General features: G+C 62.8%; 114 protein-coding genes (1 of these 114 cut by a window edge). 41 read left to right on the plus strand and 73 right to left on the minus strand.

The genetic code is table 11. The features are described 5' to 3' along the window. Nucleotides 1–21 precede the first annotated feature (21 nt). From N7E70_RS21260 to groES, 5 genes are all read right to left on the minus strand, one after another. Nucleotides 22–495, minus strand: a complete 474-nt coding sequence (locus tag N7E70_RS21260) for a helix-turn-helix domain-containing protein (protein WP_263007535.1) — start codon at nt 493–495, stop codon at nt 22–24. 57 nt (nt 496–552) lie between these two features. Further along, on the minus strand, nt 553–783 hold the full coding sequence (locus N7E70_RS21265; RefSeq protein ID WP_067963571.1) for a hypothetical protein: 231 nt from the start codon (nt 781–783) through the stop codon (nt 553–555). A gap of 127 nt (nt 784–910) precedes the next feature. After that, nucleotides 911–1,141, minus strand: a complete 231-nt coding sequence (locus N7E70_RS21270) for a hypothetical protein (protein WP_067963574.1) — start codon at nt 1,139–1,141, stop codon at nt 911–913. 71 nt (nt 1,142–1,212) lie between these two features. Then, entirely contained in the window at nt 1,213–2,841 is a 1,629-nt protein-coding gene (gene groL, locus N7E70_RS21275; protein WP_067963576.1) for a chaperonin GroEL, read from the minus strand. A gap of 34 nt (nt 2,842–2,875) precedes the next feature. Next, entirely contained in the window at nt 2,876–3,190 is a 315-nt protein-coding gene (groES, locus tag N7E70_RS21280) for a co-chaperone GroES (RefSeq protein ID WP_067966797.1), read from the minus strand. 332 nt (nt 3,191–3,522) lie between these two features. On the opposite strand from groES, the gene N7E70_RS21285 reads away from it, so the two are divergent. Next, complete coding sequence (locus N7E70_RS21285; RefSeq protein ID WP_154387322.1) at nt 3,523–3,870, plus strand: hypothetical protein; 348 nt, start codon at nt 3,523–3,525, stop codon at nt 3,868–3,870. Next, nucleotides 3,870–4,160 carry an usg protein gene (locus N7E70_RS21290; protein ID WP_154387323.1) on the plus strand — a complete coding sequence of 97 codons (291 nt, stop codon included), beginning with the start codon at nt 3,870–3,872 and terminating at the stop codon, nt 4,158–4,160. The genes N7E70_RS21285 and N7E70_RS21290 overlap by 1 nt, the downstream gene beginning before the upstream one ends. On the opposite strand, the gene N7E70_RS21295 is transcribed toward N7E70_RS21290, so the two are convergent. After that, complete coding sequence (locus N7E70_RS21295) at nt 4,154–4,405, minus strand: hypothetical protein (protein WP_067966802.1); 252 nt, start codon at nt 4,403–4,405, stop codon at nt 4,154–4,156. The genes N7E70_RS21290 and N7E70_RS21295 overlap by 7 nt on opposite strands. Nucleotides 4,406–4,650: 245 nt before the next feature. Here N7E70_RS21295 and N7E70_RS21300 point away from each other — a divergent pair, with 245 nt between their 5' ends. The 5 genes from N7E70_RS21300 to N7E70_RS21320 all read left to right on the plus strand — a co-directional run bounded on the left by N7E70_RS21300 (nt 4,651) and on the right by N7E70_RS21320 (nt 6,985). After that, nucleotides 4,651–5,118 carry an Hsp20 family protein gene (locus tag N7E70_RS21300; protein WP_263007536.1) on the plus strand — a complete coding sequence of 156 codons (468 nt, stop codon included), beginning with the start codon at nt 4,651–4,653 and terminating at the stop codon, nt 5,116–5,118. A gap of 98 nt (nt 5,119–5,216) precedes the next feature. Next, entirely contained in the window at nt 5,217–5,726 is a 510-nt protein-coding gene (locus N7E70_RS21305; protein WP_154387325.1) for an Hsp20/alpha crystallin family protein, read from the plus strand. Nucleotides 5,727–5,790: 64 nt separating this feature from the next. Then, a complete protein-coding gene (locus N7E70_RS21310) occupies nt 5,791–6,237 on the plus strand; it encodes an ETC complex I subunit (protein WP_263007537.1) in 447 nt (148 codons plus the stop codon). Nucleotides 6,238–6,239: 2 nt separating this feature from the next. Then, entirely contained in the window at nt 6,240–6,539 is a 300-nt protein-coding gene (locus N7E70_RS21315) for a DUF982 domain-containing protein (RefSeq protein WP_263007538.1), read from the plus strand. A gap of 146 nt (nt 6,540–6,685) precedes the next feature. Next, entirely contained in the window at nt 6,686–6,985 is a 300-nt protein-coding gene (locus N7E70_RS21320) for a hypothetical protein (protein WP_263007539.1), read from the plus strand. A 67-nt stretch (nt 6,986–7,052) separates the two neighbouring features. Here N7E70_RS21320 and N7E70_RS21325 read toward each other — a convergent pair whose 3' ends face one another. The 4 genes from N7E70_RS21325 to N7E70_RS21340 form a co-directional block, all read right to left on the minus strand. Next, nucleotides 7,053–7,589: a dihydrofolate reductase family protein gene (locus tag N7E70_RS21325; RefSeq protein WP_263007540.1), complete on the minus strand. Its 537-nt coding sequence runs from the start codon at nt 7,587–7,589 to the stop codon at nt 7,053–7,055. Between the two features lie 419 nt (nt 7,590–8,008). Continuing rightward, nucleotides 8,009–8,542: a GNAT family N-acetyltransferase gene (locus N7E70_RS21330; protein ID WP_263007541.1), complete on the minus strand. Its 534-nt coding sequence runs from the start codon at nt 8,540–8,542 to the stop codon at nt 8,009–8,011. Between the two features lie 58 nt (nt 8,543–8,600). Further along, nucleotides 8,601–11,714: a multidrug efflux RND transporter permease subunit gene (locus tag N7E70_RS21335; RefSeq protein ID WP_263007542.1), complete on the minus strand. Its 3,114-nt coding sequence runs from the start codon at nt 11,712–11,714 to the stop codon at nt 8,601–8,603. Nucleotides 11,715–11,724: 10 nt separating this feature from the next. Then, a complete protein-coding gene (locus N7E70_RS21340; RefSeq protein ID WP_263007543.1) occupies nt 11,725–12,957 on the minus strand; it encodes an efflux RND transporter periplasmic adaptor subunit in 1,233 nt (410 codons plus the stop codon). Nucleotides 12,958–13,070: 113 nt separating this feature from the next. Here N7E70_RS21340 and N7E70_RS21345 point away from each other — a divergent pair, with 113 nt between their 5' ends. Together N7E70_RS21345 and N7E70_RS21350 are read left to right on the plus strand one after the other, a co-directional pair. After that, entirely contained in the window at nt 13,071–13,754 is a 684-nt protein-coding gene (locus N7E70_RS21345) for a response regulator (RefSeq protein WP_263007544.1), read from the plus strand. 3 nt (nt 13,755–13,757) lie between these two features. Further along, nucleotides 13,758–14,831 carry an ATP-binding protein gene (locus N7E70_RS21350; RefSeq protein ID WP_263007545.1) on the plus strand — a complete coding sequence of 358 codons (1,074 nt, stop codon included), beginning with the start codon at nt 13,758–13,760 and terminating at the stop codon, nt 14,829–14,831. A gap of 410 nt (nt 14,832–15,241) precedes the next feature. On the opposite strand, the gene N7E70_RS21355 is transcribed toward N7E70_RS21350, so the two are convergent. Continuing rightward, the gene (locus N7E70_RS21355) at nt 15,242–15,712 is read right to left on the minus strand and encodes a metallophosphoesterase family protein (RefSeq protein WP_263007546.1); all 471 of its coding nucleotides are present in this window, start codon (nt 15,710–15,712) and stop codon (nt 15,242–15,244) included. Nucleotides 15,713–16,021: 309 nt separating this feature from the next. Here N7E70_RS21355 and N7E70_RS21360 point away from each other — a divergent pair, with 309 nt between their 5' ends. Further along, nucleotides 16,022–17,500: a protein adenylyltransferase SelO gene (locus tag N7E70_RS21360; RefSeq protein WP_442866472.1), complete on the plus strand. Its 1,479-nt coding sequence runs from the start codon at nt 16,022–16,024 to the stop codon at nt 17,498–17,500. A gap of 234 nt (nt 17,501–17,734) precedes the next feature. Here the strand turns inward: N7E70_RS21360 and N7E70_RS21365 are convergent, their stop codons facing one another. The 11 genes from N7E70_RS21365 to N7E70_RS21415 all read right to left on the minus strand — a co-directional run bounded on the left by N7E70_RS21365 (nt 17,735) and on the right by N7E70_RS21415 (nt 26,993). Further along, the gene (locus tag N7E70_RS21365; RefSeq protein ID WP_154387328.1) at nt 17,735–18,751 is read right to left on the minus strand and encodes a GlxA family transcriptional regulator; all 1,017 of its coding nucleotides are present in this window, start codon (nt 18,749–18,751) and stop codon (nt 17,735–17,737) included. Next, nucleotides 18,748–19,326: a cysteine hydrolase family protein gene (locus N7E70_RS21370; RefSeq protein WP_263007547.1), complete on the minus strand. Its 579-nt coding sequence runs from the start codon at nt 19,324–19,326 to the stop codon at nt 18,748–18,750. The genes N7E70_RS21365 and N7E70_RS21370 overlap by 4 nt, the downstream gene beginning before the upstream one ends. Nucleotides 19,327–20,583: 1,257 nt before the next feature. Beyond that, nucleotides 20,584–21,335 (minus strand): IS5 family transposase gene (locus tag N7E70_RS21375; RefSeq protein ID WP_263006839.1). Its coding sequence is split into 2 segments (ribosomal slippage): nt 20,584–20,999 and nt 20,999–21,335, totalling 753 coding nucleotides; the frame shifts between segments, so codons are not numbered across the junction. Nucleotides 21,336–21,882: 547 nt separating this feature from the next. Next, nucleotides 21,883–22,158, minus strand: a complete 276-nt coding sequence (locus tag N7E70_RS21380) for a DUF1488 domain-containing protein (protein ID WP_067963609.1) — start codon at nt 22,156–22,158, stop codon at nt 21,883–21,885. Continuing rightward, nucleotides 22,155–22,466, minus strand: coding sequence for a hypothetical protein (locus N7E70_RS21385; RefSeq protein ID WP_154387330.1), 312 nt, complete (start codon nt 22,464–22,466; stop codon nt 22,155–22,157). The genes N7E70_RS21380 and N7E70_RS21385 overlap by 4 nt, the downstream gene beginning before the upstream one ends. After that, complete coding sequence (locus N7E70_RS21390; protein WP_067963614.1) at nt 22,463–22,705, minus strand: hypothetical protein; 243 nt, start codon at nt 22,703–22,705, stop codon at nt 22,463–22,465. Before N7E70_RS21390 ends, N7E70_RS21385 begins: the two co-directional genes overlap by 4 nt. A gap of 126 nt (nt 22,706–22,831) precedes the next feature. Beyond that, entirely contained in the window at nt 22,832–23,116 is a 285-nt protein-coding gene (locus N7E70_RS21395) for a hypothetical protein (protein WP_067963617.1), read from the minus strand. Further along, nucleotides 23,113–23,373, minus strand: coding sequence for a hypothetical protein (locus N7E70_RS21400; RefSeq protein WP_263007550.1), 261 nt, complete (start codon nt 23,371–23,373; stop codon nt 23,113–23,115). Before N7E70_RS21400 ends, N7E70_RS21395 begins: the two co-directional genes overlap by 4 nt. Before the next feature lie 729 nt (nt 23,374–24,102). Further along, entirely contained in the window at nt 24,103–25,002 is a 900-nt protein-coding gene (locus N7E70_RS21405) for a universal stress protein (protein ID WP_067963624.1), read from the minus strand. Nucleotides 25,003–25,209: 207 nt separating this feature from the next. Then, nucleotides 25,210–26,208, minus strand: a complete 999-nt coding sequence (locus N7E70_RS21410; protein ID WP_154387360.1) for an ABC transporter permease — start codon at nt 26,206–26,208, stop codon at nt 25,210–25,212. 41 nt (nt 26,209–26,249) lie between these two features. Beyond that, nucleotides 26,250–26,993 carry an ATP-binding cassette domain-containing protein gene (locus N7E70_RS21415; RefSeq protein ID WP_154387332.1) on the minus strand — a complete coding sequence of 248 codons (744 nt, stop codon included), beginning with the start codon at nt 26,991–26,993 and terminating at the stop codon, nt 26,250–26,252. A gap of 257 nt (nt 26,994–27,250) precedes the next feature. On the opposite strand from N7E70_RS21415, the gene N7E70_RS21420 reads away from it, so the two are divergent. From N7E70_RS21420 to N7E70_RS21430, 3 genes are all read left to right on the plus strand, one after another. Further along, a complete protein-coding gene (locus N7E70_RS21420; protein ID WP_263007551.1) occupies nt 27,251–28,231 on the plus strand; it encodes an NAD-dependent epimerase/dehydratase family protein in 981 nt (326 codons plus the stop codon). Between the two features lie 47 nt (nt 28,232–28,278). Next, nucleotides 28,279–29,265, plus strand: a complete 987-nt coding sequence (locus tag N7E70_RS21425) for a substrate-binding domain-containing protein (RefSeq protein ID WP_263007552.1) — start codon at nt 28,279–28,281, stop codon at nt 29,263–29,265. Between the two features lie 157 nt (nt 29,266–29,422). Continuing rightward, nucleotides 29,423–30,190, plus strand: a complete 768-nt coding sequence (locus tag N7E70_RS21430; RefSeq protein ID WP_182573621.1) for a FadR/GntR family transcriptional regulator — start codon at nt 29,423–29,425, stop codon at nt 30,188–30,190. A 24-nt stretch (nt 30,191–30,214) separates the two neighbouring features. Here the strand turns inward: N7E70_RS21430 and N7E70_RS21435 are convergent, their stop codons facing one another. Beyond that, entirely contained in the window at nt 30,215–31,141 is a 927-nt protein-coding gene (locus N7E70_RS21435; protein ID WP_263007553.1) for an NAD(P)-dependent oxidoreductase, read from the minus strand. Nucleotides 31,142–31,238: 97 nt separating this feature from the next. Between N7E70_RS21435 and N7E70_RS21440 the strand changes: the two genes are divergently transcribed. Together N7E70_RS21440 and N7E70_RS21445 are read left to right on the plus strand one after the other, a co-directional pair. Beyond that, complete coding sequence (locus N7E70_RS21440) at nt 31,239–32,135, plus strand: NAD-dependent epimerase/dehydratase family protein (RefSeq protein ID WP_263007554.1); 897 nt, start codon at nt 31,239–31,241, stop codon at nt 32,133–32,135. 119 nt (nt 32,136–32,254) lie between these two features. After that, nucleotides 32,255–33,016: a FadR/GntR family transcriptional regulator gene (locus tag N7E70_RS21445; protein ID WP_263007555.1), complete on the plus strand. Its 762-nt coding sequence runs from the start codon at nt 32,255–32,257 to the stop codon at nt 33,014–33,016. A 151-nt stretch (nt 33,017–33,167) separates the two neighbouring features. Here the strand turns inward: N7E70_RS21445 and N7E70_RS21450 are convergent, their stop codons facing one another. The 4 genes from N7E70_RS21450 to N7E70_RS21465 are packed head-to-tail and all read right to left on the minus strand — an operon-like array spanning nt 33,168 to nt 36,709. Continuing rightward, nucleotides 33,168–33,650: a hypothetical protein gene (locus N7E70_RS21450; RefSeq protein ID WP_263007570.1), complete on the minus strand. Its 483-nt coding sequence runs from the start codon at nt 33,648–33,650 to the stop codon at nt 33,168–33,170. After that, nucleotides 33,592–34,317, minus strand: coding sequence for an ATP-binding cassette domain-containing protein (locus N7E70_RS21455; protein WP_067963645.1), 726 nt, complete (start codon nt 34,315–34,317; stop codon nt 33,592–33,594). The genes N7E70_RS21450 and N7E70_RS21455 overlap by 59 nt, the downstream gene beginning before the upstream one ends. Nucleotides 34,318–34,319: 2 nt before the next feature. After that, on the minus strand, nt 34,320–35,492 hold the full coding sequence (locus N7E70_RS21460) for an FtsX-like permease family protein (protein WP_154387341.1): 1,173 nt from the start codon (nt 35,490–35,492) through the stop codon (nt 34,320–34,322). Continuing rightward, nucleotides 35,489–36,709 carry an HlyD family efflux transporter periplasmic adaptor subunit gene (locus N7E70_RS21465; protein ID WP_263007556.1) on the minus strand — a complete coding sequence of 407 codons (1,221 nt, stop codon included), beginning with the start codon at nt 36,707–36,709 and terminating at the stop codon, nt 35,489–35,491. Before N7E70_RS21465 ends, N7E70_RS21460 begins: the two co-directional genes overlap by 4 nt. A 204-nt stretch (nt 36,710–36,913) precedes the next feature. Here N7E70_RS21465 and N7E70_RS21470 point away from each other — a divergent pair, with 204 nt between their 5' ends. The 4 genes from N7E70_RS21470 (at nt 36,914) to N7E70_RS21485 (ending at nt 39,145) form a co-directional block, all read left to right on the plus strand. Continuing rightward, entirely contained in the window at nt 36,914–37,405 is a 492-nt protein-coding gene (locus N7E70_RS21470; RefSeq protein ID WP_263007557.1) for a hypothetical protein, read from the plus strand. A 122-nt stretch (nt 37,406–37,527) separates the two neighbouring features. Then, nucleotides 37,528–37,986: a hypothetical protein gene (locus N7E70_RS21475; RefSeq protein ID WP_067963658.1), complete on the plus strand. Its 459-nt coding sequence runs from the start codon at nt 37,528–37,530 to the stop codon at nt 37,984–37,986. After that, nucleotides 37,983–38,258, plus strand: a complete 276-nt coding sequence (locus tag N7E70_RS21480) for a hypothetical protein (RefSeq protein WP_067963662.1) — start codon at nt 37,983–37,985, stop codon at nt 38,256–38,258. Before N7E70_RS21475 ends, N7E70_RS21480 begins: the two co-directional genes overlap by 4 nt. Nucleotides 38,259–38,614: 356 nt before the next feature. Continuing rightward, nucleotides 38,615–39,145 carry an ATP-binding protein gene (locus N7E70_RS21485; protein WP_263007558.1) on the plus strand — a complete coding sequence of 177 codons (531 nt, stop codon included), beginning with the start codon at nt 38,615–38,617 and terminating at the stop codon, nt 39,143–39,145. 174 nt (nt 39,146–39,319) lie between these two features. Here the strand turns inward: N7E70_RS21485 and N7E70_RS21490 are convergent, their stop codons facing one another. The 3 genes from N7E70_RS21490 to N7E70_RS21500 form a co-directional block, all read right to left on the minus strand. Then, nucleotides 39,320–39,589 carry a hypothetical protein gene (locus N7E70_RS21490; protein WP_263007559.1) on the minus strand — a complete coding sequence of 90 codons (270 nt, stop codon included), beginning with the start codon at nt 39,587–39,589 and terminating at the stop codon, nt 39,320–39,322. Between the two features lie 210 nt (nt 39,590–39,799). Continuing rightward, nucleotides 39,800–40,972 carry a helix-turn-helix transcriptional regulator gene (locus tag N7E70_RS21495; protein ID WP_263007560.1) on the minus strand — a complete coding sequence of 391 codons (1,173 nt, stop codon included), beginning with the start codon at nt 40,970–40,972 and terminating at the stop codon, nt 39,800–39,802. 275 nt (nt 40,973–41,247) lie between these two features. Beyond that, complete coding sequence (locus tag N7E70_RS21500; RefSeq protein ID WP_263007561.1) at nt 41,248–41,820, minus strand: TetR/AcrR family transcriptional regulator; 573 nt, start codon at nt 41,818–41,820, stop codon at nt 41,248–41,250. A 216-nt stretch (nt 41,821–42,036) separates the two neighbouring features. On the opposite strand from N7E70_RS21500, the gene N7E70_RS21505 reads away from it, so the two are divergent. Together N7E70_RS21505 and N7E70_RS21510 are read left to right on the plus strand one after the other, a co-directional pair. Then, nucleotides 42,037–45,177 (plus strand): efflux RND transporter permease subunit, encoded by a 3,141-nt coding sequence (locus N7E70_RS21505; RefSeq protein ID WP_263007562.1) that lies wholly within the window; start codon nt 42,037–42,039, stop codon nt 45,175–45,177. A 14-nt stretch (nt 45,178–45,191) separates the two neighbouring features. Continuing rightward, nucleotides 45,192–46,340 (plus strand): efflux RND transporter periplasmic adaptor subunit, encoded by a 1,149-nt coding sequence (locus N7E70_RS21510; RefSeq protein ID WP_263007563.1) that lies wholly within the window; start codon nt 45,192–45,194, stop codon nt 46,338–46,340. 210 nt (nt 46,341–46,550) lie between these two features. Here the strand turns inward: N7E70_RS21510 and N7E70_RS21515 are convergent, their stop codons facing one another. The 8 genes from N7E70_RS21515 to N7E70_RS21550 all read right to left on the minus strand — a co-directional run bounded on the left by N7E70_RS21515 (nt 46,551) and on the right by N7E70_RS21550 (nt 56,290). Further along, nucleotides 46,551–48,311, minus strand: a complete 1,761-nt coding sequence (locus tag N7E70_RS21515) for a DUF2326 domain-containing protein (protein ID WP_263007564.1) — start codon at nt 48,309–48,311, stop codon at nt 46,551–46,553. Further along, the gene (locus N7E70_RS21520; protein ID WP_263007565.1) at nt 48,308–48,553 is read right to left on the minus strand and encodes an ABC-three component system middle component 6; all 246 of its coding nucleotides are present in this window, start codon (nt 48,551–48,553) and stop codon (nt 48,308–48,310) included. Before N7E70_RS21520 ends, N7E70_RS21515 begins: the two co-directional genes overlap by 4 nt. Next, nucleotides 48,554–49,363, minus strand: a complete 810-nt coding sequence (locus N7E70_RS21525; RefSeq protein WP_263007566.1) for an HNH endonuclease — start codon at nt 49,361–49,363, stop codon at nt 48,554–48,556. 342 nt (nt 49,364–49,705) lie between these two features. Next, nucleotides 49,706–51,478, minus strand: coding sequence for an ATP-dependent helicase (locus N7E70_RS21530; protein WP_263007567.1), 1,773 nt, complete (start codon nt 51,476–51,478; stop codon nt 49,706–49,708). Next, the gene (locus N7E70_RS21535; protein ID WP_263007568.1) at nt 51,471–53,264 is read right to left on the minus strand and encodes an ATP-dependent nuclease; all 1,794 of its coding nucleotides are present in this window, start codon (nt 53,262–53,264) and stop codon (nt 51,471–51,473) included. Before N7E70_RS21535 ends, N7E70_RS21530 begins: the two co-directional genes overlap by 8 nt. 162 nt (nt 53,265–53,426) lie before the next feature. Next, nucleotides 53,427–53,885, minus strand: coding sequence for a hypothetical protein (locus N7E70_RS21540; RefSeq protein WP_263007569.1), 459 nt, complete (start codon nt 53,883–53,885; stop codon nt 53,427–53,429). A 244-nt stretch (nt 53,886–54,129) separates the two neighbouring features. Next, nucleotides 54,130–55,245 carry an SEL1-like repeat protein gene (locus N7E70_RS21545; RefSeq protein ID WP_269441413.1) on the minus strand — a complete coding sequence of 372 codons (1,116 nt, stop codon included), beginning with the start codon at nt 55,243–55,245 and terminating at the stop codon, nt 54,130–54,132. 127 nt (nt 55,246–55,372) lie between these two features. Continuing rightward, the gene (locus N7E70_RS21550; RefSeq protein ID WP_263007572.1) at nt 55,373–56,290 is read right to left on the minus strand and encodes a LysR substrate-binding domain-containing protein; all 918 of its coding nucleotides are present in this window, start codon (nt 56,288–56,290) and stop codon (nt 55,373–55,375) included. A 102-nt stretch (nt 56,291–56,392) separates the two neighbouring features. On the opposite strand from N7E70_RS21550, the gene N7E70_RS21555 reads away from it, so the two are divergent. The 3 genes from N7E70_RS21555 (at nt 56,393) to N7E70_RS21565 (ending at nt 59,930) form a co-directional block, all read left to right on the plus strand. Beyond that, nucleotides 56,393–57,181, plus strand: coding sequence for a HalD/BesD family halogenase (locus N7E70_RS21555; protein ID WP_263007573.1), 789 nt, complete (start codon nt 56,393–56,395; stop codon nt 57,179–57,181). A gap of 58 nt (nt 57,182–57,239) precedes the next feature. Continuing rightward, nucleotides 57,240–58,889, plus strand: a complete 1,650-nt coding sequence (locus tag N7E70_RS21560; protein ID WP_263007574.1) for an ABC transporter substrate-binding protein — start codon at nt 57,240–57,242, stop codon at nt 58,887–58,889. 150 nt (nt 58,890–59,039) lie between these two features. Continuing rightward, a complete protein-coding gene (locus N7E70_RS21565; protein ID WP_263007575.1) occupies nt 59,040–59,930 on the plus strand; it encodes a LysR substrate-binding domain-containing protein in 891 nt (296 codons plus the stop codon). A gap of 24 nt (nt 59,931–59,954) precedes the next feature. Here N7E70_RS21565 and N7E70_RS21570 read toward each other — a convergent pair whose 3' ends face one another. From N7E70_RS21570 to N7E70_RS21605, 8 genes are all read right to left on the minus strand, one after another. After that, entirely contained in the window at nt 59,955–60,452 is a 498-nt protein-coding gene (locus N7E70_RS21570; protein WP_263007576.1) for a gluconokinase, read from the minus strand. 28 nt (nt 60,453–60,480) lie between these two features. Then, entirely contained in the window at nt 60,481–61,761 is a 1,281-nt protein-coding gene (locus N7E70_RS21575) for a TRAP transporter large permease (RefSeq protein ID WP_263007577.1), read from the minus strand. Continuing rightward, nucleotides 61,758–62,351 (minus strand): TRAP transporter small permease, encoded by a 594-nt coding sequence (locus N7E70_RS21580; RefSeq protein ID WP_442866473.1) that lies wholly within the window; start codon nt 62,349–62,351, stop codon nt 61,758–61,760. The genes N7E70_RS21575 and N7E70_RS21580 overlap by 4 nt, the downstream gene beginning before the upstream one ends. Nucleotides 62,352–62,408: 57 nt before the next feature. Further along, a complete protein-coding gene (locus N7E70_RS21585; RefSeq protein WP_442866524.1) occupies nt 62,409–63,404 on the minus strand; it encodes a DctP family TRAP transporter solute-binding subunit in 996 nt (331 codons plus the stop codon). A 30-nt stretch (nt 63,405–63,434) separates the two neighbouring features. Continuing rightward, entirely contained in the window at nt 63,435–64,340 is a 906-nt protein-coding gene (locus N7E70_RS21590; RefSeq protein WP_263007579.1) for an NAD(P)-dependent oxidoreductase, read from the minus strand. A 21-nt stretch (nt 64,341–64,361) separates the two neighbouring features. Next, nucleotides 64,362–64,670 (minus strand): putative quinol monooxygenase, encoded by a 309-nt coding sequence (locus tag N7E70_RS21595; protein ID WP_263007580.1) that lies wholly within the window; start codon nt 64,668–64,670, stop codon nt 64,362–64,364. A 19-nt stretch (nt 64,671–64,689) separates the two neighbouring features. Beyond that, a complete protein-coding gene (locus tag N7E70_RS21600) occupies nt 64,690–66,048 on the minus strand; it encodes an NAD(P)H-dependent oxidoreductase (protein WP_154387313.1) in 1,359 nt (452 codons plus the stop codon). A 494-nt stretch (nt 66,049–66,542) separates the two neighbouring features. Next, nucleotides 66,543–66,914, minus strand: coding sequence for a nuclear transport factor 2 family protein (locus N7E70_RS21605; protein WP_263007581.1), 372 nt, complete (start codon nt 66,912–66,914; stop codon nt 66,543–66,545). A gap of 309 nt (nt 66,915–67,223) precedes the next feature. Here N7E70_RS21605 and N7E70_RS21610 point away from each other — a divergent pair, with 309 nt between their 5' ends. Continuing rightward, on the plus strand, nt 67,224–70,022 hold the full coding sequence (locus tag N7E70_RS21610) for an autotransporter family protein (RefSeq protein WP_263007685.1): 2,799 nt from the start codon (nt 67,224–67,226) through the stop codon (nt 70,020–70,022). A gap of 385 nt (nt 70,023–70,407) precedes the next feature. Here the strand turns inward: N7E70_RS21610 and N7E70_RS21615 are convergent, their stop codons facing one another. The 8 genes from N7E70_RS21615 to N7E70_RS21650 all read right to left on the minus strand — a co-directional run bounded on the left by N7E70_RS21615 (nt 70,408) and on the right by N7E70_RS21650 (nt 80,253). Next, entirely contained in the window at nt 70,408–71,271 is an 864-nt protein-coding gene (locus N7E70_RS21615; protein WP_269441414.1) for a DUF4238 domain-containing protein, read from the minus strand. A gap of 159 nt (nt 71,272–71,430) precedes the next feature. Next, nucleotides 71,431–72,300: a DUF4238 domain-containing protein gene (locus tag N7E70_RS21620; RefSeq protein WP_263007583.1), complete on the minus strand. Its 870-nt coding sequence runs from the start codon at nt 72,298–72,300 to the stop codon at nt 71,431–71,433. Nucleotides 72,301–72,688: 388 nt separating this feature from the next. After that, a complete protein-coding gene (locus tag N7E70_RS21625; protein WP_263007584.1) occupies nt 72,689–73,570 on the minus strand; it encodes a hypothetical protein in 882 nt (293 codons plus the stop codon). 13 nt (nt 73,571–73,583) lie between these two features. Beyond that, nucleotides 73,584–75,998 (minus strand): S8 family peptidase, encoded by a 2,415-nt coding sequence (locus tag N7E70_RS21630; RefSeq protein WP_263007585.1) that lies wholly within the window; start codon nt 75,996–75,998, stop codon nt 73,584–73,586. 28 nt (nt 75,999–76,026) lie between these two features. Beyond that, the gene (locus tag N7E70_RS21635; protein ID WP_263007586.1) at nt 76,027–77,145 is read right to left on the minus strand and encodes an AAA family ATPase; all 1,119 of its coding nucleotides are present in this window, start codon (nt 77,143–77,145) and stop codon (nt 76,027–76,029) included. Nucleotides 77,146–77,487: 342 nt separating this feature from the next. Further along, the gene (locus N7E70_RS21640) at nt 77,488–77,976 is read right to left on the minus strand and encodes a hypothetical protein (protein ID WP_263007587.1); all 489 of its coding nucleotides are present in this window, start codon (nt 77,974–77,976) and stop codon (nt 77,488–77,490) included. Nucleotides 77,977–78,390: 414 nt separating this feature from the next. Further along, complete coding sequence (locus N7E70_RS21645) at nt 78,391–79,023, minus strand: Vgb family protein (protein WP_263007588.1); 633 nt, start codon at nt 79,021–79,023, stop codon at nt 78,391–78,393. A gap of 9 nt (nt 79,024–79,032) precedes the next feature. After that, nucleotides 79,033–80,253, minus strand: coding sequence for a helix-turn-helix domain-containing protein (locus N7E70_RS21650; RefSeq protein ID WP_263007589.1), 1,221 nt, complete (start codon nt 80,251–80,253; stop codon nt 79,033–79,035). Between the two features lie 100 nt (nt 80,254–80,353). On the opposite strand from N7E70_RS21650, the gene N7E70_RS21655 reads away from it, so the two are divergent. Together N7E70_RS21655 and N7E70_RS21660 are read left to right on the plus strand one after the other, a co-directional pair. Then, on the plus strand, nt 80,354–80,647 hold the full coding sequence (locus N7E70_RS21655) for a hypothetical protein (RefSeq protein ID WP_263007590.1): 294 nt from the start codon (nt 80,354–80,356) through the stop codon (nt 80,645–80,647). Nucleotides 80,648–80,661: 14 nt separating this feature from the next. Then, on the plus strand, nt 80,662–81,354 hold the full coding sequence (locus tag N7E70_RS21660; RefSeq protein ID WP_263007686.1) for a DUF899 domain-containing protein: 693 nt from the start codon (nt 80,662–80,664) through the stop codon (nt 81,352–81,354). 70 nt (nt 81,355–81,424) lie between these two features. Here N7E70_RS21660 and N7E70_RS21665 read toward each other — a convergent pair whose 3' ends face one another. The 9 genes from N7E70_RS21665 to N7E70_RS21705 form a co-directional block, all read right to left on the minus strand. Next, nucleotides 81,425–82,411, minus strand: a complete 987-nt coding sequence (locus tag N7E70_RS21665) for a Gfo/Idh/MocA family protein (RefSeq protein WP_263007687.1) — start codon at nt 82,409–82,411, stop codon at nt 81,425–81,427. Nucleotides 82,412–82,564: 153 nt separating this feature from the next. Beyond that, nucleotides 82,565–83,530 (minus strand): Gfo/Idh/MocA family protein, encoded by a 966-nt coding sequence (locus tag N7E70_RS21670; RefSeq protein ID WP_263007591.1) that lies wholly within the window; start codon nt 83,528–83,530, stop codon nt 82,565–82,567. Nucleotides 83,531–83,755: 225 nt separating this feature from the next. Then, nucleotides 83,756–84,709 (minus strand): ABC transporter ATP-binding protein, encoded by a 954-nt coding sequence (locus N7E70_RS21675; RefSeq protein ID WP_263007592.1) that lies wholly within the window; start codon nt 84,707–84,709, stop codon nt 83,756–83,758. Further along, nucleotides 84,706–85,722, minus strand: coding sequence for an ABC transporter ATP-binding protein (locus N7E70_RS21680; RefSeq protein WP_263007593.1), 1,017 nt, complete (start codon nt 85,720–85,722; stop codon nt 84,706–84,708). The genes N7E70_RS21675 and N7E70_RS21680 overlap by 4 nt, the downstream gene beginning before the upstream one ends. A gap of 8 nt (nt 85,723–85,730) precedes the next feature. Beyond that, nucleotides 85,731–86,648 (minus strand): dihydrodipicolinate synthase family protein, encoded by a 918-nt coding sequence (locus N7E70_RS21685; RefSeq protein ID WP_263007594.1) that lies wholly within the window; start codon nt 86,646–86,648, stop codon nt 85,731–85,733. Nucleotides 86,649–86,671: 23 nt separating this feature from the next. Further along, nucleotides 86,672–87,580, minus strand: coding sequence for an ABC transporter permease (locus tag N7E70_RS21690; RefSeq protein ID WP_183194966.1), 909 nt, complete (start codon nt 87,578–87,580; stop codon nt 86,672–86,674). Then, nucleotides 87,546–88,505, minus strand: a complete 960-nt coding sequence (locus tag N7E70_RS21695) for an ABC transporter permease (RefSeq protein WP_067963766.1) — start codon at nt 88,503–88,505, stop codon at nt 87,546–87,548. Before N7E70_RS21695 ends, N7E70_RS21690 begins: the two co-directional genes overlap by 35 nt. 191 nt (nt 88,506–88,696) lie before the next feature. After that, nucleotides 88,697–90,283 (minus strand): ABC transporter substrate-binding protein, encoded by a 1,587-nt coding sequence (locus tag N7E70_RS21700; RefSeq protein ID WP_263007595.1) that lies wholly within the window; start codon nt 90,281–90,283, stop codon nt 88,697–88,699. After that, a complete protein-coding gene (locus N7E70_RS21705) occupies nt 90,280–91,011 on the minus strand; it encodes a FadR/GntR family transcriptional regulator (protein WP_182575366.1) in 732 nt (243 codons plus the stop codon). Before N7E70_RS21705 ends, N7E70_RS21700 begins: the two co-directional genes overlap by 4 nt. A 432-nt stretch (nt 91,012–91,443) precedes the next feature. Here N7E70_RS21705 and N7E70_RS21710 point away from each other — a divergent pair, with 432 nt between their 5' ends. Beyond that, entirely contained in the window at nt 91,444–92,604 is a 1,161-nt protein-coding gene (locus N7E70_RS21710; RefSeq protein WP_263007596.1) for an N-acetylneuraminate epimerase, read from the plus strand. 277 nt (nt 92,605–92,881) lie between these two features. On the opposite strand, the gene N7E70_RS21715 is transcribed toward N7E70_RS21710, so the two are convergent. Next, nucleotides 92,882–94,030 (minus strand): amidohydrolase, encoded by a 1,149-nt coding sequence (locus N7E70_RS21715; RefSeq protein WP_263007597.1) that lies wholly within the window; start codon nt 94,028–94,030, stop codon nt 92,882–92,884. 552 nt (nt 94,031–94,582) lie between these two features. Here N7E70_RS21715 and N7E70_RS21720 point away from each other — a divergent pair. Then, complete coding sequence (locus N7E70_RS21720) at nt 94,583–95,278, plus strand: DUF1194 domain-containing protein (protein WP_263007598.1); 696 nt, start codon at nt 94,583–94,585, stop codon at nt 95,276–95,278. 231 nt (nt 95,279–95,509) lie between these two features. Here the strand turns inward: N7E70_RS21720 and N7E70_RS21725 are convergent, their stop codons facing one another. Then, the gene (locus N7E70_RS21725; protein WP_263007599.1) at nt 95,510–96,484 is read right to left on the minus strand and encodes a glycine reductase; all 975 of its coding nucleotides are present in this window, start codon (nt 96,482–96,484) and stop codon (nt 95,510–95,512) included. A gap of 449 nt (nt 96,485–96,933) precedes the next feature. On the opposite strand from N7E70_RS21725, the gene N7E70_RS21730 reads away from it, so the two are divergent. After that, on the plus strand, nt 96,934–97,242 hold the full coding sequence (locus tag N7E70_RS21730; protein ID WP_263007600.1) for a twin-arginine translocation signal domain-containing protein: 309 nt from the start codon (nt 96,934–96,936) through the stop codon (nt 97,240–97,242). 313 nt (nt 97,243–97,555) lie between these two features. Further along, complete coding sequence (locus N7E70_RS21735) at nt 97,556–98,491, plus strand: ankyrin repeat domain-containing protein (RefSeq protein WP_263007601.1); 936 nt, start codon at nt 97,556–97,558, stop codon at nt 98,489–98,491. Nucleotides 98,492–98,630: 139 nt separating this feature from the next. On the opposite strand, the gene N7E70_RS21740 is transcribed toward N7E70_RS21735, so the two are convergent. Then, nucleotides 98,631–99,380: an NYN domain-containing protein gene (locus tag N7E70_RS21740; RefSeq protein WP_263007602.1), complete on the minus strand. Its 750-nt coding sequence runs from the start codon at nt 99,378–99,380 to the stop codon at nt 98,631–98,633. A gap of 303 nt (nt 99,381–99,683) precedes the next feature. On the opposite strand from N7E70_RS21740, the gene N7E70_RS21745 reads away from it, so the two are divergent. The 3 genes from N7E70_RS21745 to tcmP all read left to right on the plus strand — a co-directional run bounded on the left by N7E70_RS21745 (nt 99,684) and on the right by tcmP (nt 103,162). Continuing rightward, on the plus strand, nt 99,684–101,465 hold the full coding sequence (locus N7E70_RS21745) for a restriction endonuclease (RefSeq protein WP_263007603.1): 1,782 nt from the start codon (nt 99,684–99,686) through the stop codon (nt 101,463–101,465). A gap of 624 nt (nt 101,466–102,089) precedes the next feature. Beyond that, a complete protein-coding gene (locus tag N7E70_RS21750) occupies nt 102,090–102,314 on the plus strand; it encodes a hypothetical protein (protein WP_263007604.1) in 225 nt (74 codons plus the stop codon). 17 nt (nt 102,315–102,331) lie between these two features. Beyond that, nucleotides 102,332–103,162 (plus strand): three-Cys-motif partner protein TcmP, encoded by an 831-nt coding sequence (tcmP, locus tag N7E70_RS21755; protein ID WP_263007605.1) that lies wholly within the window; start codon nt 102,332–102,334, stop codon nt 103,160–103,162. Here tcmP and N7E70_RS21760 read toward each other — a convergent pair. From N7E70_RS21760 to N7E70_RS21790, 7 genes are all read right to left on the minus strand, one after another. Beyond that, nucleotides 103,159–103,908 carry a DUF5131 family protein gene (locus N7E70_RS21760; RefSeq protein ID WP_263007606.1) on the minus strand — a complete coding sequence of 250 codons (750 nt, stop codon included), beginning with the start codon at nt 103,906–103,908 and terminating at the stop codon, nt 103,159–103,161. The genes tcmP and N7E70_RS21760 overlap by 4 nt on opposite strands. A gap of 101 nt (nt 103,909–104,009) precedes the next feature. Beyond that, the gene (locus N7E70_RS21765; protein WP_263007607.1) at nt 104,010–104,642 is read right to left on the minus strand and encodes a hypothetical protein; all 633 of its coding nucleotides are present in this window, start codon (nt 104,640–104,642) and stop codon (nt 104,010–104,012) included. 44 nt (nt 104,643–104,686) lie between these two features. After that, entirely contained in the window at nt 104,687–104,977 is a 291-nt protein-coding gene (locus N7E70_RS21770; protein ID WP_263007608.1) for a hypothetical protein, read from the minus strand. Then, nucleotides 104,974–105,441 carry a hypothetical protein gene (locus N7E70_RS21775; protein ID WP_263007609.1) on the minus strand — a complete coding sequence of 156 codons (468 nt, stop codon included), beginning with the start codon at nt 105,439–105,441 and terminating at the stop codon, nt 104,974–104,976. Before N7E70_RS21775 ends, N7E70_RS21770 begins: the two co-directional genes overlap by 4 nt. Before the next feature lie 35 nt (nt 105,442–105,476). Continuing rightward, nucleotides 105,477–105,923, minus strand: coding sequence for a hypothetical protein (locus N7E70_RS21780; RefSeq protein WP_263007610.1), 447 nt, complete (start codon nt 105,921–105,923; stop codon nt 105,477–105,479). After that, on the minus strand, nt 105,865–106,662 hold the full coding sequence (locus tag N7E70_RS21785; RefSeq protein WP_263007611.1) for a YdaU family protein: 798 nt from the start codon (nt 106,660–106,662) through the stop codon (nt 105,865–105,867). Before N7E70_RS21785 ends, N7E70_RS21780 begins: the two co-directional genes overlap by 59 nt. After that, complete coding sequence (locus N7E70_RS21790; RefSeq protein WP_263007612.1) at nt 106,659–106,997, minus strand: hypothetical protein; 339 nt, start codon at nt 106,995–106,997, stop codon at nt 106,659–106,661. Before N7E70_RS21790 ends, N7E70_RS21785 begins: the two co-directional genes overlap by 4 nt. Nucleotides 106,998–107,268: 271 nt before the next feature. On the opposite strand from N7E70_RS21790, the gene N7E70_RS21795 reads away from it, so the two are divergent. From N7E70_RS21795 to N7E70_RS21825, 7 genes are all read left to right on the plus strand, one after another. Beyond that, nucleotides 107,269–107,685, plus strand: a complete 417-nt coding sequence (locus N7E70_RS21795; protein WP_263007613.1) for a hypothetical protein — start codon at nt 107,269–107,271, stop codon at nt 107,683–107,685. 243 nt (nt 107,686–107,928) lie between these two features. Further along, complete coding sequence (locus N7E70_RS21800; RefSeq protein WP_263007614.1) at nt 107,929–108,738, plus strand: hypothetical protein; 810 nt, start codon at nt 107,929–107,931, stop codon at nt 108,736–108,738. A gap of 147 nt (nt 108,739–108,885) precedes the next feature. Then, nucleotides 108,886–109,251: a hypothetical protein gene (locus N7E70_RS21805; RefSeq protein WP_263007615.1), complete on the plus strand. Its 366-nt coding sequence runs from the start codon at nt 108,886–108,888 to the stop codon at nt 109,249–109,251. A gap of 82 nt (nt 109,252–109,333) precedes the next feature. Next, entirely contained in the window at nt 109,334–109,534 is a 201-nt protein-coding gene (locus N7E70_RS21810) for a hypothetical protein (RefSeq protein ID WP_263007616.1), read from the plus strand. A gap of 43 nt (nt 109,535–109,577) precedes the next feature. Beyond that, nucleotides 109,578–109,835 carry a hypothetical protein gene (locus tag N7E70_RS21815; protein WP_263007617.1) on the plus strand — a complete coding sequence of 86 codons (258 nt, stop codon included), beginning with the start codon at nt 109,578–109,580 and terminating at the stop codon, nt 109,833–109,835. Nucleotides 109,836–110,352: 517 nt separating this feature from the next. After that, on the plus strand, nt 110,353–110,640 hold the full coding sequence (locus N7E70_RS21820) for a type II toxin-antitoxin system TacA family antitoxin (RefSeq protein WP_263007618.1): 288 nt from the start codon (nt 110,353–110,355) through the stop codon (nt 110,638–110,640). 89 nt (nt 110,641–110,729) lie between these two features. Then, nucleotides 110,730–110,937, plus strand: the 5' portion of a protein-coding gene (locus tag N7E70_RS21825; RefSeq protein ID WP_245432050.1) for a GNAT family N-acetyltransferase. It continues 206 nt past the right edge of the window; only the first 208 of its 414 coding nucleotides appear in the window; the start codon lies at nt 110,730–110,732; its stop codon lies off the right edge, out of view.

Raw genomic sequence — 110,937 nt, forward strand, 5'->3', positions numbered from 1 at the left:
CCTGCCCCACCCCGCCTCCCCCTACCCCCGCGCCGCCCCCATCCCGAGCAACTGCCGCCGCATGCTCGTAAACGCGTTGTCGTCGGCGTGGTTGGTGTTGTCGGCGTCGGGGTGGTGATGGGTGGCGCGCAGGTCGGTCGGGGACTGGCCGAAGGCCTGGCGGAAGGCGCGGCTGAAGACCGAGGCGCTGCCGAAGCCGCATCTTGTCGCGATGATGCCGACATAAAGATGCGCCTGGGCCGGGTCGGTCAGCGCGTGGTAGGCGCGCGTCAGGCGCCGTTGCTGGATATATGCGCCGACGCCGCCGATCGGCTCGAACAGCCGGTAGAGCTTGGCCCGCGACATGCCGAGCCGCTGGCACAAAAATTCCGGCCCGAGGTCGGGTTCGGGCACATTCGCCTCGATGAGCCGGCGCGCGGCCTGCAGCGAGGTGCCGGCGGATGCCTGCTCGATCATCCCGCGGCCCTGGGCCGAGGCGCCGGCGAAGGCCGCCACAAGGGCTGCCGTGCCGTGGGCGGCGGCACCGGCGTCCTTCGCAGCCAGCCCGGGGGCCTAGTCGTAAAGCGCGCGCAGATGGCAGGCCAGCATGGCGTTGAGCGCGGTCGAGCGCTGCAGGATGCGCCCATGCAAGGCGTCGAGATCGGCGACCAGCGGGGCCAGCAGGGCGCGCGGCAAAACCAGCGAGAGGCTGCGGTAGCGCGGCGCGCGCAGGCTGGACTGCCGGGTCATGTCGAGAACAACTGCCGAAAGCGCGGCAAGACAACTCGACGAACTCATGGTCATCCTTTTTCGCCCCGAAGCTCCAGGTTCCTCCTTTCGACGCCTCCGGCTGGCTATCGGGTCTGACCGGGTTGGAACGGACGATACTGTCCGTTCCTTTCATTTGCCGGCATGCGCCACTTCCATTTTCTCAACCCTTTCCAACATCCGTTTTCGGGGTCGATTTTCCGGCTGACAACTGCCGTGCAGCCAGAAACATCACCGTGTACGCTGCCTTCCGCCGGTCCCAGCCCGCAGATTCTGCCGTGTCGAGCACCTCGGTCAGCACCGGCTCCAGCACGACTTTAAGATCGGCCTCATAATCGAGTTCGGTAGCCGCACGTTGCGGCGGCGCAATCTTGTTGATGTTGGTCGTATCCATGCCAATCACCCGTCCGTCTGGAGCCGTGTCCGCGCCTCGATGGACGCGGACACGGCCTCTCTGTCTGTCTCTTAGAAGTCCATGCCACCGCCGGGCATCGCCGGCAGCGGCGCGTCCTTCTTCGGCTTCTCGGCCACCATCGCCTCGGTGGTGACCAGCAAGCCAGCGACGGATGCCGCGTCCTGAAGTGCGGTGCGCACCACCTTCACCGGATCGATGACGCCCTGTGTGTAGAGGTCGCCAAACTCATTGGTTTGTGCGTTCCAGCCATAGCCGAACTCGACCTTGTCGCGCAGCTTGCCGACGATGATCGAGCCTTCGGCGCCAGCGTTTTCCGCAATCTGTCGCACCGGCGCTTCGAGGGCGCGGCGCACGATCTCGATGCCGTGTTTCTGGTCGGAATTGTCGGCCTGGACATTGTCGAGCGCCTTCACTGCGCGCAGCAAGGCAACGCCGCCGCCCGGCAACACACCTTCTTCGACGGCGGCGCGGGTGGCATGCATGGCGTCATCGACGCGATCCTTGCGCTCCTTCACCTCGACCTCGGTCGAGCCGCCGACGCGAATGACGGCGACGCCCCCGGCGAGCTTGGCGAGGCGTTCCTGCAGCTTCTCACGATCGTAGTCCGAAGTGGTCTCTTCGATCTGGGCCTTGATCTGGGCAACACGCCCCTGGATCTCGGTCTTGGAGCCGGCGCCGTCAACGATGGTGGTGTTTTCCTTCTCGACGACCACCTTCTTCGCGCGGCCCAGCATGTTCAGCGTCACATTCTCGAGTTTGATGCCGAGATCTTCCGAGATCGCCGTGCCGCCGGTCAGAATAGCAATGTCTTCCAGCATCGCCTTGCGGCGATCGCCGAAGCCAGGCGCCTTGACGGCCACGACCTTGAGGCCGCCACGCAGCTTGTTGACGACGAGCGTGGCAAGGGCCTCGCCCTCGACGTCCTCCGCGATGATCAGCAGCGGCTTGCCGGATTGGACCACCGCTTCCAGAACCGGAAGCAGCGCCTGCAGGTTGGACAGCTTCTTTTCGTGGATCAGCACGTAAGGTTCGTCGAGCTCGACGCGCATCTTGTCCTGGTTGGTGATGAAATACGGGCTGAGATAACCGCGATCGAATTGCATGCCCTCGACGACTTCGAGCTCGGTCACCGCGGTCTTGGCCTCCTCGACGGTGATGACACCCTCGTTGCCGACCTTTTCCATGGCCTCGGCAAGGAATCGGCCGATTTCGGCGTCACCATTGGCCGAGATGGTCCCCACCTGGGCGATCTCGTCGTTCTTGGTCACCTTGCGCGCATTGACCTTGAGTTCTGCGACCACGGCGTCGACCGCCTTGTCGATGCCACGCTTCAGGTCCATCGGGTTCATTCCGGAAGCGACAGCTTTGGCGCCTTCCTTGACAATCGCCTGGGCAAGCACGGTCGCCGTTGTGGTTCCGTCGCCGGCGATGTCGCTGGTCTTGGACGCGACCTCGCGCACCATTTGCGCGCCCATGTTCTCGAATTTGTCCTCCAGCTCGATCTCCTTGGCGACGCTGACGCCGTCCTTGGTGATGCGAGGGGCGCCGAACGACTTGTCGATCACGACGTTGCGGCCCTTGGGACCGAGCGTGACCTTCACAGCGTTGGCGAGAATGTCGACACCGCGCAGCATCTTCTCGCGGGCTTCGGTGTGGAATTTGACTTCCTTAGCAGCCATTCTTCTTGCTCCTTCTCAAAACGGCAGGTTCCACTCAGGCGGCCTTCTTCGCCTGGACCGCGGCATCGATCACGCCCATGACGTCGGACTCCTTCATGATCAGGAGATCCTCTCCATTGAGCCTGATCTCGGTGCCGGACCATTTGCCGAACAGGATGCGGTCGCCAACCTTGACGTCGAGCGACAGCAACTGGCCGCTGTCGTCGCGGGCGCCCGGACCAACGGCGATGACCTCGCCTTCCTGCGGCTTTTCCTTGGCGGTGTCGGGGATGATGATGCCGCCGGCCGTTTTTTCCTCGGCCTCGATGCGGCGGACCAGAATACGGTCGTGCAATGGACGGAACGTCATGTCGTTCTCCTCATGGACAAACAGATTTTTGAGGTTCCTCCGCGCCGCATCCGAAGCGGTGCCGGCGCGGGGTGCGCGACCCTCTTCGGCATCGCGCGCAATCGATCTGGGTGAGGTGTTTTTGAGTTTCAAGAGGTGGCTGCAAAAATTCCAGCGCTCGGGTTTGCCGAGTGCTAGCGCGCTGAATTCATGAAGCTATCCGCCGCGAAGCCGCGAAAGCGGGGGCTTGCAATTTCGTTCGAATTCTCCAAATTTTTCTGTCCGACGGTGGTTCGCCTGGGACCATCGTCGGATCGTCAACGCAAGGAGATTTTTGTAACGGAGGACCATCGATGGAACGAACTGTCCCGACGATTATCCCCTCGACCGCCCCTGAAATCACGGATCTGTCACTGGACCGTCTGCTTTTCCCGGCCCGGTTCTTCAGCCATCCCGACGACGTGATAACGGACGATCAACTCGGCATTGAGGAAAAGCGCGCCATTCTTGCCTCCTGGGCATCGGATGCATGCGCGGTCGAATCCATACCGGCCCTGCGCAAGCCACCAGGCATTGCGGCCCCGGTGACTTTCGATGCCGTCATGGATGCGCTTCGCCGGCTCGATGAAATCCGCGCCGACGTCGCTTGCAAATTCGACCAGAGCGGCAACCGCGAACGCCCGGAAAGATTGGACGCTTGATGGTGACCGAGAAGAAGCTTGTGGTCAGCAGGGAATTCCGGCTCCAGATGGAGGGTTACGGCCTCACGACCGCGGAGATCCATTATCACCTTCCTGATTACCCGCGGTTGTTGCAACTTTATGTCTGGCAGGAATACGACCTCGCACCGGAATTCCCAACGCTGAGAGGTTTCCTGAGCTACTGGGAACAGGAACTTGAAGGTGCGCTGCATTCCGTGCGCGTTGCCCACCACCGCCTGATCAAACCTGCCGAGTGGCAGGCAGTGGATGGGGTATTTACGATTCAGTGAGCACCGGGGCCCGGTGCAGCCGGGCCCTCTGTCTCGTCATCGTCGGGTTCAATCAAGTCGATCAGTGCCGCAACCCGCGTTCCGGGCAGAGGGCGGCCTTGCCCCATCAACGCGTCGTCGCCGAAAGCCCACCCCCACGCCTCCCTGAGTTCCGCGAGCGAAGCGCCGGACAGGATCACTTGTGCAATCATCGTATCGTCCACCGGCCCGAGGACCGAGACAACGTCTTCCCGCGTCATGGTCATCGCTTAACTCCATCGTTTTGCCAGCAGACTAGATGGGCATTGGACGGAGCGCTTTCCAGCGGCCCCAGCCTGTGAACCCACCACCACGCCGTCAAAATGTCGGCTCGATGGCTCGCCCCTTGACGTCGCTCAAATCGCTTCCCAACTCATATTCCGTCGGCCGCTGCAAAGGGTCGACACGGTCAGGGAGCGCCAGGCTTCTTGGCGCGCCCTCGTACCTATGTTGCTCCAAGGAGGATGTAGCTATGAGAACAAATATGGACTTCTCTCCCTTCTACAGGTCGAGCATCGGCTTTGACCGGATTTTCGACCTGCTCGAAAAATCCAGTTCCCCACAGGCCGACAATTGGCCGCCCTATGACATCGTCAAGCTCGGTGAAGACACCTATCGCATCGCGCTTGCGGTAGCTGGGTTCGCAGAAGACGAGCTTTCGATCACCCATGAGCCAAACCTGCTCGTCATCAACGGCTCGAAGACGGAAAATGGCGACGTTTTTTATCTCCACCATGGACTGGCGATGAGGACCTTTGACCGTCGTTTCGAACTCGCCGACCATGTCAGCGTCACGGGCGCCAAGCTCGAGAACGGCCTGCTGATCATCGACCTCAAGAAGGAAATTCCCGAGGAGATGAAGCCGCGACGGATCGCGATCAACGCCGGCGCTGACACGAAGTCTGCCTCGAAGCGGATCGAAGGCAACGTAGCGGCATGATCTTAACTGAACCGTCCAGTGCGACACCCCATCTGGGGTGGGGTGTCGTCGCGACCAAACGAGAAAGGACAAACAAGAAAGACGAAAGGAAAAAGGCAATGAGTGTACGTGACCTGATCCCATGGAACCGTGGCAACAACCAGGCCCCGGCGATCAATCGCAGTGAGGACATGGATCCGTTCATGTCGCTGCATCGCAACGTCAATCGGCTGTTTGACGAGGTGTTCCGGGACTTTGACACACCGTCGGTTCTTGGCCGCATGACGCCTCGCAATGGCACCTGGCCAAGCGTCGAATTCTCGGAGAACGACAAGGAAATCCGGGTGGTCGCGGAAATGCCCGGGCTTGACGAGAACGATGTCGAGGTTCTGCTTGAAGACGGTGTTCTCACACTTCGCGGCGAGAAGAAATCGGAAACCGAAGACAAGGATCGTCAGTTCAGCGAACGCTATTACGGGCGTTTCGAGCGGCGCCTTGCTCTCGGCCGCGAGGTCGAGGAGGACAAGGTTGAGGCGGCATTCAAGAACGGCGTCCTCACCGTGACCCTGCCCAAGACGGAAAGGGCGCAGGCGAACGCCAAGCGCATCACAATCAATACCACCAAGTGACAGCTGACTGACCGGCCGGGTGCCCAAGCCCCCCGGCCGGCATCCTTCAGACGAGGAGGAGTCGATGGCGGAGCGGCTGACACCAAACAAGGAGACGAACCGCATCCGGTCGAATTGCGGGCGGATGGCGAAGGCAAAGAACCAGCTGACGTTTCCCGCCAAACGGCCACCACTGAGCGGGCAAATTTCGGCGCGGATTTTCCGGCCTGGCCGTTCCATCATGACCTCGGCCCGCGGCGGGGCTCAATCGTGGCGGCTGATGTTTGAACGGCGGACGCCGCCCTTCATTGACGCTTTGATGGGCTACACCGGAGGCGATGATACGCTGACCCAGGTCGAGCTCGAATTTCCGACCCTGGAAGCGGCCATAGCCTTCGCTGAAAGACAAAACCTAGCCTACGCCGTGCTGAATTCCCCACCAGAACGGCCTCGAGCAAATGTTCGATCGCTTCCCCGCGAGCCACGGAAAAGCAGATCGAGGCACCGGACACAACCACAAACAGGGAGGTAAGAATGGCAAAACTCACCTTCTTGGCTCCGGTGCAGGTTGAAACAAACGGCGGTGTCCACGAGATCGACTCGGTCCAGGATGCGATGATGTTCCTGAAGCACTGGCCGACAGGTCGTCGGGGGCCGGTGTTCACCTGCGCCGAGCGAAGCTGCAATGCGGCGATCGCCGGACAGATGTCCGTCGAACAGGCGCGACAGGCCTTTGTCAGCTTTGCAAGAATTGCCGGCGTCTTGATCAGCGCCGAGCCATTGTCGCCATTGCCGAAGGTCGGTCGAAAGCAGCCGCGCCAACGCGCAGTTTGAGTTCCGAGAAACGTCGGCGACGCCATCGTCGCCTATTTCGACAACACCGGCAGCATCCCGATGGTGTTTGGCGCCCTGACGCCGGCCGGATTACGCAGCTTTCCGCCGGGGCCGCCACCGGCGCGCAGCAGGCGACATCTTATGCCATGGACCAGTTCCTCGGCGTGCTCACCGACCCGTTCGTCGCCGGGCGCAGCGCACCGGCCGGTGACGCCGGCACCAATGGTGGTCTCGCCTCTGCAGAGGATGGCAAGGGTGCAGCCAATGCGGCTCTGACGGCCATCACATCGCCCGACAAGACGTTGGCACGCGACGCCGCACTGGTCGGCGCTGCGGTCGAGACGAGATGGCAAAACGGCTGGTCGGTGACGGCAGGCTTCGAAGGCGAATTCTCCGACGTGACGCGGTCCTGTTCAGGCAAGGGCGTGCTGCGTCACGCCTGGTGAAGCGAAACGTGCCGCTGCGCGCGCCTGCCCGCCGGACCGCGCCGCTCGAGCCATGCCGGGGGCACAATCAGGCCGGCACATAACTCAGCCGGATGACGTCGCCATCATAGCGCTCGGTTCCGGTCAGGCGCAGCGGCGGCCGGGGGCCGGCGAAAAAGGGCGTGCCGTGGCCGAGCACGACCGGGTGCAGGTAGATCCTGTATTCGTCGATCAGGCCCCATTCGGTCAGGCAACGCGCCAGTTCAGGGCCGCCGACCTCCACCTCGCCCTCCAGCTCGACTTTTAGCCGGCGGATTTCGGCCTCGGTCTCCGTGCCGAGCAGCCTTGCGTTGGGTCCGACCGTCTGCAACGTCCTGGAGACCACCCATTTCGGGTTCTTGCGCCACGCCGCCGCAAAGGCGCGCCTGTCCGCATCCCAGCCGGGCTGGTCCTCGTCCCAGTAGCGCATCGTCTCATAGAGGCGGCGGCCATAAAGGCTGCCGGAGAGCTTCTCCGTCTGCTCGACAAAGCGGCGATAGAGTCCTGGGCCCGGGGCGAAGGGGAAACGATCGTGATCGACAAAGCCATCCAGGGACTGGTTCATGCCAAAGAAGAAGAACGCCATGCAAAGGCTCCCTGAAACGGGCCATTCGACCTCGCTGCATCCTGCCGCGTGACCGCGGCCGGCGCAACGTTGACCCTCGCAACTTTGGTGGCCATCTCCGGCACGGCCGAGATGGACAGCACGGTCTACGCCAGCCTTGATCGCGTTCGGCTGCCGAACCTTGGCAAATGCATGGCGCTTGGTCATCTCCACAAGCTTGCGGGAGCGATCCGTGCGGCGACTTGGGAGGTTTCGCTTGTCAGCGCGAAGCGACAGCAGGTGGGCCGCTTGCCGAAGGGTCGTTGTCCTTTGAGTTGGCCCAAAACCAGGTCAGTCTGCAATCGGCCCCTTACTAGCTGCTCAAGTTTTGGCAGCGGGGAGTGTGGAGGTTCTCTCGGTGTGTATGGTAGGAGGGTGTGCCATCGGCTGGAGCCAATGGGTCAAAGGCGCTTCTCGAACTGGAACATGCCGTCGTCGCCAGGCAGGTCGGGCTCGTGTGGGCGGTGCGGATCGGGGTGGCCGGCGTGATGATATTCCACGATGTGGAAGCCGCAGACATTCACGTAGAAATGGATGTTGCGCTTTTCGAAGTAGGGCGTGTGGGTGATCCAGACTTTCGTATCCGGGTATGCCGCCTCGATGGCGGCCCAAGCCTTGCGGCCGATGCCGCGGCCAAGTTGGTCTGTGCGCACGTAGAAGAAGTCGAGCGAGTTGCGTTGCGTCTCGGTGTCGATCGACACCACTGCGCCGCCCACCCATCGGCCCTCCTCAAGGATCCGGTGGACGACGGCATTCGGTGCCGCAACGGAGGCAGCCACGTCGTCGTCGGACGGGATCGGCCCATCCTCGACCGACCCGAAGGCTTCCACGACGGCGACCGCGAAAGCGTCCTGAAGATCCTTTCGGAAGCGCGGCAGATCTGCCTCGGTTGCTATGTCCAGCGTCACGTGACCCGGTGCGGGCGCGGTTGTCATGGCAGTTCTCCATAATAAATGTCGAGAAATGGCTGAGAAAGTGGTCCTTTCGCGGCCTTCATGTTGTGCCGGTCTCGGCAACTCCGTTTTCTGTCTTTCGTTCAGCCAGCCGCATGACGAGCGTGAAGAACACCGGCACGAAAAGCACGGCAAGGACGGTTGCCGAAATCATGCCACCGAAGAGGCCGGTGCCCAGCGCGTTCTGCGTCTCCGAGCTCGGGCCCTTGGCGACGACCAGAGGCACGATGCCGAGCGTGAAGGCGAGCGAGGTCATTACGATCGGGCGCAGGCGCAGACGCGATGCCTCGACGGCGGCGTTGCGCAGGCTTCTACCTTCCGCGCGGAGCTTGCGTGCGAACTCGACAATCAGCACCGCGTTCTTGGCCGAAAGGCCGATCAGCGTGATAAGGCCGACTTTGAAGAACACGTCGTTCTCAAGGCCACGCAGATGGACCGCAAGGACCGCTCCGATGATACCCAATGGCACGACGAGCATGACGGACAGCGGGATGGCCCAGCTCTCGTAAAGCGCAGCCAGCACCAGGAACACCACCAGGAAGGAGAAGGCGACCAAGATCGGCGCCTGCGTGCCGGCCTGGCGCTCCTGGAACGACTGCCCCGTCCATTCCACGCCGTAGCCACCCCGCAGTTGCGAAGCCAGGCGCTCGATCTCGGTCATCGCGGCACCGCTCGACACGCCCGTTGCGGCATCGCCAGAGATGCTCAGCGAGGGATAGCCGTTGTAGCGGTTGAGCTGGAGAGGGCTGACCGACCATTCCGGCGTGACCACTTCAGCTAGCGGAACCATGCCGCCCTTGTCGTTACGCACGTGAAGACGGAGTACGTCCTCCACCTGCATCCGGTCCTTGGCCTCGGCCTGTATGATGACCTGCTGAAGCCGGCCCGCACGCGGGAAGTCGTTGACGTAGGTCGAGCCCATCGCGGCAGCGAGCGTGTCGCTGATCGTCGAGAAGCTGACGCCCAGCGCGCCTGCCTTGGCACGGTCGATATTGAGGTGAACGCCAGGGCCACTCGGAAGTCCGTCGACGCGGACGTTCAGCAGGAGCTTGCTGTCGGCCGCCAGCTTGACGAGCTCGTCGGCGGCTTTCTGCAGTGCACCGGCTCCGTTGCCGCCGCGATCGACAAGGCGCATCGCAAAGCCGGACGTGGTCCCGAGTTCCTCGATGGCGGGCGGTTTCATGACGAGGACTTCCCCTTCCGTCGCGTCCTGCATCGCAACGGTCGCAGCCTGAACTTCCGCGTCGGTGCTGCCCGTCCGTTCGCCCCAGTCGCGCAGTGTGGAAAACGCCAAGGCGGCGTTCGCGCCAGATCCGGAAAAGCTGAATCCCATGATGGACAAATTGTTCTCGATGTCAGGACGTGTCGCTACATGGCGGTCAAAACCTTGGACGATTGCCTTCGTGCGCTCAGCCGTCGCGTCGGCCGGAAGCGTGAAGGAGGTCATGAACGTTCCCTGGTCTTCGTCCGGCACGAAGGCGGTCGGCAGCGATGAGTAGCCGAAGGCCAGAGCGCCGACGATCGCGCCGTAGACCAGCATGACCCGAGCGCCACGCTTCACCAGCGCACCGACCCAAGCCGTGTAGCGAGCCGTCAGCCGGTCGAAGCCGCGGTTGAACCACGCGAAGAACCCTTTGCGCTCGTGGTGCGGCGCTATCGGCTTAAGGATTGTTGCGCACAACGCAGGTGTCAGGCTGAGCGCGAGGAAGGCGGAAAATAGGATCGAGACAGCGAGCGAGACCGTGAACTGGCGGTAGATCGCACCGACCGAGCCTGTCGCCAGGCCCATCGGCAGGAACACCGCTGTGAGAACAAGCGTGATGCCGATGACGGCGCCCGTGATCTCGCGCATGGCACGCCGCGTGGCTTCCCGGGGGGAGAGCCCCTCGGTCGCCATCAACCGCTCGACGTTCTCGACGACGACGATGGCATCGTCGACAATGATGCCGATGGCCAGCACCATGCCGAACATCGTCAGCGCATTTATCGAATAGCCGATCCCCCACATGACGGCGAAGGTGCCGAGCAGGGCGATCGGGGCGACGATTGCCGGGATCAGCGTGTAGCGGATGTTCTGGAGAAAGAGCAGCATTATGAGGAACACCAGCACCATCGCTTCGACCAACGTCTGAATGACCTTGGCGATCGAGACCTTCACGAAGGGCGCGGAGTCGTAGGAGACCGCGTGGGTGACGCCGGACGGCATCGACGATGCCAGCTCGGCCAGTCGCGCGCGCACACCTTCGGACGTGCTGACGGCATTGGCGCCGGGCGCGAGCTGGATAGCCGCCGCCGTCGCCCGCTTGCCGCCGTCGAGGATCGAGAAACCGGAGGACTGGGCTCCGATCTCGATGCGGGCGACGTCGCCGAGCGTCAGCTTCGATCCGTCGGGATTTGAGCGCAGCACCACCGCTGCGAACTGCTCCGGCGTCTCGAGCTGGCCGCTGACGCTGAGCGGCACACTGATCGTCTGGCCGGGGACAGCCGGCTCCTCTCCGAGTCTTCCCGGAGCCACCTGGATGTTCTGCGCCTGGATGGCCTGGATGATCTCGGCCATCGACAATGAGTAGGATGCGAGCAGAGCGGGATCCACCCAGACGCGCATCGCTGCCTCCGAGCCGAACGACTGCACGCGGCCGACGCCCGGCACGCGCTTCAGCTCCGGCGCAAGGCTGCGAGCGAGATAGTCGTCGAGAGCCAGAGGATCGACCGCGCCGTCGGCCGACCGCAGAGAGACGATCATGAGGAAGCCCGAAGATGCGGCTTCAACTGACAATCCGGCTCGCCGGACCTGCTCAGGCAGGCGGGGCTCGACCGACTTCAAACGGTTCTGCACGTCCACCTGAGCAAGCTCCGGGTCGCTCCCCGGCTTGAAGGTGACCGTAATGCTGGCGTTGCCAGAAGCGTCTGCCGAGGATTCGAAGTAGAGGACGTTCTTGACCGCCGACAGCTCGCGCTCGATCGGGGCAGTCACGCTGTCGGTGACGGTCTGCGCGCTCGCGCCGACATAGCTCGCAGTGATGCTGACGCTGGGCGGCGCGATCACGGGAAAGCGCGAGACAGGCATCTGCGGGATCGCGGCGATGCCGGCGATCGTGATGAAGATGGCGATGACCCAGGCGAAGACGGGGCGGTCGATGAAGAATTGGGGCATGGCGGAGTCTCTATTGTGCGTCCGCCCGGACGGCAGGCTGGTACGCCTGCGTCTGGAGCTTTGTTCCGCCCGTCGCGCGATCTTGGCCCTGAACCACGACCTCGTCGCCGGCGCTGATGCCTGACAGGATCAAATACTGCCGGTCGACCAGCGGACCCAGTTCGACATTGCGGCGCGATGCCGTCTTGTCAGCCCCGACGACCGTCAGCTGGGGCCGGCCGGAGCTGTCCCGCACGATGGCTTCCTGCGGCACCGTCAAGGCATGGGGATGGATTGAGCGGGGGATCCTTGCGCGAAGGTACATGCCGGGCAGCAGTTGGTCATAAGGGTTCGGCACCTCGACACGGATCGTGATGCTACCTGTTCCCGGATCGACTGCGCTGTCGGAGAAACGGATGGTGCCCATATACTCATAGGGCTTGCCGGAGATGGTCAGGATATCGACAGGCAGCTTGCCCGCCTCGTCCCCCTGTCCGTTCGCAAGAGCCTCTTCCAGTATCTCGCGCTGCATCGACGGCTGTCGGACATCCAGGAAGAGGCGATCCAACTGCTGGACGACGGCCATGGGGGTGGTAGCGCCCACCGTGGCGAGTCCGCCTTCGGTGATGAGCGCCTGCCCGACCCGGCCGGCGATCGGGCTGGTCACGGTGGCATGGGCCAGCTCGAGCTTGCGCCGCGTCAAGTTTGCCCGCGCCTCTGCCACACTCGCGCGCGATTGCGCCAGCGCTGCCTTCGCATCTCCCAGAGCGGCGGCGGTCGCGGTCCGGCTTTCGGCCAGGGCCTTGATACGATCATGCTTGAGGGAGGCATTGAGCTCGTCTGCCTCGGCGCGCGCCAGTACCGCCGACGCGGCCTCGACATCAGCGGCAAATGGCGCGGGATCGATCTCGAACAGAGACTGGTCGGCAGAGACCTCAGAGCCCTCCTTGAAGAGCACCTTGCGGACGATCCCGCTGACCTGCGGACGTATTTCGGCGGTGCGAAGCGCAGAGACGCGGCCGGGCAGCTCATCATAGACGACAACGCGGCGCGGCTGCACCGTCAGGGTCGCGACGCGCGCTGCGACCGCTTCAACCTGTTCCTGCGCGCCTGCTGCCTGGGGCGTTGCCTCCTGCGCATTGTCGGAACAGGCGACAAGAGCCAGCAAGGCAGTGCCGAGAGCTGCGCGGGTGAAGTGGCAGCGGGTACGCATCATCGGGACATCCTTCAAGACCATCGATCGCGCGGAGGCGACGACGTTCATATCGCTCCCCACCGTTGGCGCAGTGTGGAGGTTTCGTGGAGACTTGATGGACGAAAGGCCAAAGCTCTCGACGGCCGTTGCTGCGGATGGCATTCCTTGGGCAGGAGAACGCTATGGCCGCCCTTGTCCTGATTGCCGAAGACGACGACGAGATCGCCTCCATCCTGGATGCCTATCTCCAGCGGGAAGGGTTCAGGACCGTGCTCGCTCGCGACGGCCGCACCGCGCTCGATCTGCACCTCGCTTTGAAGCCCGACCTCGTCCTGCTGGACGTGACCATGCCGCGCCTCGACGGCTGGGAAGTCCTCGCGGAACTGCGCCGGCGCGGCACCACCCCAGCCATTATGATCACAGCGCTCGACAAGGACATCGACCGTCTTCAGGGTCTGCGGATAGGTGCCGACGACTACGTCGTCAAGCCGTTCAACCCCATCGAGGTGGTGGCGCGCGCCAAGGCTGTGCTCCGGCGCTCGGGGATGGCGACGGCAGGCGGCGTTCTGCGTGTGGGCGATCTCTCCATCGATCTGGATGGCTATCAGGCGAGCTTCGGGACCGGCAGCGAGGCGAAGCCGCTAGCCCTGACCCTCACCGAGTTTCGTATCCTGGCCCACATGGCGCGCAACCCCGGCAAGGTGTTTACACGCAATGAGCTTGTCGATGCTTGCCTCCCCGGATCGGACGCCCTGGATCGGACCGTAGATAGCCATCTCAGCAAGCTGCGGAAGAAGCTCGAACAGGCAGGAGCACATGGGCTGCTACCCGGCGTTCGCGGCATTGGCTACAGATTGTCGGCGTGAAAGATGGAAACGCGCGCGGGATTGAGCCGTCAGATCCTCATCGCCATGTCGACGATCACCGTTCTGGCTGGTGTGCTGGTGTTCTTCGGATCCTACCTCGTCTACTCGGCCATCGTCGCCGTCTACCCAATGCCGGAGACGGATGAATGGCTGACATCTCTCGACCTGGTGATCTTCGCCGCGTTGGTTCTCGTCACGCTTCCGATAGCCGCCTTCGTGGCGCTACGTCTTGCCCGCCGGATACTCGATCCGCTGGAATCACTGGCCCGGAGCGCTCGTCAAATCGCCGCCGGCGACCTGTCGGCCCGAGCTGAGGCAAGCGAAAAGGCGCTGGGCGAAACCGCGTCCCTTGTGGGCGACTTCAACACGATGGCGCAACGGCTGCAGGATATGGCCGCCGACATGGCGCTGTGGAACGCCACGATCGCACATGAACTGCGCACGCCGCTCACCATCCTCAAAGGTCGCCTGCAGGGGATCATTGACGGCGTGTTCGAACCGGACGAGCGCACGCTTCGCCGGCTCATACTGCAGGTCGACGGCTTGGCGCGGCTGGTCGAAGACCTGCGAACGGTGACACTTGCCGATAGTGGGCATCTGGATCTCCATATCGTGCCGACCCATATCGATCGGGAGCTCGAGGAGCTCGCCGAGCTCATGGCGCCCGAGCTCGCTGCCGACGGCTTCCATCTGACCCTCGAACTCGACGACATCGTCGCCGACGCGGATGCGACCCGTGTGCGCCAGGCGGTTCTCGCCCTGATCTCGAACGCGCGGCGCCATGCCAATCGGGGGTCGATAACCATCAGCCTGAAGACAGTTGATGGAATGGCGGTTCTCGCCATCTCCGACCAGGGACCAGGCATCGACCGCGACCTCGCTGGGCGGGCATTCGAGCCGTTCGTACGCGGCGATCCCGACCGTGCGAAGGAAACTGGAGGAAACGGGCTCGGTCTCTCCGTCGTGCGCGCGATCATGGAAGCCCATGGTGGAAGCCTTCGGTACAGGACCGCGCCAGGCGGCGGCGCACTTTTCGAAATGGGTTTCAGAACCTCAGCAGTGCCCCACGCGCAGTAGCGCCGGAGGTTCGTCAAACCTGGTAGCAACTCCCGGCGTCAACGCAGCCGAAAATTCTCGTCCAAGCGTGTGAGGCCGCCATATTCGTGCTGATTGTTGACAAGGTTGGAGAAAAGGACCGCAAAGACAGCGACGACCGTACATACTATGAAGAAATTTCGGGCAATCATTTCGTGCCTCCTTTCCGGAAGCTACCTACCGCCTTGAGATCGATGGAAGGTGGAGGGCCTGTGCAGAGTTAGTGGAGCGCTGGACGCGCAGGCATTGCAGCGGGGGACCAAGGCACATCGAAACGGTGACCTGCTTTTTTTGCTCGGCGTGAAAGGTTGAAGCGCGGATCGCCGGCTTCCCGGTTTCTGGGCCAGAACCGGACCGACAGCAGACGTCCCCAGGTCAGACATGCTGACGGATCAGCTGAGATCTGAGGCAATCTCGTAAATCCTGGGCACCAATCGCCCGTGGATGATCTGGACCCTTGCCAAGGTGATGGGCAGCCTGAACCTGCGCGGGCCTGCACTGCCCGGGTTGAGATAAATGGCGTCATCGCGGCTCTCGATACTGGCACGATGAGAATGACCGGAAATCACGAGATCGATGCCCATCATGGCTGGAGCAAACGTCATGGCCTTTCGGTCGTGGATGACGAATATCTTCTGCCCGAACAGCGTCACTTGAAGGGTATCCGCAAACAGAGACGCCCACGGCTCGACATCGACATTGCCGCGAATTGCCGAGACTGGCGCAACACGTTCCAATCTCTCGATGATGGTGGGGTTTCCAATGTCGCCCGCATGGACGATGTGGTCGACGCCTTGAAGAAGCGCAACGGCGTCCTCGCGCAGAAGGCCGTGCGTATCCGAGATCACACCGAGCGTGTTCATGGATCCCGGAACTATCAGTCCTCGCTAACACTGGCGAGATGCCGACTTCGGCGTCGCTGGTCTGCGCCACCCGGAACGAGGACGACGTCAAGAGCACCCATCAGACCCTCGGCCGCCCGCTTCCTTCCAGATATGGAATGGGGCTACGGCGACAACTGACAGCAGCTTCCTGGTGACAGCAGCTTCCTGGCTGGACGCCAACATCGGAAACTGCGATTGGGTTGCGACTTAACAGCCCCTCTCGAATTGCTGGCCCGCGCCTCGCGGCATCCCTATCTAGCCGGTAACCTGAACAAGCCCCGAATTGTCATGCGCAGCCCCCGGTTCCAACACACTTATGCCGCCGACCTCCCCGAGCGGCTTTACGCCAGTCCGGATCCATCCCAGGTTTCGACACCGCGTCTGCTCGAACTGAATGAAACACTGGCGACGGAGCTGGGCCTCGACATCGGCTGGTTGCGTGGTCCCCAAGGTATCGACATGCTGGCCGGAAACCGCTTCCCCGCTGACGCGCGTCCCATCGCCCAGGCCTATGCGGGTCACCAGTTCGGCAACTTCGTGCCGCAGCTTGGCGACGGTCGGGCGGTCCTCGTCGGAGAGTTGCCCGATACAACAGGCCAGTTGCGCGACGTTCAATTGAAGGGCTCCGGTCCGACCCGGTTTTCCCGCAATGGCGATGGGCGCGCAGCGCTCGGACCGATGATGCGCGAATACATCGTCAGCGAGGCGATGCACGCCCTCGGCATCCCGACCACGCGAACCCTGTCGCTGGTTGCCACTGGCGAGCACGTCTTTCGCGAGACCAGGCTTCCCGGAGCGCTGATAGCGCGCGTTGCCGCCAGCCACATCCGCGTCGGCACGTTCCAGTACCTTGCCGTACGGGAAGACAGCGACGGCCTGAGGGCGTTGGCAGACTACGCCATAACGCGGCACTATCGGCATCTCGCCGAAGCCCCCCGTCGCTACCTCGGGTTCCTCAATGCCGTGGTAGCAAGGCAGGCGAAGCTGGTGGCGCAGTGGATGCTGGTCGGCTTCATCCATGGCGTCCTCAATACCGACAACGTCGCAATTTCCGGCGAGACGATCGATTATGGTCCATGTGCGTTCATGGACGCCTATCATCCGGCGACCGTGTTCAGTTCCATCGACCATCAAGGCCGCTACGCCTTTGCCAACCAGCCCCGCATCACCGTCTGGAACCTGGCGCGACTGGCCGAAGCGCTGCTGCCCATTCTGGGAAGCGAAGCAGGCGGAGACGATGAAGGCTTCGAGCAGGCGAAAGCGGCGATCGGATCGTTCCAGGCACGCTACGAGGCTGCGTTTCATGAAGGCATGCGCCACAAGATCGGGCTGTTAACCGAACAGCCTGAGGACCTTGGTCTTGCTGCCGAACTGCTTGCGCTGATGGCGCGCAACGGGGCGGATTTCACCCTCACATTTCGCGATCTCGCCGATGAGGTCGACGGCTCCGGCCGCGTGCGCAACCACTTCATCGACCCTGCTGCCTTCGATAGCTGGGCTTTGCGCTGGCGTGAACGGCTGGCTCGCGAGCCGGAGACTGCAGCCGACCGCACGGCGCGCATGCGCGGGGTGAACCCGAAATACATAGCACGCAATCACCGCGTCGAAGCCGCCATCGCCGCCGCCACCAATGAAGGCGACTTTGGCCCTTTCCAGAGCTTGCTCACCGTGCTGGCGCGCCCGTTCGACGAGCAGCCCGGGATGGAGGACTATGCGCGGCCACCAAAAGACGAAGAACGCGTCCTGCAGACATTCTGCGGTACGTAACAGCTACAGGTGCCGAATGGTGGGTTGCTGTCTGACCCATGCATGGGTCGGCGAGAATGGGGTGGGGGAGGAATGGCAGCTGTCCCCCCCAATCTGTCGGGCAACAGCCGGTCGATCGGGCTGCGGCCGGAAATCTTGCAGAGCTTCTGAGCCCCGCGAAACAAAGGCACGGGTGCATGGCTGAGCGCTTCGACATCTGCCGATCCCAGCCTGGCGCCGATCTGCCCAGGCGTTTCAGCTCGTGGGCAGCTGCTGCGGCTGGCCTGCCCCGCCGCGGCGAAAGGCGCTTGGCGGGGTGGCGTTGAAGCGGCCCCAGGCGCGGCGCAACTGCCGGCTCGAGCTGTAGCCGACGCGCTCCGCCACCCGCTCGATGTCGAGCCGCGTCTCGCTCAGAAGCTGCTGGGCGAGAGCCACGCGCAGCCGGTTGAGATAATCCGGAATGCTCATGCCGGCCTGGTCGTTGAACAGGCGGCTGAGGTGGCGGGGGCTTGATATGGCGATGTCGGCCAGGGTCGAAAGCGACCAGTCCCGCGCCGGATCGGCAGACATGGCGTCCTGCACCCGGTGGATGGCGGTGTGGATGTGGTTTCGGCCTTCGAGCCAGGGCGACAGCTGCGGATCGCTGCCGAGGCGCCTGATATAGACGACCAGCGACTTGGCCACCGCCGCGGAGACGGCAGGATTGGTCAGCCGGCCGATGATGTGCAGCATCAGGTCGATGCCGGCGGTGATGCCGGCGCTGGTGTAACGTTCGCCATCCTCGACATAGAGCTTGTTCTCCTGCACCCGCGCCAAAGGTGCCAGGCGGGCAAGACGGTCGCAATCGCTGAAATGGGTGGTGCATCTGACCCCGTCGAGCAGCCCGGCCCTGCCGGCCAGAAGCGCGCCCGAGCAGATCGACACCAAAAGCATGCCGGGCCTTATGCTGCGCCTCAGCCAGCGGACCAGCTCGTCCGAATCCTGACCGGCCGCCTCGACCGGCTGGCCCGTATCCATCGGCTCGTCAGTGTCGCCCGACACCACGATCATGGCGTCCGGCTCGATGGTCTCGGGCAGCGGCGAGATGCCTGAAATGCGCAAGCCTATCGAGCTCGTCACCTCGGGCAAGGCGCCGACATAGGCGACGTCGAACCTGACGTCCTTTTGCAGCAGATTGGCATAACGCAGTGCCTCCATCGGCCCGGCGACATCGAGCAGAAGCGTCCGCGCCGGCATCACCACATAGGTCGGAATCCGGCGCGGCTCGATCATGCTGCGGCTGCCCTGCCCTCGTCGGCCAGGGATTCGTAGGCCAGCGCCTCGGATATGGTGCAGACGCGGGCGAAACGTCCATCGAGCACGGCCGCCGTGCGGGCCTTGATCTCTTGCGCCGTCCAGGTCTTTCCGCTCGCGTCGGTCAGCGGCATGGTGTGGGTCGCCTCGGTGACATAGTCGACCTGCCAGCCGAGATCCGAGCCATGGCGGGTGGTGGTCTCGCAGCACTGTTCGCTGCGGATGCCCGAGACGACGAGGCGGCGGATGCCGTTCTCGATCAGGAACACTTCAAGCGGCGAGCCGACGAAGGCGGAATGCCGGAACTTGTGGAATTCGAGGTCAGGCCTGTCGAGCCTGAGTTCGGCCAGCGGCCTGACGAAACCGGAAGCGAGCGAAAAAATGCCTTCAGGCTCGGCATGGAACACCCGCACGATCTTCCAGCCCTTCTTCACCGCGCCGTCGATCAGCGCCTGCTGGTTCCTGAGATAGGTCGGGCTGTCGACCTCGTGCCAGCTGGCGCGCTGCCGGAAACTTTCCTGGGCATCGATGACAAGCAGGGCGGTATCGGTCATTTCTGGACACTCCGTGGACCATGATGTGCTTGATCCTAGCCCTCGTGTCCAGCCGCGCCAGCCATGCAGCGGACAAGGATCGGACAAAAAAGGACAACCGCCTGCCGCCGGGTCCGGCCGCTGGGGCCGCTGCCCGGCAGCGGTGATGCGCCGGCGCCGCCGCGGCGGCGGGCGCAGAGGGCGGCAGCCGGTGGCGTCCAAGACCTGCCCGCAGGCAGGGCCGTGCCGCTCTCACCCCGCCCCGACGCCGGGATTGCGGCGCAAGATGCCGCACCGCCGCGCCATTCGCCGACGCCGCCGATCGGCTCGAACAGCCGGCAGAGCTTGGCACGGACCTCTGTTCAATCCACCTCTGAAAAGCGCCGAGCTACCCTTTTGCGAGCGCTGTCTCACATGCAATCGCAACCTCGGAGAGCGGTTTGTCGGACCCAAGTGGAGTGGCCCAGCCGGCGCGTTCAATGACCCCACGGCGGTTGAAGCCTCGGCTGGTCTCCAGCTCCGACAAGATTTGAGTGGAAAGCGGGTCGGATCTTGAGCGTTCCAGGCAATACGGCGTCAGCACAGACGCCACAGCCATTTGCGATGAGGCCTCGGCCATCAAGAGGGCCGTGCTTTGGGTAACCCATCCGCCAACGGTGAAGCCGATGGTTGCTGTAGCCAGAGCGCCGATGGCGGCGCCGTAAAGCACCGCTATCGAGAGCATAGGTGATCTCATGGTTTTTCCGATCAACGGAAATGCAGGCATGGCGCCCGCAATGGGTCAGTCATACTTTAACACAAAACAAGCCAGAAACCCATCACGATAGTATATTGCGTCTAGGTTTCGCCATATCTCCTGCTATGGCGAGCGCGCCTTCCAATGTCTCGGAGTAGCGCGCAGTGTTCTCGAGGCCGCCAAAACTGTTTAACCGGATTGTCGTCCCTCTCTTGCTCATGACTATACCAAGCGGTCGAAGGTACTCTTGAAGCTCACGATATTTCACGTCGATCTCCCTCATTGAGGATGTGCACATGCTGTTCGTTGGAATCTCGGTTCCGATATCGCGGACCATTGCCTGGGAGCGTCGACTGAAACTTGCCGGCCATGGAAATATTGAGCAAGTCGCTGGCGTCTCGAGAGCGGACGTAGCGAGCGGTCCGAGCCATGCCCGATCCGCGTCATCGTCCACTTCCTTCTGGCCAGATTCAACGGACAGAGCGCTCAACGTCGCTGGTCGTCGGGCACGATGGGCACAATAGCCTAAGGCTTGTTGAGATTCATCGAGAGTTGATGACGGCGGCAACGAGATAGATCATAGCGGCGAAGCTCTGGTCGGTTTTGTCTGCGCGCATGGCGATGCGCTTGAATTCCTTGAGCTTGCAGAAGAAGTTTTCGATGAGGTGGCGCCACTTGTAGAGTTCCTTGTCGAGCGGCAGCGGCTTTGTGCGCCTTGGGTGCTGGGAGACGACGATCTTGGCGCCGCGCTCATTGAGATCGGTGATTATGTGATTGCTGTCGAAGGCCTTGTCGGCGATCAGCCCGCCAAAGTTGATGCCCTCGATCAGCGGCGCCACGCCGACCGTATCGAAGCGATGGCCGGGCATGAGTTCGAAGCGGACCAGATTGCCAAGCGCGTCTGTAAGGGCGAGGATCTTGGTCGTCATGCCCCCCTTGGATCGACCTATGGCCTGCCGCGTAGTCCCCCTTTTGCACCCTGGCCGTGACGATGGACCTTCACAATGGTGGCATCGACCATCGCATATTCCATATCCGGTTCGTCCGAGCAGACCTCGAAGAGCCTGATGAAAACATCAGCTTTCAACCAATCCCGATAGCGTTTGAAGGCCGTGTTCCAGTTTCCGAAAAAGGCCGGAAGATCGCGCCAGGGGCTACCCGTTCGCGCGATCCACAGCACCGCTTCGATGAAGCGGCGGTTGTCGCTCCCACTGCGCCCAGGGTCCGTCGGCTTGCCCAAACAATGAGGTTCCATCTTTGCCCATTGGGCGTCCGTCAAAACAAAGCGATCCATCCAAAGTGTGAATCACAATCCGCTCAATATGGGAATCCTGAATCTCAACAAGCCTTAGACCAGCTGATGTCGCGTGTGCGTTTCTCTTGCCCTGCGCCTGATGCCGCTCGTGTCGTTTTCGCTCCGTCGCTGGGTTTCGGTTCTTGGTCCTCTCACGGCGGCGCCCTCATCGTCCGATTTTTCGATATCCATCACCTTTGCGGCATCATCAGAATTGACGCTGGGCCCAGCCTTCGATGCTTCACTTGCGGTGGCGTATGCGAGCCTCATGCCTGATGTATCGAGAGGGAACATTCGCCTGGCCGCTCCAAAGACCTCGAGCATAGCGAACGGACGAGCTGCCTTCTTGCATGTGTTCAGCAGAGTGCGGCTCGCGGCTCGCGCGTCTTGTGGGAAGCTGTTGATGACGAAACTCCAGACCAGATTTTGAGTTGCTCATATTGGCTGCATCGACTTTTCGGGTTGCGACCCAATCGGCAGCCAACGGCGTGAACGCCTGGGACAGGATCGTGCGCAGGCACGATCGGTCCCCGGGGCATTGGCTGTCTCACCGGAAATCGACGGCAGTCAGCGTGTAGTAGGTGCGGCGACCATGGGAATAGGCTTCGCGCGCGACATCGTAGATTGACTTGCGCGCTACGTCGAACGCGGTCAGGCATTCTGACTCGGACAGCTGTGTCCCGCTTGCACAGGCCCCTGCTCTCGCCAATGCGCCGGCTTCGACGAAGAAGCGCACTTCGAACATGCCGTCGTGACCGATGAAGCGGACGGCATTTTTTGCTTGGTCGAAGCTGCGGCTCGGATTGAGAAATGCAAGCGTCACGTGTTGCCTCCTGTTGCGCTCAGCCCAAACGCTTCCGGCCCGCTCCGTCCCCTGTGGCGGCCTGTATTGCGAAGATTGAGAAAAATCATCCCGCTCGTCGCACGAGACCGGGTCAGCCCCGTCATCGCCTGGCCGTCGATATTGACCGGGATGCCCGTGAAGACATGATAGACGGTCCAGGAGCGATCCGCTTCGATGCGGCGGCCAACTTGATGTTCGATGGAGTAAGGCGCCCCGCCTTCATTGTCCCAGATGTCGATCGCGGCGGCATCGCGTCTGGGTTGGCTTTCGGTGCTGCGGTCCGTCATGGTCGTGACCTTCCTTCAGAGAGTGCGTCGGCATCTACGTCCCCGGAATAGAGAACCCTGCCATCCGCGTCGGTAATCGTGATGCCGTCCGGCCGCTGCGGCAGGTCGAGGGTTTGCGACAGGCGCAGTGCAAGCTCTATCGCCCCCTCGACGTCGGCGACTTCATCTGTCTCGCGGCCCACGACCGCATGGGCGTCGTCCTTGCCGCGGGTGCGATAGAATTCGATCACGATCTTCATCTGCCGCCCGCGGTCACCTTTCTGGCGAGCTTTATCTGGCTGCCGAACGTGACTTCACGCATCGGAGGTGTTTTCACCTGGGCCTGCTTGGGCTTTCGAATCTCGCGACTGCTGCGCTTTTGTCCCTTAGCCATGGCCGAATGCCCTTTCGATGAGACTTGCGTCGTCCTGCCCCAGTGGCGCGCCGAGCAGTTCGATATTGTCTTCGGACGTCACGCGCTCATGAAGTTCTCGTTCGTTGCGGATGCGGTACTGAGGCGAGTCTTCTCTCGCGGGCAACGTGCCCGTAATGCGGTATGCCTGCGTGCCGAAGCTTCGCTTCAACCGTACGGTCTGCCCTATCGAAAAACGATGGATCGTCGGGTCGCGCCGGGCAGGATGCTTGCCTCGCATGAGGAAGGTCGCAGTCATGATTGCCGGTCCCTTTCCAGTGCGGCTTCGAGGTCTGCCGGATTGATCGGCATCATCTGTTGTTTAGGCCCCGGCGTGTCGATCGCCGGCAGATGGAAGAATGTCTTGGTTCGCAGCCAGGCCACTCGGGAGACGCTTTCGATCAGTTCTTCGTCTCGATCGACACGGTAGGCTCCCGCCGGTTGCTGTCCGGCGATGCCCGCGAATGAAAATGCGGATGCGAAGTGGACGACGGTTTCTATGGTTCGGCTGGTCACGGCTGCGTTCTCCGCAGGATTGCGCGGGATACGTCCCGCAACGCTCTGACGCCACATTCACGGTCAACGTCAGAGATCACTCCAAGCTCCGAACCAGGCAAGATAAGCCCCGGATCGGTGCCCTGCATTCGCTTTCGAGAATTCGGCGGTGATGGCGGGTCGAAGGTCTTTGACACCGCGAAAGGCCAAGTCGGCAAAATCTACGAGTTTTATATATACGCCATTCCAGAGATTTTTTCAAGGAAAAATCTGAAATCTCCCGAAATAATATAAATACTCACCCACCTTAATTTAATCATCAATTTCATATTATGATCTTATAATTTGGAAAACAGTCTCAAGAAATCAAAAACAATCATATTTATTCTTGCAATACATAAGATTATTCAGTTTAGAGATTCTATTATTCGAGTTCCTCAGGCGCTATATATGTGGCGTGGTTGCCCTATGCGCCGACCGCAGAAAGAGTGTCCATGACATTCCATCGCGACCGTTCAAGGCGACAGCGGCAAAAGCTGTGCTGGAAAGGAGCAGGCAAGCGCTCACAACATTCCGGAAAAGGGTGTTTGTTCGCACCTCGTTTCCTCTGGCGTTTGGGTGCCGGAGAAATATTGAAGGTCTGAAAAACCTCTAAACTCCGCTTGAGCTGGATTCATGTGCCATGGGAAGGACGATCGCCCGCTTTCCGATGATGCCCAGTCCGCGGTGGCCACGACCCCGCCCGGCGCTCTAATGCTTCATCATCATCGGCAGCGTGCTATGCGACAACAGGTAGTGGGTGACGCGACCGAGCAGCAGCTCCAGGAAATATCCATGCTTGAAGGCGCCGATCAGCAGGCAGGTGGCCTTCGCGGTTTTCGCGAAATCGAGGATCGTTTCGCCGACGGAGCAGTTGCCTGAGCTGGTCGTGACAACGTCGCCGTCCAGCTCGAGCTGCTTGAGCAGTTCCCGCGCCGTGAACTGATTACGTCCGTCGGTTTTGTCGTTGATGCATAGAACGGTGATGTGATCGGCTGCCGCCAGCCAGCGTCTCGCTGCGACGACGGCGCGCTGGGCATGATCGTGCTGCTTCCAGCCAACCACGATGTGACCCATCAGATCACCGGCATATTGGCCGGGCGGCGGCGCCAGGACGAGCTTGTGTTCGTTGAACAGAAGGTCGTGAAACGCATCGCGGGCATCTATGTTGCCATGGCAGGGGGCGACGGCGAGTGCCGTCTCATGGCATTCGCTCGTCACGCAGCGATTAAGGTCGCCGCGGCAATCATCAAGACGAAGACGGTCTCGACCCGGCTTGCCTCGCTTCCAGTCTTCGAATGCGGAAGTGACCCGCTCCAACCGCTGCGCCGGCGAGCCTTCGTCGAGGTCACGCAGCATCTGCAGGTCGATCTCCTCGGCGGCCGCGATCATCCTTTCAGGATCGGCGCCGACATGGGCGGCGGCCATGGTGCCGCCGACGGCACACGCTGCGTCTTCGGCGATATCCAGGCAAAGCCGCGTGGTTGCCGGATCGGCTAACAAGGCGAGAACGTCGGCATGGACGGTCAGCTCGTGGACAGGGTCTTTGAGAATGACGCCAGCCTCCGCCGCCGGCGGTTTTTGTGGGTTGTCGTTCGAGGGCGCTTCCATGCCGGACCTCCTTCCGCAATGCTCCCGCATCGCTTCTGGTCCATCGGGTGTAAGTTTACTCCGGCGTCTCCCCGCTCGCAACGCCGCTGGCATGCCGGTTGGCGGCTGCGTTGGTCGGCTTCCGCTCGCTTCAAGCCGGTTGCGCGCACAGGCAACGGGACGGAATTTTTCGGTTCGGCCGTCGAGGATCGCCGCCCCGCAGAACCACTATTCGCTCAGCCGGAAATTGCGGATCCTGTCGAACAGCACGGCAAGCACGATGGCGCTGCCGATGAATGTGCCTTGCCAGAAGGCGTTGATGCCGAGCAGGCCAAGGCTGTTGCGGATCACCTCGATCAGCGCCGCACCGATGATCGCGCCGAAGGCAGTGCCGACCCCGCCGGCCAGGTTGGCGCCGCCGATGACGGCGGCCGCAATCACCTGAAGTTCCATGCCTGCGCCGATATTGGTGGTGACGGCACCGAGCCAGCCGGTCTGGATGATGCCGGCGATGCCGGCCGACAGCGCCGAGATCATGTAGACGGCGACCTTGATCTTGCGCACCGGAACGCCGGTCAGCGTCGCTGCGTGCTCATTGCCGCCGATGGCAAAGACGTAGCGGCCAAATCGCGTCCAGCGCAGCACAAAACCGGTGAGCAGCGCCAGAACGATCATGTACAGCACCGGATTGGCGATGCCGAAGAACCAGGCGCCGCCGCCCAGCGCCAGCAGCTTGTCGTGGTCGGGGCCAAACTGGAAGACGACGGTGTTGTTGGATGCGACCATGGCCAGGCTGCGTGCGATCGACAGCATGCCGAGCGTGACCACGAATGGCGGAAAGTCGAGATAGGCGATCAAGATGCCGTTGAACGCCCCGATCACCAGCGCGGTGCCGATGGCCGCCGCAATGCCGACCTCGATGCCGTATCCGGCATGCATGACCACCGCCAGCACCATGCTGCACAGGCACAGCACCGAACCGACCGACAGATCGATGCCGCCGGTGATGATGACCAGCGTCATGCCGAGCGCGATGATCGCGACGAAGGTGACGTTGCGGGTGATGTTGTAGAGGTTTTTCGTCGTCGCGAATGAATCGGTGGCGAAGGACAGGAAGATGCAGGCCAGAATGACGGCAATGAGGACCCAGAAGGTCTGGCTGCCGAGAACCTGCGCCATCCAGCTCTGCTGTTTCTGTGAAATGGTCTGGTCAAGGGTAACAGCCATCATCGACCTTCGTTTCGTCACTGCGCGACCGGCAGGGTTGATCATACCTGTTCGATGGCACCGGTAATAAGCCCCGTCACTTCCTCCGGCGAACTCAAGGCAATCGGCTTGTCGGCAACCTTGTGGCCACGCCGCATGACGATGACACGGTCCGCCACCGTAAAGACATCAGGCATGCGGTGGCTGATCAGCACGACGGCAATGCCGCGATCGCGCAGCTGGCGGATCAGGTTGAGGACTTCCGCCACCTGACGGACCGAGATCGCCGCCGTCGGCTCGTCCATCAACACGATCTTGGCCTCGGAAAGCATGGTGCGGGCAATGGCCACCGCCTGCCGCTGCCCACCCGACATCTGCCGGACGAGGTCGCGCGGCCGCGTCTCGGACTTCAGGTCCCTGAAGATCTCGCCGGCCCGCTTGTACATCGCCTTGTAGTCGAGGACGCGCAGCGGTCCAAAGCCCCGGCGCAGCTCGCGGCCAAGGAAGACGTTCGCCGCCGCCGTCAGATTGTTGCACAGCGCGAGGTCCTGGTGGACGATCTCGATACCATGCTGCCGCGCTTCCACCGGGCGATGCATGACCAGCTCGGCCCCCTCCAGCCGCATCGTGCCATGGCTCGGCCGAAAGTTGCCGGCGATCATCTTGACCAGGGTCGACTTGCCGGCGCCGTTGTCGCCCATCAGGCCGACGACCTGTCCCGCCTCGAGCGAGAACGACACGTCGCTGACCGCCTGGATGGCGCCGAAATGCTTGGAAATGTTGGCGAGTTCGAGAACTGCCACCAGCCTCTAGCCTCCCGAAACATGCAAGCCTCGCAGCCGTCCCGCACGCGTCACGCACGCGTCACGCTCGGGCACTGCGCATTCACGTTCCCCGATCTCCTCCCGGGAAACGCGAAGACCCGCATTTATGCAAAACGCCTCGACAGCGTCAATCAATTGTCGGGTGGGTTCGGCACAAATGTCTCAAAAATCTGTTTTGTCGGACAAATAGCATTGACGACGACGGCGCCAGGATATTAGCTGGGCATCGGAGGAAGAGCATGCTGATCCTTGTTACCGGTGCAACGGGCAAGGTCGGGCGGCACTTCATCGCTGGGCTGCTTGACGATCCGCGATTTTCCGAGACCCGCATCCGCGCGCTTTGTCACAACCGCTCCGTCGATGAAGGCGACCGCATCGAGATCGCCCGCGGCTCGATCGCCGACCGCGACGTCGTTGCCAACGCGCTTGTCGGCGTCACCCACGTCGTGCACCTCGCCACATGCAAGGAAACGCCAGCTGACGTGATGGACGTCGCCATCAAGGGCCTGTTCTGGCTGCTCGAGGCGTTTCGGCTCAGTCCAACCGCCCGACAGTTCATCCTCATCGGCGGCGACGCGGCGATCGGTCATTTCCACTACCGCAACGATGCGCCCCTCACCGAGGCGGCACGCTATCAGGCCTATCCCGGCAGCTATGCGCTGTCGAAGGTGCTCGAAGAGGTCATGCTGGAGCAGTTCGGCATCCAGTATGGCCTTAACTGGTGCTGCCTGCGCGCGCCGTGGATCATGGAGAAGGACGACTTCCGATACACGCTGTCTTTCGGTGACGACGTCTTTGGCGGCCCGGACTGGAAGACACTGGTGCCGGAGGCAGACGCCAGGCGTCATGCCAGGGCGGGCACCGTGCCGCTGCTGCGGGATGCCGACGGGCAGCCGCTGAAACGCAACTTCGTCCATGTCGACGACCTGGTGTCGGCGATCCTTGCGGCGATCGACAATCCGCGCGCCAGGCAGCAACTCTTCAACGTCTGCATGGATCGTCCGGTCGATTATGGCGAGGTCGCCCGCCACCTCGCCCGCACCCGTCACCTCGCCTCGGTCGACATTGCGAGCCGGTACCACTCGAACTGGATGGACAATGCCAAGGCCCGGCACCTGCTTGGCTGGCAACCCCGATACGACCTCGAAATGCTCATCGACTCGGCCTGGCAATACGAGCGTTCGGAGAACGATCCGCGCATTGTCTGGTATCCGGGTTGATTTCGTCGCGGGCACGCCGTGCCCGTTTGTTCAAATGGGAGGAAACAATGAGGAAGGCATTATTGCTTGCTACCGCTGTCCTGGCACTCAGCGCTGGAAACGCGTTCGCCAAGAAGCAGCTGGTCATCGTCGTCAAAGGCCTCGACAACCCGTTCTTCGAAGCCATCAACCAGGGTTGCCAGAAGTGGAACAAGGAAAACGCCAGCTCGGAATATGAATGCTTCTACACCGGTCCGGCATCGACGTCGGACGAGGCTGGCGAAGCGCAGATCGTCCAGGACATGCTGGGCAAGGCCGACACCGCCGCCATCGCCATTTCGCCGTCGAACGCCAAGCTGATCGCCCAGACCATCAAGACCGCCAACCCGACTGTTCCGGTCATGACGCTGGACGCCGATCTCGCCGCCGAGGACGCCGCACTGCGCAAGACCTATCTCGGCACCGACAACTACCTGATGGGCGCGCGCATCGGCGAATACATCAAGAAAGCCAAGCCCAGTGGCGGCAAGATCTGCACCATCGAAGGCAATCCGGGCGCCGACAACATCCTGCGCCGCGCCCAGGGCATGCGCGACACGCTGACCGGCCAGAAGGGCCTGACCGAACTGAAGGGTGAAGGCGGCTGGACCGAGGTTGCCGGCTGCCCTGTCTTCACCAATGACGACGGCGCCAAGGGCGTCCAGGCGATGACCGACATCCTTGCGGCCAATCCCGACCTCGATGCCTTCGGCATCATGGGCGGCTGGCCTCTGTTCGGCGCCCCGCAGCCCTATCGCGACCTGTTCAAGCCGATGGCCGACAAGATCGCCAAGAACGAGTTCGTCATCGGCGCTGCCGACACGATCGGCGACGAAGTGGCGATTGCCAGGGAGGGCCTCGTCACTGCGCTGGTCGGCCAGCGGCCGTTCGAAATGGGCTACAAGGCACCGAGTGTCATGATCGACCTGATCGAAGGCAAGACGGTCGATGATCCGGTCTTCACCGGCCTCGACGAGTGCACCAAGGACACGGTCGATACCTGTATCCAGAAATAGGTGCAGGCCAGAAGTAGGTGCAGTTCGGAGCGCCCGGCTCGCCGGCGCTCCGACAAGCCTGCGCGGTTGATGTCGCGCGCGGACGGTTCCGCCGCCCGAGCCGGCTTTTGCTGCACCAATCAGAACGGAATTGATCCAGCAGAGATCAACTCGGTCGATGGCAGACGGAACGTCCAAAAGGCCTGAGGAAACGGTCGCCGACCGCCCGCCGGCGATGCGTCGCCCCAACGCCGCGCGCATGAGCGGCTCGAGCGTACACGCCTGGCTCGCCAGCGAGATCGGCCTCCGGATCGTGCGCGGCGACTATCCGCCTGGCACCATCCTGCCGAACGAGGCGAAGTGGTCCGAGACCTTCGATGTCAGCCGCTCGGCCGTGCGCGAGGCGATCAAGATGCTGATGGCAAAGAGCCTTTTGGCATCGCGTCCCAAGGTCGGCAGCTGGGTCGAACCGAAGGATCGCTGGAACCTGCTCGATCGTGATGTGCTGAGCTGGTATGCAGCCTCGCCTGATCGCGAAGCCTTCCTGCGCACAGTGCAGGAGTTCCGCCACATCATCGAGCCGGAGGCCGCCGCCTTCGCCGCGGAACGCCACAGCGAGGCGCAGATGGGCGAGATCAGCCAGAGCTGTCGCGACATGGGCCAGGCGACATCATTGCAGGAACGCACCCAGGCAGACACGCGCTTTCACCTTGCCATATTGCGTGCATCCGGCAACGACCTTCTGGTGCCGCTGGGCGTGCTGATCGAATCCGCGCTCCATCACCTCTTCACCTTCGTGACGCAGGAGATCAGGGACGAACGCGCCCAGAGCCTGCATGAAGCGATCGAGACGAACATCCGGCTGCGGCGCCCCAGGGCGGCGCGCAACGCCGTGCACAGGCTGCTGGCCGACACCGACGACGTGATCGCCCGCTCGGGACGGTAGACGCCTGTTCCGCGACGGGTTCACTCAGCTCTTTTCCGGCGGCGCCAGGTCGACGCCGTTGATTTGCCCGATATGTGTCGCCAGCATCGGCACGTAGCGTTCGCCTCCGCCGGCGGCGACGGCGCCGGCAAACGCGTTCTTGGCGGCATTTCCCAGCGGGTTCACCATGCCGACGGAATCGGCCATCGATTCGAGATAGGTCAGGTCCTTGACCGCATTGGCCAGCGTAAACTTGTGGGCGTCGCGATCCCCTTCGAGGGTCCAGCGCATGAAGGTCTGATAGAAACCGCAGTCCATGCGGCCGTTGCGGATGACGCTGTCGAAGCGGGCGGGCGAGATGCCGACCTTGCCGGCCAGGGCGAGCGCCTCGGAATAAAGTGCTGCATAGCCGAGCGACAGGAAATTGTTCAACAGCTTCATCCGGTGGCCGTCGCCGGTTTGGCCGACATGGACGACACGCCCGGCCCAGGTGTCGAACACCGGTTTCAGCCGGGCAAACATCGTATCGGAAGCGCCGACCATCGTGTCCAGCGTGCCCTCCCACGCCTCCTTCGGCGTGCGGCTCAACGGTGCGTCGACCAATGTGACGTCGACAGCGGCAAGCTCGGCTGCCAGCGCCATCGTCGACACCGGGTCGGACGTCGAACAATCGACAACCACCGAACCCGGCTTCAGCGCCTGCTTCAGCCCACTTGGGCCGCGGACGACGTCTTCGACCTGCCGCGAGCCGGTGACGCAGACAAAAATGACGGTCGAGCGGGCGGCAACCTCGGCCGCGGTCGAGACCTCGACGGCGCCGCGGGCGATCATGTCTTCGGCCGGGCCGCGGTTCCTGCGGCCGAGGAAGGTCAGCGGATAGCCCTTGTCGACGATGTTCCTGGCAATGCCATGCCCCATCAGGCCAAGGCCGATGAAACCGATCTGCTCGGTTGATCTGGTGCTGTTAGCCATCTTCCCTACCCTCCGGTCGCAGGTTGAATTCGGCGCAGTCGTCACCGATGATATTGTCTGACAATATCCAATGATCTGGCAGAATGTGGAGGACAAAATGTCGAAGCGGATCATCTTTACCGGCGGCAGCGGCAAGGCCGGCCGCCACGTCGTCCAGTACCTTGTCGACCAGGGGCATCAAGTTCTCAATCTCGACGCCAGGCCGCTCGACAATCCAAAGGTCCGGACGCTGATCACCGACATCACCGACAGCGGCCAGCTCTTCAACGCGCTGACCAGCTATATGGGGCTGCACGAGTTCGACCCGTCGTTGCGGCCGCAGCCCGTCGACGCCGTCGTGCATTTCGCCGCCATTCCTCGGATCATGCTCACACCTGATAACGAGCTGTTCCGCATCAACGCGCTCGGCACCTACAACGTCATCGAGGCGGCGGTGAAACTCGGCATCCGCAAGATCATCATCGCCTCGAGCGAGACGACCTATGGTCTTGTCTTCGCCAATGAGCCGCGAAACCCGCACTATTTTCCGCTCGATGAGGACTATGACGTCGATCCGATGGACAGCTATGCCCTCTCCAAGGTCGTCAATGAAAAGACGGCACGGGCCTTTGCACTGCGCAGCGGCTTCGACATCTATGCCTTGCGGATCGGCAACGTCATCGAGCCGCACGAATACGAGCTGTTTCCGAAGTGGTTTGCCGATCCGGGTTTCCGCAAGCGCATCGCCTGGAGCTACATCGACGCGCGTGACCTGGGTCAGATCACCGACCTCGCGGTCAAGACCGACGGCCTGGGCTATCAGGTCTTCAACGCGGCCAATGACGACACCTCGTCCGACCTGCCGACACAAGAGCTGCTCGAGCGGTTCTATCCCGGCGTGCCGTTGAAGCATGAACTCGGCGCATTCGAAACGCTGCTGTCCAATCGCAAGGCCAAGGAGGTCCTGGGTTTCCGCAGCCAGCACAGCTGGCGAAAATACGTCTCGCAAAACTGATTGGCCGGCGCCGGGAAGCGACGCTTGACACTTGGGATGGCGCACCACTCTGTTGCGAAGGCGGCCCGAAATTCCAGCATCGGCCAGACGACAACAGGAAGACGACAACAGGAAGACCAATGGCCTCGAAGCCGACAGACGCACTCATCACCGACAAGCCGCTGGCGAGCCGCCGAACCGACGCCACGCGTATTTCGGGCGCCAGCGTACATACCTCCCTTGCCAGCGAGATCGGCCTCAGGATCGTTCGCGGCGACTATCCCCCCGGAACGATCCTGCCCAACGAGGCCAAGTGGACCGAAATCTTCGATGTCAGTCGTTCCGCGGTGCGCGAAGCGATCAAGATGCTGATGGCCAAGAGCCTGCTGGCCTCCCGCCCCAAGATCGGCAGCTGGGTGGAGCCCAAGGAGCATTGGAACCTGCTCGACCGCGACGTCCTGAGCTGGTACGCCGCCTCGCCCGACCGCGAAGGCTTTCTCAGGACGGTGCAGGAGTTCCGCCACATCATCGAGCCGGAAGCGACGGCACTGGCCGCCGAGCGCCGGACCGAAGCGCAGATGGCTGAAATCAGCCAGGCCCTTCACGACATGGGCAATGCCGCTTCGCTGCAGCACCGGACACAGGCCGACACACGCTTTCACGTGGCAATCCTGCGCGCCTCGGGCAACGACCTTCTGGTGCCGCTCGGTGTCCTGATCGAATCTGCCTTGAACCACCTGTTCGTTCACGTGACCCGCGAGGACAGCAGCCTGCTGCGCGCGCAGAAACTGCACGAGAACATCGAGAAGTGCATTCGGCTGCAGAAGCCGAATGCCGCGCGCAACGCGGTCCGCAAGCTTCTGGCGAATACCGATGAGATCATCGCTCGACGAGCAAGATAGGGGCTGCAGTCACCTCGCTCTTTGGCGCCAAGATCCGCCATTGCCTGTTCCGGACCTTCGACCCGGCCGAACGCATCGACACCGGACTGCATGATCTCTGGTATCCAAAGAACGCCGGCTTCCGCGAATAACGCAGCGGGCTCAACCTCTATCATCTGAAGATGAACGACCCGGCCCGGCGCAGCGCCCGGCGCGACCTCCTCTCGACCCGCACCGCCGCGACCAGGCCGTCGGTTACCTCGCCGACGAAACCGGCGTGCAGCTCGAGCCCATCCCGGCCGACCGTCCTTATCATCGGCCTCATGTCGACGATGGCGGCCTGTGGATGTTCGACCTCCGCGACAAGGCCGGCGCAGAAGGATGGCAGGGCTAGGCTTGTCCAGCTGAGATCACTCTGCCATTCAGGCCTGCGGCGGCCGGATGCCGCCGAAACAACCACATCACAAAGCGGCTTCTCATCGGCCGACGAGCTTCGGCGGCAATGCGCCCCGTTGCGGTCGTTCAGCTGCCCGCGATCGGATACTGAAACTTGTCTTTTCAAGTTCATGAGAGGACCGCGCAGGGCGCCAAAAGCGTCAGGGGTGGTGTCGTTTCTGCGCTGTTCGTGGTGCCGTATCAGAGACAACTCGACCATCCTCCAGCACAAGGATACGGTCTGCGCGTTCGAGTATCCGGCTGTCGTGGGTGACAAGGAGAGTGGTCGTGCCGCGGCTGCGGCCGAGGCGCTTGAGGAGATCCACGACTTCGGATGCACTGTCGGCGTCGAGCGCGGCGGTGGGCTCGTCAGCCAGCACGAGTGCCGGGTTGCCAACGAGTGCGCGGGCAACGGCCACGCGTTGCTTCTGTCCGCCCGAGAGGTTGGCGGGCAGATAGTTGATTCGATCGGACAGGCCCACGAGTTCAAGGACATGGACCGCTGCCTTGTGTGCGAGTTCATCCGAAACATCACCATGAACCTGAACGCCCATGATCACGTTCTGCAAGGCCGTCAGGCTCTCATGCAGATTGTGCGCTTGGAAAATGAAGCCGAGGCGCCGTCTCAGCGTCATCAGCGTGGTTTCACGGGCACCGTTCAGTTGCTCCCCGAGCAGGCGCACAGATCCGTCCTGCACGCCGCGAAGACAACCGAGCAGGGTAAGCACCGTCGTCTTGCCGGAGCCGGATGGCCCCATGAGCACGGTGAAGCTTCCAGCCTCGATCGCGAAATTGAGATCGTAGAGCGCCTGCTTGCGGGCATCGCCTATGCCGAACCAGTGGTTAAGCCCACGGACTTCGATGACGTCGCGATCTGGCGTTTCCATGATCAGAAGAGGTCCGCCGGATCTGCGGCTGCGACGCGTCTGGTGGCGATCGCGCCCGACAGGGACGAAACTGCGATCGTTCCGACGAAGACAGAAGCCGCCATAACGAGCGTCATCGATAGCGGCAGCGTCGTCACCTTTGCCATTACAGTCAGAATTGTCGTGCCGACGATCAGGCCCGGGATGAAGCCGAAGACACCGAGGATCAACGCTTCCTCGAATACGATGCCCAGAAAGAACCGCGAGCCATATCCCATGGCCTTGAAGGTCGCGTATTCCCGCAAGTGGTCCGCCACATCGGTGGAGAGTACCTGATAGATGATGATCAGGCCAACCAGTATGCCGATAAAGACGCCGAACCCGAATATCACGCCGGTTGGACGTCGCGTCTGCTGGTACCGCAAATCCTCGGCCATCGCGTCTGCATAGCTGCGGATGCGCAGCGAGGAATCCGAGATCTGGCCGCGCAGCTGTTCCGACACTTCGTCCACTGACGTGCCGGGTCTCGTGCGCAGGAGGATGTGATCGGGCGCGGCCGAGCTTCGCGCGGGAAACAGCGACAGGAAGGTCTGGTCGGAGACCAGCATGTAGCCGTCGCCGCCGAACCCTCCACCGCCGGAAAACGTGTTGTAGGCCTTGATGGTGCGGCCGTCAGTCTCGAAGGAGAGCGGCGTCTGCGGCCGGATGGCGACAGCTTCGTCTCGCGTAATTCCGCGCGCGAGCCTGTCCAGGATCGCCGCGTCGTTCACCTGCAGCAGGTTCAGGTCGGCCGCAATCTTGGGCGAGATGAAGTCCTGCTTGAACGGATCTATCCCGAATGTTGTGAGGCTGATGTCCGTCTGTCCGCGGTCCCAGGGCACATTGGCGACAAAGAGGCCCATGCCTGCGATGACGTCCGGATTTGCCAGCGCCTGCAGCATCCACTGGCGGGCAACGTTCCCCCCGTCCGCGATCGCATTGGCGTCGGCCGCCGAAATGATGATGTCGGCCCGAAAAAACTCATACGGTCTGAGCGTCGCAACGGCCATCGAGTTCATTATGCCGAGCTGGACGAAGACCAGTACGTTGGCGAAGGCGACACCCGCGATCGCAGCCGCGAAGCGAGTGCGATTATGGGTCAGCTGCAACCAGCCGATAGGGAGCCGCCCAAAGAGCCGTTGCAGCAGGCGGCTCATCGTGCGGCCCGTGTCGCCGCTGACGTGTCGATGCGGGCAATAGCCTCCAGGTTGGTATAGCCCGAAGCCAGCTTCGTCGACGAGGCGTCAAGAGCCACGAGGATGCGAATGACCCTCGCATCGGTGTTCGCGGCGGCATCGTCGGAGATGAGGCCCTGTCGGCCAACAGTCAGGCCGATGCTTTCCACCGTTCCCAGCAATGTCCGCCCCAGCGCGCTGGCGACCAGTTCCACCGGCTGGCCGGCTCGAACGCTGGCAATCCGGTCCTGATAGATCTCGACCTCCGCCATCATTTGGCTGGTGTCACCCATCTCCATGATCCCTTCCGTCGGTGGTCGCTGCCCCGGCGTCGCGTGAATATCGAGGATCGTTCCTGCAATAGGCGCGACAACGAGCGCCCGCTGCGTGTCGAGCTTCACCCGGGCAAGATCGGCCTCGGCGGCAGCAACGTTGCGGCCGGCGACAACCACGTCCGGCTGCTCGTCGGGGTGAACCGAGGAAAAACGGGCGAGCGTTGCCTCGGCACGCGTCACGCTGAGCGCGGCACCCTGGACGGCCGCGCGCACCGTATCGAGCGTAGCGCCGGTCGCAACCCCGCTACCGGCAAGCTTCCCGGTGCGATCGAGATTGGCTTCGGCTTCACGCAGATTGGAGCGAGCCTGGTCGAGCGTCGCCTGCGCCTCGTCGCGGCTCGACAAGACGGTGCTGCGGGTCTGAAGCAGTGCAGCCTGACGTACCGCCAGATTTGCCTCAGCGAGAAGAACGGCGCTTTCGAGTGCGTCGCGGTTGTCCAGGCGCGCCAGTGGCGTGCCCCGGTCGACCCAATCGCCGACACCGACGAGCAGTTCGGAAAGCCTGGCATCTCCGGCCCCGTAAGGCGCTGCAACGATCGAGACGTCACCGCGCGGTATCACGCGGGCGAGCCCCACGACGTCGGACGGCAGCATCGTTTCGGCCAACTGCGCCGGCAACTCGATATTGGGAGGCAGCGCGATTGGCGAGGCTGATCCCGCACCCGGCGTCAGCCCGGTAATCTCATAGAATTTCTGGAGGGGTACGGGCTGGAAGTACATACCCAGGACGCCGCCCAAGAACATGAAGACCGGTATCAGCAGGACGAGCAAATATCGTTTGTGGAACCACCGGCCGCTGCGACGCGGCATGCCATCCGCAAGCTTTAGATCCATGGGCAGATCGCTGCCCGGCGTTGCTGACATATCCCTTCCTTTTTCTGCGTCCGGCGAGTGGCCGACGCTTTGTCCAGTTTGCGTGCGAGACGGCGCGTAGGCACCACAATCCGACGCCAGCCTATCACCTGGCCTGCGGATCCGAATTGACGCAGAGCAAGCGCACGAAAACGCGGAAACGAACGATTTTTGAGAAGGCAGACGATCCCGACCGCCGCGACCAGGCCATTGGCTATGATGACCTCGCCGCCAAAACCGGCGTGCGGCTCGAACCGGCCGGCCGCAAGCTCGAACGTCCGGCGACGCGATTTTGATTTCGATCAAGGACAGCTTGCGGGATGGCCTTATCGTGTCAACATGGTTTGGTTGTGCGATGAACTCCGGCTTCTGGCGACGGCGCTGATTTTGAGCCTGGCGTTGGCGCTTGGCGTCGGCGCTGCGGCGGTTGCCGCTTTGCCCGGCACGTCCGTCGAACAACTGCACCATCTGGCCATCGTCCATCCTGCATCGATCGCGCACGACGCCGACGGGCAAGAGCCGTGCGATGATCGGTTCGCCGATTGCTGTTCAAGCCTGGCGCATTGCAGCGGCATTGCCCTCGTGGCGCCGGCTGACGCGCCCGGCTTTGCCGGTTCCGCGCACCGGACCTGGACCTTGGCAGGAGCGCAATGCCTCCACGGCATCGATCCGCTCGTCAACCGCCATCCGCCCCGCGACCTCGGCTGACACAAGCGACCTTGACGGCCGCGGCGTTTCGCTTCTCACCCGCGCACTGCCCTGCATTGCACCGTTGTCCGGCGTCTCGTCACCACCCATTCAATCCAGCACAACGCAAAGGGAGAAGACCCATGCGCGTTACCAGGCCCCTGTTCATGGCGGCGCTGTTCCTCAGCCTCGCCAATCCTGCGATCGCCCAGACCGACCCGCATCACCCCGAGGGGGCCGATACCCCCTCTGCCACGACCGGGACACCGGCAGGCAACATTGCCCAGCTTCCTGCCCCGCCCGCAGCCAACGCGACGGCCCAATGCCCGGACATGATGGGCATGATGAAGGGCGGCGGGGGAGCAGCCATACCGATGATGCAAATGCACATGATGACGATGATGCAGATGCACCTGCAACTCATGCAGCAGATGCAGAGTGGCGGGATGATGCAGCCAGGCGCCGGCGGCTCGCCGCAGATGCAGATGATGGAGATGATGCGGTCCATGCAGATGATGCAGATGGACATGATGCGGATGATGCGGCAGATGCAGAAGGACATCCCCGCACCCGAGGCCCCTGCTGAGGGAGACATGCCATGACCGACATCGTCAATAGACGCACGCTGTCGATGCTGGGGCTGGCAATGGCGGCCAGCGCAGCGCTGATCGTGCTGTTCGTCCTGTGCGCGCTCGTGGGAGTGCTGTTTCCCAGCCTGCAGGTGACGCATGCCTGGGTAGGACTGTTCACGCTCGCACCCGTGACGTCGCCCCAGGCTTGGCTCGAAGGCATTTTCTTCAGCCTCGTTTTCGGCATCATTGCAGGCGCGATCGTGGCTGCGGTGCATAACGCCGTCGCGGCACGCGGACTGTGAGACGGGCCGGCCGCAGGGCCGGCGCGGTCTCAATGACCAGCAGCGGCAGTTCCATGCCATCCACCCAACCGCGACCGTCCAGTCGCGGTTGGAACAGCATCAGACGACTGCAACCACCTCTCCCACAAGGCGGCCGGCATGATGTCGACCTTCGGCTGCCGACCCCGAGGCCCGAGCGTGAAAAGCGTCACCCTCGAAGTCACCGACTTGCAGAGCATATGTCTCGGCATGTTTCGCATGGCTGACCATGCCTGCCTCGCGGGACTGGGAAGAAAGGTCCGGACCAGCACGATGCCTGTGCTGCCAATTGATCCCGATCAAGGGCGCGATCGCCGCCGCGTGTCAGTCTGCCGTCCATGACAAACTGGTACGTGATCACCGGCGGACCGAGTTCGGGCAAGACGACGACCATCGAATTGCTCGCCAAGCGTGGCTATCGCACCACGATCGAGCACGCACGGCACTTCATCGACACGCAGCGCGTTACCGGACGGACGGTCGCCGAGATACGGGCCAACCAGCGCGAGTTCCAGAAGGGCGTTCTCAAGATGCAGATCGAGCAGGAAGGAATGCTCGACCCGGACGAGGTCTGCTTCCTCGACCGCGCGCTGCCCGATGCCTTGGCCTACTACCGCTTCCTGTCGCTCGAGCCGGAGCCGGAACTGATCGAAGCGCTGAAAACCGCCTCCTACCGGAAGGTGTTCGTCCTCGACCCGCTGCCGCTCGCCAGGGACTATGCGCGGACCGAAGACACCGGTGCACAACACCGGATCCATGCGTTGCTGATCGACGTGTACCGGTCCCTCGGCTTCCCTCTCGAAACCGTGCCGCCATTGCCTGCCGATGAGCGGGTGGAGTACATCCTGCGCCGGCTCGCTGCAGCATGAAGCGCGCTTCCACCGGCCGCCCCAACCATCGGCGCGGGGGTCAGCAGGCCAAACGCCCTGTGGTCGATCAGCGCGAGCGCGACACATCGCTCAGCGAAGCTGACGCGTGCCGTCATCAGTCAACTCGACGTGTCAAAACGTCGTTCGCACGCCCCAAAGGACGCGCCGCGCTGCTTAGAACGTGAACCACAGTGCTGGAGGATAGGACGGGGCTTTGCCGGTTTTATCGGCCGGTTCTGTGATCGCATCGAAAGCGGGCCTGACCGATCCGGTGGACCTTTTGTCGAGAGCCGGCGGGCTTTCCTCTGATATGACCGCTTTCTTTTTGACCACAACTGTTTTCGTATCCGCCTGTGCCTCATGCGACAGTACGAGCGATGCAAGAAGTACAGGCAATGCAAGAAGTACAGGCAATGCAAGAAGTGCAGATAGCGCGCGTTTCATGATCAGCCCTCCCTAAGCGAACTGGTAGTTGCGCTTGGTGTCATAGTGTCGGTTGCCTGGCAGCCGCAGGGGCGGCTGCGCTGCTCAACGGCAAGAGAGCCGGACTGAGCGCGACAGGCCTAAGTTAATGCTACGATAAGGCTGCGTTCTATGCGGAAAACGAAAGAGCAGGACAGATCGCGCAAACATCGCGAAAGCGGCAAACCGCCCTCACCTGCTGTGTCGTCGATGTCCTGAACCGCGACGCAAGGCGTCGCGTGGGGCCTCACCGAATGCCGCCTTGTAGTCGTGCGCGAAGCGGCTGGGATTGGTGAAGCCGAACCGAAGGGCGAGGTCGGTGACCGTGCCCGCGATGTCGCCGGTCCTGAGCGCGTCGCGCACCGCGACGAGGCGGGCGAGGCGGATCGCTTCCAGGGGCGTCGTCTCGCGGAACCGCCGGAAGCCAAGCTGCAGGCTGCGCACACTGCACCCCGCCGCCGCCGCCACCTCGTGCAGCGCGATGGGCTCTTCGACATGGGCGTGGATATAGGCCTCCGCCCGCCGTATGATTCCCGGGACAGCGGGGCTGCCTGCCCGGGCAAGATGATCCGAATGGTTGTGAGGGAGTGCGCGCAGCAGTGTGTAGAGCATGAGGTCGATGAAGGAGTGGCTGGCGAGTTCGCTGCCCGCAAAGGGTGTCGGCGCGCGAAGCTCCTCCACCATCAGCTCCATGAGGCGCCTCAAGCGCTGCGCCGGCACAGCATCCCAGTCGAAGACCGGCTCAAAGGCGATGTCCTTCGTCACGGGCCCACCCAGCAACGCAGCCAATCGCTGGTTCAGGCTCGTCGCAGGAATCCAAACCGAAAGTCGCTCGTGGCTCCCGGTCGCGGACAGCGTCGTTCCGGGCTCGCCGCGGTATACCAGGCCCACGCTGCGGTCGATTCCAGGCACTGTCCGAGCGCCCGGCGCGCCGCCGAACTTCAAGGCGCCCCTGCTCACGGCGGTGAGGCAGTAGTCGGGTATGCCGGATCCGGTGACGGTCAGCGTCGCGGCGAGCCGATCCGCAACATAGGCGACATCCAGATCGCCGACCCCGCTCGCGCCCCGGACCGAAAAGAATTTCGGGGTCCGGTCGGCCCCGGTCCTTTCCTGGATCCTATAGCGCAACAGCTTGAAATGAGGCTTGAGGAAGTGCGGCTGGAGCCGCGGCCAATACACGCCGCCTTCCAGATCCTGCAGGTCGCCTATGCGTGCGAGCCTGAACCCTTCCGGCTCCTCGCCATAGGGCAAAGCAGGATTGTTCGGATCGGTCCCAGCCTGCATTGCCCACCGCAATCGGTTCGAGCGCGGATCGGTTGCTGATGACAGGATGCCGATGTCAGCAAACCGAATTGTGACAACCATATTACAGAGGCAGCTAAAATGCCATTGATGAGGACAAGCACGCAATCCGCGTCCGCCGCGATGAAGGCGATGAGGGAGGCCCACAGCGCCGTTCCATTGGAACAGGTTGCGATCGAGACGGCGGCCCGCCGGTCTTCTGCTCCGGCTGCATGTGCCCATGACCGAAAAACGCATGCTGCAGATCGGTCCCGCGCCCCCATTTGCGCAGAACATTCTCATGGATGTCGAGGCGCCTTGATCGGACTGTCTGGATCCGGCCCAAAGCTGCCACCAGGCTAGGCCAGAAAATCGTCGACGATCATCTCCGCGACCTTGACGAAGCGCGTTGCCGCGCCGCCAGGCCCGGCGCTGCGCCAGTTGGTCCTGGCGCCTTCGACCAGAAGCGTCAACGCATCGACCATCAGCTCGGCGTCGGCAGCACCCGCTGCTTCGCAGAGCTCGACCAGGCGCACGCGGTACAGGTTGCGAAGCTCCTCGACGAACTGCCGAGCCGGGTGGTCGATCTCGACCAGTTGGGCTGCGGCATCCAAGAGCTCGCAATTGCAATGTTCGACGGTGACGAATTCGCCGGCGCAGCGGACCCAGTCGCGCAATTGCGCCTTGGCATCCCCGGGATTGGCCGCCTTGATGCCCTCCCAGAAGGCGTCGGCCTCGGCGGCCGCCTCCTTGAGGCAGACGAACACCAGGTCGTCCTTGGAGCCGAAATGGCGGTAGAGCGTCATCTTGTTGCTCTCGGCCGCCTCGGCGATGGCATCGACACCAATGCCCTTGATGCCGTGCTTTCGGAACAGGTCGCGCGCAGCGTCGATGATCCGCTCTCTCGGGGGACATTTGACAGCAACTGTCATCAACGTTTCCTCGCTTCCAGTCTTGTCGCTGGAACGCCCTTGACAATGTTACCGATCCGTAACATTTATCCTGTTACTAGATAGTAACATCCATCGTCTGAAGTCAATATCGGGTTGTTCAGGAGCAGCGCACGGTTCCGTGCGCTGCATCGGTTTTTCGTTGCCATCTCCCAGGGCAGCCATCGACCATCACGAGCCGCCTCGGAGAGAGCCATCATGGTCAACTTCTTCATTTTGCGGCCGATCTTCGCTTCGGCGATCGCCATCATCATGGTGCTGGCCGGCGCCATTTCCTACTTCCTGCTGCCGGTCTCGCAGTTTCCCGACATCACCCCACCGCAGATCGTGGTTGCCGCCAACTATCCCGGCGCCAGCGCCCAGGTGGTGGCCGACACGGTGACGACGCCGCTGGAGCAGCAGCTCAACGGCGTGCCCGGCATGCTCTACATGTCGTCGACGAGCTCGAACGACGGCTCGGCGCGCATCACCATCTCGTTCCAGGTCGGTTATGACGTCGACATCGCCGCCATGGATGTGCAGAACCGCGTCTCGCAGGCGGCCCCCTCCCTGCCGGCTTTGGTCAACCAGACCGGCGTCACCGTCATCAAGCAGAACCCCAACTTCAACGTGCTGGTCAATCTCAGCTCGCCTGACAAGTCGGTCGATTTCACCACTCTGTCGAACTACGCCTATCTGCAGATCCTCGACCCGATCAAAAGGCTGCCCGGCGTCGGCGACGTCCAGTTCTTCGGCGAGCGCCGTTATTCGATGCGCGTCTGGCTCGACCCGGACAAGATGGCGAGCCTCGGCGTCACCGCCGTCGATGTCCAGAACGTCATCCAGGAGCAGAACATCCAGGTCGCGGCCGGCAAGATCGGCCAGTCGCCGGCGCCGTCGGGCACGCCGTTCGAGATGCAGGTCAGTGCCGTCGGTCGCCTGAGCAACCCCGAGCAGTTCGGCGAGATCATCCTGCGCGTCGATCCCGAGACCCACGCCGCGATCCATCTGCGCGACGTGGCGCGCATCGAACTCGGCGCGCTGTCCTACTCCTCGTCCTTCAGCCTCGACGGCGAGGACAGCGTCGTGCTCGCGGTGCTCCAGGCCCCGGGCTCCAACGCGCTCGACCTGCAGGGCAGCGTCAAGGCCAAGATGGACGAGCTGTCGAGCCGCTTCCCCTCGGGCATGTCCTACAACATGTTCTACGACACCACGCGCTTCGTCTCGGCTGCCATGGATGACGTGATCACGACGCTCGTCGAAGCGTTGCTGCTCGTCGTCTTCGTCGTCTTCATCTTCCTGCAGAGCTGGCGCGCCACCATCATCCCGATCATCGCCATTCCGGTGTCGCTGATCGCCACATTGACGGTGATGTATCTGCTTGGCTTCTCGCTCAACATGCTGTCGCTGCTCGGCATGGTGCTGGCCATCGGCCTGGTCGTCGACGACGCCATCGTCGTCGTCGAGAACGTCGAACGCCAGCTCGAAGACGGCCATCCGCCGCTGGAGGCGGCAAAGATCGCGATGAAGGAGGTCACCGGCCCGATCATCGCAACGACGGGCGTGCTGCTCGCCGTCTTCGTGCCTGTCGCTTTCATTCCCGGCGTCGCCGGCCAGCTCTACAACCAGTTCGCGCTGACGGTGGCGATCTCCTTTGCCATCTCGGCCTTCAACTCGCTGACGCTCAGCCCGGCCTTGAGTGCCGTGTTCCTGCGCCATCGCGGCCCGCCGAAATTCATCCTGTTCCGCTGGTTCAATTCAGGCTTCCGCTGGCTGTCCGACGCCTATGCCGGCAGCATCCGCAGCTTCGTCCGCTGGCGCTGGGCCTTCATCGGCCTGTTCGCGCTGGCGCTTGCCGCAACCTACGCCCTGTCGCAGCGCATTCCCTCCACCTTCCTGCCGGTCGAAGACCAGGGTTATTTCTTCGTCGTGCTGCAATTGCCCGACGGCGCCTCGGTGGAACGGACGGCTGCGGTGGCCAAGAAATCGGAGGAGATTCTCCGCGCCCTGCCCGGCGTCGAATCCGTCGGCTCCGTCGTCGGCTTCTCCTTCCTCACCTTCGCCAACCAGTCCAATGCGGGTGTCCAGTTCGCCGTGCTCAAGCCCTGGGACGAGCGCGGCCCAGGCGAAAGTGCGACCGAGCTCAAGAACATCGCCCAGGGCAAGCTGATCCAGATTCCGGAAGCGCTGGTGCTGGCCTTCGACCCGCCCTCGATCCAGGGTCTGGGTGCGACCGGCGGCTTCGAGTTTCAGGTCGAGGACCTGACCGGCCGCGGCGCGGTCGCCCTCGACGAGGCGACGCAGGCCCTGCTTGCCGAGGCCCGCAAGCAGCCGGAGTTGAACCCGTTCACCCTGTTCACCACCTTCAGCACCTCGACGCCGCAATATTCCTACGACCTCGACCGCAACAAGGCCAAGCTGCTCGGCCTCGACCTGCCCGACATCTTCTCGACGCTGCAGATCTATCTCGGCTCGCTTTATGTCAACGATTTCAACCTGTTCGGCCGCACATTCCGCGTCACGCTTCAGGCCGAACAGCAGGCGCGCGCCTCAGCCACCGACATTTCCCGGCTCTATGTCCGCAGCCATTCCGGCGACATGGTGCCGCTCAGCACGCTGGGCGCGCTGAAGGCGGTTTCGGGACCGGAAACGGTCACCCACTACAACAATTATCCCTCGGCGCTGGTCAATGGCGCCGCCGCCGAAGGCTACAGCTCGAGCCAGGCGGTCGCCGCCATGGAGCGCGTCGCGGCAACCGCCTTGCCGCGCGACTTCGCCTTCGAATGGACCGGCATCACCTATCAGGAGATCCGCGCCGGCTCCATCGCCAACCTAGTCTTCGGCCTCGCCATCGTCTTCTGCTTCCTGGTTCTGGCCATGCAGTACGAAAGCTGGTCGATGCCCTTCGTCGTGCTGCTCGCCGTGCCGCTTGCCCTGCTCGGCGCATTGCTGGCGATCTGGCTGCGCGGCCTGCAGATCGACGTCTATTCGCAGATCGGCTTCGTCATGCTGATCGGCCTTGCCGCCAAGAATGCGATCCTGATCGTCGAGTTCGCCAAGCGTAGGCGCGAAGAAGGTGTCGAGATCGTCGCAGCCGCCGTCGAAGCCGCACGCCTCAGGCTGCGCCCGATCCTGATGACCGCCTTCGCCTTCATCCTCGGCGTCGTGCCGCTGATGCTGGCCTCAGGTGCGGGTGCGGCAAGCCGGCAGTCGATCGGCACCACCGTGTTCGGCGGCATGTTGATCGCCACCGTTTTGACGCTTGCCTTCGTGCCGATCTTCTACGTCGTCCTCGAAACCTGGCGTGAACGTTTCGCGCGCCGCTCGCAGCCCGCCCATGCGGCCGAGCCGGCCGAATAATCAGGAGTATTACGATGCGTATTTTCAAACTCGGCCTCAACGCCAGCCTTCTCGCTCTGGCTGTGGCGGGCGGCTACCTGCTTGCCCAGCATGGCTGGAACGTCGGCAGCACCTCTGCCGGTGCCGCCCCTTCGGCCCCGGCGCCCCAGGCCATGCCGGTGCCGGTGGTCGGCGTCGTCAAGAAGACGATCCCCATCTATCTCGAATATGCCGCGCGCACCGAGGCCATCCGCAACGTGACCTTGCGCGCCAAGGCGTCGGGCTATCTGCAGGAACAGCCGGTATCCGACGGCACTGATGTCAAGGCGGGCGACCTGCTCTACCGGATCGAGGCCTCGGACTATCAGGCAGCACTCGATCAGGCCAAGGCGCAGATCGAACGTGACCAGGCATCGCTCGAATACCTCAAGTCGAGCCTCACCCGCGGCAACAAGCTCGCCGACAACGGCTATCTCGCCAAGGACGGCTTCGACCAGCGCCGCAGTGCCGTGCGACAGGCCGAAGCCGCACTCGCCATATCGCGTGCAGCCTTGCGCACCGCCGAGATCAATCTGAAGAACACCGAGATCCGTGCCCCCTTCGACGGTCGCCTCGGACGCAACCAGGCACCCGAAGGCACGCTGGTCACCAGCTCCGCCGGCACGCCGCTGAACAATCTGGTCCAGCTTTCGCCTGTTTACATCACCTTCAACCCTGGCGAGACCGAGCTGGCCGAGATCCAGAAGGCCTTTGCCGACGGCACTGTCGACACCGAGGTCATCATCCCTGGCAGCGACGGCAAGCCGCGTCAGGGCAAGCTGACCTTCATCGACAATGCCGTCGAGCGCAACACCGGCACCATCGCCGCCCGCGCCACCATCGACAACCTCGATCTGTCTTTGCTGCCCGGCCAATATGTCCGCATCCGCCTGCACATCAGGGAACTGCCCAACGCGCTGATGGTGCCGCAGACCGCACTCGGCTCCAGCCAGTTCGGCAAATATGTCTATGTCGTCGGCAAGGACAACCTCGTCGAACAACGCGTCGTCGCCCTGGGCCCCACCGACGGCGAGCTGGTGACGCTGACGTCAGGCATCAAGGAAGGCGACAAGATCATCTCCGGCAATCTGCAGAAGATTTTTCCGGGTGCTGCGGTGCAGCCGCTGGATGGCGGCGGCGGTTGAGCGGGCTGCGGTTTGGCTAACGGGTGCGTGGGAGACGCGGGAACTGCAGGGATGGGCGGCTTCGCGCCTCATTCCGGACATAGAAGGCGCACTTAGGTTCTGCCTGAAAGCGGTCGATCGGATAGTGCGAAGGCGTATCGCGTCGAGGGGGAACTCGAAGATGCGCGGACGGTCACCCACCACGTTTGAACAAGCTCAACGACGGGTCTATTAAGTTTTCTCGCGAGGCGGCAATTTTCTTCCGAGAAGTCGCCCTTTGTCCCCGTCATCCGTCAGCCGAAGACGGATAGCACCTTTGATCTCGAAGGAGCCGAGATGCTCGAGCGGCAGCGCACCCGAATTGAGGCAGCAGATATATTGGAAGCCCTCTTGCTCGGCTTTGCTGGCAGCAAGCTGTAGCGCTAGTCCATATTGCCGTGGATCGACATCAGCGAACATGGTGCTGTCATGAATAAGCACGTTGAGCGGCGCCCTGCGCCTCGCCCGTAGGGTAGCGATCGCCAGATCGAAACAGAACACGACCATCTGGTCTACACCGTCGCTCCCCTCCCGATCGATAGAGATTCCGAAATTGTATCCGGCTTGCTTCACGTCGATGCTCAGCCGACCGGAGTTGCCGTAAAGGAAGCGCGTGTAATCGGCGAAAAGGCCAATTACCTCGTCGGTCGTCGCGCGACGATCCTCAAGATCACGCTTAAGGAGGGCGCGCGTTTCGATCATGCTCGCAGACAACGTATCTTTGCGCGTGTCGAATCTCTTGCGCTCGTCGATCCTAGCGACCAGCGAGTCATGGAGTGCCTCTAGGTCCGTGAGCCCACGCTGAAGCTCGATCAGCGTAGCAAGTGCGCCGCTCGATTGCAGCGTGCGAAGGAGCTCTCGCTTCTCCGACGACAGGGCGTCAATCTCGCGACTTCTTGCGCCAATTTGCCTGCGTAGCCGCGCTATCTCCGCCCTTAGAAATTCGTGGCGGTTTCGGTAAATTTGCGCATGGAATTGCGCGACCTCGGCCAACGACCGCAGCGCTTCTTCCTTGAAGATGGCGCCCGCGTCGCTCAGGATTTGAAGCGGCTGGTCTGGGTCGGAGGCCGGCGCGTCCCTCGCGCTTCGCTCGTAGTATTCCAGCAGCCGCGTGTCGCTGTGATTGTCATTGACGAGGTCGTGTATTCGGCGGTCAACCTCGTTGAGCCGCGACTCCAGGGCGTCATAATCTTGGCGAACGTTGAAACCGGCAACCTCCTTGCTCTTTGCCTCGATCTGTTTTTCGAGGACAACGCGCTCGGCTTCGAGGTCGCCGATGCTCTGCTCGTCTGTGGAGTCTTTGACCTCCTCGAGCGCGGCAATCGCCTTTGAAATTCGGTCTTTCTGCTGCTGCTCTTCCTGCAGGTCCCGTTGCTTGTCCCAATTCAAAGATAGCATATACGAGATGACCAAGCGGCGCTGCGGGCCGGACTGATTGCTAAAGGCCTGCAACGGATCGACATAGGCCTCCTTCCCAATCCGGGCCTGATAGAGAAACAATTCTCGAAAGCTGGGAGTGTATTTCCCGAGTTTGGCGACGTATGCGTCTTTCACGAAAAGGCGCGACAGAACCTTCAGCCAGTCATCGCTGGAAATCAGGGACTGATCGCCGTGGGTGGAAATCGCCTCGACATCGGCACCCTCGATGAACGCTGTTGAGACAAGAACGCCATTCTCGTTGGTGCGACGGTCAACTCGGACATCGCGGCCGTCATGTGTAAACGTAAGTCCGAATGACACGCCGGCTAGTGCGGGATGACTAAGGACCCGGTCGCGCGCGATACTGCCGCCAAGGCAGAAGTGAATTATGCGGATGAGCGTTGTCTTGCCCAAGCCGTTGGTGCTCTCGTGCTCCGTGGAGTCCGTTGCAATTTCAGCGAGCACGATGTTCATGCCCGCCTCGAAATGGGCGGTCCGGAAATCCTTCAGGTCCGACCGGACTTCCGTGATCATTGCTGACCGCCGAGAATTGGCGTGCGCCGAAGGATGCCGCCTTCAAGCGAGATGACGGAGCCTGCGAACAGCAGCGTCAGCGCTGCCGCGAAACGGTCGAACGTTCTCACCTGCGGATTGTCGGCGAGACGATCCCAAAGGCTGGAGACGGTGTCGTTGCTGCGCATTTCGGCAATGATCGTCGCCGCCACGCCCAACACCGAGAATTCGATCGGCACATATTTTGTGGGGAGGGCCGACATCTATTTCTCGAAAAGGTCGCAGATGATGAACAGGTGGGTGAGCATGCAAAGCCCTGCAGCGCCGCGCGCACTCTCCAGCTTCTCCCCCGCTCCCGCCCAATCATTCAGTAGAAGGAAAATCTCGTCTCCGGTGTAGCCATCATTCTTGAGCTGCTCATAGCGCTGGATGAAGCCGTTGCGAAGCCGGTCGGGGAAGCCCGGATCGAGCTGGGCCGCTTTGCGAATGACCTCCTCGCACTCCTCCGACTTGGCAGCGCCCATCGTGAGGAGGAACTCGATGCTCGGCCCGAGTCCGTTCTTGGCAATTTTGTCCTTCGGTGGAATTTGCTTGAGCGAGGATGCCGTGGCGGGAGCGCCTACCGCCAGCAGCGCCTTCGCCGCGATCTCCAGTTCCGCAAAGCCAACATCGGTGATCGCTCGCGTCAGCTTGCGGCTGAATTTCGTTTCGTGCCGCTCTTTCCAGCCGATCAGCAGCGTTGCCGGATAGGTCTCGTACTGGGTGTCGACCTTAACGTGATGCGTCGGACAAAGCAGTATCAGATTCGATGGTGCATCCCTTTCCGCTGACGTCAGACCGGGCTTGGAACGCGGCCCCGTATCGCTGTGGGCGTAGATGTGCGCAATCTGTCCGATCACCTTCGCATCGGAATACTCAGTGGCTGAGCTGATAATCGGCTCGTGGCAATCTGGATGCGCGCATTGATTGCCCGACATTCCGAACAACACTTTCAGGGTTGTCTTCGAATAGTTCCGCGTCGGCGGCGCGGGACTCTTTTTGAACAGTTCATCTGGACTCACATCGGAAGGCATCAGAATTTGTAACACATCGCTCTACGGCCGCTTCAGAAAATAGCGGCGGTGAGTATTTTCATATTCAGGAATCTGATGCCAACGCTTGCAGGCGCGCGGGCCATGCCCGTAGCTTGTGCGCGCTGTGCACCTTGCGCCCAGAGGACGGCAAAGCCCACTGATCAGAGCGGCAAAAAAGCTTGTACGTTGAGGATGTGAAGGGTGAGCGTGAGAGGCAGCGTGCGTGAAAGATGAAAGATCACCGCTCAAATCGGAGTAGTTTCGTGTGGTTGGAATACATGCTGCGACTGCCGATTTGGCATCGAGTGCGGGTTGCGCGTTTCTACAGGCTTCCTGCGCGGCCTACAGCCTGTCCTGAATCTCCCGGACGAAGCTGGAAGGCGCCGCTCCCGAATATACCATGTGGACCTCGCTTTTTGCGCGGGTCAAACCGACGTAGAATAGCCGGCGTGCTTCAAGCAATTGCTTTTGCGTTTGGTTGAAACGCGGCATCTCGCCTGCGTCCATTCCGAACAACACGACAATCGAGAACTCCCGGCCCTTGGCGCTATGCAACGTGGAAAGGACAAGCCGGCTGGTGCCTTCTCCGACGCCAGCGAAAAGTCCCAACGTCATTTCTGACGTATCGCCGTCGTCGGAAACGCGGGCCGAGAATGAATCCAGGATCGCTTGCTCGTCCTTGAGCATGCGACATCTGTCAAAAAGGTCGTTCAGGAATTCTTGGCGGCATCCAGTGAGCCACTGGTGCAGCTTCATATCTGGATTGCGACGTGACCAGAGCATAGATACCAGCCCCTGCTGGAACTCCGCTTCACGCTCGCTTCCGACGATTGCCTCGCTGAAGAGACGCAAGCCCTCGGCAGACATCAATGAAAATCTGGGCGTGCCTTTCTGCCAGCCACCTGCGCACCAGAGAGCGCACTGTTCCAGCCATCGCATAACGCGACTGCTGCGGGGGTATATGGCATTTGTATCCGTCCTGATGATGCCAAGTCCGCGCGCTCGTGCAGCGTCTGCCACCGCATTGCCGATTTTTGCGGTCGGATAGAGAAATGCAATATCGCCTAGGCGAAGGCTTGGGTTTCGAGCCTGTATCTGCGGGAAGATCGATGCAAAAAAGTGATCGGCTCGGGCCGCATGCGCTCCTTGAAGGGGGTGGAAATACACCTGCCCCTCGGGCGCTCCCTGCCGTGCCTGATACCCGCGGCCCGCTCCCAGCGCAAACTCCGATGCTGCGACGATTTTTGAGCCGCATCGATAGTTCATTTGCAGGGGAATAGTCTCGACGTCCGGCCGCTTGCTGAGTTGCTCCAAGAGCTCTGGATACGCTCCGTTGAATCCGTAAATGGATTGATCGACATCGCCGACCGCGAACAAGCGCATCCCGGTAGTGAAGCAAAGGCCGAGCACCATGCGATGCAGAGCACGCCCTAAATCCTGATACTCATCGACCGCGAGGATCGGAAACTTCGCCAAGAGCGCGCGTTGAATCCACTCGTGATCTCGCAGTGCACGTACCGCCAGCAAGGGCATGTCTTCAAAATCGATCAGCCCGCGATCTCGAAGCCCCGCCTCATACGCTTCGGCGAGCTTGGCCAACTTCTCGTTGATCCCATACCAGTCCTTTGACTCGCGGTTCAGGATGGAGCGGCGGTAGGTGTTCATGTCAAACTTGAACGGCGCGGGATTGCCGCCGCCATAGACCTTTGAAAAAGCCTTTCCGAGGACCTGTTCTTGCTGTTGCTGGTTTGCGATCGCGAAGTCGTCGGGTAGCCCGAGATTTGCGCCCTTGGCGTACGGTAGGACGATCTGGGTGAGCGAAAACGAGTGAACCGTGCCTATGAAAACGCGCCGGTCCTGCTGCACGCCAAGCACATCGAGCCGGGTTTCGAGCTCGCGTGCGCATTCGTTGTTGTACGTGATGCAGGCGAGCCCGCGAGGCTCCTCCACATCTTCGGCAAGCATTCGTGCAAGTTTGATGGTGAGCGTCTTGGTTTTGCCACTGCCCGGCCCAGCGAGAACTACGCAGTTACCCGTTGAATTGTAGGCATCCCACTGCCCCTTGTTTTCTCGGAGCTCCTCGGCAGCGCGCAGGTACAGTTTACTATCAAACACGGTCCGCCACGTGCTTCAGCGCCCCTTTGATGTATCCAGGCGGAGAAATTCCCTCAATCTTCGCGGCGAGGCGCTGGGCAAAGCGCCCTTTGCCGATGTCTTCGATAAGAGAAAGGTACTTTGCCTTGTCCAACGTGTCATAGTCCGCCTTCCATCCAGCAATGACCGCCTTCTTCTCATTGCTGAATGGGGTGTCCTCGAGTACCTCGAGAATGGGCTCGGCAAAATCGTCCTCGAACAGGTCTATTTCGAGCGTGTGGTGGTTCGAGAAAATGCCGTAGGCTTCACAGCGATCACAAAACGCGCCCATTTTTTCAATCGCCTGCAGCTCTTTCATCAAAGCTATCGGCGGCTTTCCGGTGCGCACTGTCTCGATGGTGCGGACCAGATTTAGCGTGCGGTTGTAACCCAGCGCTGGTCCTTTGGGCATTGGATCCCAGTCGGTCACTACGGCGAACGGTATCTGCAATGCGGTAAGCAGTTTGACATACGGCGTGAAGTTCGTGCCGGAGACGGAACACACGCTAATCCCCAGCTCGTCGAGCGACAGCTTGGACTCCTGGGCGAACTCGGGGAACAGAAACCGTTCCGCGTCGCCTTCGACGAGGATCACACCGCGCGCAAACAGTATCTCGGCACGTGTGACGTCGAGATAGCGTTCCAGATCATCAAATTCCGCATCGCTCAGCGCAAGGGTCGCCGTAGAGCGGCCAATCGTTCCGTGGTCCTTTGTATCCTTTAAGAGCAGGATGGACCGAAGGGGCGCGACACTCGCGATATTGGGTGAGTGGGTCGTCAGCAAGACCGAGAGTTTCCTGTTGGCGTCTTCGTCCGCGCTCTCGAACAGATGGCGGTAGACGGAGCGCTGCAGGTGCGGATGGAGGTGAGCTTCCGGCTCTTCGATCGCAAGCAGCGTGTGATCGCGCTTGTTTTCGCCGATCAACTTCCTGATTTCGAGCGCTTTGAGCGTGAGGAACACGATATTGGCCGAGCCAAGACTGGCCTCGCCTATCCCACGCATTCCGTCATCGATGAGGAGACGGATGCTGCGATAAAGGCGGTTTGTATCAAGGGGTGCCAAGCCGAGGGTTGGCATAATGTCCTGCCGCACCCCGCTCATCGATCTGAACAGGTCTCTTATCCCAGTCTGAAGATCTTTGACTTCCTTGAACTCCGTAAGTTTGTCGGTCGCCTCCTCGATCGCATCGGTGACATCGGAAAGGTCTTCATGATCGATGCCGCTGAATGCGTCCTCGATTAAAGGCCGCAATGGCGAGCGGCGCCAGTTTGCAAGATCGCCTTCCGCATCACGGAGAGCAGGCATCAAATCCATGATAATGCGGCGCCGGAGAGCATGACCAAAACGCTTGTTCTCGTGCTCTCCGCCGTAGCACACGAACTCCAGGTCATCGTCGCTCGTCGGGTCTCCGGCGAGGTCCACTTTGGCGCGACACACGTAATTCAGGCGCACGGTGTCGGGGTCGTCATCAAGACGGAATTCGGTGAGCATTGCGAGCACATTCAGGTCGCCCGCAAAATCCCGAATGTCGACGCACACCATGATGGTGTCGTCAACACTGGGGCCGTCCAGTCCGTCCCAGAAGTCCGCAAGCTGCAACTCACGGGCAGAATCCGGCATCGTAGGATCGAAAATCAGGCGCAGGGCGTGGATCAGATTGCTTTTGCCGACACGGTTTTCGCCGACGATGACGACGTCCCCCGAGAGCTTGACGTCGAGAGATTTGAAATTGCGAAAATTGCGGATGATGATCCGTGAAAGCTGCATGGTTCCCCTCACATGCAACCATGTCGGAGGGAAGACTGAAATTCAACGAAAAGAGTGCACGCCAAGGGTTACACAAAATAGTTGGCCGCTTGCTTTGGCAATCGTAGTCGCGGATCAGCCTTTGCTGCGGGCGGCTTACCGAAGCCTAGCCTCGACTTGTGGCTAGGCAACCCATTCGATGTGGAAATCGACGCGCCCGACGTCGTCGCCTGCCGGCAGTTCTACAAAGGCACCAATGTGGTAGCGCAACTGCTCGCGGTAGGCTTCGAGCTTGAGAAGATCGCAACGCCGCGATTGCCTGTTGGTTGTCTTCTTAATCTCGACGACCAGGATGTTCTCGTCGTTGTCGCCGCGATGATGTACGACAATATCAGGGTAAACGGGCGTATTTTCGCCACCGCATTCGATAGGCAGGTTGAGCCGCTTCGGCCTGCCATCAAGGCCGACGCGGTTATACTCCGCATCGACCTTTTGGTCGGGAAAGAGCTCGCGCACGAAAAGATGCGCGAGCGTCGCCCCGAGTGCGCGCTCGTTCACGTCCAGTTCGAGTAGCTGCTTTTGGTCGTCCAAGAACCATGTGACGGCCTTTTCCAGACGAGCTTTGATTTCCTCGGTGTCCATAGAAAGAATTCTGCCACAGTCATGGTAGGACCGAAACCTGGCGTCGATGCCTTGTTTGCATCCTCCCCATTTGGGCACTTCGTGTGCTCAGTCAAGCGAATGGACCGTTTCCACCTCGGCTTGGGGATGATGAGGTATGCGCCTCCGAACGTCTGGTCTAATCGAAACAGCACCTAATTGCGGACGTTCCGCTTACGGCCCCAAAGCCGCCGGACTGGCCCGGATGGAAACCACATAACAAAAACTACAGCGTGTCCTGCGAGCGGATCAGCTCCCGCTCCCTCATCGAATTCAAACGTGCCTGGGCGTCCGCATCACCTTGAGCCGCAGCCTTGCTGAACCAGCGCGCCGCCTCTTCGTAGTCCCTTGCCACATCGATGCCGTTGTAAAAAACCGTACCGAGATTGTACTGGGCGACAGCATGGCCCTGATCCGCTGCCTTGCGCCACCACATCAAGGCAGCGTCGATGTCCTTGGCTACGCCGTCGCCGTTTGCGTAGGCGATGCCCAGACGCTGCTGCGCGTCAGTGTCGCCCTGCTCTGCCGCCTTGCCCCACCATGACACCGCGGAACTGCTGCTTTGCGGCACCCCGTTACCATTCAGATAGACGAAGCCCAGCTTCAGCTGGGCCAAGGCCTGCCCATGCTCGGCCGCCTTGTGCAGCCAGGCTAGGGCCTTGGCATGGTCTGCGGTGACGCCGCTGCCGAGCGAATAGATCACCGCCAGGCTGTGCTCGGCATCAGGATAGGCCTGATCCGCGGCCTTGCTTATCCATTCGAAGGCTTCGGCGTCGTCCTTGAGCGTGCCTTGTCCATCGGCATAGGCGCGGCCGAGATGGAACTGCGCCTGGGCATTTCCCTGAAGCGCGGCCTTGCGCCACCATTCGACCGCCAGCCGGTCATTCCTGGGAAGTCCCAATCCCTTGACATAGAGGTTGCCGAGTTGGCCCTGAGCCTCGGCATGTCCCCGCTCGGCGGCCTTGCGCAGCCATTCTGCAGCCAACTTGTTGTCTCTCTCGCCGCCGGTTCCGAGCAGATATGCAGCGCCGAGCGTATAGGTCGCCTCCAGGTGCCCAGCTGCCGCGGCCTTGCGCCACCAATGCGTGGTTTGCACAAGATCCCGGGCAGCGCCCTGGCCTTGCGAATAGAGAATTCCAAGATTGAACTGGGCGTCTGCATCGCCTGTCTCCGCCAGCAGTTTCCACTGACTGAAGGCAGCATCATAATCCTTGCGGGCGTAAGCTGCGTGCGCGTTGCGGTGCTCAAGATAGCTCGTCGCGAAAGCAAAGTAGGCCAGGCCCGAGGCGGAAAGTACGACAAATAGAACAAATATCGTTCGAGACGCTCCGATCCGCTTCATGACAACCGCTCCCCCCGGGCAATCCATGGATATTCTATCCACACCAGCTTGTGGGAGTACAGATCGGCGACACTCCGAGGTCATTCCGCACGTTGCGGCCGCGCCACCTGACATCTCGGAAAGTTCATCACCCTGACGGCGTGTCCGGGGTATCCGCTTTCAACAGCTCGATCAGGCCGACGACATCGCTGCGTTGTCTTTTGGCGTGCGGTACGAAGGCGCAATAGGGCTGCCCGAGCCTGATCGATGCGGAAGACAGCGCAATGAGGCGTCCGGCCTCGATGTCGTCGCGGGCAAGAACGCGCTGGCCGAGCGCGATGCCCAGGCCAAGACGCGCCGCCGAGATGGCGAGGCTGGACAGGCCGACACGCCGTCCCCGCGACGGGTCGGGGCGCCGCGCGCTTGCCTGTGCCGCAAACCACTCCGACCAGGTCGGATGGGAAGCGTAATTGGGTCCCCAATTGGTGTGGATGAAGACGCTGTCGTGCACTTCGGCGATATCGCCGGTGTCGATATCAAGACGGCGCCGGAACTCCGGTGAACAGACCGGCAGGACGTCGTCGTGCAGCAGGCTCACCCTGACCAGTTCGGGATAGTGATAGTCGCCATAGCTGATGCGCACATCCGTGCCATGGCGCGCCATGTCGATCGGGTCGTCCTCGACACGAATGTCGATCGCCATGCGCGGCTGCTCCGCAAGCAGCATGCCGAGACGGGGCGTCAGCCAGTGCTCGGCCAGGGAGAAAGGAACGCTGACCACCAGCCGCGTGCGCACTTCGCCTTCAAGGATGCGGGACGTCACCGTGGCGATGTCTCCCAGGGCGCGTGCCGTCTGCGGATAGATGGCATGGCCGGCATCGGTGAGCGTGATGCGATTGCCTATGCGCAAAAACAGTTGCTTGCCGAAATAGGCTTCAAGATTGCGCACCTGCTGGCTGACCGCAGCAGACGAGACCCCCAGTTCACGCGCCGCCAGCGTGAAGTTGCCGGTGCGTGCGGCGACCTCGAATGCCTTGAGCGCATTGAGCGGCGGAAGCCTTTCCATCACAGCCTCCAGAAGTTTTTCTTTCGGGCAAATAACAATTTTCCACGTTGAGCGAAAGGTTTTTTTGCCGCCACATGAGACCGCAACCCAGGAGGACAGCACGTGAAAAACATCATCGATTTCGACCGTTTCCCGCTCGATCGCGAGGGAAGTGCCGATTGGACGGCACTTGTCGAACGATCGCGGGCAGCCCTTGCGGCCGACGGCATGTACGACCTCGAGGGCTTTCTGCTGCCCGGTGTCGCCGAGCGCGCGACCGCCGAAATCAAGCCGGTCATGGACAGCCGCTCGCATGAGCATCGGCGTGTTCACAACATCTACTTCAGGCCTGAGATCCCCGAGCTTCCGGCCGAGCATCCGGCGCTGCGGAAAGTCGAGACGATCGGCCACACGATCTGCGCGGACCAGATAACGGACAGCATCCTGTTGTCGATCTACGAATATGCGCCACTGGCACGGTTCCTCGCTGCGACGATGGGCAAGCCGGATCTTCATATGATGGCAGACCCGCTGGCGCGGACCAATGTGATGGCCTACCGCAGCGGCGAGGCACTCAACTGGCATTTCGACAGGTCCGAATTCACCACCACCCTGCTGCTTCAGGCTCCGGACCAGGGCGGCGTGTTCGAGTATCGCACCGACCTGCGATCCGACGACAATCCCAACTACGATGGCGTCTCGCGGCTGCTCGAGGGCAACGATCCGCAGGTGCAGGCAAAGCGCCTCAAGCCGGGAACACTGAATGTCTTCAGGGGCAAGAACACCGCGCACCGGGTCACGCCCGTCGCCGGCAGCCGCGAGCGGATGGTCGCCGTCTTCTCCTATTACGAGCGGCCAGGCGTCGTTTTCAGTGCCGAAGAGCGGCTCGGCTTCTACGGGCGGGCTGCCTGACGGGCCGCCTGCGGCGTCCACTGCCATTGCATAGCCAGGTGAATCCGGGGAGACGAGCATGACATTTTTCAAACGCAACGGCACGCCGGTGCCGGCTTCGATCGACAGGCTCGCCGTGGCGGTCCGCTCGGGGCTGTATGACCGGCGGGAATTCCTCGCCATCGCAAGCGCTGTCGGTGCCTCCACGGCGGTTGCCTACGCGATGCTCGGCCTGCCCGAGCCGGCACGCGCCGGGCAGCCTGCGCCGAAGAAGGGCGGAACGCTGAAGGTCGCGATGTTCGTCAAGCCGCTGAAGGATCCACGGCTTTTCGACTGGTCCGAAATGTCGAATGTCGCCCGGCAGGTCATCGAACCACTGGTGCGCTACACGCACGACTTCACCTTCGAGCCCGTGCTGCTCGATGGCTGGGAGGCCAATGACGACGCAACCGAATATGTGCTTCATGTCCGCAAAGGCGTGACCTGGAACAATGGCGACGCTTTCGATGCGGATGACGTGATCTTCAATCTCGGCCGCTGGTGCGACGGCAGTGTCGAAGGCAACTCGATGGCCACGCACATGGCGTCGCTGATCGACCCTGCCACCCGCAAGGCGCGGGCCGGATCGATCGTGAAGGTGGACGACCACACGGTCCGGCTTGTGCTGGCCAGGCCGGACATCTCCATCGTGGCGGGGCTGGCCGAGTATTCCGCGCTTCTGGTTCATCGCACATTCGACGAATCCGGCGGCGACCTCACCGCAAACCCCATCGGCACCGGCGCTTTCGAGCTCGTCTCCTACGCTGTCGGCGAGCGCGCCGTGTTGCGGCGGCGCGCCAACGGCAGTTGGTGGGGCGGCGAGGCATTGCTCGACGGCGTCGAGTTCATCGACTACGGCACGGATCCGGCAGCCACGGCCAGTGCCTTCGAGGCGGGCGAAGTGCATGCCAACTACGAGACGTCGGGAGACTACGTCGCGATCCTGGATCAACTGCAGCTGGTCAGATCCGAGGTCGTCACCGCCGGCACGATCGTTGCCCGCACCAATCTGTCGACCAAGCCTTATGACGACAGGCGTGTGCGCAACGCGCTCCAGCTTGCGGTCGACAACGCGGCAGTGCTCAAACTCGGCTATGGCGACCTCGGCACGCCGGCGGAGAACCACCATGTCTGCCCGATCCATCCGGAATATGCCAAGCTGCCGGCGATCGGTCGGGACGTCGCAAAGGCGAAGGCGCTGATGGCGGAGGCCGGCCATCTCGATTTCGAGCACGAGCTCATCACCGTCGACGAAGAGTGGGAAAAGAACACCGGCGATGCGATAGCCGCGCAGCTTCGCGAGGCCGGCTTCAAGGTGAACCGGACCGTCCTGCCCGGGTCGACCTTCTGGAACGACTGGACAAAATACCCCTACTCCCTGACCAACTGGGCGATGCGGCCGCTGGCGGTTCAGGTGTTGAGCCTGGCCTACAAGTCGGATGGAACATGGAACGAGACGGCTTTCGCCGACAAGACATTCGACGACAGGCTCGCCGAAGCACTGGCAATTCCCGATCCGGACAAGCGCCGCGTCCTGATGGCGGAGATCGAAGCGATCCTCCAGTCTTCAGGCATCATCATCCAGCCGTTCTGGCGCAAGCTCTACCACCACACGGCGGCGCAGGTGAAAGGCATGGCCATGCACCCGACATTCTGCCTGTTCCTGGAAAAGGTCTGGCTCGACGCATAGCTGCCTGCTCCGGCGCGCATTGCCGGGCAGCCCGGGAGGGGGCGTGGTGCAGTCCTTGCGTGGTCAAACAGGCCGCGTCGGCACGCCGGGCATGCATTGACTCGGCCGACGCGCGATAAGACCGTGCGATCCAAGGGTTAGGATGTCTTTGTGTCGCAAGTTCCGATTCGCTCGATCTGGGTGTTCCACCTGGTGGCCCGCAGCCGCAGCATTACGCGTGCGGCAGGCGAACTGGGCGTCACGCCGTCGGCCGTCAGCCAGCAGATCCAGTCTTTGGAAACGCAGCTCGGCGTGTCGCTGCTGGCCAAGGTCGGGCGCGGCGTCGTCTTGACCGAGGCCGGGGAACGCTTCTTCGAGTCCATCGACGAAAGTGCCGAACTGATCACCGAGGCGACCAACGCCATCCGCGGCTACCGCTCGGTGACGACATTGACTGTCAGGGCGACGCCGACGCTGTCCAACAAATGGCTGCTTCCGCGCCTCGGGCAGTTCCTGGCCGCCAACCCGGATCTCGAGGTGCGGCTGGACGGAACCAACGAACCGACCGATTTCAACCGCGAGGCGGTCGATGTCGAGATCCGCCATGGCGACGGCAAATGGCCCGGCCTGTTCGTCGAGGGACTGACCGAAGAGAGCTTCATTCCGGTCTGTTCGCCTGGACTGGCCGGGCCAGGCAGCCTCGAGGCCGGGGATGTCCTGGGATATCGCCTGATCCACTCGGTCAAATCGCAGGCGCAATGGCCGCGCTGGCTGGCGCTTGCCGGCGTCGAGCCCAGGGAACGCTGGCGCCGGGTGCTGTTCGATCGCAGTCACATGGCAATCGACGCTGCCGCCGGCGGCATGGGGATCGCCCTCGAAAGCACGCTGATGATGCAGCGCGAGCTTGCCGCCGGCGCCGTCGTCTGCCCGGTCAAGACCCCGCCCGAGATCCGCATCGTGACACAATGGATCGTTTGCCCGCGCGACCACCTGCGCCACAAGAAGGTCAGGACGTTTCTCGACTGGCTGCGCGCGGAGCGCAGCGCCGGAGCCATAGCCTGAAGCTGAAGCTGAGCCGGAGCCTGATCAAGCGAAGGCTGCGGCGGCCGTGTCGACGATGCGATCGGGGCTCCAGGCAATCGGCAGGGCGATGAAGCGTTCGTCTGGTTGCGGACGCTCGAGCGTCGCCAGCTGGCTCGCCAGAAGCGACGGGCCGGCAAAATGGTCGGCGCGGTCGCCGAGCCGCTGCCGGATCAGCTCGGCCTCGCCGTCCAGAAACACGAAGGCGACATCGCCCAGGCGCTGGCGCAGAAAATCGCGATAGCTGCGCTTCAAGGCGGAGCAGGCGACCACGGCCGGCCGGCCGGGCAAATCAAGGGCGGCTGCCGCCACGGCCGCGAGCCACGGCCAGCGCAAACAGTCGGTCAAACCCTGGCCGCTGCGCATGCGCTCGACATTTTCTGGGCTGTGATAGGTGTCGGCCTCTATCCAGTCGACACCGAGCCGCTCGGCCAGGCTGCGCGCGATCACCGACTTGCCGGTGCCGGAGACACCCATCACGACGATGAAGTCGGGCTTTTCCATCAGTTGGGGGCCATCATTTGGGGGGCCATCAGTAGAGCCCCATCAGCCGGATCGGCCCGAGCGTCAGCACCGGAAACAGCACCAGCGCCAGGATCGCCAGCACCAGGATCGACATCGGCGCCATCGCGCCCCTGATGACGTCCTCGATCGACATCTTTGCCACTTGCGCTGCAGCGAACAGGCAGACGCCGACCGGCGGCGTCACCAGCCCGAGCGTCAGCGTGATGACGGTGACGACAAGGAAATGCATCGGATCGACACCCAGCGAAACCGCCGGCGGCAGAAGCACCGGGATGAGGATGAACATCGCCGCGATCGCGTCCATGAACATGCCGACGACGATCAGGAACAGGAACACCAGGATCAGCACCGTTGTCGGGCCGGTGCTGACGGCGCCGAGGAAGGCGGCGACCTGCTGCGGCAGGCCGTCGAAGGTGAAGACCCATGCGGCCAGCTTGGCAGTGGCGGCGATGAACAGGATGGTGCCGGAGGTGCGCGCCGTCTCGACGACGATGCCCGGCAGCTCGCCGATGCCGATGGTCCGGTACAGCACGACGGCAAGAAACAGCGTGTAGAGTGCAGCGATCGCCGCCGCCTCGGTCGGCGTGAAATAGCCGTCGACGATGCCGACCAGAAGGATGACCGGTGTCAGCATCGGCAGGATGGCACCCATGCCGGTGACGATTATCTTGCGCAGGTTGATCGGCGATGGCGGATTGTAGCCGTGCCGCACGGCATAGACATGGTTGAACACCATGAAGGCGAAAGCGATGAACAGGCCCGGGATCAGTCCCGCCACCAGCAGCGTGCCGATCGACACATTGGCGATCGAGCCGGCGATGACGATCAGGATCGACGGCGGAATGATCGACGACAGGGTCGAGGTGCACAGCGTCATGCCGACGGCATAGCCTTTGGGATAGCCGTGGCGTTCCATCGCCTTGATCTCGATCGCGCCGATGGAGGCGATGTCGGCGACGGACGAGCCGGATACACCGCCGAAGATGACCGACGAAACGACGTTGACATGGCCCATGCCGCCCGGCATCCAGCCGACGCAGGCTTCGGCGAAGTCGAACAGCTTCTCGGCGACCCGGCCCCGCTCCATCAGCACGCCGACGAAGATGAACAGCGGCACCGCGACGAGCAGAAAGGAGTTCATCGCCGAGAACATGCTCTGCGACAACAGGTCGATCGGGGTCGAGGTGAAGGCGAAGATCACGGCGACGGCTGCCAGGCCGAGCGCCACGGCAAGCGGAACGCCGAGCGCGCTCAACAAAAGGAACAGGACGAGCAGTGCGATGCTCATGGCTTCGGCTCCGTGTCGGGAACGTTGACGTCGACGTCGACTGCCTGCCCCACCTGCAGATCGAGCTCAGGCAGCTCGATCTGCCTGCGGCGTGTGCGAAGCGACTCGAAAATGGCTGCGATCGCCAGGATGGCCGATATCGGCATGATCGAGCCGATCACCCACATCGGCACGATCAGCGTGGCGGCGGTTTCGTTCATCATCCATTGCTGCTGGACCAGTTTCCAGCCGGTCCATGCCATCAGCACGAAGAACAGCACCGACGAGGCGACATAGATCGGAACCGCCAGGCGGCGCAGCCCGCCCCTGAACATGCCGATGAAGACGGTGACGCGGGCCGTTTCCACGGTCCGGAAGCCGGCCCCGATGCCGAGAAAGATCATCCAGACGAACAGGAAGCGCGTGGCTTCCTCGGTCCACGACAACGGCACGCCGAGCAGGCGGCTGGCGACCTGTGCCAGGACGACGACGATCACGCCTGTCATGGCGAGGCCGGCGAGGCCGTCCAGCAGGACGTGAAGCGTCGCATCGCAACGGCTGCGCGGCCAGTCCACCGGCTTGTCCACCGGCTCGTCCATGGGCTTGTCCATATGCTCCTCCCAGAAGCAGCGGCGGGCCCCCTCTTCCCGCCGCCTTGGCGCCAGCTGTTACTTCTTGCCGACGAAGGCAACGCTCTTGTCGAAAAAGGCCTGGTCCTTCACCAGGCCGGCGAACACCGGATAGAGCTCCTTCGACACGGCGACGAAGGCGGCCTGCTGTTCCGGGGTCAGGCGATTGACCTTCATGCCATGGCCCTCCAGCTCCTTGAGGATCGTCTCGGCCTGGGCGGCGTCGTTGTCGGCCTTCCAGGCTTCCGTTTCCTTCGCCGCCTCGTTGATCGCCGCCTTTTCGGCGTCGCTCAGGGCGTCGAACTTGGCCGGGTTGATGCCGAGCACCCAGGAGTCGGCCATGTGGTTGGTCATCGAGACGAAGCCCTGGACTTCGTAGAACTTGGCCGCCAGCGGCACGCTGATCGGGTTTTCCTGGCCATCGACGACCTTGAGCTGCAAGGCGTTGTAGACTTCGGCGAAGGCCATCGGGGTCGGTGCGGCGCCCATCTTCTTGAAAAACTCGACCCAGAGCGGGTTGTTCGGCACGCGGAACTTCAGCCCGGTGAGATCGGCCGGCTTTTCGATCGGCAGCTTGGAGTTGGTCATCTGGCGGAACGGGCGGGTCCACAGGCTGAGGCCCTTGATGCCGATGCCGTTCAGGTCGGCGACCAGCTCCTGCCCCTGCTCGCCGGCCAGATAGGCGCGCAGCTGTGCCTCGTCGTCGAACAGATAGGGGATCGAAATCGCCGAAAACTTCGGATTGAAGTTGGCATAGAGCGATCCGGCAAGCACCAGCATGTCGAGCGAACCGCCGGCAAGCTGCTTGACCGCCGCCGAGGGGTCGCCGCCATAAAGCGTGCCGTTCGGAAACACCTTGATCGTCACCTCGCCCTTGGTCTTGGCCGCCACCAGTTCGGCGAACTTGTTGGCCGCAACGGTGATCTCGGCGGCATCCGGATCGGGCGTCGACAGCGTGAACGTCGTCGCTGCCTGGGCAACGCTTGCCGCAAGCATCGCGGCACCGGCAAGCAGGCCACGAATGGCTTTGTGCATGGTCATGTCATTTTCCTCCCTTGACAGATCTTAGAGGGCGCCAGCGCCCCCGGCTTGGTTCATGTTTTGCAATGTCAGAAAAACCGCACTGTGGTCGAGATCGCCGCCGCCCTCCTCGACGAGCCGGCGAAACAGCGCGTCGACCGTCTCGGCGATCGGCAATTGCAGCTTGAGCGCGCCGGCCAGCGCCAGCGCGGTGCCGGTGTCCTTGAGCTGGTATTTCGCCGGTCCGCCCGGGGTGAAATTGCCGTCGACCATGCGCTGGCCGTGCTGGCGCAACACCGTCGAGTCGGCGAAGCCGCCGAGCAGCGCCTCGCGCACCTTGGCCGGGTCGGCCCCGCCCCGCTCGGCCAGCACCAGGGCTTCGGCGGCCGCACAGATGTTCGAGGCGACGATCAGCTGATTGGCGAGCTTGGCCAGCTGGCCTGTGCCTGCCGGGCCGATATGGGTGAGACGGCCCAGCGGCGCAAAGACATCGGCAAGCGCCGCAACCTCTTGCGCCGCGCCGCCGGCCATGATGGCCAAAGAGCCGTCGCGGGCGCCGGTCTCGCCGCCCGAAACCGGGGCGTCGACGTAACGGACGCCCCTTTCGGCCGCCTGCCCTGCCTGGCTGCGCGCGGTCTCCACCGGAATGGAGCTCATCACCACCAGCGTCGCGCCGGGGCGCATCGCCTCCAGCACACCGCCTGCAGCCAAGAGGACCTCGTCGCAGACCGGCCCCGAGCTCAGCATGCAGATGACCACGTCCGCCTCGCTGGCGGCGCCGGCCGGGCTACCGGCCAGCTCGACGCCTGCTGCGGCCAGTGCCGCGGCCTTGTCGGCCGTCCGGTTCCAGGCCGTCACCCGGAAACCCGCCTGGGCGAGCCGGCGGGCCATGTGGCCGCCCATGATGCCGGTGCCGACGAACCCGATATGCCTGCCTTGCCTGTTGCCCATTGTGCTGCCTCCCCTCACCTTCTAGCCATTCTGCAAGGCGGCAAAACGGACGACCGTTTCTTCGACGCCGAGCGTCTGCATCGCCGCCTGGAAGCGTTTGAGATGCGGTGTCTCAAGATGCGCTTCGAAGGCTGTGCGATCGTCATAGACTTCGTAGAACACCACCGTCTCCTCCGCGCCCTCGGGGCAGACCACGTCGAAGCGACGGCATCCCGCTTCGTCGGCAAGCGAATGCCGCGCGTCGTCCAGGGCAGCCTCGAGGAACGCTGCCCTGGCCGCCGGCCTGACCCGGAATTCAGGGATCACCACGAAAGGCAGGGCCTCGGCCATCGGCTTTCCCTCCCAACGATCAGGCGGCCACGCCCGGCTTCGGCGCGAAGCGGCTTTCCATGTCGCGGCGCAGCGCCACGACATCGAGATCGTCGACCAGTTCGACGTCGTCGAAGCTGACGATCTGGTCCTTTTTGATCGCGCGCTTCAGCCTGACATTGTGGGCAAGGCCGATCGGCAGGGCGCGATGGGCCAGGCTGCGCGTCGCTGGAATGGCATTGGCCCAGACCGCAAAACCGCCCTCGCCATCCAGCATCTCGCCCGGCTGCATGTCCTTCTTGGCGGTCGCCACCGCATCGCCGCGGAACTCCTTGGAGCAGCCGGTGGCTTCGCCGCGCAGCACGGCCGACAGCACGCTGATCGACGTCTCCAGGCCGATGATGTGGAACGGACGCCACATCGAGGCGTACCAGCCCGACGGGTCGGTCAGCAGGCCATACTGGTTGAAGCAGGCTTTTGAATATTCATTGTGCGCCTTGAAGGTGACGAAGACGCCGTAGCGGATGTTGTTGAACACCTCGCGGCCGTCCGGCTCCTGGCTGGCGGCGATGTCGACGAGACCGCTGCGGTCCATGCGGCCGCCGTCCGCCGCCGGCCGGAACACTTTTGCCAGGTCGTGCAGGCCGGCCGGCGGGAAGGCCAGGCCATTGTCGGGGCAATCGAGGCCGGTGCCGTTGGCCACCGCAGCCATTTCGATCGCCGCCTTGGTGCCGTCGGTGAAGGAGTTGTACATCTTCGGATTGAAGTCGCCCTTGGCGACATATTCCTCCGACCAGCCGAAGAAGCCCCAGACCGTATCGGGGGTCGAATAGCGGTAGCGCGGCTCGAAATTCATGCCCTTGCCGGCTGCGGTCACCTCGAAGCCGGTGGCGCGGGCCCAGTCGACCAGCTCGCAGATCAGCGCCGGCTGGTCGCCATAGGCCATGGAGTAGACCAGTCCCTTTGCCGCCGCCTTCTGGGCCAGGATCGGCCCGACCATGACGTCGGCCTCGACATTGACCATGACGACATGCTTGTTCGCCTCGATGGCGGCAAGCGCGTGGCGCGTGCCGGCAATCGGATGGCCGGTCGCTTCGATGACGCATTCGATCTCGCCGCAGGCCAGGAGCCTGGCGACGTCGTCGGTAACGAAGGTCGTGCCGTTCTTGACCGCATCGGCGGCACTGGTCGCCGCAAAGCGCTCCTTCGGCCAGCCGACACGCTCGAGCGCGTCCCGCGCCTTGCCGACATTGAGGTCGGCAACCGCGACCATGTGGTAGCCGGGAATGCGCTGGGCCTGCGCCAGCACCATGGAGCCGAACTTGCCGGCGCCGATCAGTCCGACCCGAACCGGCTTGCCCGCGGCGGTGCGGGCGGCGAGAAGTGAGGCGAGATTCATGATGGAAGGTCCCTTTTGTTCGCGAGCGGTCGCGCGAAATCCATCCGTCGCCGCAGGCAGTCGGCCGCCAGGTGCAACAGGACGGAAACGCGCAACGATCCGGCGGCTGCGCCGGACGGTTGAAATTCCAGAATATGCTGGGAGGCTCCTCCCTCCAGGCCGGCGCAGGACTGACCGCGTTCCGACCCGTCCTGATTAGCGCGCTTGCCTGTTTAGCTCAATTTAGAACGAAAGCTCGTCTGTTTAGGCAGGCTAACAAATCAGCAGCTTGTTCCGGCGCAGCGAGGCAGTTCAGCGCGCAAGGTCGCACGCGCCAGCGTTTGCGGATCGCGGCGACGGCGGCGGGCGGAGCAGCCGTCCACCGACCGGGCGTGTCCGCGGCAGCCCGCATCGTTGGCTATCGGCAGGCGCGTGGTCGTCGAGGCACTCGGAAGATCGCGTCGACCCGCCTGTTGCGGGTGGAGCGCAGCACGACGCCGGCCTTGGCCAAGGCTTCACTCCACGATCTTCCAGTAGGAGTCCTTGCGGATCACCTCGCCGTTGCGAAACGTGTAGAAGTCGCAGCCACGGACTTCCTTTCGAACGCCATCCGGGGTCGTGCCCGTCAGCGTCCATTTCGAGATGCCGGTTTCAGCCGCCGCATCGACGAAATGCTCCGGATTGCCGTAGTGGACGTCAGGCAGACCTTGAAAGCGCGATGCCAGTGCCTCCCGCACCTTCGGTTTGCCTTCGAAGCGTGCGCCCCACGGCGCATTGCCCCTCGGCATCTCCAGAACGCAATCGTCGGCAAACAGCGCGAGGATGCGATCGAGATCATGGGCGTTGAAAGCGTCGCTCAGTTCCGTCAACAGCGACCTGATATCCATGGCGCGTCTCCGACCATCCAGAGCCCTGCCCTCTGTTCGCCAGGCAACGGCTCGGGCATGTCCTGATTATGTCCGCCTTCTGCGTCCGGCGCCATCCCCGCGAACCCGACCTCTCGTCACAGCCCCTCTGCCCCACGACTTTATGATCGTGCCGGCCGGCGCAGATTATCGAAGTTTTAACCATGATCCTCCCAACCTCGCTTAGTATTTGAATCATTTCGGTTTTCCATGTTGACGCATCGCCGCCCGTTTGGGGCTTTCCAACTGTCCCGCCATTGCCTGCTTATGGCAGCCGCGCCTTTGGCCTTGATGCTGGCGAGCGCGCCGGTGGCGGCGCAGCAGGTCGTCCTCAGTGGCGACACCGATCCTTCCGATCCGACCGGTATCACCAGCGGCGACGATCTGCAGATCGGCCGCACCGGCATCGGCGCCTTGACCATCCAGGATGGCGGCACGCTGACCAACAGGCAGGGCACGCTTGGCAGCGATATCGGCGGCAACGGCACGGTTGTCGTCAGCGGGCACGATGGCGCGGGCAACGCCTCGACCTGGACCAACACGGATTTTCTCACTGTCGGCGGTCAGGGCAGCGGCACCCTCGACATTCTCGATGGCGGGGTGGTGACCGACAGCGGCGGCTTTGTCGGAGATGCGGCCGGCAGCACCGGTTCGGTTACGGTGTCCGGCCACGGCTCATGGTGGAACAATCTCGGTGACGTCGTCATCGGCCAGTCCGGCGATGGCACGCTCGATGTTCTCGCCGGCGGGCGCGTCAGCAGCGCCTCGGGCTATGTCGGCGCAAGCCCCGGCAGCGTCGGTGTCGTCACCGTGTCGGGCGACGATGGCCAGGGCAACGCCTCGACCTGGACCCAGCAGAACGACCTCAATGTCGGCTATGAGGGCAGCGGCACATTGAACGTCGCCCATGGCGGCCGGGTCGTGACCGACGGCCGCATCAACATCGGCACTTACGGCCAGGGCGAAATTGCCATCTCGGACGGCGCCACCGTCTCGAGCCACGACGCGATCGTCGGCGTCGCCGGATATGGCGAGGCGCTGCTGACATCGGCCGGGTCCTGGACCATGACCGGCCAGCTGACGGTCGGCCTGGGCGCCCAGGGCGTCCTGCGGATCGAGGACGGCGCCCGGGTGAGCAGCAACCAGGGTTATGTCGGCGCCAATGCCGGTGGCGACGGCTCCGTCACCGTGACGGGTGCGGGGTCGAGCTGGGAGATGACCGGCTCCAATCTCACCCTGGGCAATTACGGCGTCGGCGCCATGACCATCGCAGACGGCGCCCGGGTTTTTGCGCAGGGCGGCGTCTATCTCGGCATGTCGGATGCGGCGGCAAGCGGCACGCTTGACGTGCTGGGCACCCCAGGTGCCCGCGGGGTCGTGGAAACCAGCGGCTTCCGGGGCGGCCTGGGCACGGCACATGTCACGCTGGATGGCGGCATCATCCGCGCCATCGCCGATAACGCGACCTTCTTCCGCAACTACGGTGCTCAACAGATCAGCCTTGGCACTGCCGGCGGCATCGTCGACACCAATGGCCACGATATCGGCATCGCCCCCGCAATGACCGGCGCGGGCGGCATGACCAAGGATGGCTTGGGTAGGCTGACGCTGAACGGCGCCAACAGCTATGCCGGCGGCACGACGGTGGCGTCAGGCGTGCTGGCCGCAGGGGCTGCCAATGTCTTCAGTGCCGGCTCGGCGCATATGGTCCTCGGCGGCTCAACGCTTGCGCTCGACGGTTTCGACCAGTCTGTCGGATCGCTGGACAATGCCGGGCGGGTGACGTTCGGCGGCACACCTGGCACGACGCTGACGGTTGCCGGCGACTATGCCGGTCACGGCGGCACGCTCGAGATCGCCACCGAACTCGGCACCGACACCGCGCCGACGGACCTGCTCGTCATCGGCGGCAACAGCATCGGCGGCAGCGGCACCACGCTGGTCAGCGTCATCAATGTCGGCGGCACAGGTGGCCTGACCACCGCCGACGGCATCCGCGTCATCCGGGTCGATGGCATCTCCGATGCGGCTGCCTTCGCGCTCGCCGGGCCGGCCATCGCCGGCGCCTATCGTTATGGCCTTTACCACAACGGCATTGCCGACCCCGCCGATGGCGACTGGTATCTGCGCTCGTCCGGCCTGGCGCCGACCTTGCCTGTTTACGAGACCTACCCGCAGCTGCTGCTCGGCATGGTCGAGCTGCCCACCCTCAAGCAGCGCGTCGGCGCCCGCTACGACGCGGCGCTGGACGGTGCTGCGCCGATCGGCGGCACGACTTCGGGCGGCGCCGCTCCAAGTCCCATCTGGGCCCGCATCGAGGGCGCGCATGGCCGCGTCGCGTCAGCCAGTTCGACCAGCGGCGACGCCGGCTTCGACACCAACGGCGTGCTGTTGCAGGCCGGCCTCGACGGCCAGCTGGCGGCCAACGCCCAGGGCATGTGGGTCGGCGGGCTGACCGTGCAATATGGCCGCGCCGGCGCCGACATCTTCTCCGGCATCGGCGACGGATCCAGCGCCACCACCAGCTACGGCCTCGGGGCTACGCTGAGCTGGTTTGGCGAGAACGGCTTTTATGTCGACGGACAGGTGCAGATGGCCCTGTTGCGCAGCGACCTGGATGCCACGGGCATCGGCAGGGTCGGCGACGACATCCACGGCAGCGGCCAATCGCTCAGCCTGGAGGCCGGCCGGAACATCGCGCTCGGCGACGGCTGGTCGCTGACGCCGCAGGCGCAGCTTGCCTGGTCGTCGGTCGACTTCGACAGCTTCACCGACCGCTTCGGCGCCGTCGTCTCGCTCAAGGACGGCGACAGCCTCAAGGGCCGCATCGGCATCGCCGCCAACCATGAAGCGGCGGGAATGCAGCTCCACGGCATCGCCAACCTGACCTACCAGTTCGGCGACGGCACAAGCGTGATGGTCTCAGGCCTCGACACGTCTTTTTCCGCGCAGCGTTTCGGTGCCGAACTCGGCTTGGGCGCAACCTATCGCTGGGCCGGCGGCGCCCTGCACGGCGAAGCCCTCGCCTCCACCAGCTTCGCCGGCAGCTATGGCGTCAAGGGAACGGTCGGATTTGCGGTGAGTTTTTGAGCGGATTCGGGCGGGTCGCAGGTTTGGCCGGGTGATTGCAACGGCGCTGGGCTCCAGCCAGTTCGGCAAATAGTCGTCGGCAAGGACAATCTCGTCGAACAGCGCGCCCTCTGGGCCTACCGATGACGATCTCGTGATGCTGACAAACGGCATCAAGGAGGATGACAAGATCATCTTCTGCAAGCTCCAGAAGATATTCCCAGGCGCACCGGTTCAACCGCCCGATGCCGGCGGCAGGTGATCTGGCTGCCTGACGAACGCGCAGGAGATGCTGCAGGGACGGACGGCTTGGCGGCTCATTTGGGCCATTCAGGCCGCTTGGAGTGCTTCCCGAAAGCCGACATGAAATCTGTCGTATCGATGTGCCAGTAATTGCAACAGCAGGCTACACGCCCGTGCGGTCCGGAGGGCTATCTCGACCGTTCGGTGGCAACATTTGCCACGTCGGATCAAACCCGTCTCGCCAGGACACGAGGGCCTTGTCAGCATAATAGGTGGTGCGTCTGTTAAGCACCGCCACAGTCGATGCACGTGCTCTTCGATAGCTCACCCGCTTCACGAAGGGCGTCATCGGATGATGCAATATGATCGAGTGTCGCGGCGAAAGCGGCATCGTGACCTCGATGCCCGGGTCCGATAGCGAACTCTTGTGAGTCAGAAACTTGTCCCTGGCCACTGTCGGGTCGAACCACGTCACCGGACTGTCTGAGGTGATGAAGCTGGGCTCATCGGTGCACAAGATGGTCATCGTCATCTGGCTTAACATGGGCAGCCCGTCGGCTATAGCCCCCGGCAGCAAGAACTGCATGGGGGACTCTACCGCTCTTCGAAGGTTATCCAGCGTCACCTGAGGACTTGAAGGTAGAGGCGAGACTCCGGCCGCTCGCTGCTTCTTTGAAGCGCTCGATATCGCAAAATCGCCTTCTTGCCACTCGGCAACATCCAAGGTGTTCTGCCAAAGCGTTCGTTGGATCTCTCGAACTTGGGGCGTACGTGCGTGCATCGCCGCGATGAACGCGATCAACCTTGATTGCCGGGGGTGCGGCAACTGGCGGTGTCGGGCGACGAAGTCCGTGACGAGAGTTTTCAGACCCTTCTCCAGTTTCGATAATTCATGTTCGATCCTCAGGTCTCGGGAGCCATCCGGCATCGACACCGTGTAGATATCTGTCTCAGTAAAGAGGTTGCGGGGTGCGCGCTTTTTGCCTGGGCCTCCAGAGCGATCAAACGTCCACACATAGGGCTCCATTCCAGCGGGCGTGTCTGGATCGCACCAAGCAGAGATGTAGCTTTGGGGGACATAGTGCTGCGCTTTGTGACTGCCGGGTCTAGACACTGGCCGCTACCATGGCCTTTGCGTCAGCCACCATTTCGTCTTTGTCAGCTGTCATGCCCTTGACCACGATTGCTATGCGACGTGTGTTCCTGAGATCATTTCCGCGCATACCTCGTCGGGATGACGATGAGAGAGCATGTGCTCAATGGCATTGCGCCAAACCAAAAGGTTTTGTGCTTCACCCTGCCCGCGCACGGCATAATATTGAGAGTCCGGCTCTGAACGCCGGTTGTCCAAGTACAACATGCGCGTCGGACTGAGTGGAAACAGAACACTGGTCTCTGGGTCCTTCAGTCCCCGAAACTGCAGACTTGGATGAATGATCGTGACTGGGTTGTCCGACGTGATGAATACTGGAGTGTCGGACGCGATGATTGCCCACCTCATTTTCAGTAGCAATTCGGCCATCCAAGCGGCCTGGTTCAACGAACCGAGCCACATTCGCTTTATGTCATCTGGTGCCGCATCTCGGTACGCAGGCCAAGACTCCTTATCGACCTCGAGCCTTCGTCCCGCGATCTCAACGATATCCGGCGGTTCGTCCTCCGTCATGAAGAGTTCTCGGAACCTTTCATATATGTCGGTCGTACGTTCGAGCATCTTTGGATTCCGGAGGTGCATTACCGCTGTCAAAAGAGCGACCCCCTTGCGGATTGTGGGCTTGTTCAGATCGATGAAGCCGGTACTAACTTTCGACCAAAACGGGTTGCCGAATAGCTGCTCTAGGTCGCCCAGCTTTTGTTCGGTACTGTAGTCTCGTTGGCCATTCTCTCCCGGCGCATATAGGTAGAACTTTACGGCAACCTTGGAGATCGGTTTCAGCATCGGATCACCATCAGTTTTTCCGAACGTCCATATTTTTGCCCGATTGGAATCAGCCGCAAAAGCCCGCAAATAGGCTTGCGGGACCCAATGGTTGCGTTTGTATTTCTGCTGTCCCATTTGGCTTCGACCTCGAATCCCTATTCTTTTATCATAGAGGATCAGGCCTTCGCCTGTTTGTGCTAAACTACGATCGAATCTTTGAGGCGAGGTCGCATTTGGTTGGAATTACTTATCTGGGACCGGGGCAAGCTGTGCCGGAGGAACGCCATGTTACCGTTGTCATCCACCGCGAACGCACGGGTGGAGAAAGGGGTTACTTCTTCGATAGCGTGAAGGGGGACCACGGCGGTAGTGGACCGCTGGATTGGTTAATGAACGAAGCCATCAAACGGGCCGAAAAATACGCCTCTGACAATGGTATCCGGCATGTTGTGGTCCGCGGTCAGATAGGGCGCTAAACCATGCGGAAATGTCTCGCGTCAGCGCGCATCCTGACGAACGGGCGTCAGACCCCCGACCTGCCCACACCAAACACCATGTAATTCAACTGCAGGCGTTTGGTTCTGTCCGTCTTAGGCTGGACCAATCCCGATCCAGTATTCCATACGAAGTTCGACCAGTCCCATTCTTGTTCGTCAGTCTGCACGACAACGTATGATCCAAGCCCCAGCTTGGCCGAAGTCATGCTTTTTGAAAAATCCAGCCCGAGGGCAAACTTGAAGACCTCGTGGTTCGCGCTCCTCTTGGCGACGGACGTAACGAGGCCTTCGGCAAGCTTGACGAATGGCTTGAGCACGGGCTGGACCGTTGTCAGCAGTGACAGGCCATCCTTGAAGGTAGCGTTCCCGAGGGCCTCCAGCATAAGGTCGTCGTCTTCGCTCTTCACGTTAACTGTTCTTCCTTCGAACGAAAGGCCGTCCCTTCCTACGTTAACGTCGACGAATATGGGCTTACCGATGTGAGCGGCCGGGCTCTCATCGTTTGCGGCAAGATCCACCGCGAAACGCATCAGTTCAGATTCCTTGTCCGTCTGGTTCTTTCCGCTGAATTCGCAGAGGATTCGATGCTTTCCCATGCCCGGGTAGTCATGGACGTAGAATACATCCAGGCTGACCTTGAGGGATGCTTCCTTGAGCGTATGGTCTGGGTCCATACCTATCGCGTCGATGATCTCGCAGTCGCCTGCACCGCTTCCCTCCGGGATGAAGCCGACCTTCGCGCCCGTATTGCCCCAAACGTATTTCCAGAACGGAAGAGCGAAGCTCTGTCCGCCTCCGCCCAGCTTGTGGAATTCGGCCGCGGTTTCATTGTCGCCGATACGCTCGAGGTACTCGGCGATAGCCTTCGGATGCGCGGCTCCGAGCATCGTGCTCTTGTCGATGGCCATGGGTTCCTCTCCGTCAGACGCGGGCGCGTGGCCTGATGGCCGCAGCAACTGTTTCGTAGATGTCTTCTTCGACGGTCGCCGCGATCTCCAGCGTGATCGCGAGCGCGTACGGGATCGAAGTGTCTCGGAAGCTTGGATTGAGCGCCCTCGCCTGCACTCCTACGAACAGTCCCTGCGCGTCCGTGAATACAGTTCTGTTATCGCCCTCCAGGACGAAATGTGTGATCGTTCCTCGTCGCATGTCGTCCGGGTGGGGCTGTGCGACGTTCTGTACGCCGCGCCAGAACTTCCGCTTTCCGTTCTGGTCGACGATGTCGAGCGTAGCTCCACGATAAGCGATCGAGGTCGGATGGAATGGTGGCGACCATGCCAGCGTCATGACGATCCGTCGCAGTTCGCGGCTCCTGGTCATACTTCGCGGCATCGGGATCCGGAACTCGTGGAGTTGCTCGTTCCTGATCACATCATCTGCAAGCAGGGTAATGCGATTGCTGTCGCCAGCGATAACCCGTTGAAAATCCGGTTTCCCGAAACCAAGGAATCTTGTGATACTGGCGCGGCGCGGTCGCCACTGCCTTGGTCCTTGGGGAGGGTAGACCTGATCCAAGATGTCGCCATGATCCCGCCATGCGGAGCCGTGTACGAGCAGCGCCCTGGTCGCGATCGCAGCCCGGTCGAACGAGGACAGAGGAACGCCCTCCGCCTCCAGAGCCTCTTCGATGGCATCGACAATCCTGATCCCGGCGCGGGTGATCAGCGCAGCCGCGTTGCTGGTTCCCGTGGACCTTACCGTCCTCGACGAACTCCCTGCGATAGGATCGGGTGCTGCCGCCTTCTGGCCCAGCGGCGCCGCATTGCTCGCCCAGGCCATGTGTCCGGATGGTGTGTCCGCGGTTCGTGCAACCTGCCTCCCTCCGGCCTCGACCACGTCGGGCTTCAAGGCCCGGTTGATGCCTGGCCCTATGGCGCTGCCCAAGTTCGTCACAGCAGATTGGGGGAATGGATCCTCGACGCCCGCAGGGCATCGCCCTGCGGCATCGGAATGTAGAGCGCCGACAGTGATCGCGTTCATCGCTTCGGCCGGACTCAAAAGACTGCGGATGCCCTTGGTGGCCTCAACGGCGAGCATCGTTGCCGCCTGCCTGCCGATCGGGGTGGCGGCGACGTAGGCTGCCTCGTCAGGGAAGCTCGTCGGGAATTCACGAGTGATGTTTCCCGCGCTCACCACGAACAGGACACGATATTCCACGCTCATCCAGTCCAGGAGACGCGCCCAGACACTTGGCCTCCTGACGAAACCGCCTTCCGCATCGCAAATGGAATGGTTGATGAGGATGACACCTGGTCCGGTCGGTCCTGCGCCGTTCAGGCCGACCTTCAAGGATTTGACCGCGCGATAGATCAGCCCGATGGGGAGATAGTCGGAATCGAGTCTCTCGTCCCCGAGTCCTTGCGGGGCTGCGAGGATCGGAACCGACTTGAGCTTCCTGGAAAGCGGCGGCTCGCCCGCTGCGAGATCACCGTGCAGGATGAGCGAGGCGATCGCAGTGCCATGGTAGCGTCGGTCAACTGGAACCGTTGCAGCCGCGATATCGACTTCCTCGACCTCCACCCGCCCGGCGAGAAGCTGATGGTTTTCCATGGGATAGCCATCAAGGATTGCGGCAACTGCGGGACGGGAATCCTTCTCCTCGAACCCTTCAACATCCGGCAGCGTGCCGCCGTCATCCTCGGTCGGTGCCGCATGGAAGAAGGATTGGGGCCGGATCGACATGATCTGGTCTGCGTTCGCGACAACCCCGGATCTGGATTCGACCTCCTCCGCCTCCTGGGATGGCACCTCGACGAGCGCGACCTGGTATCGAATGGGATCGATGGTGACGAAGTCCACGATGCGACCACCCACCTCGTCGAGGACTACCTGCAGTCCTTCACGACCTCTGGCACGAAGAAGCGGATCACCACGGAACCACAGATCCACCTCAAGCCGGACGGGCTGATCTGGATTGCGCGCGAGCTGCCGTCCGATGAATGCCTGCGTCGCGGGATCGATGCGATCGGAAGCATTCCACGGGCGGATGGCATTCAGGTAACCGAAGACCTTCCACCAATCCCCCTCGCCTTCGCCCGCAGGACGCTTGGCGGTGTACCTTTTCCACATCGCGAGAAGGCGATCCACGCCCTGCACGGTCGGCATCGTCAGATACATCAGCGAGGTGGCGGCTTCTTCGTCGCCTTGGTCCGGCTCTACACGTTCCAGCTCTGTGTTCGCGTAATCTTCAGTGAGCCACTCGAAGCCGATCTGTTCCACGGCTTCCACGAACTTCTCGATGCGACCGATAACCTCGAAGACGAGGGCTCTGTCGGGTGAGGCGTAAATCGGATCGTTGGCGACACCGGCGGCGAATGACTGGCGAAGCAGGTCCATGCTTGGACCGAGACGCCTGGCCTGGTTCTCAGATGAGAGTGCCCTCGGCGGAATCATCCTTCTTCCGCTTTTGATTCTTTTTTGCACGCGCTGGATGCGCCGGATTCGAACGATAGGACGGTTGGCTATTTTCCGCATCCCCCAAATGCGAATTAGTCTGCTCGAGCTTCGCTAAAGCCGTCTGGATGGCCTGATCCGGCGAAACCCTTCCTCGGGACAGAACCAGCTTGCGGCGGATGTCCAAAGTGAAGGATTCGATATCTGAAAAGTTCATTCCGAGCAACGATTCGACGAATAAACTCTCGCTTACGTTGCACTTGCCCCCGAAATCCTTGACGAGCCTGCGGAACCAGCGGCCGATCTCATCTCGGCCTGGCAGCGGCACCTCGAGACGGAGTTCGAAACGTCGCCAGACGGCCCTGTCGAGAAGTTCTGGATGGTTCGTCGCACACACGATGACGCAGTGGCTCGGTATGGAATCCATCTGCAGCAGAAGCGAGCTTACCACGCGCTTGATCTCGCCCGTCTCCTGGGCGTCGCCGCGCTCCTTGCCGACTGTGTCGAACTCGTCGAAGAAGACGACGCATGGGCGCTGGGAGACGAAATCGGTCAGCTTCCGCAATCGGCTGGCGGTCTCGCCAAGGTAGCTCGCAATCAGGCCATCGTAGCGCACGACCAGGAACGGCAGATTTAGTTCAGCAGCGAGCACCTCGGCGAGGCTCGTCTTGCCAGTGCCCGGTGGGCCGACGAGGAGAACCTTGTGTCGAGGCTCGAGGCCGTGGGACCGAAGCAGAGCGATTTCCGCGTATTCGTCGATGAATTCTTGGATTTCGGCGGTCGCATGCGGTGGGAGCACGAGATCCGTTAGCTTTCGGTGGGGAACCATCTGGACGAGCGAACCTTCCACGCCCGACGGAAGCGTAACGGTCCGCGTCCGCGTGTTGGACTGCGGTGCGCGGACGCCGGCAGCGGCCTTTTCGAGACGGTCGGCGAGACCGATGTGCTGCTGGGAGCGCGCTTCGGCGGACAGCGCCTGCAGTGCTGCGCGCGCCGGACCCGTGTCTATGACACGCTCGTCCCGTTTCCGCGCCTGCTCGTTGCGTGGCATCTGCTCGATAGTCCCCTGTGAAGCTTCCTTGATGATCATAGGCAAACCCGCAGCCATGACTAGAGTTTCATGTTAACTTTTTACGACCGTGTCTTCGTCGTCCACCGCTACTCCGACAACGCGGGACTTGGGTACACCCGATTTCCCGGTTTCAAGAAACGATTCTCTGGCGAAGGTACACGCGGGCACCTTCACCATTCATGAACAGCCACCGGTGCCGGATCGACCGCGCTGTCGGCCTATGGCATTACTCGGACTCTAGAACGATTCTCCATCAGTCATAACGAACGAGTCTTGCGGGCGCCGCTAAGGGTTGCATCAACGGTTGCGCCTGGAGGACAAGGGGAAGGACCTTGGGCTGGAGGACAGCGTTGCTCGCCCTCACCTGCCGTCACGCTGCGCCATCGCAAGCGCGTCGGCCACCCTGTTCGTCATTCCACGATATGGCTCAGTCCGCACAGCAATTTCGTCGAGTTCCTTCTGGTCCTTCGACACCTTCGCTGGTCGGCCACCTCGCTTGGCGCGTATCCGGTCGAGGTCATCGAACGACAGTTCACCGCGCGGCTTCCTATCCCAGCGGTTCTTGCCTAGTTCATCGATGTAAGGAACCGCGACGCGCTTGCCGAGGCCGTAATGACCGAACATGTCCGGCTCCGGATCGCCCGTCTTGTTCTTCGCTCTGCAGTTGTTTCGAATAAGGGCTCGAAGGCCCAGTACATCAAGATGCGTTCGGATGCTCTGAAGCCGCTCAGGATGTTCAGCAACTACCTTGTTCACAATCTTGTCGACAGAGAAGCGACCGCCCTGAAAGGCCTCGTCGATCAATCCTTCGAGGAATGAATGAAATTGGCGCAATTCCAAATCGCTCATCATCCATACCTAGCGGAATCAAAGAAACAAATCAAGAACAGAGATGCATAATGTAGCGGACTAAGTCAGCGGCAAAAGCGGTGCACCAGGACTGCAGAAATTCGCCGTAGTCGACTCGCTTTCCATCCAATGCATGATTAATTCGGCGTAAAGGATGACCAGAATTTCCTTCATGTCACTGCAGCGATGCTCCATTCAGTCCGCTGAGAGACCCACGGCCAGCAGTGGCGCTTTGGGTTTGGAGATGCCTGCCGGACGCGCTGCTCCTAGCGCACCGAAACGACATTTGACGTTGTCCGACGCGGCGCCGACGGCCACTTCGTCGCCCGCGATAGCTTGCGTGTCTTTCGCGGGTGATTTTCTGTCCGTCAGCTTCTGGCCATTCTCCGGGCTTTGGCCCCCGCTCACTCAAGACTACCTGGGCCGGCGAACGGCTCTGACTTTTCCACTGTTGCCGCCGCCGCAGAAAAAGCGGTCGCCGCCATCGGATTCAAGCCCGGAAACGCCTATGCCGGCCGGCATGTCGAGTTGCTCGAGCACGTCGCCCGTTTCGGGGTCGATGCGGCGGAGATCGCTGCCGCTGTCTTGCCAGGAGCCATGCCAGAGCTCGCCATCGACCCAGGTGACGCCGGTGACGAAGCGATCGGATTCGATGGTGCGCAGCACTTTTCCGGTTACGGGGTCGAGCTGATGGATCTTGCGGCCACGATGCTGCCCGACCCAGAGCGAGCCCTCCGCCCAGGCCAGGCCCGAGTCGCCGCCATCCCCGGGCGCCGGGATCGTGGCGATCACCGCGCCGGTCCTGGGATCGATCTTGCGGATTAAGGCATCGCCGATCTGATACAGGTGCTCGCCGTCGAATGCGGTTCCGGCATGGGCTGCGACGTCAAGCGATCGCAGGATCTCTCCGCTTTCGGGATCGAGGGCATTCAGCCTGTCGCCGCTTGCGAACCAGACCTGATTGCCGTCGAAGCTGACCCCGGCGACGTCGTCCACATCGGCAAAGGGACCATAGTCCCGGATGATTTCGGCGGTCGACTGTTTCATGCCCTCATACTAACCGGAAATGCCGGTGGCGGGGAGCAACAAGCTTGTCGGGAAACCGGGCACGCTTGACGCGATCCAGCGGCGGGCCCGCCCGCGTCCGAAGGCCTCGACCTTGCCGTCATGGGCAAGCTGTTCGAGCGCCCGCTGCACCGTGCGCGGGCTCACGCTCAAGGCGAGCGCCAATGCCGAACTCGACCAGGCCTCGCCGTCGCCGAGCAGAGCGAGCACTTGGCCGTGATCGCTTTCGACGGGCGGCGCCAGCACGGCAACATCGGCTGTTGCGTGAGGCCGCAGAACGAAGCCGTCCCGGGTCGAGCTCAGCGCCGCCAGCGGCCTGATCGCCTCGCGCAGCCGGGCGATTTCGACGCGCAGCCGCGCACGGTGCGCCTCGTCGGCATGCCGTGCCCCAAAAGCGCGTCTGAGCAGTGTTTCGCGCGCCACATCGTCCGGCCAAGCCTCGGCGAGCGCACGCAAAAGGGCGACCAAGACGGGACGGCTGGCGAGCGGAACCAGCTTTGTCCCTCTGCGCACCACGTTGCGGCAAGCGTCGACGACAAGCGTATCGGAGGCCAATAAATTTTCGACCTCTTCGAGATCGAGGAGCCGCCCGACGCCGCGGCTGACCAGGCGCGCCGTCGGTGCAACGAATGCCCGCACGGCCTGGTCGACCTCGGCCGCGAGCGCCGGAATGCGCGCGTCTTTTGCCGCCCGTCCTGCCCGTTCCAGCGCGATCTTCGCCGGCCTGGTCTCGATGCGTCGGATGGCTATGCCCGCCACCACCAGTTCGCGCCCGACCAGCGACGCGGGCGGCAGGGCAGCGGCGTCGAACGCAGCGAGCACCGCTTCGGCGTCATCCAGGCGGCCGATCAGGAGAAGGTGCCGGGCCTGGAGATAACAGGCATGGGCTGCGTTCCTGCGGTCACCTGATGCTTCGAGCACCCTGCGCGCCGCATCGAGCGTTTGCAGGGATCGGCCGAGATCACGCGACACAAGCGCGATTTCGGCTTCGGCCAAGGCACAACGCGCTCGGGCCAAAGGTTCTTTTGGGCCGAAGCCACGCGCCGCGCAGCGCAGAAGCTCCCTGGCGCGCGCGAGGTCGCCGAGTTGCGCCATGGCGATGCCGCGCAACGCCAGCGCCGGCGGGTCATCGCGCAAGGCGACCCGTTTCAGCGCAGCGAGAGGATCGCCGGCCGAGAGCGCCTGTGCGGCGGCAGTGATCAGCTGGTCCATGAAAATCCCGTCACCTTTGTAACTCTCACCTGCCCCGTGCCCGCGCTAGCCTGTTCGTATCGCAACCGCTGAAACGGCGAATTGGATGAGAGGACCTGTCATGACGATGCGCGCAGCACCAGAAAAGGCCGCTTCGTCGCCGAGGGCAACGATCGACGCTGCCGGTTGGCTTGGTCTCGCCGTCGCGCCGACCTGCGCGCTGATGGCCTGGATTTCCGCCGTCGGCTCGCCCGGCATGACGATGTGCTCGGCAGCCTCGGCCTTCGCGCCGATCAACGACATGGCCCTCATGTACGTGCTGATGAGCCTGTTTCACCTGTCGCCGTGGATGAAGCTCCTTTCCTCCCGTTCGCAGCACCCCACTACACCCGTCACCCAAACCGAAGGAGACTGACAATGCAACACTCTGTGCAACACGCTGTTGTTTCGCACGATGACTGGCTGACTGCCCGCCGAGACCTCTTGAAAGCGGAGAAGGAGCTGACGCGTCATCGCGACAAGGTCGCCCGCGAGCGGCTCTCTTTGCCCTGGGTGCGCATCGACAAGGACTATGTGTTCGACACGCCGGAGGGTCCGCGCAGGTTGGCCGATCTCTTCGACGGTCGGTCGCAGCTTCTGGTGCAGCATTTCATGTTCGCGCCGGGGTGGAAGGAAGGCTGCCCGAGCTGCTCCTACATGGCCGATCACACCGATGGCATGAACAGGCATCTGGCGCATCACGACGTCACCATGCTCGCCGTCTCGCGCGCGCCGCTTGCCGAGATCGAGCGCTACCGCAAACGCATGGGCTGGCAGTTCAAATGGGTGTCATCCCTCGGCAACGACTTCAACTTCGACTTCCGCGTCAGCTTCACGGCCGAGGAGGTCGCCAGCGGACATATAGACTACAATTTCGGCGAATGGCGGGAAACCGGCGAGGAATGGCCCGGCGTCAGCGCCTTCTACAAGGACGAGGCGGGCGAGATCTTCCGCACCTACTCCACCTACGGGCGCGGCGTCGAGGTGATGATGGGCACCTACAACATGCTCGATCTCGCGCCGAAGGGGCGCAACGAGGCCGAGGGAATGGACTGGGTGCGCCGCCACGATCGCTACGCCTGACCGCCCCAGCGGCACGACGACCGGATGGCAGCGCGAACATGAGGGGATCGCCGGATTGCTTCGACGCCCCCTACTCCACCGCCACTTCCCGGCGTTCGCGCGAGGCCTTGAAGGCGGCCTCTATGCAGGCGACGACGTGCAGGCCGTCTTCGGCTGTCACGGGCGGCGTGGTGCCGTCGCTTATGGCCTTGATAAAGGCCTGCCATTGGCGGACGAGGCCGCGGCCGGCGACATCCGCTTCGATCGAGTTTTCGACCTTCTGCCATGTCTGGTCGCGGCCGAGGGTCACGCCGTTGAAGAAATCGACAGTGAGCACACCGCGATCGAAGGCCAGTTCGTCGCCCGAGATGAAGGCGCCGTCGGCATAACCGATGCTGGCGACCTGGCCGACGGCCTCGTCGCCGAAGCGCAGCAGCAGAAGGGCTACGTCGTCGGCCTTCTGCTGGTGGAAGGTCGTTGTGGTGATGGCGCTGACATGGGTGGCGCGGCGGCCGGCAAATGCCAGCAGCCTATCGAGCGCATGAATGCCAGCGGTGAACAGCATGCCGCCGCCGGTCACTGGGTCGAGGTGCCAGTCGCGGCGGTTGCCTTCCATCCAGAGCTTGACCATGCGGCTCGAGCCGTAACGCATGGCCCCCAGTCCACGCTCGTCGATCAGGCGCCGGGCAGCGAGGTACGGCAAGGTGAAACGCATGGTGTGGCCGGGCATCAGCACAACACCGGCGGCTTTTGCCGCAGCCATGATGCGCCGGCACTCGGCGACGGTCGGCGCCATCGGCTTTTCGACCATGATGTGTTTGCCGGCCTGAGCGCAGGCAATGGCGACCTCGGTGTGAAGATGGTGCGGCAGCGCCACCACCACGGCGTCGACGTCAGGATCGGCGAGCAGCTCGCGATAGTCGAGATGGCCCTTGCCGCCGAATTCCCCGGTGAAGGCCGCGAGCCCGTCGACATCGTTGCGGCAGGAGGCAACGAGGCGCGCGCCCTCGACGTCACGCAAGGCACGCGCATGGGCCGCGCCAAAATGGCCGGCGCCGATGATGCCGATCCCGAGCATGGTCATGCCCCCCGGTGTCATGCCTGCCCCGATCCTGCTCGTCATGGTCGTGCTCCCCTGCCCGTGCCTGCGACGGTCACGCCTGCCGTTGTCATGTCTGCCCCCATTGTCATGCCCCCACGGTCATGTCTGCCATGGACATGCCCCCAATGCTCACGCCCGTTCCAGTGCGTAGCAGCGGTCGATGATGGCCATGGCGCGCCTGGCGTCGGCGAGCGACACCGCCGGCGGCCGGCCGGCGGCCAGGCGCTGCAGGGTGTCAGCCATGACGTCGTGATAACGGCGGGCGATAGGCGTCGCCGGCAGGTCGGTCTGTTTCTCGTCATCGAGGGTCGACAGCGCCAGCCGGTCGCCGAGGTCGCTCAGCGTGGCATTCGCAGCGGAGACACGCCATTCGAAGAGGCCGCGTTTCATCGAGGCAAAGGTGTAACCGGCTTCGATCAGCCCGAGCATGCCGTCGGCGGCGCGCAGCACGATTGCCGCGTAGTCTTCGACCTTGGTTCCGTGAAGCGGTCGGCCGAACGAGGCGCTTGCTATCTCGACCTCCTGCCCGGCCGCCAGCATCAGGAAGGCATTGATGCCGTGGATGCCGAGATTTCTGAGCGCGCCGCCGCCGCCGATCCCGGGATCCAGCACCCAGGCGACGCCGTCGTCGACATAACGTTGCGGCGGCCCGTTGATCAGGCGGAAATGCGAATGCGAGATCGGCCCGCGCCGCCCTGCGGCATCGAGATCGCCAAGGGCCGCCAGCATCGCCATGCCGTGCGGCAAGGCCATGGCGGCGAAGACGCCCTTGCGCTGTGCCGCCGTGATCAGCGCGTCGGCGGCTTCAGCCGAAATGCCGAGCGGTTTTTCGAGCAGCAGCGGCACACCGGCCTCGATGACCTCGAGACCGCGCTCGACGATTTCGAACGGCCGGCCCATGACGACGGCCAGATCGGCACCTTCCAGCGCGACCTGCAGGCTCGGCGCGACAGGACAGCCGAACTTTTCGGCGAAACCGGCGGCCGCCGCGGGCGCGGGGTCCCATGCCCAGGCAATGCCGGCGCCTGCGGCGATCGCCGCTTCGCCATGCATCGTCGCATGCCAGTGGCCGACACCCAAGAAGGACAAATTCATCGGGGACCTCACACTAAAAACGACCGCCTGAACGGCGCGACCTGGGATACCGGCCCAGGACGGCGGCTCAAGGCAGCGGCTGGACAGCTGATGGAAAAGGTTTCACACGACGGTCTAACTCTTTGTTTTTGCGCACTTCCTTGGCAAAGCCACCGCAGTTTTCCTGGAATTGCGCTTTTGTCTTTGCGCAGCTCCTAGGGAAAAGCGCTGCGCAGTTTTCCTGCGCTAGAGATCATCGCGGATGCAGGCCTTGAAATGGCCCGGCCTGACCTCGCGCAGCTGCGGTGCTGCTGTTGCACAGGCGTCGAGCGCGCTGGGGCAGCGGGTGCGGAAGACGCAGCCGCTGGGCGGATTGGCCGGGCTCGGAATGTCGCCCTTGAGAATCTCACGCTCTCTCTTCGCCTCCGGGTCCGGCGACGGGATCGCCGACATCAGCGCCCGGGTGTAGGGGTGCTCGGGCCTGGCATAAAGATCCTCGCTTGCGGCGATCTCCATGATGCGGCCGAGATAGAGCACGATGACGCGGTCGCAGATATATTCGACCACGGCGAGGTCGTGCGAGATGAACAGCATTGTCAGGCCGAGCCGCTGCTGCAGGTCGCGCAGCAGGTTGATCACCTGCGCCTGGATCGACACGTCGAGCGCCGAGACCGGTTCGTCGGCGACGATGAATTCGGGCGCCAGCGTCAGCGCCCGGGCGATGCCGATGCGCTGGCGCTGGCCGCCGGAGAATTCGTGGGCGTAGCGGTTGATGGCGTCTGCCGGCAGTTCGACCTGTTCGAGCGCCGTCTTCGCCCGCTCCAGCCGCTCCGCCTTGGTGCCGATGCCCTGGATTTTCAGGCCCTCGGTCAGGATCTCGCCGATGGTCATGCGCGGCGACAAGGAGGCATAAGGATCCTGGAAGATGTACTGCATGCGCGGCCGCCGGCGCCGCATCTCGCCATTGGACAGTTTTGTGATGTCGGTGCCGTCGAAGCTGACCTCGCCCGCCGTCGGCTCGATCAGCCGGAGCACCGAGCGCCCAATGGTGGTCTTGCCGCTGCCGGACTCGCCGACGAGCCCGACAACCTCGCCCTTGGCGACGTCGAAGGAGATGTCTTCGAGGATCTTCAAGGTCGCGCCGCGCGTCTGGTAATGTTTGGCGAGGCCACGGACCGAAAGAAGCGGCTGAGACATCATCGGGCGATCTCCTGCCAGCGGATGCAGCGGCTGCCATGGCCGGCAGCGACGCTTTCGAGTTCGGGAATTTTGTCGCGGCATGCCTCGATGGCAAAACCGCAGCGTGGCGCAAAGGCACAGCCTGCGGGCATGTCGGCGAGGCTCGGCACCATGCCGGGAATGGCGTTCAGCTTCTCGCCGGCGCGCTTCATGGCGCTCGCCGCACCCAGCCGCGGCATCGAGTTCAGCAGGCCGAGCGTATAGGGGTGGCGCGGATTGCGGAACACCTCGGCCACCGGGCCGCATTCGACGATGCGGCCGGCATACATGACAGCCACCCGGTCGGCGATCTCGGCGACGACGCCGAGATTGTGGGTGACGAACAAAACGCCCATGCCGCGCTCGCGCTGCAGGCCCTGCAGCAGGTCGAGGATCTGCGCCTGGATGGTGACGTCGAGCGCCGTCGTCGGCTCGTCGGCGATCAGAAGCGTCGGGTCGCAGGCCAGCGCCATGGCGATGGTGGCGCGCTGGCGCATGCCGCCCGACAGCTCATGCGGGTACTGGCCGGCACGGCGGCGGGCATCGGGAATGCCGACCTTGTCGAGCAGGGCGACCGCAGCCTCCAGCGCGGCACGCCGGCCGGTGCCGCGATGCACCCTGAGCGATTCCGAGATCTGGTCGCCGATGCTGTAGACCGGGTTCAGGCTGGTCATCGGCTCCTGGAAGACCATGCCGATGTCGTTGCCGCGGATGCGGCGCATCGCTTCCTCGTCGAGGCTGACGAGGTCGCGGACATTGCCGTCCTTGCCGCGGAACAGCATCTCACCGGCATCGATCGCGCCGATGCCGCGGGCCAAAAGCCGCATCACCGACAGGCTGGTGACCGACTTGCCCGAACCCGATTCCCCGACCAGCGCCACCGTTTCGCCGGCATGCACGACAAGATCGATGCCGTTGACGGCGGCGATCTCGCGGCCGCGCACCCGGAACACGGTTCTCAGGCCCTTGATCTCGAGGATGGGTTCGGTGCGCATCGGACGCCTCAGTTGAGCAGGCCGACCGAGCGCAGGATCTCGTCGATCCGGGCGGTCTCCATGTCGTTGAGTGCTGCGCGCGGACGCGCCATGACATTGGTCGAAATGATACCCAGGCTGCGCATCGCGGTCTTGAAGCCGCCGACGCCTGACGCGCCACCGCTGACGCGGCCGGCGGCGACCCAGACGATCTCGAACAGGCGGCAGAGCCGCTCCTGCTCCTTGCGCGCGGCCTCCCAGTCGCCTTTCCGGGCGTGGTTCCAGAGCCTGACGTAACCGGCCGGATCGACATTGGCGAGGCCGGGCACGACGCCATGCGCGCCCATCTGCAAGGCATTGTCGACGACGATCTCGGAGCCGGTCATCAGGAACACGTCCTTGGTGTCGGCAAGGTCGCTCAGTGCATAGCGGAAATTGCCGTCGTCGCCGGAGGAGTCCTTGAGGCCGATGATGGTGCCTTCTCTCGCCAGCGTCACAACCGTCTGGCGGGCGAGCTTGCTGTGGACGCAGACCGGAATGTCATAGGCAATCAGCGGAATGTCGACGGCGTCGCGGATGATGCGGAAGTGGTCGAGCGTCTCGGCCTGGCTGGTGATGGTGTAGAAAGGTGCGGTGACGACGACGGCGTCGGCGCCGACATCCCTTGCGGTCTGCGCGTGGCGGATGACGCGGTCGGTGGTCGGGTCGATGACACCGGCAATGACCGGCACGCGGCCATTGGCGACCTTGACCGTGTGTTCGAGGATCTTGCGGCGCTCGGCATCGTCATAAAACACCACCTCGCTTGTCGATCCGAGCGGAAACAGGCCGTGGCAGCCATTGTCGATGAGATAGTCGAGGACACGTGTGTAGGACGCGTAGTCGACGGAAAAATCATCGTTGAGGGGGGTGACGACGGGCGGAACGACACCGAAGAATTTGGACATTTTTTTGCTTCTCTTCCAGAGGGTTAGTTGAGGTCGGCGCGAGGGTCGAAGGCGTCTCGCAACCCGTCGCCGATGAAGTTGATGGCCAGCACGACAAGGACCAGTGCCGCGCCGGGGAACAGCCATTGCCAGGGGAATTGTTCGAGCACCGCCGTCGAGCGCGCGGCGTTCAGCATGTTGCCCCAGCTGGCCGCCGGCGGCGGCACGCCGAGGCCGAGGAAGGACAGGCCGGCCTCGAGCAGGATGGCGTTGGCGACCTGCAGCGTGGCGTAGACGACGAGGATGTCGATCGAGTTGGGCAGGCCGTGGCGGAACAGGAGATGGCCGAGGCCCGCCCCCATGCCGCGCGAGGCCATGACGAATTCACGTTCGCGCAGTTCGAGCAGCCGGGCGCGGATCATGCGCGACAGCACCGGCCAGGACAGAAGGGCGATGACGACGACCGTCGACCAGATGCCCGAACCGACGATGGAGGCGAGCACGAGCAGGAAGATGACCGGCGGCAGCGTCATGGCAAGGTCGACGGAGCGCATGGCCAGCGCATCGGCCCAGCGGCCGCCAAAGGCCGAGATCGCGCCGACGAGGAAGCCGATGCCAGTCGACAGCACCACCGAGGAGACCGCCACCAGAAGCGAGATGCGGCCGCCCTCCAGTGTGCGGGCCAGCACGTCGCGGCCGACGCCGTCACTGCCGAACCAGTGTTTCAAGGACGGGGCGCCGTTCATCGCCAGAAGGTCGATGTCGTTGGGCTTGTAGGGCAGCCACAAAGGATAGCTCAGCACGGCAACGAGCATCGGCAGAAGCAGCGCCGTGCCGAACAGGGCCGCCCGGTTCTGGGTGAAGCGGTTATAGGCACGGGCCATCGGGCCGGTCGAGGACAGGGTCAGAACGCTCATGTCAGGCCACCTGGATGCGCGGGTCGATGACCGCATAGGCAAGGTCGGTCAGAATGTTGACAACGATGACGCAGGCGCCGATGACCAGCGTGGCGCCCATGATGACGGGATAGTCGCGGGTTTCGACCGCGCTGATCAGAAGCAGGCCCATGCCAGGCCAGTTGAACACGCTTTCAATGAAGATGGCGCCGCCGACGGCGAGGCCGATCGTCGAGCCGATCAGCGTGACGACGGGCAGAAGCGCGTTGCGCAAGGCATGTTTGGTCACCACCCAGAACTCCTTGACGCCCTTGGCGCGGGCCGTGCGGACATAATCCTGGTTCAGCACTTCGAGCATCGAGGCGCGCATGTAGCGCATGATCAGCGCGGCATGGCCGATGGACAGAACGCAGGCCGGCAGGATCAGGTGGTGCAACAGGTCGGCGATCGAGAAATCGCTGGCCGGCGTCAGCATGCCGCCGGACGGCGCCCATTTCAGCCTGACCGAAAACAGGTACAGGCCAAGAAAGGCGGTCAGGAAGGCCGGGCTCGAAATGCCGAGCAGCGCCAGCACCGAAAAGGAATAGTCGGGCAAGGAGTTGCGGCGCACGGCACTGACGATGCCCGAGGCGATGCCGACAACGATGGCGATCGCCAAGCCGGCGCCCATCAGAAGCAGCGTCGGGCCGATGCGCGAGACGATCAGGCCTGACACCGTCTCGTTGAAACGCTGCAGCGAGTGGCCGAGATTGCCTTGCACGGCCTGCGACAGCCAGGCGAGATATTGCACCGGCAGCGGCCGGTCGAGGCCGAGCTGCGCACGAAGCGCGTCCATCGCCTCCTTCGACATGGCGACGTTGGGGTCGATATAGGCGTCGATCGGATCGCCCGGCGTCAGCTGCAGCAAGACGAAGATCAGCACTGTCAGTGCGAGCAGCATGCCGAGCCCGATCAACAGGCGATTGAGGCAATAGCGGAGCATTGGGGCTCTCTGTCTAGGGATAGCCAGGCCAGCGGCGGCAAGTATCCAGCAAGAAACGGGCATCCAGCAAGAAACGGGCTCCAGCAAGAAGCTGGCGTCCAGGGGGAACAAGCTTCCGGGAGGAAAAAGCGTCCGGAAAAAATGGGGGGGACGGCCACTGGGATGGCCGCCCCCCCGAGGGAGGAGTTGGCCTATTCGGCGATCGACCACTTTTCCGGGTGGGCCTGGTAGGGACCACCGGCCGGCGCCGGCGTCCAGACGAAGTCCTTCAGCTTGCTCGAGGCCACGCCGTAGCGGTTGGCGACCCACATCGTGCCCCAGGGCAGGTTGGCGTTGGTCGCCTTGCAGACGTCCTGGTAGCGGGCGTCGCGCTTGGCGGCATCCGTCTCGGCAAGTGCTGCATCGAGCGCGTTGGTCACCTCGGGCATGCGGATGCGCATCAGATTGGCGCCGGCCGGCGGGATCTGCTTTTCGTTGAGGCCGATATTGATGTTCGAGGCGTCGGGACCGTTCTGCAGGCCGGCATAGATCAGCGGGAAGTCGCCTGCATTGCCCGACTGCTGGTAGACGATCGAATTGTAGGTCGGCGTGTCCACGGCGCGCGGCACGATGTTGATGCCGACCTGGGCCAGCATCGCCTGCATGGCGGCCAGCACGTTGGTGGCGAGCGGCGAGGTGTAATAGGTCAGGATGGTGATCGGCTTGTCGCCGTTGATCTTGTCCCAGCCGGCCTCGGCGAGCAGTTGCTTGGCCTTCTCGGGATCATAGGCGTATTGGTCGATGCCCTGGGGCACCAGCCGGTCGGCGACATAGACGCAGTTGGCCGGCTTGGCGGCGCCGCCATAGAGGCTCTGGATGATGGCGTCGCGGTTGATGGCATGCATGAAGGCCTGGCGGACCTTGAGGTCCTTCCACAAAGGCACTTCCTGGTTGAAGCCGACATAGTTGACGACATAGGAGTCGCCCTCGATGACGGTGAAGGCGTTGTCGCCGGTGAAGGTCGAGACGTCGTTGGAATCGACATAGGTGAACTGGATCTCGCCGGCGCGGAGCGCTGCGATGGCCGCTGCCGGATTGGCGAAATAGCGGTTGATCAGTTTTTCCGCCGCCGGCTTGCCGCCGTGAAAATCGGGGTTGGCGGCGAGCTCGACATACTGGTCGGCGACATATTTGGTGAATTTGAACGGCCCCGTGCCGACGGGCTGCGTCGACCACCAGGCATTCTTGGCGATCTGTTCCACAGGGATGGCGGCGAGCGCATGCTCGGGCAGCATCATCAGCTTGGTCAGCGTGTCGAGCATGCTCGGCGTGGCGGTGCTCAGCTTGACGATCACGGTGCGGTCGTCGGGGGTCTCGACGGTTTCAATGGCGCCGAGGCGGGCGGCAAACACCGAGCCTGCCTTGTCGTTCTTGGCGAGCTCGATGGTGAACTTCACGTCTTTTGCGGTGAAGGGCTTGCCGTCGTGCCATTTGGTGTCGGCGAGCTTGAAGGTGTAGGCCTTCTGGTCGGCGCTGACCTCGTAGCTGTCGGCTAGCGCGCCGATGATTTTGGCGAGCTTGTCGTCATAGATCACCAGCGGCTCGAAATAGGTGACCAGCCAGGTGAAGCCGCCGGTGGCGGCCAGCGGGTTGAAATTGCCCTGGAAGCCGCCGGGGCCGACATCGAAGCCGCCCGAGATCGTTGCCCCCTGGGCATTGGCCGGCGCGGCCGTGGTGGCGGCACCTGCAAAGAGCGCCGCCGACAAGGCAAGCGCCGAGATCATCGTCCTGTAGTTCATGTACTCCTCCCGTTTGATTGATGTGTCTTGTTGTCGGCGATCACTTTGGTGATGCCGGCATAATGGTTGGCGAGCCGGTCCTTGGCGGCGGCGAGATCGCCTGCTTCAACCGCGTCGACGATGGCCGCGTGGTCGCGCCAGGTCTGGACAGGGTCGGCATTGTCGAGGTTGACGAAGTCGGAGGCCTTGTAGAAGGCGAGCCAGAACACCTCGATCAGGCGCGACAGCACCTCGTTGTCCTGGCAGCGGAACAACAGATAGTGGAAGTGGCGGTCCTCGTCGGGAAAGCTCTCGCCGCGTTCGGCCAGCGCCTTCATCTTGTCGAGCGTCTCGCGCAGCTCGGCGATGTCGTCCTTGCCGATCAGTTCCAGCGTCCTGTCGATGAGGCCGACCTCCAGCGTGCGCCGGATGGTGATGACCTCCTCGATCTGCTTCAGCGCATCGCCCAGGCCATAAGCGAGGTTTTCGAGCAGCGGCTCGAAGGAGAACGCCTTGACGAAGACGCCGATGCCGCGCCTGGACTCGAGCACGCCGAGCGACTCCAGCGCCTTGATGCCCTCGCGCACCGAGTTGCGGCTGACGCCGAGCTGGGTGGCAAGCTCGCCTTCCGGCGGCAGAGGTGCTCCGGCGGCTAGGCCGTTGTCGTCGATATAGGCGCGCAGGCTCTCCTGCACGGACACATGCAGAAGCGGCGCGCGCTTCAACGGCTTGATCGATTTCAGGCTCATCTTCGTCTCCGGTTGCCTGTGGGCGTTCCGAAAAACAGCTACCGGTGAAGTGATTACCCACTTGTAGGATATCTGTCAACAGGATATTGGAATGCCCACTTGTTGCTCATTTCCACCCGAGGGATAGCGCAGATGCCTGGAGGACCGAAGTCCATTCGCCGCCACGTGCCGGCCAGCGCTCCGTCGTCCACAGCTGACCAGCCGCACCGACCCGCCGGAGGCCGCCGGCCGGAACCCCTACCGGCCGGCGACGCTGCGCCGCTTCTGCCGAAGCCGCCGCCCAAGACAGCAGCCCTGCCCGCCGGCGCGCTGCGTCGGCCGCGCCTGCACGCAACAACCAAGGAGAGCAGTGCCCACATGCCCAGCAAAGCGTCCCGTTCGCCCCTGCCCCGCAGATCGCCCCTGCCCCGCAAATCCCTGTTGAGAGCCGTCATGACCGCCACAGCCCTTTCCCTCTCCTCTTCCCTCACCATGGGGACGGCGATCGCCGCCGAGGCCTGGCCGGACCTGCCCGTCGGCATCAAGAGCGGCATCGCTGCGCGTGTCGGCGACACGCTTTATGTCGGGCTCGGCTCGGCGGGCAGCGACTTCTACGCGCTCGATCTCGCTGATCCCGCTGCCGGCTGGGTCAAGCGCGCCGCATTTTCGGGCCCCGCCACCAATGGCGCGGCGGCGGCGGTGTCGGGCGGCCGGATCTTCGTCTTCTCCGGCAACGGCAAGGCAGATGCCGAGGCAAAATCCGCCATCATCTTCGACACGGTTTATGCCTATGACCCTGATACCGACGGCTGGAGCAGGATCGACACCACCACGCCTGTCGGCCTGTCGGGCGCCAAGGCGCTGGCGCTGCAGGACGGCCGCATCGCCCTTGTCGGCGGCTACAACAAGGAGCTGTTCGACGATTACCTCGCCAAGGTCACAGCCACCGACAAAGAGACGAACCCGGACGGCTTCAGGACGCTGGTCGAGACCTATATGGGCATGCCCCCCGCCGACTATCGCTGGAATGCCGAGCTGCTGTCCTACGATCCCCGGGCCAACAGCTGGAGCAGCCTCGGCGACAGCCCGTTCCTGCCCAATTGCGACGCGGCGGTGGCAGCTCTTGGCGACGATGCCTTCACCCTCATCAGCGGCGAGATCAAGCCGGGCCTGCGCACGCCGGAGGTCAAAAAGGTCAGCATCTCAGGCCAGTCGGCCTCATGGCTTGAGCTGGCCGACCTGCCCAGCCCTGAAGCAAACGACCGCCAGGAAGGGGTTGCCGGGGCCTTTGCCGGCGACGTCGGCGGTGCCGTTCTCGTTGCCGGCGGCGCCAATTTCGTCGGCGCCCAGGCCAATGCCGCCGATGGCAAGTGGTTCGCCCATGACGGGCTGAAGAAAGGCTGGCGCGACGAAGTCTACGCCTATGACGGCAACGCCCCTGACGGCAAGCATTGGCAGGAGGTCGGAAAACTGCCGACCGGGCTCGCTTATGGCGCCTCGTTCCCTGTATCCGGCGGCCTGCTCGTCGTCGGCGGCGAGGACGGCGAGGCCACACCGCGCCGCGAGGTCTTCCTCATCAAATGGGACGGCAAGGCGCTGTCATTCGAACACTGATCGCAGCCAGGCCGTCGTCGCTCTTCTTTGGCGGGGGCGACGCCTGCCGCTCGGCCGGCGCCGCCCTTCGTCATCCAGGGCGGAACAGGAGCGCAGCTCCGCCGCGAAGACCCGGGGACGCCTGCCGTGACCTGGCGGCAGTGCACAGACGGTTCAGAACGTCTGCCGCGCACCTACACCTTCCTTGCCGGCAAGCGGTCACAGCGATTCCGCTCATGCCTTGAATCGCAAAACCCCGCCATCCCTTTGTTTCGACGCAGGAAAAGGCGCTGGCTGCCTAGCCGAGCAGATCATCGGCGAGCCGGGCAAAGACCCGCACCCCGATCGGGATCAAATCGTCGGGAAAATCATAGTCGGGATTGTGCAGCGACGGGTGCGCCTCACCGGCGCCGAGGAAAAACATCGCCGAGCTGGCCGAGCGGCCGAACAGGCCGAAATCTTCCGAGGCCCGCATCGGCAGGGCCTCTTCGCTGTGGCTTATGCCCTCCATATCAAGCGCCTGCCTGAGATGCTCGACGGCATCCTCGGCATTGACGCTGGCGACGAAGATCTCGTGGTAGCTAACGGCGTGGTCGAGGCCAGACGCCCCTGCCGTTTCCGCCACCAGCTGTTCGGCCGCCTGGCACAGGCTCGCCATGGCATCGTCCTGCCGGGTCCGCAGGCACGCCCAGACCTCGGCATAACCAGGCGCGATGCCGAACACCGCCTCGCCCATCGTCGCATGGGTGACGGTGACCATGCGAAAAGCATCATCGGCAAACGTCGCTCTGCCCAGGCCGGGAAATGCGGTGATCAGCGCCGCCACGGCAAGACGGGGCGAGGTGCCGGTCTCGGGCATGGAGGAGTGCGCGGTCTTGCCCTTGAGCCGCACCCGCATGCCGCGCGAGGCGCAGTTGACGGTGCCGGCCTTGAGCCTGACGTCGCCGAGCGGCACGCCGGGCAGATTGTGCAGCGAAAAGGCAAAGTCCGGCGCGATCTCCTGATAACGCGGATCAGCGATAACGGCGGCCGCTCCGTCGCCGGTTTCTTCGGCCGGCTGGAACATCAGGACGACGCGGCCGCGTGCCGGGCGTTTGCGCCCCAGCCGCCGGCCGAGCCCGGCCAGGATCGCCATATGCCCGTCATGGCCGCACATATGCGAGGTGCCGGGCACACGCGAGGCGTGCGCCACACCGGACAGTTCCTCGATCGGCAGCGCATCGAGCTCGCAGCGAAACAGCACCGTCGGCCCCGGTGCTGCACCGCCATAGACCAAAGCGACGCCATGTCCGCCGATCCCGGTCAGCACCTTGTCGGGCCCGCTGTCGCGCAGAAACGCCACCACCGCTGCTGCGGTGTTTTTTTCCTCGTTGGAGATCTCGGGCTGCTGATGCAACAACCTGCGCCAGGCCGTCAGTTCCACCACATCGTGATTGGTCAGGGTCAATTCGAACTTCTCCCGCTGATATGCTGGTCGTGACGGCCGGCCATGATGGCCGCTCGAACGGCTCCGGAGGCTGCGACCGCCCTGCTCCACCCACGACCATAACCGCTTCGGTTCGATCCGGCATGGTGGCGCAGCGGTTGCAACGCCTGTGCCAGCGCGAGGATGGCCGCGCTTGGCTCAAGCCGATTGGAGAGATGGGCCTTGTCGGCTTGAGCCAAGCGGCACGTTCCGAACGGCGGCCCACATCGCGTATCGGCAAATCATGACGCCTGCCTGGAAAGCGAAAGGAAGGCTGCGGCCAGGGGACGAACACTCTGCCTGCATCCCGTGTGGTCGCTACGCGCCGCCCGCTATCCGCCTGCCCGCCATCCGCCTGCAGCTAGCTCCTTCGGTCACCTGTCAGGCATCCAGCATGTGGCGTAGCATCCGACCTGGTCACCCGAGGGATTGGGGGGCAAGATGGGCGTTGACGGGTTTCGACCGGCGGGCGTCGTTGCGGTTCCAGTTGCGGCCGCGAACGCCCTGGGCCGGTCACTGGCGATACTCGCAGGCATGATGCTGCCTCCGCCGGCACATGCCACCCATGTGGACACCGCGATCGTGTTCGCAGTCGATGTCTCGGCATCCATCGATCCGACCACGGCCGCCCTGCAGCGCGACGGCCATGCCGCAGCGATCTCCTCGCCCGAGGTTCTCGCGACCATTGCCCGCAGCCGTAGCGGCTGCATCGCCATCACCTATGTCGAATGGTCGAGCCAGGGACAAATGCGCCTGGTGGTGCCGTGGACAAGCGTCTGCGGCGGCGCGGACGCGCAAGCTGTCGCATCCGGCATCCGCAACGAGGGCGACAAGGGTTATGGATGTCATACCTATTGTGCGACATCCATTTCGTTCGCCATCGATCTGGGCGTTCTGCTGCTTGAGAGCTACCCTGGGCATGCCGCCCGCAAGATCATCGACATCTCGGCCAACGGCACCAACAATGATGGCGTGCCGGTTGAAGAAAGCCGGCTGCGGGCGATCGCCAATGGCTGCACGATCAACGCAATCGCTCTGCCGGAACTGATACGCGGCATTCCACGCGATCTCACCCGGTATTTCGCCGACAGTGTGATTGGCGGTCCAAACGCCTTCGTCATGCCGCTGTCCAGCCCGCGCGACTATGCGCTGGCGCTCAGGTGGAAGATGGTGAGAGAAATAAGCCAGTCGCCCAGCTCGCCCGGCAACACAATGCTAGCCCACCGCTAGTTGCCCGGAGCACGTCGAGGACCGGAGCACGTCCAGGACCGGAGCAGTTCGAGGAAAACTGCGCAGCGGTCGGCCCAGCCATTGCCCGGCCGATCCCTTGCTTCGCATCACGGTCCGTAGCTGGCGCCTGTCTCGGCCGACATGGCCGGCTGCGTCGAACGACCTTTTGGTGACGTCGAACCTGGCTCACGCCGCTCCGCAGAGGCGGGCCAGGCATTCCAGACGGCTTGGTCAGGCAGGCGGATCCTGCGTGGGCACGGCAGGTGTGTCTGGCTTGGCGTTTTCGCGCAGCGTCCTGGCCAGGGCCTTGCCTTTGTCGAACTCGGCGCGACGGCGCGCAATCTCCTCGGCGGAGATACGGTCGACATTCTGGTAGTCGAGCTTCCAGTCGGGGCTTGCACCCCACACCAGCGGCGATTGCACGGTCGTACGGGCAGCGGGCGCGCGCTCGAGCACGTCAAGGGCAAGCTGCAGCGTTGCGGCTTGAGAAGCCGGATCATTGGGCCGCCCCGCGGCATTGCCAAGCGGAAAATCCGAAAACACAAACCGCGGCACGCCGACGAACTCGACGATATCCTTGGCGCAGCCCATCACGACGGTGGCGATGCCGCTGGTTTCCAGCGCGCGGGCGGCAAGGCTGACGCTCTGGTGGCAAACGGGGCAATTGGCGACCAGGATGGCCGCGTCGACGGCATCGCTGCGGCAGCGCGTTACGATTTCCGCACAGTCGACTTCAAGTGTCGTGCGATGGCTGCGGTTGGTTGGAAGCCCGTGAAAACGCGGCGCCACTGGCCCGGTACGGCAGCGCTCCGCCGCGCGACGCATTTCCGGCAGCGGAAAGTAAGTGCCGGAATCCTCCGCCGTGGTGTGCTTCCGGTCAATGGCGACGTGCGAAATGCGCAGATCGTGGTCCTGGGAGCTATCGCCGGAATAGACGGTGTAGAACTTCGCCGCAGCGTTGTAGGCCGCGCCGGGTCCCTGATCTCCCTTGCCGGGCTGATAGGGCGCTGCCGTCGTGACGATGGTCACGCGACAGTGCTTCAGCGGCTTTTGCAGCGGCTGAAACGGCACGGTGGCGTAATGTGCCCACCTGTATGGCTCGCCATAGCCAAGCGCCAGATAATAATCGCGGATTCGTTGCATGTAAGGGATCGGCGCATCATCGGCAGACGCGAAACCGAACCTGTCGTCATGCGCGCTCGTCATCGCTGCAAGATCGCTCCGTCAAACGACTATGCCCTATTGATATCAGGAGCGGACGTTGGCGCTAATGAAATCTGCAAGCCGCAGCCCGTCGCGCCGGTCCGGTCGTTCGGGCGGGGCCGCCGAATGGCCTGGCCGGGTCGCGCCGAGGCTGCCATGGTGCCCCAAGCCGCGTTGCCGATTGTCCGGGATGGCAAGCAGCCGGTCGCACCCGCCCCCGGCTGGCGCGCCCCGCATCGCCGCACCATCTGCATCCCCCACATCGCGGCGTTGTCGGCGCGCTCGGCCGCGCCCCGCGGCCGGCCCACCGAGCCGCCGGCAGCGTCGCGATTTCAGCCACGAAACCCGGCACCTCAGGCCGGCCGGCGCACCGCCGGCGTGCCCCCGTCAAGGAACCATCCGCCCGAAAGCCGGTTGACCAACATGTCATGTCGACTTTTCAGGAGGTTCCAATGGACCGTCGATCATTCTTGACCGGCATGCTCGCCGTGGCCGGCGTCGCCGCCGCAACCAGCTTCGCCCAGCCGATCCAGGCCTTGCCGCTGCGCTCCACGCCGCGCGGCATCCTTGACGAGCTCGATGCCCAGCCCGAGCGCGAGGAAAACCGTGAGCAAGCGACACCCGTCAACCACCGCCGCTGGCACCGCCGGCCGCGCCGGCGCCGCGTCTGGCGCCGCTTCTGCCGCCGCCACTGGTACCGCGGCCGCCGCGTGACGCGCTGCTACAGGCGGCGTGTCTGGGTCTGGTATCGCCACTGGTAGCTGACGGCGTCGGGCCCGCCCCTGTCCAGGGGCGGGCCGCGCCTTGCAACCATGCCGAATGGAAAGATCGCGACCGGCGAGCCGAGCGCCGGTCGCTGAGGCCGGCGGCGCGCTGAGCGACGGCAACAGCCGGCGCGCGGCCGACCGGATCCGACGCGCCTTTCCGGACCGGACCGGCCGGCGGCTGCGCCGCCTGCGGAACGGTCATGTTCCAGCCAGGCGAATTCCAACATCCGACTTCCGGCCATCCGCAACCTCGTCCGCCGGCACCGGCGTTGTCGCCGGCAGGCCCTTGGCCTAAGATGAGCCCGTCATGGAACTCCTCAGCTCAGAGGATGCGATGATCAAGCAGGCACGCATGTGGATGATAGGGGCTTCGGCGGCCCTCTGGCTTGTTGCGCTGCCGGCCCAGGCGAACGAGCTGGGCGATCTTGTCAGGAGCGGCGACGTCGCGGCGGTGACCGCGGCCCTGGACCGGGGCGCTGCCGTCGACGAGATCGACGGCGTCACCGCACTCTACATCGCCTGCGAAACCGGAAATGCCGCGCTGGCCGAGCTGCTGATCACGCGTGGCGCCGACGTCAATCGGCCCGTCAGCTGGCAAAGAACGCCGCTCTACGCCGCCACCAAGGCCGGCTTTGCCGACATCGTCAAGCTGCTGCTCGGCCATGGCGCCGATCCCAACCAGCTGGCGAAAGCACAGACCCCGCTGCATGTCGCGGCCGAGGCCGGCTGCCTTGCCTGCGTGACGTACCTTGTGGAGGCCGGAGCCGACGTCAATGCACTGACCTCGAATGGCAGTCCGCCGATCCATCTCGCCAAGCTCGCCGGTCACGACGACGTCGTCGCCTATCTCAACAGCCACGGCGCCCAAGGACCGACAATCGAGCCGATTTCGCCACGCCTTGCCTCGGCGGACGCGCAAGCGGGCAAGGAGATTTTCGGCAAGAGCTGCGCGGCCTGTCATCTCGCGGCGCCGGGGCTCAAGGTTCCGAAACGCGCCAATCTCTGGGGCATCGTCGGGCGGCCGAAGGGGTCTCAGGGCGACGTCGCGTATTCGGCGAGCCTGAAGCAGGCCGGCGGCGTCTGGAGCTTGGAGGATCTCAACGCCTTCATCTCCAACCCCGCCCTCACCTTGCCCGGAACCGACATGTCGTTCCCCGGCCTGGCCGACGAATCCCAGCGCGCCGACCTCATCGCCTATCTCCGGACCCTGAGCGAGACACCGGTTCAGCTGCCCGACAAGTGATTGGCTCTGAAACTGCAACGGATGCGGATGCACTGGACTTGCCGAACGCGTGTCACCGGCATTGACGGGCGAAACGGCAGCGACATGCAAATCTGTGAGCCGGCAGCCGGCCAGCGGACCTCAGGTTCATGGCCAGCGGTCACGACTTCGGTTTGGGCTTCGCGGGCGCCGGCTTCTTGCGGATGCGCATGCCCCGCCCTTCCGGATTTTCGATCTCGAAGACATTGGTTCCGCGGACGAGATCGCTGAGCTTGCGGAAGCCAAAATTACGGGGATCGAAGTCGGAGGACAGGTTCGACAGTTGCTTGCCGACCGCCGACAGGGATGCCCAGCCATCTTCCGTCTCGACCTGGTCGAGAACGCGGCGGATGATCGGCGCGGCTGCACTCGGCGGCTGCAGCGGCTTGGATTTGCTTTCTGCCGCCTCCGCATTGGCCGGCGCATCGGGCAGCAGGTTCTCGGTGTAGGTAAAGCGTCGACAGGCCTGGCGGAAACTCTCCGGTGTCTTCTGCTCGCCGAAGCCGAAGACATCGACGCCCTGCTCGCGGATACGCGCCGCCAGCCGGGTAAAATCGCTGTCGGACGAGACCAGGCAGAAGCCGTCAAAACGGCCGCTGTGCAACAGGTCCATCGCATCGATGACCAGGGTGATGTCGGAGGCGTTCTTGCCGGTTGTGTAGGCGAACTGTTGCTGCGGGATGATGGCGTGCCGTGCCAGGACATCGATCCACGCTTTCGATCTCGGGCTGGCGAAATCGCCATAGATGCGCCGCACGCTGGCCTCGCCAATCTTTGCGATCTCATCGAAAAGACCATCGACGATCTTCGCCGACGCATTGTCGGCATCGATCAGCACAGCGAGGCGCGGGGAGCGATTGTCGTTGGCCATAACTGGAAGACCTTTCAGCCGGGTTGCCTGCCATCACGTGTGTTGAACAGGTGATCCAAAGTCGGTTCACAGTTCAAGGGGGCTCTGACTTGAAGTGCAAGCCATTGGTGAGCGACGGATCAACTCCAGAAGATGCCTGCTATCCCCGGCCGGAAACCGATCCGTCCGCACCCCCTGCTGGGCCCACCCCACTCTCGCCGTGGCACGCACCGCAGCCGCGACCTATGGCGTTCTCGTTGAATGCCAACAGGAACAATGCCCAATCGATCAAAGCGAAAGAAGAACAGATTAGGGTCTTGCGTATTGATCGCCACCGACGATGATGGGTTGAGAGAAAGTAGCCTTGGGGGGCCGGGGGAATTGGATACTGTCGTTGTTAAGTCGCGATACCTGAATCATATCGACTTGGGAAATCTGACCGCGCGCCATAGTGCCGACGGATCGCGCGTCCTACGTTTCTACGTCGACCTTCGTCACGATCTGCTCAAGCTCCACAAAGAGCTGAACGCTCCGGAACTCTTCCTGCTGCAGCACAAGGTGAACGCGCTCGTCGCACAATGGGACGAGAAGACAGACGAGTTCCAGAAGAGGCGGGCCATATTCGGCGGCAAGGCTAGTGCTGAGCAACTGACTTTGGACGCCACGGCAGCTATTGACAGGCTATCCGGAATTCTCAGTCACACGCTCGGCGTCAACGATCGGATCAACTGGGAGGCCATGAAGGACCGGTCCCCTTATTCGGGCCAAATGACTTACGACAAGCCCGAGCCTCATCGCCTGAAAACCAAAGAGCCTCAATACGTTGCACCGGAAATAGGCTTCTTTGACAAGCTTTTCGGCCGAGCACGCACAAAGCTGGAGACTGCAGCGACCGATCATCATCATGTTGTGGAGAACTGGCGGCAAGCTGAGTTGAAGGCTGATCAGGAGTTGGCCCGGCAGAGAGCCGCCTGGACCGCTGCAAAAGCGGCGTTCGAGGCGCAGGCTCAATCTGCGAAACAGGAATTCTTCGCGGCACAAGTCGCTGATAACGCGAAGATCGACAGGCTTGCTGCCGGTGTTGCAGCGGGAGACCCGTCATCTGTCATCGAGCATGCCAGCCTTGTTCTTGATGAGTCCGATTACGACGATCTCTTCGAAAAAGCCTTCGAGATCGAATACGATAGGAATGCTAAGACGCTACTCCTCGAATATCGCCTGCCTTCACCGGATGACATGCCGCGAGTCAAGGCCGTGCGATTCGTCGCTGCATCCGGCGAATTCAAAGAGACATACGTTTCGGACCGAGAACTCAAGGCCAACTACGACCACGTCGGCTATCAGATTTGCCTCAGAACACTTCATGAGTTGTTCGAAGCTGACGAACACACCAACCTGGAACGCATCCTGTTCAACGGCTACGCCAACTATATCGACCGCTCCAGCGGACGCGACGTCTCAGCGACGATCATGTCGGTGCTGGTCGATCGCAAGAGCTTCCTGGAGGTCGATCTGTCGCGTGTCGACCCGAAGGCCTGCTTCAAGAGCCTGAAAGGCGTTTCCGCGTCCACGCTTTCGGCATTGGCGCCTATCGCCCCTGTCATGAAATTGAACAAGGAAGACCGTCGGTTTATCGATGCGAGAGACCAAGCGGAGTTTCTGGATGACACGACCAATCTTGCTGCAATGGATTGGGAAGACTTCGAGCATTTGGTTCGAGAGGTCTTCGAAAAGGAGTTTGCGGCCCGCGGCGGCGAGGTCCGTATCACGCAGTCCAGCAATGACGGCGGCGTGGACGCAGTGGCTTTTGACCCGGACCCGATTACCGGCGGCAAGATCGTCATCCAGGCAAAGCGCTACACTCGCACCGTTGGCGTGGCGGCCGTACGCGATCTGTATGGTACGATGCAGCACGAACAGGCGTCTCGCGGGATCTTGGTGACCACGGCTGACTATGGTCCGGACGCCCATAAGTTTTCTTCGGGCAAGCCGATCACCTTGATGACCGGAGCGAACTTGCTCCACCTGCTCGGCCGCCACGGGATCAACGCCAAGATTGACCTTAGAGAGGCGAGGAAGACAATGAATTTGCGAGACTTCGGCTAGGAAAATGACACCCGACTGCCTCGACGAGTGCCTGTCAAGCGTGCCCGCCGAAGCGCAGGCCATGGGCCGCACCACGGTTCACGTCGAGTATATCTGGCAAATTACGACACCTGCCTGCTGCACGAAACGGCGCAAGCGAAGTAATGAGAACAGGCGTTTTGCTTGCCAGTGTGATTGAATAGGTATCGGCTGGCTTGAAGTGTGGGTTCGCCAGTCTCGTCGCATGGGATGCCGTCTGCCCAGACGGCAATCAGTGCAACGATGACCGGTTCGTTATGTGGCATGAATTGGTCATTGCCACAGTGTGTCTCACCATAGCCCTTGCCGCGATTTTTCGGCTCAGGCGTTGATTTTGAGATAGTCCTGGGGAGGCTTAGGCATGAGACTTCAGGGGGTTGCTGTAGCAACCGCATTTATTGTGCTGACGGGATGCAATAGCACCGCGGATCAGTGGAAGTCCGCAGCGGCTTCAGGGGGCGGCCGCATCGAACAAGCGCAAGAAATCTGCAAGGGCAGAGCGGCTGGTAATTTCGGCCAAGTCCGCGGGGGGCTCCTCGTTCGCGCAATCACTTCCGATTCCGTGTTCCGAGGTTGCATGGCGGAGCAAGGGTTTGTGCAAAAGCCGTGACGCACGACCGCCTTGACGAAAGCCTATCCATCATCCGGTGGATGCCTAACACGCTGGCGCGGTGCTTCGGCTGTGACGTGTTGCTGGTCGACGCCTGGCTGTCGGGCGAGATCGAGATACCCGCTAAGGCCGGGGCGTGGGTCGAGGTCTTGGCGCAGGCGCACCAAGCGGCGGAGACGGTTAAGCCGAAGGGGCACATAGGGAAGAAGTTTGACGCGTAGACCGCGGGGGCGAGGGAATGGGGAAACTTGTCGACGGTGACGACGGCCTACCGGCAGAAGAGATCGGCGAGTGGTCCTCGGAAAAACACGACCTCCTTTGCGCTTACATCAAGATATCATCTGCAACCCGCAAGAAGTACCTGCCGCCACGTGGCAACGGCGGCGCTTGCTACATCGATCTGTTCTGCGGACCAGGACGCGCACATATCAAGCAGACGCGTGAGTTCGCCCCGGCTGGGTGCGTGGCTGCATGGCAAGCGAGTGTAGAATCCGGCGCGCCGTTTTCGAGGGTGATCATTGGGGACATGGACGAGGAACGTCTATCCGCCGCAGCGACGAGGCTAGAAAGGCTTGGCGCACCCGTCACCGCGTTGCTTGGTATAGCCAAGGAAACAGCCTTCCCCGCTATCCAGAAGGCAGGGGGATCGGGCCTTCATTTCGCGTTCCTTGACCCTTACAATCTTGGATCGCTCGACTTCCACGTGATCGAAACACTAGCCCGGTTGAACCGCATAGACATACTGGTGCACGTCAGCCAGATGGACCTTCAACGGAATTTTGACCGCCATTCTGTTGCTGAAGGGTCGCCGCTAGACACGTTCTGTCCAGGCTGGCGTCTGGCTGTGGATACAGTTTCCTCGCAGCGGACGGCACGTCAAGCATACTTCGAGCATTGGAGAACACGGGTCGCAGCTACCGGCGTGCTCACGAATGCTGAGATGCGACTTATTACAGGCCCAGGAAACCAGCCACTCTATCTGCTCCTACTGGCAGCGAAGCACGAACTCGCTCACAAGTTCTGGCAAATTGTTGCAAAGAAGGATGATGGACAAGGCCGCCTCATCTAAGTGGCACTTGCCGCCGGCATCTCGTCGTATGTGCGGCCATGCAGCATTCGCCCGGCAGCCTTCTTGTTCCGGCCGCCCCACTGCTTGAAGAAGAACGCTGTGCCGTTTCGGCGACACATGCTCTCGATCTCGTCGACCCAAGTCGGCTCCATATGCCGAGCTTTCGGGCCACTCTCTCCGCCGACAATCGCCCAATGAATGTCTTTCAGGTTGGCGCCGGCGACAGAACCAATCAGGGGCTCGAACGAAATGAAGCGCACGGTAGCCGGGACATTGCGCAGTTCATCTATCCGATACAGCACGCGACGATCCTCGACGCTTGTTCCGAGCCAGACGTTGGGAAGCTTCGGAAGACCAGGCACGATCTCAAGCATCCGGTCGGGACGCTTCGTCAGGATTTGATAGGTATGACGCGACGTTTCCGCCATCACCTGCCACACCTCGGCGATGAACTCTGGCAGCACGTCTGAATGAAACAGGTCGGACATCGAATTCACGAAGACCTGGCGTGGCTTCGACCACGAAGTTGGGATCGATAGAGCCTTTCGATCAAGGTAAATCTTGCCGGTCCACTTCGCCCGCCCACCGGTCTTGCGCGTCAGGCCAGCATATTTTTCTACACCCATCGCCTCCAGGCGCGCCGCCATTCGCATCGCGTAGCAGTTGGTGCAACCCGCGGTCAGGATCGTGCAGCCCGCGACCGGGTTCCAGGTGGCATCAGTCCATTCAATCGAGGTCTCAGCCATAGGATGATTCTCCTAAATCGCGATCATGGTTAATCTGAGGTCATGAAGGTTCCGTAAAGGTTCTGTTGGTCGCGCTAAGGCACATCCGAGCCAACTCCCCCTCACCCCACCCGCCGCCGCGCCGTCTGGATCCCCCACATCGCTGCCAGATCATCCAGGTCAGCGCGCAAATTGTCCGCCATGGTCAGGCGTTCGCGTTTGTGGGGGGTGATTTCGGCCAGCGCTCTGCCTTCGGCGCAGACCAGTTGCAGCACCTGGTAGCCGCGGTGGCCGATGAGCTGGCGGCAGCGGGTGAGCTCGTTGGCGGCGACGATGCGGGCGGCGAGCGGGTCGCCGCGGCCGCCGTCGACGCGGTCGAGCGTATGGTCGAGGCTGCGCACCGTGCCGCCGGCCTTTTCCCAACAAGCGCGGAAGCGGTCGGCCGCCTGCTTTTGCGCGCGCGCCAGGAAACCGCGGGCAAACAAGGTCTCGACGGCACTTTCCCGGATGTTTTTCTGGGCTGCAATGATGCGCGGAAACGCCTTTTCGCCGTCACGCGCCGGCCGCCAGTCGGGGTTTTCGACCTCGACGGTGACCAGCGGGCTCGGCGGCTTCGGCTGTTTTTTCGCCCTGCCCGAAATGCTTTTGGCCGTCTTGCCCATGCCTGCCTCGCCTGCCTTGCTCATATTGGCCTTGCTCATAGTGGTCTTGCCCGCTTGGCTCGTGGCCGCCTTGCTCGTGCCGACCGTGCCCATGCCGGCCGCGCCCGCCCTGCTCATGTTGTTCGGCCTGGCCCTGCTCATAGCGGTCTCGCCCGGGCGCGTTCGACGGCGACGGGCTTCTTGCAGGGCCTGAACAGCCGCTCGGCCTCGGCCCTTGCAGCGCAAACCTTGTCGCCGAAGCCGCGGATGGTGCCGTTGAGGTGTTTTTCCTGGGCCTGGTAGGCGGCGATCAGCGCCTTGTCGCGCGAGGCGAAGCCCGCCGGCGTTTCGCCTGACATGACCGGCCAGTAGTCGGCCTTGTGGCTGTAGCGGACCAGCGCGCGCCAGGCGCCGTCGATCCATTCGGCCTTGGCATGGAAATGGTTCATCGCCGGCCTCCTGCCATATTGTCTCGGGGGATGTCGTCTCGGGGCATCTTGTCTCCTGGGGTCTTCTCTCCGCAGACCTTGTCGCCGAGGATCGACAGGCGCGGCAGGGTGATGTTGTTGCTGGCCGCCGGCCGCAGTGCTGCCTTGGCGGCGGCGGAACGGGCAAAGACCGGGTCGCCGAGCACACGTGCGGTGAGGTCGCGGTCGTCGTTTGGCAGCTCGGCCAGGCGCGCGGCAAATTCGGCCCGCGTCACCCTGTCGTCCTGGCGGCGGAAGCCGGGAGCCACCGGTTGACAGCGCGCAAGCTTGGCGTCGGCGCGCTTGCGCCGATAGTCCGGGTCGAGCCGGCAATGCACAGTGTCGGGCGACAGGCCGAAGACCACGGCGATCTGGTTGAACTTCATGCCGGATCCACGCATCCGGCCGGCGAGATCGAGGTCCCAGGTCATGGGTCGGGATGTCATGGGTCGGGATGCCATGGGCTCGGCTTGCTGCTGTTTCATTGTGCCCTCTTCAGCTGCGTCAGGATTGTTTCCGACACCGGCACGCGCCAGCTCCGGGCCAGCGCCACCAGCTCATCGAGGCCGTGGCGGCTGGCCTCGGCCAAAAGGTCGGCGCGGCCGTTGCGGATGGCGGCCTGCAGCAAGGGCAGCTTGAGGCACATCCGCGCCCGTTCGTCCGGCCTCGGCTCCCGCCGCAGCAGCCGGGATGGCGCCGGCAGGGCTTTTTTGCCGCGATGGGGCAAGACGCCGGCGATGCGGCGCGCCTCGTGGACGAATTCGGCGACCGAGGGCGCAAATGTCCTGTTCTGGCCGTCGACGGCGCCTGACGTGAACCGTTGTGCCGCCTCGATCACCGCCTGCGGCGTGACATCGGCCAGCACCGCCTCATAGGTCTGCATCGTCAGGTCGGCATTGCCCGCCGTCTGGGGGAAAGAATTCAACATTGCGGTGAGTGCCAAATAGGCTCTCTGGTCCATGGGAAGCTCCTAGTCGGTCCATTGCCACGTCGACGAAGGTGCGTTTGCGCTGGGGTGGCGGGCGCGGGCGGCGCTCGGCGGCATTGCGGCACCAGTTGCGCCAGGTCGCCGGCCAGTCGAGCTTGACGCCCCTCTGCCCGGCCTGCGAAATCCAGTAGTCGCGGAATTTCTCCGCCTCGCGTGTCGCCTCCCCTCGGGAAAGCCCTGCCTTGGCCGCGTCGTCGAAATCAGGAATGAAGCCCTGTGGCAGCCGGCTGCCGCGCCTTTTGCAGGAAGCTTCCGTTTCTCTGGGTCTGGTCTCTGGCTTCTGGCTGGCAGTGCCAACGCTGTGCGGCGGCACAGCATCGGCATCGGCGGCCCCTTGATCTTGCTCGGTTTTGCGCCAGCGCGCCCGGGCCGCCTGTTTGCCGGCCAGCGACTTTTCCGCGCGGATGGCGCATTCCCTGGCGACACGCCCGTTCCACAGCCCGCCGTCGATGCGGTGGATCTTGCCGTCACTGACCAGGCTTTCGAGTGCTGCCTTGAAGGCAGCGCTCGAGGCGCCGCACAATCTGGCGAGGCGGAGATGGTCTTCCGGCACGGGCGCGCCGCGCTCATACATCGAGGCCACCAGCGTGATGTAGATGCCGGTTTCGGCGGCACCCATGCCGCGTGTGCCGGCCAGCCAGTCCGAGGCAAAAAAGCGAACCCAGGGCATGTCGCTCATGCGGCCACCTCCGGCTGGATCAGCACGACGCAGCGCGGGCCGTCTTCAGCCCGCTTGCCATCTGCAACCCACGCAACCGTCAGCCGGCGAACCAGGCCGTCGATCAGGCCATGCGCCGTGAGCGTGTCGAGAATGCACCGGCCAAAATCGGCGGCGTCGCCGCAGCCGGCCTCAGCGCGGGCGCCTGATGCCGCGAGGCGGACATGGACCGCGACCGGCCCCTTGAGCCGGCGCGGCCGCTGGCTTGACAGGGCGGCCTCGAGGTCAGCGCGCCGGTCGCACGCCGAAGGCACGCGGCCCCTGGCCCTGGCGATGTCCAGCTCGAGCCGGATCATCTGAACGTCCCCGCCTGTCGTGCGGCGCCGGCCGGCGTGTCGAGCTCGAAGCCGCCCGCGGGGCGGACTGCGTGCCGAGGGCGGCACAGGCGGCGCGACGGCGCTGCCCGGTCGGCCGATTTCAGCGCCGCGTGGCGCCGGTCTTTGCTGGATGTGAACATGAGCGAATGATTTCCATAACGGAAATCATTCGTCAAGCAATTATTTCCATTTTGGAAATTTTGCGCTTTCCGTTCTGGAAAGCTACATTCTGGCCATGAAAGAGTTAGCCATGACAGATTTCGAGGCGCCGCGGCTCTATATCGAAGAATGGATGGCGACCATTCCTGGCCTGGACAGGAAGCGGCTGGCCGAGCGCATGAAGGTCGCCGGCGGCACCATCAGCAAGAAGCTCGCCAGGCCTGAAAACATCGACGGCGTCTGGCTGGCGCAGTTTGCGGCAGCGCTCGAGCTTGCGAGCCCGATCGAGCTTTACCGCGATCCGACGGCTGCTGCTGCCGTCATTTCGCCGGAGAGCAAGCTGCGCGCCGCCCTTCTGGCCTTCGGTGTCGACAAGGACGACCTCGGCAAGGCGGTTGCCGTGGTCAAGGGTTTCCTCGATGACGACGGCGAACGATCAGAACCAGCCCTTCCTGGTGATCGATCTGCACCCGCCAGTCGCCGCCGTGCAAAAGAGCCATCGCGGTAGAGATTTCCGCCGCCTTGCGTTTCACCACCATCATCGGATCAAGCGGCGCTGCGGCGTGCGCGGCATCACGCAGCCCGGCGACGATCTCGTCATTGCGGGATCGGTAGCGCGCCTTGATCTGATGTCTGATCGCCATCCCGGCTCCCTTTTTCTGCGACATATAGGAACATTTTCCTTGAAGCAGTGTCAAGAACATCAGAGGAAAATATTCCTCCATCCCCTGATTGTGACTTCAGGCGAAAGGTGATTGGATCGGGCTGGTCGATTTGGGGGGCTGAGCTGTCAATGTCCTGGTGGAAGACCGTCACCGTTGCTGTTGCTGCTTTGGGATCCTTGCTTCTGGTCGAGGTCCTGTCGGGCGGTTTCGACGCTGTATCAGGCGAATATTTCCTGAAACAACCGGCTGGCCGCCCCTCCGCCGAAGATGTGTTCTCCGACCTTCGAAGCCAGGGCTACCGCATGTACGACACGATCAAGCAGGAGCTGCCGGAGGCGTATGTCGCGCTGAAAAGCGAGATGGAGGCGATCGCAGCGAGGAGCGCGACAGCCGCCGAGGCCAGAGACGAGACCCTGCAGGCGGTCGTGGCCGTTCGCCGCAAGCACGCGCAATCGATCTATCAGGCGCCTGATGACAGCCTCTATCCTGCCATCAAGTCGCAGCTTGACCTGCTCGAACTTGTCGATGCCAGGGAGACCCCGGCGACCTGCGCCAGCTTCGTCGTCAGTGGCGGCGCAGCCCTGGGCAGACCGGACCAGCATTATCTCCTGGCTTTCGATGCCATTGCCGCCGATGTGTTCCAGGCGATCGGTGCGGCGCGAGAAAACCCGCAGCCGGCCGAAGCGTCCACGGACGCCGATTGGCAAGAGCTTTACAAGACCATGACCGCCCAAGGCGCAACGACGGATGATATCAGGTCGCTCACCGCCCTCGACCCCCGGGACGAAAATTTGTGCAAGGTGATGAAACTGTTCCTACGCGGTATACTGGCGGTTGAAGCGCCGGGCGGGCGGCGGCTGCGCGCCGAGATTGCCTATGGCATTGCCGTCAGCTAGGCGCCCCTGCCCTGGCCTTGCCATTAGCCGATTCGCGGCATCCGCCGCTGATGATCTCCACATCGCTTTCCGTTTTGGAAATCAACGATTGACAAGACTATTTCTATAATGGAAACTTCCTCCATCGTCTTTGGGATGGAGCAAGCGATGAATGCCAGCAAAGCCTTTGCCGAACAATGCGGTTATGCCGGCCAGAGGCCTGCCATGCTCGCCGCCTTCGAAACCATCCGCCGGTCCGGCATCGCCGAGGCGCGCGCCGCACATTTCGCCCGCAAGAAGCTCACCGACGCTCTCGCCAGGGATCCCGCGCTGTGTCAGGTCATGATCCATCCGGCCGAGACGGTCGACGAGGCGCTCGAAGACATCAAAGCCTTCATCCTCCGCATCCGCGCCATGCCGACATGGCGCCGGCACAACCACGCCGCCGCAATCGCCAAGGCCAAGGCCAGGCGCCTGCACCTGCGCTTCTTCCGCCGCTTCGCCGACCGGATCCTGGCGCGCCAGGCGGCCTGATGCATTTCGGCTTGATCCCCGACGCATGCGACGGCGTCCGCCTCGGCCTTTCGGCCGTCGTCATTGGCCCGGCCAAAAGGCCATGAGCTGCGACGAGGACCGCTACCTGACCAACGCGGCCATGGCGCTCGGCGACGAGTTCGCCGCCCGCAAGTGCCGCGAAGCGCCGACACCGGCGCAGACGTTTGCTCCCCGCCGCGCGTTGCGCCGCACCCGCCTGGCCCTCACCTCTCCCCATGCTGCGGCGCCAGTGCAGCGGGACGCAAAGCTCGATTGGCAATGAGGATGTTACATGCAACAAGACATAAGAACATCCGGGGGGATTCATGAAGAAGCTGGTACTGGTCGCGCTTGCGGCCTTCGCAGGCTGCGCAACGCCGCCATCCAATATCAAGGCCGGGCCGTCAGACGGCAAGCAATGCACCCAGGCTGATAAGGATCGCCTCGCCGATATCACATCGCGACAGCAGCGCGTGGCCAATCAGGACGCGCTTGGGGTCTTCATGATCGGTGTCCCGCTCGGCGGCTCGGAGACACACGAGCCCGAAATCGCCCGGCTGAAAGGCCGCTGCGGCGCCAGGTAAGCCTGTTCGGGTCAATCGGCGGCCGGCGCGATCCCTTGACCCGCCGGTCCCATCTTCATGACTGCGCGTCCCGACCTGCCCTGGCAAGGGTGACGCCAGCCATCTCGCCATGCAAGAGCCAGTGGGACTGCGCTGGTGCTGCGGCCGCATGACCAAGGGGATAGCAAGGAAACGGCACTTCTCGCCAAAAAGCCCCGCGTGTCAGTCGCAAGATGAGGTTCGATGCGGGCGAAACTGCTCTTGTGTAAGCCGGAAATGGTCCCGCTTCATCACGCCTCCCTTTGGGAAGTCGTGAATCACAAACCCGAAGCGAGCATCGAAATATGCATCGCGTTCGCCGACCCGTGTTCATCGAACCTGTCTCGCACGCAGTCGAAGGACGGAACGAACCGATCAACAAAGTGTTGACGTACATACGTTGTCAATACGTTGTAATCTATGTTAGGGCATCTCACATTCAACCTGCCATCGAGCCATGGGGCTTGGGCGGTCTATGTGTACGAGTATGGAGGCTGCCATGGCTGCCACAGCTAAGAGAGACAACAACATCAACATGCGTATAGCGCCTGAGCAGCTTGATCTGATCAAGCGCGCGGCGGACACGTGTGGTAAGAGTCTGTCGAGCTTTGTCATCGAAGCAGCTACCTACAGCGCCCAAAAAACGCTTATGGATCAACGCTTCATGAACCTCGATGCGGATCTCTTCGATTCCGTTGCCGAGACCATTTCCAAGCCGGCACAGGTGCATCCTGAACTTGCCACTCTTCTTAAGAACGGCAGCGTATGGGCGACTTCCGATCGCTAGGGCTTTTCGCCCCAGCCCCTCTTTCGCGTGATCACGACTATTCAGGATTCTGCAGCGGAAAGCAGATCCTGGATAGTTGGCTGCATGACATGGCCATATACAATCAAATGTCCAATTACACGCGGACGTTTGTGGTTTGTGATGCGCAGAACCGCGTGAAGGCGTATTATGCGCTATGTGCTGGCATGATCCTCCGGAAGGAAGCCGGTAAGAAGCTTGCCCCGCAGGGCACGCCAAACGAAATCCCCATTGCTCTTTTGGCGCGCCTCGCCGTCCAGCAGGAATTGCAGGGCAAAG

This window comes from Aminobacter sp. NyZ550 (assembly GCF_025628925.2).
GTDB classification, from domain to species: Bacteria; Pseudomonadota; Alphaproteobacteria; order Rhizobiales; family Rhizobiaceae; genus Aminobacter; species Aminobacter ciceronei.

Excerpts from the sequence above, each read along its gene's own strand:
- tcmP (WP_263007605.1), top strand. The coding sequence starts at position 102,332 with ATGGGGAAACTTGTCGACGGTGACGACGGCCTACCGGCAGAAGAGATC.
- N7E70_RS21820 (WP_263007618.1), top strand. The coding sequence starts at position 110,353 with ATGGCTGCCACAGCTAAGAGAGACAACAACATCAACATGCGTATAGCG.
- N7E70_RS21685 (WP_263007594.1), bottom strand. The coding sequence starts at position 86,648 with ATGTCCAAATTCTTCGGTGTCGTTCCGCCCGTCGTCACCCCCCTCAAC.
- N7E70_RS21495 (WP_263007560.1), bottom strand. The coding sequence starts at position 40,972 with ATGGTTGTCACAATTCGGTTTGCTGACATCGGCATCCTGTCATCAGCA.
- N7E70_RS21320 (WP_263007539.1), top strand. The coding sequence starts at position 6,686 with ATGGACCAGTTCCTCGGCGTGCTCACCGACCCGTTCGTCGCCGGGCGC.
- N7E70_RS21695 (WP_067963766.1), bottom strand. The coding sequence starts at position 88,505 with ATGCTCCGCTATTGCCTCAATCGCCTGTTGATCGGGCTCGGCATGCTG.
- N7E70_RS21370 (WP_263007547.1), bottom strand. The coding sequence starts at position 19,326 with ATGACCGATACCGCCCTGCTTGTCATCGATGCCCAGGAAAGTTTCCGG.
- N7E70_RS21445 (WP_263007555.1), top strand. The coding sequence starts at position 32,255 with ATGGCCTCGAAGCCGACAGACGCACTCATCACCGACAAGCCGCTGGCG.
- N7E70_RS21670 (WP_263007591.1), bottom strand. The coding sequence starts at position 83,530 with ATGAATTTGTCCTTCTTGGGTGTCGGCCACTGGCATGCGACGATGCAT.
- N7E70_RS21435 (WP_263007553.1), bottom strand. The coding sequence starts at position 31,141 with ATGGCTAACAGCACCAGATCAACCGAGCAGATCGGTTTCATCGGCCTT.
- N7E70_RS21560 (WP_263007574.1), top strand. The coding sequence starts at position 57,240 with ATGACATTTTTCAAACGCAACGGCACGCCGGTGCCGGCTTCGATCGAC.
- N7E70_RS21655 (WP_263007590.1), top strand. The coding sequence starts at position 80,354 with ATGACGATGCGCGCAGCACCAGAAAAGGCCGCTTCGTCGCCGAGGGCA.
- N7E70_RS21425 (WP_263007552.1), top strand. The coding sequence starts at position 28,279 with ATGAGGAAGGCATTATTGCTTGCTACCGCTGTCCTGGCACTCAGCGCT.
- N7E70_RS21385 (WP_154387330.1), bottom strand. The coding sequence starts at position 22,466 with ATGACGGACCGCAGCACCGAAAGCCAACCCAGACGCGATGCCGCCGCG.
- N7E70_RS21505 (WP_263007562.1), top strand. The coding sequence starts at position 42,037 with ATGGTCAACTTCTTCATTTTGCGGCCGATCTTCGCTTCGGCGATCGCC.
- N7E70_RS21535 (WP_263007568.1), bottom strand. The coding sequence starts at position 53,264 with ATGCAGCTTTCACGGATCATCATCCGCAATTTTCGCAATTTCAAATCT.
- N7E70_RS21485 (WP_263007558.1), top strand. The coding sequence starts at position 38,615 with ATGACAAACTGGTACGTGATCACCGGCGGACCGAGTTCGGGCAAGACG.
- N7E70_RS21675 (WP_263007592.1), bottom strand. The coding sequence starts at position 84,709 with ATGATGTCTCAGCCGCTTCTTTCGGTCCGTGGCCTCGCCAAACATTAC.
- N7E70_RS21545 (WP_269441413.1), bottom strand. The coding sequence starts at position 55,245 with ATGAAGCGGATCGGAGCGTCTCGAACGATATTTGTTCTATTTGTCGTA.
- N7E70_RS21270 (WP_067963574.1), bottom strand. The coding sequence starts at position 1,141 with ATGGATACGACCAACATCAACAAGATTGCGCCGCCGCAACGTGCGGCT.
- N7E70_RS21430 (WP_182573621.1), top strand. The coding sequence starts at position 29,423 with ATGGCAGACGGAACGTCCAAAAGGCCTGAGGAAACGGTCGCCGACCGC.
- N7E70_RS21515 (WP_263007564.1), bottom strand. The coding sequence starts at position 48,311 with ATGATCACGGAAGTCCGGTCGGACCTGAAGGATTTCCGGACCGCCCAT.
- N7E70_RS21490 (WP_263007559.1), bottom strand. The coding sequence starts at position 39,589 with ATGAAACGCGCGCTATCTGCACTTCTTGCATTGCCTGTACTTCTTGCA.
- N7E70_RS21730 (WP_263007600.1), top strand. The coding sequence starts at position 96,934 with ATGGACCGTCGATCATTCTTGACCGGCATGCTCGCCGTGGCCGGCGTC.
- N7E70_RS21355 (WP_263007546.1), bottom strand. The coding sequence starts at position 15,712 with ATGAACACGCTCGGTGTGATCTCGGATACGCACGGCCTTCTGCGCGAG.
- N7E70_RS21265 (WP_067963571.1), bottom strand. The coding sequence starts at position 783 with ATGACCATGAGTTCGTCGAGTTGTCTTGCCGCGCTTTCGGCAGTTGTT.
- N7E70_RS21340 (WP_263007543.1), bottom strand. The coding sequence starts at position 12,957 with ATGAACGTCGTCGCCTCCGCGCGATCGATGGTCTTGAAGGATGTCCCG.
- N7E70_RS21710 (WP_263007596.1), top strand. The coding sequence starts at position 91,444 with ATGACCGCCACAGCCCTTTCCCTCTCCTCTTCCCTCACCATGGGGACG.
- N7E70_RS21585 (WP_442866524.1), bottom strand. The coding sequence starts at position 63,404 with ATGCACAAAGCCATTCGTGGCCTGCTTGCCGGTGCCGCGATGCTTGCG.
- N7E70_RS21595 (WP_263007580.1), bottom strand. The coding sequence starts at position 64,670 with ATGGCCGAGGCCCTGCCTTTCGTGGTGATCCCTGAATTCCGGGTCAGG.
- N7E70_RS21315 (WP_263007538.1), top strand. The coding sequence starts at position 6,240 with ATGGCAAAACTCACCTTCTTGGCTCCGGTGCAGGTTGAAACAAACGGC.
- N7E70_RS21810 (WP_263007616.1), top strand. The coding sequence starts at position 109,334 with ATGAGCTGCGACGAGGACCGCTACCTGACCAACGCGGCCATGGCGCTC.
- N7E70_RS21635 (WP_263007586.1), bottom strand. The coding sequence starts at position 77,145 with ATGATCATCAAGGAAGCTTCACAGGGGACTATCGAGCAGATGCCACGC.
- N7E70_RS21440 (WP_263007554.1), top strand. The coding sequence starts at position 31,239 with ATGTCGAAGCGGATCATCTTTACCGGCGGCAGCGGCAAGGCCGGCCGC.
- N7E70_RS21615 (WP_269441414.1), bottom strand. The coding sequence starts at position 71,271 with ATGGAGCCCTATGTGTGGACGTTTGATCGCTCTGGAGGCCCAGGCAAA.
- N7E70_RS21360 (WP_442866472.1), top strand. The coding sequence starts at position 16,022 with ATGCGCAGCCCCCGGTTCCAACACACTTATGCCGCCGACCTCCCCGAG.
- N7E70_RS21575 (WP_263007577.1), bottom strand. The coding sequence starts at position 61,761 with ATGAGCATCGCACTGCTCGTCCTGTTCCTTTTGTTGAGCGCGCTCGGC.
- N7E70_RS21605 (WP_263007581.1), bottom strand. The coding sequence starts at position 66,914 with ATGGATATCAGGTCGCTGTTGACGGAACTGAGCGACGCTTTCAACGCC.
- N7E70_RS21395 (WP_067963617.1), bottom strand. The coding sequence starts at position 23,116 with ATGACTGCGACCTTCCTCATGCGAGGCAAGCATCCTGCCCGGCGCGAC.
- N7E70_RS21780 (WP_263007610.1), bottom strand. The coding sequence starts at position 105,923 with ATGTTGAATTCTTTCCCCCAGACGGCGGGCAATGCCGACCTGACGATG.
- N7E70_RS21325 (WP_263007540.1), bottom strand. The coding sequence starts at position 7,589 with ATGGCGTTCTTCTTCTTTGGCATGAACCAGTCCCTGGATGGCTTTGTC.
- N7E70_RS21690 (WP_183194966.1), bottom strand. The coding sequence starts at position 87,580 with ATGCGGTCATCGACCCGCGCATCCAGGTGGCCTGACATGAGCGTTCTG.
- N7E70_RS21365 (WP_154387328.1), bottom strand. The coding sequence starts at position 18,751 with ATGATCGAGCCGCGCCGGATTCCGACCTATGTGGTGATGCCGGCGCGG.
- N7E70_RS21795 (WP_263007613.1), top strand. The coding sequence starts at position 107,269 with ATGACAGATTTCGAGGCGCCGCGGCTCTATATCGAAGAATGGATGGCG.
- N7E70_RS21630 (WP_263007585.1), bottom strand. The coding sequence starts at position 75,998 with ATGGACCTGCTTCGCCAGTCATTCGCCGCCGGTGTCGCCAACGATCCG.
- N7E70_RS21740 (WP_263007602.1), bottom strand. The coding sequence starts at position 99,380 with ATGGCCAACGACAATCGCTCCCCGCGCCTCGCTGTGCTGATCGATGCC.
- N7E70_RS21665 (WP_263007687.1), bottom strand. The coding sequence starts at position 82,411 with ATGCTCGGGATCGGCATCATCGGCGCCGGCCATTTTGGCGCGGCCCAT.
- N7E70_RS21350 (WP_263007545.1), top strand. The coding sequence starts at position 13,758 with ATGGAAACGCGCGCGGGATTGAGCCGTCAGATCCTCATCGCCATGTCG.
- N7E70_RS21510 (WP_263007563.1), top strand. The coding sequence starts at position 45,192 with ATGCGTATTTTCAAACTCGGCCTCAACGCCAGCCTTCTCGCTCTGGCT.
- N7E70_RS21770 (WP_263007608.1), bottom strand. The coding sequence starts at position 104,977 with ATGAACCATTTCCATGCCAAGGCCGAATGGATCGACGGCGCCTGGCGC.
- groL (WP_067963576.1), bottom strand. The coding sequence starts at position 2,841 with ATGGCTGCTAAGGAAGTCAAATTCCACACCGAAGCCCGCGAGAAGATG.
- N7E70_RS21775 (WP_263007609.1), bottom strand. The coding sequence starts at position 105,441 with ATGACATCCCGACCCATGACCTGGGACCTCGATCTCGCCGGCCGGATG.
- N7E70_RS21470 (WP_263007557.1), top strand. The coding sequence starts at position 36,914 with ATGATGACCTCGCCGCCAAAACCGGCGTGCGGCTCGAACCGGCCGGCC.
- N7E70_RS21405 (WP_067963624.1), bottom strand. The coding sequence starts at position 25,002 with ATGGAAGCGCCCTCGAACGACAACCCACAAAAACCGCCGGCGGCGGAG.
- N7E70_RS21720 (WP_263007598.1), top strand. The coding sequence starts at position 94,583 with ATGATGCTGCCTCCGCCGGCACATGCCACCCATGTGGACACCGCGATC.
- N7E70_RS21475 (WP_067963658.1), top strand. The coding sequence starts at position 37,528 with ATGCGCGTTACCAGGCCCCTGTTCATGGCGGCGCTGTTCCTCAGCCTC.
- N7E70_RS21520 (WP_263007565.1), bottom strand. The coding sequence starts at position 48,553 with ATGTCGGCCCTCCCCACAAAATATGTGCCGATCGAATTCTCGGTGTTG.
- N7E70_RS21705 (WP_182575366.1), bottom strand. The coding sequence starts at position 91,011 with ATGAGCCTGAAATCGATCAAGCCGTTGAAGCGCGCGCCGCTTCTGCAT.
- N7E70_RS21645 (WP_263007588.1), bottom strand. The coding sequence starts at position 79,023 with ATGAAACAGTCGACCGCCGAAATCATCCGGGACTATGGTCCCTTTGCC.
- N7E70_RS21330 (WP_263007541.1), bottom strand. The coding sequence starts at position 8,542 with ATGACAACCGCGCCCGCACCGGGTCACGTGACGCTGGACATAGCAACC.
- N7E70_RS21680 (WP_263007593.1), bottom strand. The coding sequence starts at position 85,722 with ATGCGCACCGAACCCATCCTCGAGATCAAGGGCCTGAGAACCGTGTTC.
- N7E70_RS21465 (WP_263007556.1), bottom strand. The coding sequence starts at position 36,709 with ATGTCAGCAACGCCGGGCAGCGATCTGCCCATGGATCTAAAGCTTGCG.
- N7E70_RS21525 (WP_263007566.1), bottom strand. The coding sequence starts at position 49,363 with ATGCCTTCCGATGTGAGTCCAGATGAACTGTTCAAAAAGAGTCCCGCG.
- N7E70_RS21725 (WP_263007599.1), bottom strand. The coding sequence starts at position 96,484 with ATGACGAGCGCGCATGACGACAGGTTCGGTTTCGCGTCTGCCGATGAT.
- N7E70_RS21580 (WP_442866473.1), bottom strand. The coding sequence starts at position 62,351 with ATGGACAAGCCCATGGACGAGCCGGTGGACAAGCCGGTGGACTGGCCG.
- N7E70_RS21785 (WP_263007611.1), bottom strand. The coding sequence starts at position 106,662 with ATGAGCGACATGCCCTGGGTTCGCTTTTTTGCCTCGGACTGGCTGGCC.
- N7E70_RS21285 (WP_154387322.1), top strand. The coding sequence starts at position 3,523 with ATGGAACGAACTGTCCCGACGATTATCCCCTCGACCGCCCCTGAAATC.
- N7E70_RS21805 (WP_263007615.1), top strand. The coding sequence starts at position 108,886 with ATGAATGCCAGCAAAGCCTTTGCCGAACAATGCGGTTATGCCGGCCAG.
- N7E70_RS21290 (WP_154387323.1), top strand. The coding sequence starts at position 3,870 with ATGGTGACCGAGAAGAAGCTTGTGGTCAGCAGGGAATTCCGGCTCCAG.
- N7E70_RS21390 (WP_067963614.1), bottom strand. The coding sequence starts at position 22,705 with ATGAAGATCGTGATCGAATTCTATCGCACCCGCGGCAAGGACGACGCC.
- N7E70_RS21410 (WP_154387360.1), bottom strand. The coding sequence starts at position 26,208 with ATGGCTGTTACCCTTGACCAGACCATTTCACAGAAACAGCAGAGCTGG.
- N7E70_RS21735 (WP_263007601.1), top strand. The coding sequence starts at position 97,556 with ATGGAACTCCTCAGCTCAGAGGATGCGATGATCAAGCAGGCACGCATG.
- N7E70_RS21480 (WP_067963662.1), top strand. The coding sequence starts at position 37,983 with ATGACCGACATCGTCAATAGACGCACGCTGTCGATGCTGGGGCTGGCA.
- N7E70_RS21760 (WP_263007606.1), bottom strand. The coding sequence starts at position 103,908 with ATGGCTGAGACCTCGATTGAATGGACTGATGCCACCTGGAACCCGGTC.
- N7E70_RS21570 (WP_263007576.1), bottom strand. The coding sequence starts at position 60,452 with ATGGAAAAGCCCGACTTCATCGTCGTGATGGGTGTCTCCGGCACCGGC.
- N7E70_RS21305 (WP_154387325.1), top strand. The coding sequence starts at position 5,217 with ATGAGTGTACGTGACCTGATCCCATGGAACCGTGGCAACAACCAGGCC.
- N7E70_RS21625 (WP_263007584.1), bottom strand. The coding sequence starts at position 73,570 with ATGGCCATCGACAAGAGCACGATGCTCGGAGCCGCGCATCCGAAGGCT.
- N7E70_RS21335 (WP_263007542.1), bottom strand. The coding sequence starts at position 11,714 with ATGCCCCAATTCTTCATCGACCGCCCCGTCTTCGCCTGGGTCATCGCC.
- N7E70_RS21450 (WP_263007570.1), bottom strand. The coding sequence starts at position 33,650 with ATGGTCGAGTTGTCTCTGATACGGCACCACGAACAGCGCAGAAACGAC.
- N7E70_RS21765 (WP_263007607.1), bottom strand. The coding sequence starts at position 104,642 with ATGGGCACGGTCGGCACGAGCAAGGCGGCCACGAGCCAAGCGGGCAAG.
- groES (WP_067966797.1), bottom strand. The coding sequence starts at position 3,190 with ATGACGTTCCGTCCATTGCACGACCGTATTCTGGTCCGCCGCATCGAG.
- N7E70_RS21790 (WP_263007612.1), bottom strand. The coding sequence starts at position 106,997 with ATGATCCGGCTCGAGCTGGACATCGCCAGGGCCAGGGGCCGCGTGCCT.
- N7E70_RS21610 (WP_263007685.1), top strand. The coding sequence starts at position 67,224 with ATGCTGGCGAGCGCGCCGGTGGCGGCGCAGCAGGTCGTCCTCAGTGGC.
- N7E70_RS21550 (WP_263007572.1), bottom strand. The coding sequence starts at position 56,290 with ATGGAAAGGCTTCCGCCGCTCAATGCGCTCAAGGCATTCGAGGTCGCC.
- N7E70_RS21345 (WP_263007544.1), top strand. The coding sequence starts at position 13,071 with ATGGCCGCCCTTGTCCTGATTGCCGAAGACGACGACGAGATCGCCTCC.
- N7E70_RS21500 (WP_263007561.1), bottom strand. The coding sequence starts at position 41,820 with ATGACAGTTGCTGTCAAATGTCCCCCGAGAGAGCGGATCATCGACGCT.
- N7E70_RS21420 (WP_263007551.1), top strand. The coding sequence starts at position 27,251 with ATGCTGATCCTTGTTACCGGTGCAACGGGCAAGGTCGGGCGGCACTTC.
- N7E70_RS21310 (WP_263007537.1), top strand. The coding sequence starts at position 5,791 with ATGGCGGAGCGGCTGACACCAAACAAGGAGACGAACCGCATCCGGTCG.
- N7E70_RS21455 (WP_067963645.1), bottom strand. The coding sequence starts at position 34,317 with ATGGAAACGCCAGATCGCGACGTCATCGAAGTCCGTGGGCTTAACCAC.
- N7E70_RS21300 (WP_263007536.1), top strand. The coding sequence starts at position 4,651 with ATGAGAACAAATATGGACTTCTCTCCCTTCTACAGGTCGAGCATCGGC.
- N7E70_RS21620 (WP_263007583.1), bottom strand. The coding sequence starts at position 72,300 with ATGGGACAGCAGAAATACAAACGCAACCATTGGGTCCCGCAAGCCTAT.
- N7E70_RS21540 (WP_263007569.1), bottom strand. The coding sequence starts at position 53,885 with ATGGACACCGAGGAAATCAAAGCTCGTCTGGAAAAGGCCGTCACATGG.
- N7E70_RS21700 (WP_263007595.1), bottom strand. The coding sequence starts at position 90,283 with ATGAACTACAGGACGATGATCTCGGCGCTTGCCTTGTCGGCGGCGCTC.
- N7E70_RS21600 (WP_154387313.1), bottom strand. The coding sequence starts at position 66,048 with ATGAATCTCGCCTCACTTCTCGCCGCCCGCACCGCCGCGGGCAAGCCG.
- N7E70_RS21815 (WP_263007617.1), top strand. The coding sequence starts at position 109,578 with ATGAAGAAGCTGGTACTGGTCGCGCTTGCGGCCTTCGCAGGCTGCGCA.
- N7E70_RS21650 (WP_263007589.1), bottom strand. The coding sequence starts at position 80,253 with ATGGACCAGCTGATCACTGCCGCCGCACAGGCGCTCTCGGCCGGCGAT.
- N7E70_RS21590 (WP_263007579.1), bottom strand. The coding sequence starts at position 64,340 with ATGGGCAACAGGCAAGGCAGGCATATCGGGTTCGTCGGCACCGGCATC.
- N7E70_RS21460 (WP_154387341.1), bottom strand. The coding sequence starts at position 35,492 with ATGAGCCGCCTGCTGCAACGGCTCTTTGGGCGGCTCCCTATCGGCTGG.
- N7E70_RS21640 (WP_263007587.1), bottom strand. The coding sequence starts at position 77,976 with ATGAGCGATTTGGAATTGCGCCAATTTCATTCATTCCTCGAAGGATTG.
- N7E70_RS21295 (WP_067966802.1), bottom strand. The coding sequence starts at position 4,405 with ATGACCATGACGCGGGAAGACGTTGTCTCGGTCCTCGGGCCGGTGGAC.